This window comes from Xylanibacter rodentium (genome assembly GCF_013166575.1).
Taxonomy (GTDB): Bacteria; Bacteroidota; Bacteroidia; order Bacteroidales; family Bacteroidaceae; genus Prevotella; species Prevotella rodentium.
In genome coordinates, this window is sequence record NZ_JABKKE010000008.1 from 1 (window position 1) to 115,343 (window position 115,343).

At 49.6% G+C, this 115,343-nt stretch carries 82 protein-coding genes (1 of these 82 running past the window's edge); 29 read left to right on the plus strand and 53 right to left on the minus strand.

Features of this window, described 5'->3' with window-relative positions; genetic code table 11:
- Positions 1-294 precede the first annotated feature (294 nt).
- Positions 295-1,440, minus strand: a complete 1,146-nt coding sequence (locus HPS55_RS05990) for an OmpA family protein (protein ID WP_172174779.1) — start codon at positions 1,438-1,440, stop codon at positions 295-297.
- 212 nt (positions 1,441-1,652) lie between these two features.
- Here HPS55_RS05990 and HPS55_RS05995 point away from each other — a divergent pair, with 212 nt between their 5' ends.
- The 3 genes from HPS55_RS05995 to HPS55_RS06005 are packed head-to-tail and all read left to right on the plus strand — an operon-like array spanning position 1,653 to position 6,381.
- Positions 1,653-2,798 carry an N-acetyltransferase gene (locus tag HPS55_RS05995; protein ID WP_172174776.1) on the plus strand — a complete coding sequence of 382 codons (1,146 nt, stop codon included), beginning with the start codon at positions 1,653-1,655 and terminating at the stop codon, positions 2,796-2,798.
- Between the two features lie 38 nt (positions 2,799-2,836).
- Positions 2,837-4,795, plus strand: coding sequence for a DNA topoisomerase IV subunit B (locus tag HPS55_RS06000; RefSeq protein ID WP_172174773.1), 1,959 nt, complete (start codon positions 2,837-2,839; stop codon positions 4,793-4,795).
- A gap of 50 nt (positions 4,796-4,845) precedes the next feature.
- Complete coding sequence (locus HPS55_RS06005) at positions 4,846-6,381, plus strand: S41 family peptidase (RefSeq protein ID WP_410543859.1); 1,536 nt, start codon at positions 4,846-4,848, stop codon at positions 6,379-6,381.
- 143 nt (positions 6,382-6,524) lie between these two features.
- Here the strand turns inward: HPS55_RS06005 and ybeY are convergent, their stop codons facing one another.
- The 3 genes from ybeY to ruvB form a co-directional block, all read right to left on the minus strand.
- Positions 6,525-6,935, minus strand: coding sequence for an rRNA maturation RNase YbeY (gene ybeY / locus HPS55_RS06010; RefSeq protein WP_172174767.1), 411 nt, complete (start codon positions 6,933-6,935; stop codon positions 6,525-6,527).
- A 45-nt stretch (positions 6,936-6,980) separates the two neighbouring features.
- Positions 6,981-7,427 carry a pantetheine-phosphate adenylyltransferase gene (gene coaD, locus HPS55_RS06015; RefSeq protein WP_172174764.1) on the minus strand — a complete coding sequence of 149 codons (447 nt, stop codon included), beginning with the start codon at positions 7,425-7,427 and terminating at the stop codon, positions 6,981-6,983.
- A gap of 89 nt (positions 7,428-7,516) precedes the next feature.
- Complete coding sequence (gene ruvB / locus HPS55_RS06020; RefSeq protein WP_172174761.1) at positions 7,517-8,548, minus strand: Holliday junction branch migration DNA helicase RuvB; 1,032 nt, start codon at positions 8,546-8,548, stop codon at positions 7,517-7,519.
- A gap of 258 nt (positions 8,549-8,806) precedes the next feature.
- On the opposite strand from ruvB, the gene upp reads away from it, so the two are divergent.
- Entirely contained in the window at positions 8,807-9,466 is a 660-nt protein-coding gene (gene upp, locus HPS55_RS06025; protein ID WP_172174758.1) for a uracil phosphoribosyltransferase, read from the plus strand.
- A 33-nt stretch (positions 9,467-9,499) separates the two neighbouring features.
- Entirely contained in the window at positions 9,500-12,220 is a 2,721-nt protein-coding gene (locus HPS55_RS06030; RefSeq protein ID WP_172174755.1) for a LamG-like jellyroll fold domain-containing protein, read from the plus strand.
- A gap of 126 nt (positions 12,221-12,346) precedes the next feature.
- On the opposite strand, the gene HPS55_RS06035 is transcribed toward HPS55_RS06030, so the two are convergent.
- From HPS55_RS06035 to HPS55_RS06105, 15 genes are all read right to left on the minus strand, one after another.
- On the minus strand, positions 12,347-14,005 hold the full coding sequence (locus HPS55_RS06035; protein WP_172324751.1) for a flotillin family protein: 1,659 nt from the start codon (positions 14,003-14,005) through the stop codon (positions 12,347-12,349).
- Positions 14,006-14,036: 31 nt separating this feature from the next.
- Positions 14,037-14,555 carry an NfeD family protein gene (locus tag HPS55_RS06040; protein ID WP_172174749.1) on the minus strand — a complete coding sequence of 173 codons (519 nt, stop codon included), beginning with the start codon at positions 14,553-14,555 and terminating at the stop codon, positions 14,037-14,039.
- A gap of 201 nt (positions 14,556-14,756) precedes the next feature.
- Complete coding sequence (locus HPS55_RS06045; protein ID WP_172174746.1) at positions 14,757-15,821, minus strand: 2-oxoacid:ferredoxin oxidoreductase subunit beta; 1,065 nt, start codon at positions 15,819-15,821, stop codon at positions 14,757-14,759.
- Positions 15,822-15,858: 37 nt separating this feature from the next.
- Positions 15,859-16,302 carry a transposase gene (locus HPS55_RS06050; RefSeq protein ID WP_216653103.1) on the minus strand — a complete coding sequence of 148 codons (444 nt, stop codon included), beginning with the start codon at positions 16,300-16,302 and terminating at the stop codon, positions 15,859-15,861.
- Positions 16,303-16,507: 205 nt separating this feature from the next.
- The gene (locus HPS55_RS06055; protein ID WP_172174743.1) at positions 16,508-18,358 is read right to left on the minus strand and encodes a 2-oxoacid:acceptor oxidoreductase subunit alpha; all 1,851 of its coding nucleotides are present in this window, start codon (positions 18,356-18,358) and stop codon (positions 16,508-16,510) included.
- Between the two features lie 342 nt (positions 18,359-18,700).
- The gene (locus HPS55_RS06060) at positions 18,701-20,941 is read right to left on the minus strand and encodes a patatin-like phospholipase family protein (RefSeq protein ID WP_172174740.1); all 2,241 of its coding nucleotides are present in this window, start codon (positions 20,939-20,941) and stop codon (positions 18,701-18,703) included.
- Between the two features lie 7 nt (positions 20,942-20,948).
- Complete coding sequence (gene dusB, locus HPS55_RS06065) at positions 20,949-21,920, minus strand: tRNA dihydrouridine synthase DusB (protein ID WP_172174737.1); 972 nt, start codon at positions 21,918-21,920, stop codon at positions 20,949-20,951.
- Positions 21,921-22,065: 145 nt separating this feature from the next.
- Positions 22,066-23,193 carry a DNA-processing protein DprA gene (gene dprA / locus HPS55_RS06070; RefSeq protein ID WP_172174734.1) on the minus strand — a complete coding sequence of 376 codons (1,128 nt, stop codon included), beginning with the start codon at positions 23,191-23,193 and terminating at the stop codon, positions 22,066-22,068.
- 45 nt (positions 23,194-23,238) lie between these two features.
- Positions 23,239-23,649: an acyl-CoA thioesterase gene (locus HPS55_RS06075; protein ID WP_172174731.1), complete on the minus strand. Its 411-nt coding sequence runs from the start codon at positions 23,647-23,649 to the stop codon at positions 23,239-23,241.
- A 72-nt stretch (positions 23,650-23,721) separates the two neighbouring features.
- On the minus strand, positions 23,722-25,020 hold the full coding sequence (locus tag HPS55_RS06080) for a DUF2851 family protein (RefSeq protein WP_172174729.1): 1,299 nt from the start codon (positions 25,018-25,020) through the stop codon (positions 23,722-23,724).
- A gap of 75 nt (positions 25,021-25,095) precedes the next feature.
- Complete coding sequence (locus HPS55_RS06085) at positions 25,096-29,034, minus strand: hybrid sensor histidine kinase/response regulator transcription factor (protein ID WP_172174726.1); 3,939 nt, start codon at positions 29,032-29,034, stop codon at positions 25,096-25,098.
- Between the two features lie 655 nt (positions 29,035-29,689).
- On the minus strand, positions 29,690-31,042 hold the full coding sequence (locus tag HPS55_RS06090; protein ID WP_172174723.1) for a glycoside hydrolase family 28 protein: 1,353 nt from the start codon (positions 31,040-31,042) through the stop codon (positions 29,690-29,692).
- Between the two features lie 15 nt (positions 31,043-31,057).
- The gene (locus HPS55_RS06095; RefSeq protein ID WP_172174720.1) at positions 31,058-31,552 is read right to left on the minus strand and encodes a DKNYY domain-containing protein; all 495 of its coding nucleotides are present in this window, start codon (positions 31,550-31,552) and stop codon (positions 31,058-31,060) included.
- Between the two features lie 20 nt (positions 31,553-31,572).
- Complete coding sequence (locus HPS55_RS06100) at positions 31,573-33,570, minus strand: OPT family oligopeptide transporter (protein WP_172324753.1); 1,998 nt, start codon at positions 33,568-33,570, stop codon at positions 31,573-31,575.
- Positions 33,571-33,708: 138 nt separating this feature from the next.
- Positions 33,709-34,206 (minus strand): C-GCAxxG-C-C family protein, encoded by a 498-nt coding sequence (locus tag HPS55_RS06105; RefSeq protein ID WP_172174714.1) that lies wholly within the window; start codon positions 34,204-34,206, stop codon positions 33,709-33,711.
- 281 nt (positions 34,207-34,487) lie between these two features.
- Here HPS55_RS06105 and HPS55_RS06110 point away from each other — a divergent pair, with 281 nt between their 5' ends.
- Positions 34,488-36,131 (plus strand): ATP-binding protein, encoded by a 1,644-nt coding sequence (locus HPS55_RS06110; RefSeq protein ID WP_172174711.1) that lies wholly within the window; start codon positions 34,488-34,490, stop codon positions 36,129-36,131.
- A 146-nt stretch (positions 36,132-36,277) separates the two neighbouring features.
- Positions 36,278-38,164, plus strand: coding sequence for a heparinase II/III domain-containing protein (locus tag HPS55_RS06115; protein WP_253945780.1), 1,887 nt, complete (start codon positions 36,278-36,280; stop codon positions 38,162-38,164).
- A gap of 121 nt (positions 38,165-38,285) precedes the next feature.
- On the opposite strand, the gene HPS55_RS06120 is transcribed toward HPS55_RS06115, so the two are convergent.
- The 17 genes from HPS55_RS06120 to HPS55_RS06200 form a co-directional block, all read right to left on the minus strand.
- Complete coding sequence (locus HPS55_RS06120) at positions 38,286-38,927, minus strand: WbqC family protein (protein ID WP_172174708.1); 642 nt, start codon at positions 38,925-38,927, stop codon at positions 38,286-38,288.
- A gap of 203 nt (positions 38,928-39,130) precedes the next feature.
- A complete protein-coding gene (lepB, locus tag HPS55_RS06125) occupies positions 39,131-39,664 on the minus strand; it encodes a signal peptidase I (RefSeq protein ID WP_172174705.1) in 534 nt (177 codons plus the stop codon).
- Between the two features lie 16 nt (positions 39,665-39,680).
- The gene (gene lepB / locus HPS55_RS06130; RefSeq protein ID WP_172174702.1) at positions 39,681-41,090 is read right to left on the minus strand and encodes a signal peptidase I; all 1,410 of its coding nucleotides are present in this window, start codon (positions 41,088-41,090) and stop codon (positions 39,681-39,683) included.
- Between the two features lie 124 nt (positions 41,091-41,214).
- Positions 41,215-41,970 carry a 4-hydroxy-tetrahydrodipicolinate reductase gene (dapB, locus tag HPS55_RS06135; protein WP_172174699.1) on the minus strand — a complete coding sequence of 252 codons (756 nt, stop codon included), beginning with the start codon at positions 41,968-41,970 and terminating at the stop codon, positions 41,215-41,217.
- 285 nt (positions 41,971-42,255) lie between these two features.
- Entirely contained in the window at positions 42,256-43,356 is a 1,101-nt protein-coding gene (locus HPS55_RS06140) for a 6-bladed beta-propeller (protein ID WP_172174696.1), read from the minus strand.
- A gap of 58 nt (positions 43,357-43,414) precedes the next feature.
- Positions 43,415-43,822, minus strand: a complete 408-nt coding sequence (locus HPS55_RS06145; protein WP_172174693.1) for a PH domain-containing protein — start codon at positions 43,820-43,822, stop codon at positions 43,415-43,417.
- A gap of 22 nt (positions 43,823-43,844) precedes the next feature.
- On the minus strand, positions 43,845-44,732 hold the full coding sequence (locus HPS55_RS06150) for a hypothetical protein (protein WP_172174690.1): 888 nt from the start codon (positions 44,730-44,732) through the stop codon (positions 43,845-43,847).
- Positions 44,733-44,749: 17 nt separating this feature from the next.
- Positions 44,750-45,553 carry a C39 family peptidase gene (locus HPS55_RS06155; protein WP_172174687.1) on the minus strand — a complete coding sequence of 268 codons (804 nt, stop codon included), beginning with the start codon at positions 45,551-45,553 and terminating at the stop codon, positions 44,750-44,752.
- 11 nt (positions 45,554-45,564) lie between these two features.
- Entirely contained in the window at positions 45,565-46,986 is a 1,422-nt protein-coding gene (locus HPS55_RS06160) for a tetratricopeptide repeat protein (protein ID WP_172174684.1), read from the minus strand.
- Between the two features lie 19 nt (positions 46,987-47,005).
- Positions 47,006-47,590 (minus strand): hypothetical protein, encoded by a 585-nt coding sequence (locus HPS55_RS06165; RefSeq protein WP_172174682.1) that lies wholly within the window; start codon positions 47,588-47,590, stop codon positions 47,006-47,008.
- Between the two features lie 76 nt (positions 47,591-47,666).
- Positions 47,667-48,092 (minus strand): hypothetical protein, encoded by a 426-nt coding sequence (locus HPS55_RS06170; RefSeq protein ID WP_172174679.1) that lies wholly within the window; start codon positions 48,090-48,092, stop codon positions 47,667-47,669.
- Positions 48,093-48,246: 154 nt separating this feature from the next.
- The gene (locus HPS55_RS06175; RefSeq protein WP_172174676.1) at positions 48,247-49,983 is read right to left on the minus strand and encodes a hypothetical protein; all 1,737 of its coding nucleotides are present in this window, start codon (positions 49,981-49,983) and stop codon (positions 48,247-48,249) included.
- A gap of 620 nt (positions 49,984-50,603) precedes the next feature.
- On the minus strand, positions 50,604-52,259 hold the full coding sequence (locus HPS55_RS06180) for a DUF3943 domain-containing protein (RefSeq protein ID WP_253945779.1): 1,656 nt from the start codon (positions 52,257-52,259) through the stop codon (positions 50,604-50,606).
- 21 nt (positions 52,260-52,280) lie between these two features.
- Positions 52,281-53,402, minus strand: coding sequence for a hypothetical protein (locus tag HPS55_RS06185; protein ID WP_172174673.1), 1,122 nt, complete (start codon positions 53,400-53,402; stop codon positions 52,281-52,283).
- A 195-nt stretch (positions 53,403-53,597) separates the two neighbouring features.
- Positions 53,598-53,849 carry a hypothetical protein gene (locus tag HPS55_RS06190; RefSeq protein WP_172174670.1) on the minus strand — a complete coding sequence of 84 codons (252 nt, stop codon included), beginning with the start codon at positions 53,847-53,849 and terminating at the stop codon, positions 53,598-53,600.
- Between the two features lie 260 nt (positions 53,850-54,109).
- On the minus strand, positions 54,110-55,522 hold the full coding sequence (locus HPS55_RS06195; protein WP_253945778.1) for a sigma-54-dependent transcriptional regulator: 1,413 nt from the start codon (positions 55,520-55,522) through the stop codon (positions 54,110-54,112).
- A 122-nt stretch (positions 55,523-55,644) separates the two neighbouring features.
- The gene (locus tag HPS55_RS06200; RefSeq protein ID WP_172324755.1) at positions 55,645-58,236 is read right to left on the minus strand and encodes a hybrid sensor histidine kinase/response regulator; all 2,592 of its coding nucleotides are present in this window, start codon (positions 58,234-58,236) and stop codon (positions 55,645-55,647) included.
- 198 nt (positions 58,237-58,434) lie between these two features.
- Between HPS55_RS06200 and HPS55_RS06205 the strand changes: the two genes are divergently transcribed.
- The gene (locus tag HPS55_RS06205; protein WP_172174664.1) at positions 58,435-61,461 is read left to right on the plus strand and encodes an endo-1,4-beta-xylanase; all 3,027 of its coding nucleotides are present in this window, start codon (positions 58,435-58,437) and stop codon (positions 61,459-61,461) included.
- Positions 61,462-61,742: 281 nt separating this feature from the next.
- Here HPS55_RS06205 and HPS55_RS06210 read toward each other — a convergent pair whose 3' ends face one another.
- The 5 genes from HPS55_RS06210 to HPS55_RS06230 all read right to left on the minus strand — a co-directional run bounded on the left by HPS55_RS06210 (position 61,743) and on the right by HPS55_RS06230 (position 68,603).
- Positions 61,743-63,851, minus strand: a complete 2,109-nt coding sequence (locus HPS55_RS06210) for a prolyl oligopeptidase family serine peptidase (RefSeq protein ID WP_172174661.1) — start codon at positions 63,849-63,851, stop codon at positions 61,743-61,745.
- Between the two features lie 16 nt (positions 63,852-63,867).
- Positions 63,868-64,860: an Rpn family recombination-promoting nuclease/putative transposase gene (locus HPS55_RS06215; protein ID WP_172174658.1), complete on the minus strand. Its 993-nt coding sequence runs from the start codon at positions 64,858-64,860 to the stop codon at positions 63,868-63,870.
- A gap of 248 nt (positions 64,861-65,108) precedes the next feature.
- Positions 65,109-65,864, minus strand: coding sequence for a succinate dehydrogenase/fumarate reductase iron-sulfur subunit (locus HPS55_RS06220; RefSeq protein WP_172174655.1), 756 nt, complete (start codon positions 65,862-65,864; stop codon positions 65,109-65,111).
- 14 nt (positions 65,865-65,878) lie between these two features.
- Entirely contained in the window at positions 65,879-67,870 is a 1,992-nt protein-coding gene (locus HPS55_RS06225; RefSeq protein WP_172174652.1) for a fumarate reductase/succinate dehydrogenase flavoprotein subunit, read from the minus strand.
- Between the two features lie 49 nt (positions 67,871-67,919).
- Entirely contained in the window at positions 67,920-68,603 is a 684-nt protein-coding gene (locus tag HPS55_RS06230; protein ID WP_172174649.1) for a succinate dehydrogenase/fumarate reductase cytochrome b subunit, read from the minus strand.
- A 396-nt stretch (positions 68,604-68,999) separates the two neighbouring features.
- On the opposite strand from HPS55_RS06230, the gene mnmG reads away from it, so the two are divergent.
- From mnmG to deoC, 6 genes are all read left to right on the plus strand, one after another.
- Positions 69,000-70,871 (plus strand): tRNA uridine-5-carboxymethylaminomethyl(34) synthesis enzyme MnmG, encoded by a 1,872-nt coding sequence (gene mnmG / locus HPS55_RS06235; RefSeq protein WP_172174646.1) that lies wholly within the window; start codon positions 69,000-69,002, stop codon positions 70,869-70,871.
- A 98-nt stretch (positions 70,872-70,969) separates the two neighbouring features.
- The gene (locus tag HPS55_RS06240) at positions 70,970-71,500 is read left to right on the plus strand and encodes an adenine phosphoribosyltransferase (RefSeq protein WP_172174643.1); all 531 of its coding nucleotides are present in this window, start codon (positions 70,970-70,972) and stop codon (positions 71,498-71,500) included.
- A 227-nt stretch (positions 71,501-71,727) separates the two neighbouring features.
- The gene (gene uvrC / locus HPS55_RS06245) at positions 71,728-73,572 is read left to right on the plus strand and encodes an excinuclease ABC subunit UvrC (RefSeq protein ID WP_172174640.1); all 1,845 of its coding nucleotides are present in this window, start codon (positions 71,728-71,730) and stop codon (positions 73,570-73,572) included.
- Positions 73,573-73,881: 309 nt separating this feature from the next.
- On the plus strand, positions 73,882-74,334 hold the full coding sequence (gene dtd / locus HPS55_RS06250) for a D-aminoacyl-tRNA deacylase (RefSeq protein WP_172174637.1): 453 nt from the start codon (positions 73,882-73,884) through the stop codon (positions 74,332-74,334).
- Between the two features lie 130 nt (positions 74,335-74,464).
- Positions 74,465-74,815: a nucleotide pyrophosphohydrolase gene (locus tag HPS55_RS06255; RefSeq protein WP_256408108.1), complete on the plus strand. Its 351-nt coding sequence runs from the start codon at positions 74,465-74,467 to the stop codon at positions 74,813-74,815.
- Between the two features lie 22 nt (positions 74,816-74,837).
- A complete protein-coding gene (gene deoC / locus HPS55_RS06260; RefSeq protein WP_172174631.1) occupies positions 74,838-75,776 on the plus strand; it encodes a deoxyribose-phosphate aldolase in 939 nt (312 codons plus the stop codon).
- Positions 75,777-75,882: 106 nt separating this feature from the next.
- Here deoC and HPS55_RS06265 read toward each other — a convergent pair whose 3' ends face one another.
- Entirely contained in the window at positions 75,883-76,860 is a 978-nt protein-coding gene (locus tag HPS55_RS06265; RefSeq protein ID WP_172324757.1) for a polyprenyl synthetase family protein, read from the minus strand.
- An 87-nt stretch (positions 76,861-76,947) separates the two neighbouring features.
- Here HPS55_RS06265 and polA point away from each other — a divergent pair, with 87 nt between their 5' ends.
- Together polA and HPS55_RS06275 are read left to right on the plus strand one after the other, a co-directional pair.
- Positions 76,948-79,716, plus strand: coding sequence for a DNA polymerase I (gene polA / locus HPS55_RS06270; protein ID WP_172174625.1), 2,769 nt, complete (start codon positions 76,948-76,950; stop codon positions 79,714-79,716).
- Positions 79,717-79,737: 21 nt separating this feature from the next.
- Positions 79,738-80,808 (plus strand): C1 family peptidase, encoded by a 1,071-nt coding sequence (locus HPS55_RS06275; protein WP_216653102.1) that lies wholly within the window; start codon positions 79,738-79,740, stop codon positions 80,806-80,808.
- 51 nt (positions 80,809-80,859) lie between these two features.
- Here the strand turns inward: HPS55_RS06275 and cysS are convergent, their stop codons facing one another.
- Positions 80,860-82,350 carry a cysteine--tRNA ligase gene (gene cysS / locus HPS55_RS06280; RefSeq protein ID WP_172174622.1) on the minus strand — a complete coding sequence of 497 codons (1,491 nt, stop codon included), beginning with the start codon at positions 82,348-82,350 and terminating at the stop codon, positions 80,860-80,862.
- A gap of 329 nt (positions 82,351-82,679) precedes the next feature.
- Between cysS and HPS55_RS06285 the strand changes: the two genes are divergently transcribed.
- The 7 genes from HPS55_RS06285 to HPS55_RS06315 all read left to right on the plus strand — a co-directional run bounded on the left by HPS55_RS06285 (position 82,680) and on the right by HPS55_RS06315 (position 92,624).
- Positions 82,680-82,916: an acyl carrier protein gene (locus tag HPS55_RS06285; protein ID WP_094879135.1), complete on the plus strand. Its 237-nt coding sequence runs from the start codon at positions 82,680-82,682 to the stop codon at positions 82,914-82,916.
- A gap of 162 nt (positions 82,917-83,078) precedes the next feature.
- Positions 83,079-84,341 (plus strand): beta-ketoacyl-ACP synthase II, encoded by a 1,263-nt coding sequence (fabF, locus tag HPS55_RS06290; RefSeq protein WP_172174619.1) that lies wholly within the window; start codon positions 83,079-83,081, stop codon positions 84,339-84,341.
- Positions 84,331-85,386 carry a ribonuclease III gene (gene rnc, locus HPS55_RS06295; RefSeq protein ID WP_172174616.1) on the plus strand — a complete coding sequence of 352 codons (1,056 nt, stop codon included), beginning with the start codon at positions 84,331-84,333 and terminating at the stop codon, positions 85,384-85,386. The genes fabF and rnc overlap by 11 nt, the downstream gene beginning before the upstream one ends.
- 584 nt (positions 85,387-85,970) lie before the next feature.
- On the plus strand, positions 85,971-87,488 hold the full coding sequence (locus HPS55_RS06300; RefSeq protein WP_172174613.1) for a GH3 auxin-responsive promoter family protein: 1,518 nt from the start codon (positions 85,971-85,973) through the stop codon (positions 87,486-87,488).
- A 55-nt stretch (positions 87,489-87,543) separates the two neighbouring features.
- Positions 87,544-89,562 (plus strand): Ig-like domain-containing protein, encoded by a 2,019-nt coding sequence (locus HPS55_RS06305; protein WP_253945777.1) that lies wholly within the window; start codon positions 87,544-87,546, stop codon positions 89,560-89,562.
- A 32-nt stretch (positions 89,563-89,594) separates the two neighbouring features.
- Entirely contained in the window at positions 89,595-90,416 is an 822-nt protein-coding gene (locus HPS55_RS06310; RefSeq protein WP_172174610.1) for a DUF3108 domain-containing protein, read from the plus strand.
- A gap of 225 nt (positions 90,417-90,641) precedes the next feature.
- Complete coding sequence (locus HPS55_RS06315; RefSeq protein ID WP_172174607.1) at positions 90,642-92,624, plus strand: helix-hairpin-helix domain-containing protein; 1,983 nt, start codon at positions 90,642-90,644, stop codon at positions 92,622-92,624.
- Between the two features lie 43 nt (positions 92,625-92,667).
- Here the strand turns inward: HPS55_RS06315 and glf are convergent, their stop codons facing one another.
- Positions 92,668-93,774 carry a UDP-galactopyranose mutase gene (glf, locus tag HPS55_RS06320; RefSeq protein ID WP_172174604.1) on the minus strand — a complete coding sequence of 369 codons (1,107 nt, stop codon included), beginning with the start codon at positions 93,772-93,774 and terminating at the stop codon, positions 92,668-92,670.
- Positions 93,775-94,044: 270 nt separating this feature from the next.
- Between glf and HPS55_RS06325 the strand changes: the two genes are divergently transcribed.
- Positions 94,045-95,013 (plus strand): glycosyltransferase family 2 protein, encoded by a 969-nt coding sequence (locus HPS55_RS06325; RefSeq protein ID WP_172174601.1) that lies wholly within the window; start codon positions 94,045-94,047, stop codon positions 95,011-95,013.
- An 85-nt stretch (positions 95,014-95,098) separates the two neighbouring features.
- Here HPS55_RS06325 and HPS55_RS06330 read toward each other — a convergent pair whose 3' ends face one another.
- Positions 95,099-95,572 (minus strand): Lrp/AsnC family transcriptional regulator, encoded by a 474-nt coding sequence (locus tag HPS55_RS06330; protein ID WP_172174598.1) that lies wholly within the window; start codon positions 95,570-95,572, stop codon positions 95,099-95,101.
- 146 nt (positions 95,573-95,718) lie between these two features.
- Between HPS55_RS06330 and HPS55_RS06335 the strand changes: the two genes are divergently transcribed.
- Positions 95,719-97,017: an O-acetylhomoserine aminocarboxypropyltransferase/cysteine synthase family protein gene (locus tag HPS55_RS06335; RefSeq protein ID WP_172174596.1), complete on the plus strand. Its 1,299-nt coding sequence runs from the start codon at positions 95,719-95,721 to the stop codon at positions 97,015-97,017.
- Positions 97,018-97,170: 153 nt separating this feature from the next.
- Here the strand turns inward: HPS55_RS06335 and HPS55_RS06340 are convergent, their stop codons facing one another.
- The 3 genes from HPS55_RS06340 to HPS55_RS06350 form a co-directional block, all read right to left on the minus strand.
- Positions 97,171-98,049 carry a carbohydrate kinase family protein gene (locus tag HPS55_RS06340; protein WP_172174593.1) on the minus strand — a complete coding sequence of 293 codons (879 nt, stop codon included), beginning with the start codon at positions 98,047-98,049 and terminating at the stop codon, positions 97,171-97,173.
- A gap of 244 nt (positions 98,050-98,293) precedes the next feature.
- On the minus strand, positions 98,294-99,484 hold the full coding sequence (locus HPS55_RS06345) for an MFS transporter (RefSeq protein WP_172324759.1): 1,191 nt from the start codon (positions 99,482-99,484) through the stop codon (positions 98,294-98,296).
- Between the two features lie 34 nt (positions 99,485-99,518).
- Positions 99,519-101,360, minus strand: a complete 1,842-nt coding sequence (locus HPS55_RS06350; protein WP_172175106.1) for a DUF4980 domain-containing protein — start codon at positions 101,358-101,360, stop codon at positions 99,519-99,521.
- Between the two features lie 474 nt (positions 101,361-101,834).
- Between HPS55_RS06350 and HPS55_RS06355 the strand changes: the two genes are divergently transcribed.
- The gene (locus HPS55_RS06355; RefSeq protein WP_172174587.1) at positions 101,835-104,603 is read left to right on the plus strand and encodes a hybrid sensor histidine kinase/response regulator transcription factor; all 2,769 of its coding nucleotides are present in this window, start codon (positions 101,835-101,837) and stop codon (positions 104,601-104,603) included.
- Positions 104,604-104,745: 142 nt separating this feature from the next.
- Here HPS55_RS06355 and HPS55_RS06360 read toward each other — a convergent pair whose 3' ends face one another.
- Positions 104,746-105,864: an AlbA family DNA-binding domain-containing protein gene (locus HPS55_RS06360; protein WP_172174584.1), complete on the minus strand. Its 1,119-nt coding sequence runs from the start codon at positions 105,862-105,864 to the stop codon at positions 104,746-104,748.
- A gap of 91 nt (positions 105,865-105,955) precedes the next feature.
- On the opposite strand from HPS55_RS06360, the gene HPS55_RS06365 reads away from it, so the two are divergent.
- Complete coding sequence (locus HPS55_RS06365; protein WP_172174581.1) at positions 105,956-106,675, plus strand: hypothetical protein; 720 nt, start codon at positions 105,956-105,958, stop codon at positions 106,673-106,675.
- A gap of 53 nt (positions 106,676-106,728) precedes the next feature.
- Here the strand turns inward: HPS55_RS06365 and HPS55_RS06370 are convergent, their stop codons facing one another.
- The gene (locus tag HPS55_RS06370) at positions 106,729-107,481 is read right to left on the minus strand and encodes a DUF5131 family protein (RefSeq protein WP_172174578.1); all 753 of its coding nucleotides are present in this window, start codon (positions 107,479-107,481) and stop codon (positions 106,729-106,731) included.
- Between the two features lie 125 nt (positions 107,482-107,606).
- Positions 107,607-109,550: a DEAD/DEAH box helicase gene (locus HPS55_RS06375; RefSeq protein WP_172174575.1), complete on the minus strand. Its 1,944-nt coding sequence runs from the start codon at positions 109,548-109,550 to the stop codon at positions 107,607-107,609.
- Positions 109,551-109,991: 441 nt separating this feature from the next.
- Between HPS55_RS06375 and HPS55_RS06380 the strand changes: the two genes are divergently transcribed.
- Positions 109,992-111,308: an ATP-binding protein gene (locus HPS55_RS06380; RefSeq protein WP_172174572.1), complete on the plus strand. Its 1,317-nt coding sequence runs from the start codon at positions 109,992-109,994 to the stop codon at positions 111,306-111,308.
- A gap of 51 nt (positions 111,309-111,359) precedes the next feature.
- Here HPS55_RS06380 and HPS55_RS06385 read toward each other — a convergent pair whose 3' ends face one another.
- Together HPS55_RS06385 and HPS55_RS06390 are read right to left on the minus strand one after the other, a co-directional pair.
- Entirely contained in the window at positions 111,360-112,796 is a 1,437-nt protein-coding gene (locus HPS55_RS06385; protein ID WP_172174570.1) for a right-handed parallel beta-helix repeat-containing protein, read from the minus strand.
- Between the two features lie 434 nt (positions 112,797-113,230).
- Positions 113,231-113,386, minus strand: a complete 156-nt coding sequence (locus HPS55_RS06390; RefSeq protein WP_172174567.1) for a hypothetical protein — start codon at positions 113,384-113,386, stop codon at positions 113,231-113,233.
- Positions 113,387-113,748: 362 nt separating this feature from the next.
- Between HPS55_RS06390 and HPS55_RS06395 the strand changes: the two genes are divergently transcribed.
- A protein-coding gene (locus tag HPS55_RS06395; RefSeq protein WP_172174564.1) for a hypothetical protein crosses the window boundary here: on the plus strand, positions 113,749-115,343 show its 5' portion. 127 nt of this gene lie beyond the right edge of the window; 1,595 of the gene's 1,722 nt are visible here — the first part of the coding sequence; it begins with the start codon at positions 113,749-113,751; its stop codon lies beyond the right edge, outside the window.

Consider the following 115,343-nt stretch of genomic DNA (forward strand, 5'->3'; position numbering starts at 1 on the left):
GAATATGAATCCCGGGGTGCCGCTACGCTCTGCCCCGGGCTATGTGCTTGTTGCCCCTGCGGGGCGCGTTCTTCCAGGGCACGTTCATCCAAGGCAAGTTCATTCAGGGCGAGTTCTTCCAAGGCGAGTTCTTCCAAGGCGCATCCATCCTATGTCCGGACTATTATGTAGTTTGATTTTGTTGGCTAACTTATACAGAAAGGACCGTATCAAAAGCACAGTCATCCCCTGTTGATGGTATGCGGCTTTTGATGCAGTCCCTTCAGTAATTATCGTCCTGTATGGATTAGAATCCTATTCGTTGACCGTCTCGGTAACAGTTTCGATGACAACTTTCTCTGCCTCACCGTCTACAATGACGCAACGGTTCTTGTCGTTCTCGGCGAACGGCTGCACCTTGTCGCCCTTGCTGTCTGTAATGATACGCGATGCATCGGCACCATAACTGTCTACCAGCTCCTTCTTGTACTGGTCGGCACGCTGCTTGGCATATTTTACGTTAAGTGCCGCATTGCCTGTACCCTTATCGGCATATCCTACCACAGTAACCTTCGCCTCGGGATACTCCTTGAGGAAATCGGCCACACGCTTCATCTGTGCCTTGTTGCCTTCAGCATCAGCCTCGCGAATCTTGTAGAAACGCTCCTCGTGCAGTTTTACAGGCACTTTCTTCTCAACCTTGCGCGTGATAACCTTCGGTTCAGGCTTCGGAGCGGGCTGCTCGACAACCGGTGCCGGCTCCGGAGTCACCACCGGTGCGGGTTCTGCCACATGAACATGCTTCTTTCCATACTTATGACCGAAGCGGAAGCTAACACCGAGCATGGCCGACACCATCCAGTCGTCGCTGTTGTTGTATTTAGAATTGAAACGGTCGTCAAGGCTGCTTGCATTGACCTCGAGCGACACTCCCACTGGCTTTGTCACATTAGTCTCAAGACGCAAACCGGCACGTATATTGTGACTCAGACGCGTATCATCCCATACAAAAGGCATGTTAAGCCCCATGTTCGCATTGGCCATTGCATTGGCATCGTCGTTGCCCCATCCTGTGGTAAGACCCACACCGGCAACGAATATCACATTGAGAAAATGGTCTTTGTCCTTACAAGCCAGATTGGTAAGATTGACGAGAAGGTCAGCATTGGTCGTGATATAGTTCCATTTATAAAAGCCCAAGTCGTTATAACCGCTCTTTGACTCCCATCCGCTGACATGCAGACGCGCACCTACGGCCGGCGTAAAATATCGGCCGAAAGACAATGCTCCGACCGGAGTTATCAACTTGTCCATCTTCGCGTCGGTAAGCGTAATCTGACCACCACCCTGTGCTTCAATGAAATTGTAAGACTTCAAGGTTTCCTTGTCGCTGTCCTGTGCCATCGCAGCACCGGATGCCATCATGCAGAAGACTGCAGCCAAGAATGATTTTCTGTACATTTGTTCTTAGTTTTAAAATAATTATATAATTTGATAAAGAATGCTATTTTGTTTACAAAAGTAAACTAAGTTATTGAAAAAACCAAATTTTCTTTCTTCTTTTTGATTTTTAGCGCTATCTTTGCATAAAGAAAGCGCCATACCGGTTGATAAAAAAGCATTTACGGCATCAATGGTATGGCCGTTTTTATAACAAATAAAAACAGACAATAATGTCATCAGTAGAAATAAAGAGAGTTACGGACAAAAAAGGACTTGAAGCCTTCATCCAATTTCATTATGACTTGTACAGAGGCAATCCTTACGATGCTCCCAACTTGCACTTCGACGAGGTGAACACACTGAGCAAGGACAAGAACGCAGCGTTCGACTTCTGCGAAGCCGAATATTTCCTGGCCTATAGGGACGGCAAAACGGTAGGCCGTGTGGCCGCCATCATCAACAACAAGGCCAACGCACGCTGGAACCGCAAGAGCGTGAGATTCGGATGGATAGACTTCGTGGACGACATCGAGGTTTCAACGGCACTGCTCAAGGCCGTGGAGAACTGGGGCCGCGAACATGGAATGACAGAAATTGTAGGCCCGCTGGGATTCACCGACATGGACCCGGAAGGCATGCTGATATACGGCTACGAGGAACTTGGAACACAGGCCACGGCATACAACTACCCTTACTATCCCAAACACATGGAAGAGATGGGAGGATGGAGAAAAGACAACGATTATGTAGAGTACAAACTTTATGTGCCCGAAAAAGTTCCGGAGAAATATCAGAAGATAGCCGAGATGATAACCAAACGCTACAACCTGCACGTGAAGAAACTGACAAAGCGGGAGGTAAAGAAAGAGGGGTACGGCCAGAAGATATTCGACGTGATAAACGGCACCTTCGGCAATCTGTACGGATATTCCGAACTCAGCCAGCGACAGATAGACCAGTACGTGAAGATGTATCTGAAAATGGCCGACCTCAATCTGGTAACACTCATCGAAGACCGCAACGCCGACAACAAGGTGGTTGGCGTGGGCATAACAATACCTTCATTGACACGGGCTCTGCAAAAATGCCGCAACGGACGGCTGTGGCCTTTCGGATGGTGGCATGTGGCAAGGGCACTGTTTTTCCACAAGACCGACGTAGTGGACCTGCTGCTCATTGGAATACTGCCCGAGTACCGTTCAAAGGGTGCCAATGCCCTGCTCTTCTCCGATCTGATACCGTGGTATCAGAAGTACGGATTCAAATGGGGGGAGACGCATGTGGAAATGGAAACCAACGAAAAGGTGCAAAGCCAGTGGCAATATCTGGAACGGGAATGCCACAAGCGCAGAAGATGCTATGTGAAAGAACTGTAATTCCTTAATTAGCAGCTGACTCCTGATATAAAAAAGACATGAACGAGAACGAAATATTCACACAACAACCTGCCGTAGAATACACCGACGACAACATCCGTCATCTGTCGGACATGGAGCATGTGCGCACACGTCCGGGAATGTACATCGGACGTTTGGGCGACGGCCAACTGCCGGAAGACGGTATATACGTTCTGCTGAAAGAAGTGGTAGACAACTCTATCGACGAATTCAAGATGCACGCCGGCAACCGCATTGAGATAGACGTAACGGACAACATGCGTGTCTCGGTACGCGACTACGGACGAGGCATACCTCAGGGCAAACTTATCGAAGCCGTCAGTGTGCTCAACACCGGCGGAAAATACGACTCGAAGGCTTTCAAGAAGAGCGTAGGACTGAACGGTGTGGGCGTCAAGGCCGTCAATGCCCTCAGCGCGCATTTTGAAGTGCGCTCGTATCGCGACGGCAAGGTGCGCACCGCAAAGTTTGAGCGCGGTATTCTGCAAAGCGACGTCACGGAAGACTCTGCCGACGAAAACGGCACATACATTTATTTCGAACCCGATGACACGCTGTTTCTCAACTATTCGTTCCACAACGACATTGTCGAGACAATGCTGCGCAACTACACCTATCTGAATACGGGTCTGGCCATAATGTACAACGGCAGGCGAATCCTGAGCCGCAACGGACTCAAGGACTTGCTCAACGACACGATGACCAACGACGGAATCTACCCCATCATACACCTCAAGGGCGAGGATATCGAGATTGCTTTCACACACACCGGCCAGTATGGCGAGGAATACCACTCTTTCGTCAACGGCCAGCATACGACACAGGGAGGAACACACCAAAGTGCCTTCAAAGAGCATATAGCCAAGACCATAAAGGAATTCTACGGCAAGAACATGGAATATACGGACATACGCAACGGACTCGTAGGCGCGATAGCCGTCAACGTAGAGGAACCCATGTTCGAGAGCCAGACCAAGATAAAGCTCGGCTCGCTCACGATGGAACCGGGCGGAGGCGTGAGCATCAACAAGTATGTGGGCGATTTCATAAAGAACGAGGTTGACAACTTCCTGCACAAGCATGCCGATGTGGCTGAAGTGATGCTGCAAAAGATACAGGAAAGCGAAAAGGAACGCAAGGCCATTTCCGGAGTGACCAAACTGGCACGGGAACGGGCAAAGAAGGCCAATCTGCACAACCGCAAGCTGCGTGACTGCCGCATACACTTCAGCGACGTAAAGAACGAGCGCAAGGAAGAAAGTTCGATATTCATCACTGAGGGTGACTCGGCCAGCGGAAGCATCACCAAGAGTCGCGACGTCAACACTCAGGCGGTATTCTCGCTGCGCGGAAAACCGCTCAACTCATTCGGACTGACAAAGAAAGTGGTATACGAGAATGAGGAGTTCAACCTGTTGCAGGCAGCACTCGACATCGAAGACGGACTCGACACGCTGCGCTACAACAAGGTAATCGTGGCCACAGATGCCGATGTCGACGGCATGCACATCCGCCTGTTAATCATTACGTTCTTCCTGCAGTTCTTCCCCGATCTCATCAAGAAAGGACACGTCTATGTGTTGCAGACACCGCTGTTCCGCGTGCGCAACCGCCGTACAAAAATCAAGAACAAGCAGGTTCTGGCCGGAATCGCCGCAAAGTCCGAACGCAAGAAAAGCGATTTTGTCACCCGCTATTGCTACAGCGAGGACGAACGGCTCAAAGCCATCAACGAGCTTGGCCCCGACCCGGAGATAACACGATTCAAAGGTCTCGGCGAGATTTCGCCCGATGAGTTCGCCAACTTTATCGGCCCGGACATGCGTCTCGAACAGGTGACACTGCACAAGACCGACCAAGTGCAGAAGTTGCTGGCCTACTACATGGGAAAGAATACGCCCGAACGGCAGAACTTCATCATCGACAACCTGGTGATAGAAGAGGACAAGCCTGAGGAAGAAACATATGAAATATAAATACGGATTACAACACTATGAAAAGACTTATATGGGCAGTCATCTGCTGCATGACAATTGGCACGGCACACGCACAATTCAAAATCAACAGCGGTCCTGACAGTCCGCTACGCAAGTTGCAACTGGCGGAAATGGCCATAAACAATCTGTACGTGGACAGTGTCGACGAGAAAAGACTCGTGGAAGACGCCATACGGGGCATGCTCGAGAAACTCGACCCCCACTCTTCGTATCTAACACCCAAGGAGGTGAAAGCCGCCAACGAACCGCTATCGGGCGGATTCGAAGGCATTGGCGTGCAGTTCAACATGATAGAAGACACACTGATGGTGATACAGCCGGTAGTGAACGGACCTTCGGAAAAAGCAGGCATCGTGGCCGGCGACCGCATTGTGAGTGTCAACGACACTGCCATAGCCGGTGTAAAAATGTCACGCGAAGACATAATGAAACGATTGCGGGGACCTAAAAACACAAAGGTAAAGTTAGGTGTGATACGCAGCGGCATCAAGGACAGGCTGACATTCAACGTGACACGCGACAAGATTCCGGTGAAGACAATAGATGCAGTGTACATGATACGCCCCGAAGTGGGATACATACGCATAGGCAGTTTCGGCGCCACCACCTACGACGAATTCATGGAAGGGATGAAGAAACTTGACGGACAGGGTATGAAAAAGCTCGTGCTCGACCTTCAGGAAAACGGAGGAGGATACCTTCAGGCGGCCGTACAGGTGGCCAACGAGTTTCTCAGGAACAACGACATGATCGTATATACAGACGGACGGCAGGCACCACGTATGGAATATCGGGCCAAGGGCAACGGCTCGTTTACCGACGGACAGGTTGTAGTACTTGTCGACAGCTATACAGCTTCGGCTGCCGAGATTGTAACCGGAGCAATACAGGACCAGGACCGCGGTACCGTTGTCGGGCGCAGAACATACGGCAAAGGTCTCGTCCAGCGCCCGTTGGACCTGCCCGACGGTTCGATGATACGCCTTACAACAGCCCATTACTACACGCCGACAGGCCGATGTATACAGAAGCCGTATACCAAAGGCGGCGGCAAGGACTATGCCATGGATATGATTAACCGCCTGAAGAGCGGAGAACTGACCAATGCCGACAGTGTTCACTTTGCCGACTCGCTGAAATATTACACTCTGCGGGAACACCGCACTGTATACGGTGGAGGCGGAATAATGCCCGATCACTTTGTGCCGCTCGACACGACAAAGTATACGAAACTGCATAGGGAACTGGCAGCACGCAACATCATCATCAATGCGAACCTGCGATACATCGACACCCACCGCAAGGAGCTCCGCAATACTTACAAGTCATTTGCCGATTTCAAAGAGAGATTCGAGATACCCCAGGATGTCATCGACGGCATAATGAAAGAAGGAGAAAAACAGAAGATTAAACCAAAGGATGACGAAGAGCTCAACAAGACAACACCCTATCTCAAACTACAGATGAAAGCACTCGTAGCCCGCGATCTGTGGGATATGACCGAATATTTCGCCATCATCAACGAGACCAATGACATAGTGCTGAAAGCACTTGAAATACTGTAATTTAGAATTGAAAATGGAGAATTATAATTGAGAATGGAGAATGGAAAATTATGATTTGCTGCATAAATACCGACAGTACGGTGTCTGAACCAAAAGGCCTTGCAGCAAATCATAATTCTCCATTCTCCATTTTCAATTCTAAATTATAAAAGTTCCAGCGCTTTGTTCTCGGCTGCCTCCATCTTCTCACGCTCGCCCGGCCCCTTGTCATTTATGCCGCAAAGATGAAGTATGCCGTGTATTATCACTCGGTGCAGCTCCTCCTCGTAACTTTTACCGAACTGTGAGGCATTGGTACGCACGGTATCGAGACTTATCACCAGATCACCGCTTATAACATCGCCCTCGTCGTAGTCGAAAGTGATTATGTCCGTGTAATAGTCGTGTCCGAGATACTCACGGTTCACCTCGAGTATCTTCTCGTCATCCACAAACATATATCCAATCTCACCCACACGCCGGCCGTACGAGGCTGCCACAGCCTTGATCCACGCTGTGGTGTCGCGCCGTTTTATCTTAGGCATCTTTACGCCTTCTGCATTATATGTTATCATAAAACTGTTTCTTACTTTCCCAAACAATATATTCTTATACCACAATCATCGTTTCACCGGCAAGAACTCATCGACACTACGCCCGAAGTGTATCAGTTCGCGGACCATACTCGAACTCACGCTCTCATACTGTGGCGCAGCAAACAGCAGCACAGTCTCTACACCACCGATACGACGGTTGATATCAGCCTGCTCACGCTCATATTCAAAATCACGCATGCTCCGCACACCCTTTATGATGAATCCGGCATGCTCACGACGGGCAAAGTCTACGGTGAGGTCGCTATAAGTACGCACCTCCACACGCGGCTCGGCAGCATACAGAGACGCTATAGCCTCTACACGCCGGCCGGCAGTCTGCATGCAAACCTTACGCTCATTCACGCCCACTCCTATCACAATACGGTCGAAAAGCGGCAACGCACGCCTCACAATATCGGCATGCCCCACTGTAAACGGGTCGAAACTTCCTGTGAATATTCCTGTCTTCATTGTTCCATTCCGCTCATTCACCCCTCCCATGTAAAGGAGAAGGAGTGAAGGAGCCATTATATATAGGATGTTTTACTACTTCCGCCATATTACTCGAACAGTCCCGGCTGCATGATGTTGCCCGTGTACGGGTTGCGCCCGAAGTGACGGTATGCCAGCTCCGTAACCATACGTCCGCGCGGCGTGCGCTTGATGAATCCCTCCATGATGAGGAACGGCTCGTACACCTCTTCCACAGTACCCGTATCCTCACCAATGGCAGTGGCTATGGTAGATATGCCCACCGGACCTCCACGGAACTTGTCCATTATCGTTACGAGAATCTTATTGTCTATCTCGTCAAGACCGTAACGGTCTATATTGAGAGCCGTCAGGCCCACACGCGTAATGTCGGTATCTATGCGGCCCGTACCTTTCACTTGCGCAAAGTCGCGCACACGGCGCAGCAATGCATTGGCTATACGAGGGGTGCCGCGGCTGCGGCGGGCTATCTCAAAAGCGGCATCATCGTCTATCGGCACTTGCATTATGCCGGCAGAACGCTTCAATATACGCTGAAGCGTCTCCGGCTCATAGTACTCCAGATGCAGATTGATTCCGAAGCGGGCACGTAGCGGAGCTGTAAGCATGCCTCCGCGAGTTGTCGCACCAACGAGCGTAAACGGGTTAAGATCTATCTGTATAGAGCGCGCCGACGGTCCCTTGTCTATCATGATGTCGATACGATAGTCCTCCATGGCCGAATAGAGATATTCTTCGACCACAGGCGACAGACGGTGTATCTCGTCGATGAAAAGCACATCATTTGGCTCAAGCGATGTAAGTATACCGGCCAGATCACCAGGCTTGTCAAGCACCGGTCCGCTCGTAATCTTGAAACCAACCCCCAACTCATTGGCAATGATATTGCTCAGCGTAGTCTTTCCCAGTCCGGGAGGACCGTGCAGCAGTGTATGGTCAAGCGGTTCACCACGATATTTGGCGGCCTCGACAAACACTTCAAGATTCTCCACCACCTTCTGCTGACCGCTGAAGTCACCGAAACGCAACGGTCTGAGAGCATTCTCAAAGTCGCGTTCGGCCGACACCCTTTCCTGCCTTATATCAAAATCTTCGTTCATCAATCGTTCTCTATGTCATTAGTCATCGGTATGCCGACAGACATCCGGTTGCAAAGTTAGCATTTTATTTGCAATTCACCCACCACAATGCCCACAAAAACAATCACCGTCCGAGCCTTATATTATGACCCGGACTACAATAAGTCATACGGCATCAATACCGGTAAGATTCACACGAAGTGCATTTTTAAGAAGGAAACATACATAGTGACGATTTTTTTGTGTAAGTTTGCAAAATAAATACAAACCCGAAACAATATGAAGATTATAAATTTCAGTGAGACAGATTCCGTCATCAACAGATATCTGGCGGAAATACGCGACGCAGACTATCAGAAAAACCGTCTGCTATTCCGCAACAACATAACACGCATAGGCGAAATGATGGCATATGAAATGAGCAAGACGCTGACCTACGAAGAGCGCGAAGTGACTACCCCCTTGGGCACGGCACGCATCCGTCTGCCGCAGGACAGTATCGTGCTGAGCACCATCTTCCGTGCCGGACTGCCCCTGCACGCAGGATTCCTGAATGTGTTCGACCATGCCGACAACGGTTTTGTAAGCGCATACCGCAAGTATACCGACGAAGCCCATACGGAGGTGGGCATAGAGGTGGAATATCTGGCCACACCGAATCTTGACGGCAAGACACTCATAATTGCCGACCCCATGCTGGCAACCGGCGGCTCGATAGAGATGGGCTACCGTGCTTTCCTGACCAAAGGTATGCCGCACCGCGTCGACATAGCCTGTGTGCTGGCCACACCCGAAGGACTGGAACACGTGAAGAAGACCATGCCCGACGACATTACCACCGTATGGTGTGCCGCCATAGACGAACGTCTCAACGAGCACAAGTACATCATCCCAGGTTTGGGTGATGCCGGTGACCTGTGCTTCGGAGAGAAATTGTGACAAGCATTTCATCATAAATATTTCTTTCACATCATGAAACATTTACTATTAGCTACACTCATTACCATTCCGTTTCCCGGCGAAAGTCGTGGAGACATTGCATGCGCACAACGCATACCTCATGCCTCGATGATGATGCGTGGAGGCACTTACAACGCTACGCCCGTACCGTTCAGAACCGATACCGACATAAACCTGTGCAAAGTGCCGGAAGCCCCGATACTCTGGGGTTTGGATACGGCATGGGACAGCGAAGACAATGTGACTCGTGGCACCAACCATATCGGTACCGGCGTGATGCGCATAGGACGCGTATCGTTTCAGCCGAGCGACCTTGTCGATGACAACGGCAACCTGTCAGCGGCACAGCAGACGGCGTTGCAGTCGAGGCTAAACCATATAAGAATAAGCGGCGTGCGCGATGTCATTCTGAACTGCGACCACGAAGCACTTAATTCTTCCAACTATTATGCCAAACCGGAAGAATGGTATAAAGTGATAAAAGCCAGTGTGAAGTATATCCGTACAAAAGGTTTCAACGTTATTACGGTATCACCGTTCAACGAGCCCGACTACACACCATGGGGCGAGGGAACCAAGGCGCATTTTCGCTCGATAGCCAAGAAGATAGCCGAAGATGCCGAGCTTCAGGGCATCAGAATATCTGCCGGAAACACTCTCAACTGTGACCAAGCTCTGTCATGGTACAACTATATGAAACCTTACGTGACAGAAGGCAATACCCACCAACTGGCAGGCGGATTTGATACATATGCCGCCTTCTGGCAGCAGGTTCGTGCCGACGGCAACCATGCAACGGCTGACGAACTTCACAATGTAGGCGAAGCGTTTATCGGTGCCCACTACGGCATGCAGTCCGGAGTATGGTGGGGATGGGACGGTGCAGCACGCGGAAAATACTGCAAGGCCTCGTTTGCCGGCAAAGAAATAGGTTATGCGGAAAACCGGAGCGCATGGACGGCTGCCACCGTATACAAGTGCGGGGACGGACGTATAGATGCTTTTGTCGGATCATCGGAACGACAGGCCACAACCTCGGCGTTCGACTTTACCGCTACCGACCGGCCGGTCTATTACGACGGTTACGGTCCTGTGTACAACTATACCATGACTATACCCGGAGGAACAGGTTATCAGACAGGGCAGACCAATGCGGAGCGCCTGATACAGATAAACAAGGGCGAGGACGTGCCTTTGGATAACCTTGCCAACGGAACGTTTGTGATAATGAACAAGAACTCAGGCAAGTGCCTCGGATTCTACAATGGAGCCAAAGGCGAGGCCCTGAACATCACACAGATGGCATACAGTTCGTCGAGTGCCTCCACCCACCAGCAATGGATTGTAGAACCGGTGTCGGAAAGGGTTGGCGGTGACTACAGCTACTTCTTATTGCGCAACGTACGCAACACCGCACAGGTGATGGATGTGAAAGACTGGAGTACATCTGCCGGCGGAGAGATAATAGGTTACTCGGGCAGCGGAGGCACCAATGAGCAATGGTTTGCAGAATATGCCGGTGAGGGTAATTGGTATCTGCGTTCGCGGCACAGCGGATTATATCTTGAAATAAGGAACTCCTCAACCATCAGAAATGCCTATCTACAGCAGGCTGCCTTTACCGGAACTCCCAACCAACAGTGGCGCTTTATGCCCGTCAAAGCCCAACTGGAGTCTGACGCTCCTACGGCACCCAAGAACTTGAGAGCAACGCCACTGTCCGCATCAGTAAAACTGGAGTGGGATGCCAATGGCGAAACCGACATAGAGGCTTACTGCGTGCTACGGTCCGTGGCAGGAACGGAACTCACAAACAGCGATTCGTGGGATATGATAGGACGCATGATTGCCGGAACGGAATTTGTAGACAACAGCGCCGTGGCAGGTGTGCAGTATGTATATAAATTAAAGGCTGTGGACAAGAGTCGCAATATGTCGGAAGCATCGGCAACCGTGACTGCGGGTCATGGCGGCAGCAGGCAAAAGACTGCACTTGTAGCACACTACGTCTTCGACGAATCGACAAACGACATTACCGAGAATGTATTTGATGCCGTCGTGGAAGGAACGCACACATACAATACGATTGAAAATCAAGAGAAAACCGGATGTATCGCTCTTGGCGGAACAGCCTATCTTATGTTGCCGCCGGCAGCCACACACCATTCCGACATGACGGTGAGCACATGGGTCAATGTGACCGGCACAAGGACCTGGCAACGTATTTTCGATTTCGGAAACAGTATGGATCAATATTTCTTCCTCACTCCCAACAATGGCTCAGGAATGAGCGTTGTCATGAAAAACGGAGGTGAGGAGCAACGATTGACAACTGCAACTCTTCAGGACGGATGGCACCACGTAGCTGTCACGCTGTCTCCGGATGCAGTGACATTGTATATCGACGGCGAACAAGCCGCAACAACTGCTGACATAACAATACGTCCTATCGACTTCATGCCTGTGCGCTGCTATATCGGCCGCAGTCAGTTTGCCGCCGACCCGTTATTGACGGGCAGCATCGCCGATTTGCGCATATACAACAGCGCGCTTACCCCGGCAGATATAAAGAACATTATGGACGGTGGGGAGCCTACAGCAATACATTCAGTAAAAGACAATTCCGCATCTGCACGACAGGACCGCACCTATACCATTGGCGGACAGGCCGTGAACAACGGCAAGCACACCAAAGGTGTATATATAATAAACGGTAAAAAAGTGATAGAATAGAGACACTACCTATCAGCAATACATTGCGGACCATTACCTAATTATTACAAAGAAATTACGGAATCACACAGATTATTCCCCATTGGGAAATACATGTAATTCCGTAATTTCTTATATAGACCTTTCTTATTTCTTCTCCTCGTTCTTGCCTTCCTTGTCTTCAGGCTTGATGATGTTCTTCACCGTCTCTCCAATGGGCAGCTTGTCGAGCACGCCGAGACTTGGTGCCACGGTTTTGACAAGGTTGTTGAGGAAGTTGCCGGTTGTGCTCTGTCCACTGTCGAATACAGTAACATTGCCCAACTGTATCTTCTCGAACGCCTTTACCTGCTCTCCGGCAATCTGCTTCCACTGGTCCACCATCTTGTATTGGATGGCTATCGACGGGTTGAGCTCGGCAGCCTTAACCATTGCCTCAAATCCCTCGGCCTCGGCCAACAACGACATTTTCTTACCCTCGGCCTCGGCCTCCAGTTTCATACGTATGGCCTTGGCCTCGGCCTCAGCCTGGGCCAGAGTGGCCTTTGCACGGGCGTCGGCCTCGCGCGTCACTTTCTCGGCTACGGCATCAGCCTGAAGAATGGCCTCCTGCTTGGCTATCTCGGCAGGCACAATCTTCTCGGCCTTCAACGATGACTCCACCTTGCGTGCCTTGGCTTCTTCAACCTCTTTCTGGGCCTGCTCCCGGGCTGTCTGGATAGCAGCCTCCGAACGTGCTGCGGCCTCTCCTGCCTCACGGTCGGCATTGGCTTGTGTCACCTGCAACTCGGCATCAGAACGGGCAATGTCCTTCTGTGCCTCGTTACGTCCTACGGCTGCCTTTTTGGCGGCATCGGCCTTCTTTATCTCCATGTCGGAGTTAAGTTCGGCCACACGGCTTTCCTTGTCGGTGTTGGCTTTCTCTATATTGATATTCTTCTCGGCCTCAGCCTTGGCTACCTGAGCCTCTTTCTCGGCATTGGCCTGGGCCACCTGAGAGATACGGTCACGGTCGGCCTGAGCCACCGAAATCTCCTGATCCTTGAGAGTCTCGGCAATGGCAATCTCCTGCTCTTTTTTAGTAGCGGCGATGGCCACTTCCTGGTCCTTGCGTGTCTCGGCCACCTTGGTCTCACGTTCACGTATCTGATTCGCTATCTTTATGGCACCCAGTTTCTCCTGCTCCTCAATGTTGGCCTGAGCCTCGTTCTGAGCTTTGCTCTCGGCCTCCTTACCTAAGTTTACGATATAGTTGGCGGCATCGCGGATGTCACTGATGTTGATGTTCATCAGATAGAGACCGAACTTGCTTAATTCGGTATCGATGTTGTCCTTGACTTTCGAGAGGAACTTGTCTCGGTCCGAGTTGAGTTCCTCAATTGTCATGTCGGCAATCACCAGACGCATCTGTCCGTAAACCACATCTGTGATGAGGTTCTGCTTGTCCTCGAATCCGAGCCCTAGCATACGCTCTGCAGCGTTCTGCATAACGGCCGGATCGGTTGATATCGCCACAGTGATAGTTGTGGGCACGTCTACGCGTATGTTCTGCGCCGAAATGGCTCCGGTCAGCTTGCAGTCTATCTGCATCGGTTTCATCGACAGAAACTCGTAACCTTGGACTATAGGCCATACAAAGGCTGCTCCTCCGTGAAACAGCTTGGCTGATTTCACACCACCGGTCTTTCCGTATACAACCAGTACCTCATCACTCTTGCACTTACGATAGCGCGAAAGAATACCCACAATAGTGAGCACTACAACGGCCACACCTATTGCAGCCATTATAAAAAAACTTTGATCCATAATTATTAACTTGATTGGTTAGTAAAAAAAGTCACTTCACATAATATTTGTTGTCTTCATGGCGTACCACGGTGATTCTCTCACCGGTCTTGTAGCCGCAATATTGAGACTCAGACACTACGTCGAGTTCACGTATGGCACCGTTATGTGTTATCTGGATGATGTAACGCCCGTCGCCCATATTGTTGTATACCGTCCCGTAACGGCCTACCAAGGCTTTGGGGTCCTCGGTCTGCGTCTCTTTCTGCAACCGCAAAACCAGCACATACATCCTCCACAAGACAAAAACAAACACCAAGCCTGTCACCACCGCCACAAGAATGTTCTTCAACGTTGCCTCGCCGCCTCGGAGAACCATCATCCATCCGAAGCCTATCCCGAAATGAACAAGCCCCTTGAATGACACTAGACTGCTTACATCGGTATCTGCCGTGGCATCACCGTCTATGTCCACATCTATATCACCAAAGAATATGGACAATATGAACTGGACAACGAATACACCCGTTGAAACAATGGCTATAAGCCAGAATACTTGCGACTGTTCCATGATTTATCATTGATTGTTTCCACAAAAGTAAAGAAAAGAATTAATATATACAACTTTTTACTGACATTTTTGTATTAAAATACGGGAAAAACTAACGAAATGCCACTTATATATGCCCTTTAACAAGAAAAAAGCCCCATAATCCCGCAGTATGGGCCACGAGATTATGGAGTAAAGTCGGTTTTGTATATCAAGCAAATTTCATTTCACTTCCCACGTATCGTTTGTCATGAGAAGTTCCTCAAAGCAGTGGTACTTTTTCATCTGCTTTACTTCTTCTATCTGTGCTGTGACGGCATCGTCGTAGGTAGGCGCATCAACATCGCGTATAACTCCGAGAGCTACAGGAAAACCTTTCTCCGGGTCCATCATTGCCAGTTTGAGCTGAAGCGTATTGTCCTCGGCATGGGCGTCGTGTACAAGCACGTCGTCCATAGTATAACCGTCCTTGCCTATCTCGACCACTTTCAGACCGAAACCCTGCTGGACAAGACCGTACTCATTGTTCTCACCGAACACGAGCGGCTCACCGTGACGCACGTAAATGGCATTCTTCTTGCGCCCGTCCTTTGTATATACAGATTCATAACATCCATTGTTGAAGATGACACAGTTCTGCAATATCTCACATACCGAAGCTCCCTTGTGCCGGTATGCCGCTTTGAGCACGTCTACCGTTGCGGGGGCATCAGTGGCCACGGCACGTGCAAAGAAGTGGCCACGCGCACCGAAACAAAGTTCGGCCGGACAAAACGGGTCCTCGACAGTGCCGTAAGGGCTCGACTTCGATACGAACCCGCGCGGACTCGTAGGCGAATACTGTCCCTTGGTGAGTCCATAGATGCGGTTGTTGAGCAGAATCATGTTAAGGTCGATATTGCGACGCATGGCATGTATGAAGTGGTTGCCGCCAATGGCAAGTCCGTCTCCGTCTCCACTTATCTGCCACACGGTAAGATCGGGATTGGCAACCTTTACGCCTGTGGCTATCGCAGCTGCACGACCATGTATGGTCTGCATGGCGTATGTATTGACGTAATATGGCAGACGGCTTGAGCATCCGATTCCCGAAATGACAGCCATGTTGTGCGGAGCCACACCAACTTCTGCCATCGCTTTGTGGAGCGATGCCAGGAAGAAATGGTCACCACAGCCCGGACACCAACGGGGCTGGCCTTTTTTATAGTCGGATACGGAGAAGCTTTCCTCGGTCACTGCTACAGGAGACGTGCCGGCAGGTATATTGTTGATGTTATTTGTTTCCATAACTATCTTGCTTTTTTATTATTTAAATTTACCAGTATTATTTACTTGTAGGGACATATTCTTGTATTTGTCCGTTCTCACAATTCTTGATAATCATATTTATGTCATCAGCATCGGCATCACATTTCATATTCAGTTTATCCTTGTTCCATCTCTCAGGATTCAGATATATGTATTCATTTATCTTGTCGTATGATTTCTGATTCCGAACGATATGATCATAATATCTGTTTTGCCATAACTGTCCGTCAAATCGAGGCCAACCTTTTTCCTTTACGCCATGAATATATTCTACTGTCGTACGGCTTTTCAGGTAACGCATCATTTGAGGCAGTCCCATTCCGCCATCTGCCATTATACAAATCAGACAGTGCAAGTGATTAGGCATTATTACCATGCTTGTAAGTTCTGCATACTGATTGTTTGAGAACATAACGTCAAGAACATTACGCACCATCAGTCCTGCAGCATTAAGTTCCATTTATCCATCTTTCACACATCCAAACAAATCATCTCTGTTTTTCGTCACTATCGTAACAAAATAACATCCCGGTTTTGAGTAGTCATATCCTTTTAATCTGATACTCTTACGCTGCGGATTAACGTCAGATTGATTCATTTATGATATAGTGTTACGGACAGATACAAGAATTTGTCCCTACAAGTTCTTAGTAACTGATTCTACACTACTTCTTGGCTAACGAGGCCAGCGCCTTCACCAGTTCGCTCACCACGAACGGCTGTCCCTTAACCTCATTGTACTGTTCGGGCACAAAACCGTCAACGTTGGCGCGCAACCACGCAGCCAACTGACCGAGGTTCTGCTCAGCCACCACCACCTTGCGGTATCTGCGGAGCACCTCAACTGTGTTTCTTGGCAACGGATTGATATACTTGAATTGCGCCAACGCAACCTTGTGACCGTCGGCACGAAGTTCTTCCATGGCCGAATAAAGATGACCATAAGTGCTGCCGAATCCCACTATAAGCAGGTCGGCATCGTCACGGTCGCCGTCTACTTCAAGGTCAGGAACCGGAATACGAGCCACCTTGTCTGCACGCAGACGGCACATGATGTCATGATTTTCAGGATTGGTGCTGATGGCGCCCGTACGGCCGTCCTTTTCCAGTCCGCCGAGGATATGAGTATAACCCTCCTGTCCCGGCACAGCCCAATAGCGGGCGCCCGTCTCAGGGTCACGCTCATAAGGCGTGTAGTTGCCTTTCTGCTCCTCCACGACACGATGCGGACGTATGGCGGGCAGTTCCTCCATCATTGGCAACCGCCATGCCGCCGAGCCATTGGCAATGAAAGCATCGGTGAGCAGAATTACCGGTGTGAGATGCTCTACGGCAATCTTTGCGGCCGAATACACAGCATCAAAACAGTCGGTAGGACTCGTGGCGGCTATCACCGGGATGGGACTCTCGCCATTACGGCCATAAAGAGCCTGCAGCAGGTCGGTCTGTTCGCTTTTGGTAGGCAGACCCGTAGACGGACCGCCGCGCTGCACGTCGATTATGACCAGCGGAAGTTCGTCGATGACAGCCAGGTTGATAGCCTCAGACTTCAGACAGATGCCCGGACCCGATGTCGACGTGGCGGCCAACGCTCCGGCAAACGATGCTCCGATGGCACTGGCACAGCCCGATATCTCGTCCTCACACTGCACTGTCTTTACACCGCACGACTTGTGCTTGGCCAGCTCGTGAAGTATGTCAGTGGCCGGAGTAATGGGATAAGAACCGAGGAAAAGCTGCATGCCCGCCTTCTCGGCAGCGGCAATCAGTCCGTAGGCAGTGGCCTTGTTGCCCGTGATATCCATATATCGGCCGGGCACTTTATCCTTCGACTCTATACGATAGGTTGCAGGTACACCGGCATGCACGTTATGACCATAGTCATATCCGGCCTGAACAACCTTGATATTGTTCTCGGCTATCTGAGGCTTCTTGGCAAATTTATCACGCAGATAGTTGTTGACAAGCTCAAGGTCGCGGTTGAACAGCCAGCACACCAGTCCCAAAGCAAACATATTTCGGCACTTCAGAACCGACTTGTTGTCCATTCCCGAGCCGGCCAGACAGTCCTTGACCATAGTTGTGAGCGGACAAGCCACCACACGGTCAAGATCGATGCCCATCTCGCCGAGATAGTCGTCAGTGCCGAACTGTGCCTTCTCCAAGTCTTTTGCCCCGAAACTGTCGGTGTCGATGATTATCGTGGCCTGCGGCTTGGCAAACCTGTATTGTGTCTTCAGCGCCGCGGCATTCATCGCCACAAGCACATCACATAGATCACCCGGCGTATAGACGCGACCCGCACCGATATGCACCTGGAATCCAGACACACCCGTAAGCGAACCTTGCGGGGCGCGTATGTCCGCCGGATAGTCCGGAAACGTGGATATGCCGTTGCCCACGGTGGCCGACACCGTGGAAAAGATGTTACCGGCCAACTGCATTCCGTCGCCGGAATCGCCGGAGAAGCGAACCACAACCTGGTCAAGCTCCTTCACTTCCAATTTTTCTGCCATATTCTACAAATATTGTAATTTGATTTTTTACACCATCGAACATGCGTAACGCACATTTGCCAACCTAAACGAGACATAGATATAAAAGTCCGTCCGGGAATACCTCAGGCGTTACGGACTGCAAATCTCGCAAAATTTATTGAAATAACAAAATGTTTTGCAACAAAATAGAACTTTGGACAAATATCCGCATCATGCACCGTTTGATTACAATTCGTAATTATTTCAACTATAAATGCGCTATTATGAAATGTGAATCCATCCCCGACAGCCCAACATTTTAGGCAAAGACATATCCGCATGCGTCAGAAACGGAGCATGAAAAATGCGGATATTACGTCATCAGAACTCAAAACCAAGGTTGACATACATATACAGACTGTTGGTGCGGCTGCTATATCCCAGGCTCGCCCCCAATGGACCTATCATGCTGTCATAAGCATAATCGAACCGTGCCCCGGCCATTGGCAGGCTACGAAACAGATTGCCGAACTTGTCGTCATGGCAGGCGGCGGAAAAAGTCAGTGATAAGTAGTTATTGTCCATTACACGCTGCTGAGCAGAACATTCCAATCCGACGAACACATCGGAAGCCCGCTCCACGTTGCCGAAACCCGCAAAAGGCATCTGATGCTCGATATAATGTCCGAAAAAAGGTCCGCCAATGAAATTGCCCATAACGTAAGGAATGCCGCGCCCCATGAGCGCGCGCCCATAAACCATTGGCCTCAATGAAAATCTGTCGGTCAGACGCAACGCCGTGCGCCATCTGGCCGAGAGAATGCCGAAGGGAGTATGACCGTCATACTGATACATATTGTCCGTATATATGGCATATTCCGCTTCAAACCGGCTGCCACGTGTGGTGAAGAAGTCATTGTCCTGGGAGTTATAGTTCAACATGGCACGATAGCTCAACAGCCTGTCATTATCACTGCTGCCCGCTCCGGCATTCCCGCTCGACAACATGTCACGATAGTCATAATAGTCATAACGTGCGGAGATATCAAACATGATGTTGCGCCACGACAGGCTCAACAGTCCAAGTTCGGCGGTGTGACGGTTGTATGTAAAGTTGAGCTTGCGGTTGCCGCCATGATAGATATTTATGTCATTATAACGGAATGTGTATGACAGTTTGAAGCTGTTTATCCGAGTGGGGCTCACGGTGGCCTCCACACGTCCCATGCTCCGTTTGCCCAGACGTCCGGTCAGACCGAGGCGCACCGGCGGCTTGAATCTCAGCGGGAAAATGCCATGAAACTGCAGTGCCACCTTCTCTTCATTGTCAAACCTGATACCCATCAGTATCTCGCTCGCCTTGCGTCCTTCGGTATCTATCGTCAGCCTGTAGCCGTCAGGCTGCCCAGTCAACTGATAGCCGGCATCATTGTAGAACAGAGTGCCGCGCAACGCCCCTATGGCCTTCTCTATCTGCATGATGCTCACACTGTCACCTTCACTCAGAGAATAACGCCGGCACAGATATGCCGTGTCCTGACTGCTCACGTTACGGAAATCCAGCTTGGCCACTCTTACCTTACGTTCCGCTCCCATCGGCTGATAGCGGCTTATCTTGGCCGGCCGGTAATCATCGTCATAGCCCAGCCTGCGCTTCAACCCGATGATGCTGTCCCAATGCTCCATAGCCGCCCGCTCGCCACGTGCTATCAGCGTGTCGATAGCCTTAAGGTTGAAACTCGCCATAGAATATCCATCCACATCAACACGTATCGGGATGTCGGTAATGGCCCAGTTCTCACGATACTTGTTCTCGCAGTTCACGTCGATGAGTTGCGTCAGCACAGCTCCCGCAGAATTAAAATCGTCGGCTGTCTTATGCTCCTCTTTCTGCACGCTCACACCTATTACATAGTCTGCACCCATGTCACGGGCCACGTCGGCAGGATAGTTGTTGCGCAGACCACCGTCTACGAGCACCATCGTGTCGAGCCGCACCGGTGTAAACGCAGCCGGTATCGACATGGATGCACGCATGGCCGTGGCCAGATAACCGCCGCGAAAATCCACCTCACCGTATTTCACCATGTCGGTGGCCACACAGGCAAAAGGCACCGGCAGACTGTCAAAACTGATGGAATCGTGGTAGCCGACGGTAAGCCGGTTGAAAAGATTGGCCAGATTCTGTCCCTTTATCAGCCCGCTGCGCGACAGAGCCTGACGGTTGAAACCGCTCAGAGGCAGCGAATAGAAATAGCGGTCCTGAGCCGCACGGTCGCCGAGCGACTGCTCCTTGGGGTTAAGACGGTCTGAAAGCAGGAAACCCCAGTCCTGAACATGAACCAGAGAGTCGAGCGTGGCGGCATCGTAACCTATGGAATAGAGTCCTCCGACAAGCGCCCCCATACTTGTGCCGCAAATGATGTCAACGGGTATGCCGGCACGTTCGAGCACGCGCAGCACTCCTATATGGGCCATGCCCTTGGCGCCGCCTCCGCTGAGAACGAGGGCCACACGCGGACGTATGGCAGATTGCGCCGAATCGGGATTGTACGGATTGCTCCTGCCCACCGACACGGCAGACACCAACACCATAAATGCTGCAACGAGGATTCTCTTCATCTGCTGTCTATGTCATAAGCTGTACTCTCACTCTCTCCAATATCTCCGTCAGCTCTTCCACGGTTTCGGCCCTGAGCATGGCTATACGCGTCTGTCTGAAGTCGGGAATACCCTTGAATATCGGTGTGGCCGCCAGATGGCGCCTTGTGTGCAAAATACCTCTATATTCGTCTATGCGCTCCACGTTGATGCGCAACTGCTCGAGGAGAATGTCTATCTTGTCCGAGACGGTGAGGGGAATGCCAAAAGATGATTCCGCCACCTCACCGAATATCCATGGCCGGCCGAACGTGGCACGACCTATCATCACGGCATCCACACCATACTGCCGGAAAGCATTGTCTGCATCTTCGGCCGAGGTGATGTCGCCGTTGCCTATTATCGGTATGCGTATCCGCGGATTGCGTTTCACATCGCCTATCAGCGTCCAGTCGGCCTGACCGGTATACATCTGTGCCCGCGTACGGCCGTGTATGGTAAGCGCCTGTATGCCACAGTCCTGCAACCGTTCGGCCAGTTCTGTTATTATAAGGTTGCCGCTGTCCCATCCCAAACGGGTCTTCACCGTCACTGGCAACCTGACGGCATCGACCACCTTGCGCGTAATCTCGAGCATCTTCGGTATGTTCTGCAACATACCGGCACCGGCTCCCTTGCCCGCCACTTTCTTTACAGGACATCCGAAGTTGAGATCTATCAAGTCGGGGCCGGCCGCCTCGACCATACGCGCCGCCTCGACCATGGCATCGACGTCACGGCCGTATATCTGTATGCCCACAGGGCGCTCCTCATCGCAGATGGTGAGTTTGTTCATCGTCGATTTGACCGAGCGCACCAATGCCTCGGCACTGACAAACTCGGTATACACCATAGCCGCCCCAAAACGCTTGCAGAGCATGCGGAACCCGATGTCGGTGACGTCTTCCATCGGCGCGAGAAACAACGGACGCTGCCCGAATTCTATGTTTCCTATCTTCATCGTTGTCTTTACTGTCTTATAAACACTTTCTGGTACTATAAACCTTTTTATGTATAAACCAACAGAGAACAAAAATAATGTAACTGCAATGAAAAACAATGAATACATTTCGGTTTTTCATCTTATTTAACGCTCCTACTTTACATTATATTACAAGGAGATGATATGTCCCGCCCGCCAACGGGCGCACCACACCTTTCATTTCCATCTGAAATAGCAAAGCTGTGACACGATTTATCGGCAGACCGGTCCTTACGGTTATGATGTTTATCTGGAGATTGTTGGTCTTGCGCAACAAATCGGCTATAAGCTGTTCGTCCGGCTCAAGTTCGGGAAACAGCTGCCGCTCTATACCTCCGGCCTTAGCTTTGGTAAGGGTTGTATCGCTGTCCCATCCCATCGCCTTGACAAAATCACCGGCACCGGTAAGAAGCACCGCACCATTGTCACGGATAAGCCTGTTGCAACCCTCCGAATACGGTGCTCCCACCGGACCTGGAAAGGCAAAGACATCGCGACTGTATCCGGACGCGATGGAAGTCGTTATGAGTCCGCCGCCCTTGGCTGCCGACTCCACAAGCACCACGGCATCGGCCATACCCGCCACAATACGGTTGCGACGCACAAAATTGACTTTGTCGGCATTGGTACACGACATGAACTCCGTGAGCAGTCCGCCTCTCGAAAACATATCTTCGGCTGTACGGCGATGAGCCGAAGGATATATCATATCAAGCCCATGAGCAAGCACGCCCACGGTATCGTATCCACATGAAAGAGCATTGCGATGGGCACAAATGTCAACTCCGTATGCCAGTCCGCTGACAATGAGAACCTCGGGACAATATTCCCTCAAGTCTGTCATGAAACGATGTATAAGGTCCTGCCCATAAGCCGTGCAATGGCGTGTGCCCACAATGCTGACAACACGCCGTGCATTGATATCGGCCGACCCCTTGTAATACAGCACAACCGGTGCATCGTCACATTCCTTCAACCGTTGTGGATAGCCGTCAGAGCACAGCGGCAACGGCGTTATGCCATGCTCCTGCATAAACGTTGCTTCATCGCAAGCTCTGCGCAATGCCCCGTCCCAGTCTTTCAAAGCATTTACAAGACGCGGCGAGCAGTCGGGCAGCACGTCGCCAATGTCGTTGCGGTGTTCGTAAACAGCCCGTGCACCGCCCAACTCACGGTACAATGCAAGCGCAGTACCGAGATGGAAGTTGCTGATGCGCGTAAGCGCCATGGCATATATTATCTCTTGTTGCATATTCTTTTTTACAAATCAATAAAGAATCAACGGCACAAACCACATTCATTCCTTCTTGTTCTCCATATCCATTAACGCCCTGTCTATATCCCGGCTCACAGCCAGTTTGCCATTGACAAGGCACACCACGTCGATAACACCGCGGAAACACAGTTTCCCGTCGGATGCGCGGAAGATGTCCTGATAGAAGACATAGCGCAGTCCCTCCTTTTTCAGGGCGAGGCGCGATATGAACTCGTCGTCACTACGCAACGGTATCTTGTATTGCAGATTCATGCGCGCCACCACGGCATCGGTACCACGACGGTGCATATCTGCAAAGCTCAGTCCGCACCGTCGCAAGAAGAGGTGACGCGTATGCTCTGCATAGTGCAGATAGTTTGCGTTGTTGACTATTCCCTCGATATCGCACTCGTAGTCGCGCACCATCATCCTCGTTTCAAATATGTAATCCATCTCACTGCTTTAAATAAAAAAACATATAATTCAAATCGGTTCAAGTAAAACATAGATTTCATAATCCATAGCTTACGGATTGTTCCTAAGATACTCATATCCTATGCGGCACCTCAGACAGTCGCGCCTGTCACAGTATTCGTTCTTCAGCTGTATAAGCGCCTGACTGTCACCGGCCGTACGGACCTCCAATCCGCAATCGCGCCACATACGTATGATGTGATTGTCTTCGGCACGCATACTGTCAAGAAAGTCCAAAGCCCTGCAGCACAACACCTCACACGACGTATGCCGGCCATAGGCAAAGAGCATGGGAATGGCTGTATTGATGGTGAGCAAAGCAAGTGACGATGCCGACAGACATTTGTCGTTGCGTACGCTCTCATGTCCGAAGGAGTAGTGCGTCTGCCAATAGTCTGTAACACGGGTGTGAAGCAGCCGTTGCACATCGTCCACATTACAGCATTCCGTCAGCGCCCTCAACCCCATGCGCTGCCCGTGATAAAGACGTGCAAGCTGGGAAATACGTATATGCGGAAAATTCTGGGGCCTCAACCTCAGAAAACGCCATCTGTGCCAGTCCATCGGCTCAAGCGAAAACTTATGAGCCAGATAGCGGTATTCGGCACCAAGCCTGCGGAAATATCCGTCGCCCGCAGCAGCCTCACGACAGCGCTCCGGCATGGCTTCGGCACAAAGCAGCCCGGCCTGTCCCATGAATATTGCTTCAATCTGGAAGAGATCGTCACGATGATGAGCCACAGCCGCCAGCGGCACGTGCATGGCCCACTCCTCAAAAGCATCGCCGTTTATGCCGAATCCGTAATTGCGGGCCAACGTAACAAAGAGTGCATTCTCCCATGAGCCGCCGCACCGTTCCACCCGTTGCCATATGTCGTCCGTCTTCCGCGACAGACGCTCGGTCTGCAGTGCCGCCATCCACGAGCTTACAGTGAGCCGCGACAGACGAGGCACAATGCGGCGGCACGGCGGAAAGCGGTCTTCGCCCATAAGCACATCATAGTTTTCGGTGACATGCGGCGGCACTTCCAGTACCACCTGCGGTATCACACGACCCTTGGAGTCGGTCACAGGCCCGTCGTCCTCACCCACGACATGAAGCACCACATTGTCATACCGTCCGTCACTCTGATGTCCGTGCAGCCGCCAGTCGGAAGCCCGTTGGTGTATTTCCACATTGCCAACCCACAGCGTACCTTCCACCTTCACTTTCGCATTGAAGAAATCCGGCCCGGCATTCGTATTGGCTAGTCCGGGATCTATCAGCTCCACACTCTTTCCGTCGGTGGTGACAAGCTCTCTCACCGGCAGCAGGCGGTGGCGCCACACGTAGTGAAGTAATTGTTCCATATATATACTATGTTTGAATTTATAAGTAAAATGCCGTGCGGAACATACCGGGCCGGCACAAACAGTCAATCATCTCTATTTCCTCAATGTCTTCTTATATTCCGAAGGCGTCATGCCGAACTCTGTCTTGAAGTTCTCCGTAAAGCGCTTCACTGTGTTGTAGCCCACCCGATAGGCTATCTCCGAGACATTCATCCGGCCCTGGTCGAGCAGCATACGTCCATGCTTCATACGTATGTTGCGGATGAAGTCGGCCGGTCCCTTGCCCGTTATGGCCTGCAGCTTCTTCCATAGTGCCACGCGGTTCATGCCCAGAGCCTGTCCAAGCGCCTCTACAGAAAAGTCAGAATCGCCCATATTGGCTTCAACAATACCTATGGCTTGTTTTATGAACTGCTCGTCAAGCGTAGTTATGGTTATCTCCTCCGGCCGCACGTCGGGCTTCTGCTGAAAACGAAGGTGGCTCATTTTGGCCAGTTCGATGAATTTGTTGATGCGCAACTTCAGCATATCAATGTTGAAAGGCTTCGTAAGATAGTCGTCGGCTCCGGTCTCATAGCCCTCCATGACCGAGTCCTCGGCAGTGCGGGCCGTAAGCAGTATGACAGGAATATGGGACAGCTGTATGTCGCTCTTGATGCGGCGACACAGTTCCAGACCATCCATTACGGGCATCATAACGTCGCTCACCACCAGGCTCACCGCCTCGCGACCGAGAATGTCCATGGCCTCTGCACCGTCTGCCGCCGTGAGCACACGGTAATGGTCGGCAAGCGATGTGCCTATGAACTCGCACATATCGCGATTGTCATCTACCACAAGCACCGTAAACGCACCGGCCGTTTCGGACAAACCATCCGGAACAGCCTCGGCACAGGTTCTGACATTCTCGTCTGCCGGAATCCTGAATGAGAACACAGCTCCACCACTCTCTCCGTCACTGACATACACCGTACCTCCCATCAGCCTTACATAGCTGCTCACTATATGCAGACCGATGCCGCTCCCAGTAAGATGCTGCATGTCATAAGAGTCAGCTGACCCTTCTACTGCCGACTGATAGAACCGTTCGAATACAAGCTGCTTGTCTTTGTCAGCCACTCCGGGCCCGCTGTCGGCAACGCTTATCTCCACCTCGTCCGGCAAACGGCGCATTGTGACGCAGATGGAACGTCCGTCGGGAGTATACTTAAAAGCATTGCTGAGCAGGTTGTAGATTATCTTGTGAATCTTGTCATGGTCAAACTCCATCTGCATAACATCTATATCCGTATCAAAACCGAAACTGATGTCCCTGTCGGTTGCATAAGACGAGAACCGTTCGCAACTGTCGCGAACGAACGATACTATGTCGCCCGACTGCAACCGCAGCCGCTCGGCCCCGACGTCAAGGCGCCGGAAGTCGAGAAGGGCGTTTATCTGGTCCTGCAACAGACGTGCATTCTTTTCCATGATTTGCAGACGGCGCATGACCGTGTCGGGCAATGTTTCACGCAACAGCATCTGCAACGGGCTGATGATGAGCGTGAGCGGTGTGCGCAGATCATGGCTCACATTGGTGAAGAAGCGCAGTTTCATCTCGGCCAGACGCACGTTCTTGTCTTGCTCCATACGTTGCCGTTCGAGGTCCATCCGGCGAATGTTGCGTCTGCGTGAACGCATCACAAACCACCACACACCCAATACGACAAGCAACATGTATAAACACAGCATCACCGGCGAGAGCCAAAATGGCGGCGCCACATATATGGCCAGACGCCGTTCCGGACTCCACACCCCGTCACCGTTGCAAGCCTTTACGCGCAGTAAATAACTGCCGGACGCCATCGACGCGAACGAAATTACAGGATTGTTTATATATATCCACTCCTTATCTCCGCCAATAGTATACGCATATCGCACCTCTGAAGAGCCGGCCGGATTATCTGTCATGAGACGCAGAAGAATGGAATGGTCTCGATGGCTCAGGTCCAACTTTTCCGCTGTCTCGTCGAGCGGCTTTCCGCCAGCCGTAATTGAGGAGAAAAATATCTGTGGAATATGATGCTCGCTACGCCGATACGCCTTGGGACTGATACCTACATATCCGCGGACACAGCCGAAGAGCACACTTCCATCCGATGCTATGGCCGATGAATTCTGGTTGAAATAATTGTCTGACTCACTCGCTATATGCTTGAAATTGAGCACCCGGAAATCACCTTTGGCCCTGTCGCCAACGCTTATCCGCGAAATTCCGCCAGCCGTGCTTACCCAAATATTCCCATCACGGTCTTCCTGTATGCTTTTGACAAGGTTGTTGCAGATGCCACGCTCTTCTGTAGAGAACAGCCATATCGAATCGGTCTTCATGTCCCAGGCCGTCAGGCCATTGTAATGGCCCATCCACAATATATCATGACTGTCGTAACACAAAGCCATGGCCTGCCGGTTGAGAAAAAGGCGGCTGCCGTCCTTGTCGGCTGAAGTACATATCTGGCTGCCGTCGGCAGTATCATATATGCAAAGCCCGTCGGATGTACCTATATATATACGCCCGGCATGGTCTTTCGTTATCGACATGCCGTAGACATCGCTGCCCTGCGGAGTCTTGTAATACGCGTACCTTCCTGTTGCCGGATCGAGCCTCAGCACGGGATGAAATGCCGAACATACCCATATATTTCCCTTATCGTCTTCGGATATCTTCCACGACATGTCTGTCGGCAGACTGCCGTCGGCCGTGGAATATTTGCTGATGATACGTCCGCCGCGGTCCATACAGTAAAGCCCGCTGTTGTACGTTCCCACCCATATATGTCCGTCGCGGTCCTGCAACATGCTTGCTATGCACATGTCGCGCAACGGTGTTTGCTCGGGGGTGCCGTCGGCACTTGTACGGAACAGACCGTTACCGTCGGTGCCCACCCATACCGTGCCGGCCTCGTCGGTGAACAGAGCGCTGACATCGCCACAGTCTCTGGCAAAACGTTTGAACATGCTGAAATCCAGACTGCTGTAGGATATGCCCTGCTTGTAATGCCCCAGCCAGAGAGTGCCATGCTTGTCGACTGTCAGGGTATTTACATTGTTTTCCGCCATATCTCCGCGATTGCCGCCGGCAGTGATATGCTGTGTTACGGCTCCGCAGGCCGTATCATAACAGAACAATCCGCGATGGTCGGTGGCTATCCACACCCTGCCCTTTCCATCGTCGGCTATCTGGTGTATGGCATTGGCCGAGACCGAAGACCGGACACCATCCGAAGGAGGCAATACTACTTGTTGCCATTCCGTATTCTCACCCACGGTAACGCGACGGTAAAGCTGTTCGCTGAGAGTGGAATAGGCCCATAACACACCGTTTCTGTCGGCATAGACACAAGGACGACTGTTCTTCAGTTCGGCCGGAACGGAGGTTATAACCGTCCTGCCCGTCTTCTTGTCCACCTGCCACAGACGGTTGCCGCAGCCGCCGATATATATATACATACCATCTTCGGCAGACGATATATACTCGCGGTTTCGCTTCTGCGGCAATCTTCCTGAAGTGACGCGCCACAACTTTCTTTTTGCAAAATCATATCGGTAGAGAGACTTACGGGTAAGCACCCACAGGCGTTTACCGCCATCGGTGAATACATGTTCCTTTGCGGTGCTGTCGATGCCTATCGACGTGAAAAACGCTTCCGTATCGTCATCAAGACGATTCTCCTTGCGTATATAGCGCAGCAATGCGTCTCCGGAGCGTATCCACAGATTGTGCTCGCCATCCTCGCATATCTCCGAAACGGCACGGTCCATCACTGTCATTACCTCATAACCGTCGTAGCGTGCCAGTCCGGCGTCGGTACCTATCCACAAGGCTCCGCGACAGTCGGTCAACAAACTGGTTATGTTGCCGTCGGGCAGTCCCTGCCACGTTCCTATATACCTGAATTTGCGTGTGCCTTGTTCGGAAAAGCCGTGACAGGGAGTCGACATCGTGACGACATATAACAATAAGGTTAGTATTTTTATAAGTGTATCGTTCATAATTGTATTTACAATAAGGTCTGGACAAATTTACATATATTTTTCCAATATACATCAAACATCTTGATTTTTTTCGTGTATTTGCCGATATTAAGGATAGAAACATTCTTAACGAAAACTTTCTTCTGTACTTTCGTCATGTTGTGACAAAACCGACAAGAAGATGATAACGGCTTATGGACGTCCCGCAGGAGCAACAAGCGCACACCTGAAATCGTGCATTCGGGACACAACACAAACCTGCAAGTACCAAAATACTTTACTTTAACGTATGTTAAGCGACATCCGTATCGCGATTTCCGGACAAGATTCCGAAAATCGCGATTTTTGCTTCAAATGGGGAGTACTGATTATCAGCGAGTTACGTCAACGGGGATTTGTCAAGAAAGCAGAGAGGGCCGTTTTGCATTGCAATAAGGGCCTTATTGCATTGCGACGGTGGCCTCGTTGCACTCCAATAAGGCCGTAATGGCGATGCCGGGAGGCCCTTACGGCAAGTTGGCACCCTCGAAAACACATAAAAAGAAAGCCCGGAGACGAGCCGGGCTTCTCTATTTTGAGAAAAAAGAAATGCGTTTTTTTCAGAATAAAACATACATATCGGCTGACAACCATCAGACGTACACGGCGGTTACCCGCCACTACGACCGGAACGCTACATACCTGCGGGCGTTACGTCGGCATCCTCCACTACATATTCCGGCCGTTCGTCAGGAGCGGCGGTGCGTATCTCAATGCCGTCAAACCTGATGCCGCGGGCATGGCGCACGAAGAATCCCCGGGCCGGTAACACTCCCCACATCGTGGCTTCGGGATATTCCTTTTCCTTCTCGTCGACAGGTATGGGCGTCTGTTTCTGGCCTCCGCTGTGGCAGATGGTGATGTCCGACAGAGTGACATTCTCTACGGGATGGCCCGGCAGGCCGGTGATGGAGCAGCCCGAAGGGCCGGCGTTGTTGACAAAGACATTGCTGATGTGCACACCGTCGATGCGACCCACGCGGTCAATCTTCTGCCCCTCGTAATATCCTCGTGCACGGTTGGCCAGACGTACGAATATGGGTGACTCGGTGCCTTCGGCCGTAATGCCGCTCACGTTGACATTCTCGAGCACGCCGCCGTCCACTATTTCAAGCGAAATGGCGGATATACCGCGGGGCAGACCGAAGAACTGCGACGACTGGTCCTCGGAAGGCTTGACGCAGATGCCGCTGATATTGATGTTGCGGAAGCCGCCGTTAGTCTCCGTGCCGAGCTTTATTGCGTTACAATGGCTGCTCACCACACATCCCGTTATGGTGATGTTCTCGCAGAGGCGTGGCGAGGTGCTCTTCAGAGTGATGGCATCGTCGTCGCTGTCGGCCAGCATTCCCGTCACCACTACGTCGTGGCAGCCGTCGAGATCGAGAGCGTCGTTATTGTAGTTGTTGCGGTTGAATACCCGTATGCCGTCTATCCGTACACGGTCGCAGGCCAGATAGTGCTGCATCCAGCACCCGCTGTTGCGCAGGGTGATGTCGCGCACCGTTATGTCGCGGCCACGGATTATGCGCAGCAGATGAGGACGGGTGATGCCTTCGTCGTTCCACGACAGTTTCTTGAACGAACGGCCGCGGCCGTCAATGGTGCCGTGGCCGTCTATCACCACGCCAGCCACATCGTCGGCATATATCAGCTGTATCGTCTCTGTCTGCGTGCGAAGCGACACATAGTCCGATTTCATCGGCCTATAGTCTTCCAGACGTGTGCTGCCATAGAGCGTGGCACCGTGTTCGAGATGCAGGTTGACGTTGCTCTTGAGCACTATCGTACCTATCTTGTAGCTGCCTGTCGGCACCAGTACGCGCCCTCCGCCGGCCTGAGAGCATTCGTCGATGGCGCGCTGCACAGCATCGGTGCTAAGCCGCGAGGTGTCGCTCACGGCACCGTAGGCCGTGATATTGTAGTCGGCAGCCGTTGATGTCATGGCACCGAAAACCATTAAGAATGACAGGATGATTTGTTTCATAGATTTGTCTCCGCTTTATTTGCTTATACATTTCCCTTTATAGAAAGCACGGAAGTTGTCTTTGGCATAACCATGACCGTCGACCTTGAACGTTGAGGCATTGGCGCCCTTTACCAATTCTCCGCGATAAAACACCCTGAAAGAATCTTTTGAATAGCCTTCTTTCAGCAACTTGAACGTCGAAGCATTGGCGTCTTTGATATGTTTGCCATGGTAATAAACCCTGAAAGCGTCCTTGGCATAACCTTGCTTGATAGCCTTGAACGCCGACGCATTGGCGTCCTTGAGAAGTCTGCCACGGTAATAAACCCTGAAAGCGTCCTTGGCATAACCGTTTTCAAGTACCTTGAACGTCGAGGCATTGGCGTCTTTCAACGGTTTTCCGCCATAGAACACTTCAAACGATGTCTTGTAATACTCCGCTTTGTGACGGTCGTGCTCCCTCCAACCCTGAGCATCAGCGCAGAGTTGGAGGAGGGAGAACAGCATAATACAAACGAATCTGTTCATAACTGATTGTCTTTTGATTGTCATTTAACTTTAGTGGCACGGATGAAGTATGCTATCAACAGCACATAAGCCGCGAGCGAACACAATTCGGAAAGCGGATTGGTCCACCATGCCTCATAGTCAAAGCTCACACCGCCGAAGCGCAGGATGGCGCTGACAACACCCATCAAGGCACCGCCGGCTATGAATCCGGAGGCTATCAGGTTGCCCATCTCTCCACGTTCCTTGTTCTTCTGCGGGTCCTTGGTACGGGTTGTGACATACCAGTTGACTGCTCCGCCGACAACGAGAGGCACATTCAGTTCCATAGGGATGAACATGCCAAGAGCAAAGGCCAGTGCCGGAACCTTGCACCATGTGAGGACAATGGCCAATACGGCACCGATGGCATAGAGCACCCATGGAGCTTCGATGCCGTTCATCAGCGGATCTATAACGGCAGCCATGGCGTTGGCCTGCGGTGCGGCAAGCTGTCCGCTGGCAAAACCGTAGGTCTCGTTGAGCAGCATCATCACACCGCCGACAGTAGCGGCCGAAACGAGTGTGCCGAGGAACTTCCACGATTCCTGCTTCTTGGGAGTGGTGCCGAGCCAATAGCCAATCTTGAGGTCGGTGATGAACGAGCCGGCCATGGACAGTGCCGTGCACACCACACCGCCCATTATCAGTGCGGCCACCATGCCGCCGGTACCTTTAAGTCCTACGCCCACCATAACTACAGACGCCAGGATGAGCGTCATAAGCGTCATGCCCGACACGGGATTGCTCCCCACGATGGCAATGGCATTGGCAGCCACCGTCGTAAAGAGAAATGCGATGACAGCCACGAGCACTATGGCCACGAGGGCGAAGAGCATGTTGCCGTCCATCACGCCGAACCAGAAGAACAGGAATGTGATGACTATCGTGGCTATGGAAGCTATGGCTATGAACTTGAACGATATGTCGATGTCTGTACGACGCCTGGACGTCTCTGCATTATCGGCTTCCGACGAAGTGCCTTTCATCTCTCTTGCGGCCAGACTCACGGCGCCCTTGATGATGCCCCACGACTTGATGATACCTATTATTCCGGCCATGGCAATGGCGCCAATGCCTATCGACTTACCGTAAGAACGGAATATCTCTTCAGGGCTCATCTCGCCCACGGTCTTTGTTATGGCAGGATCCCATGCGTTGAGGACGCTGTCGTGGAACATTATCGACATGCCCGGCACCACCAGCCACCACACTGCCAGCGAACCGAGACATATGATGAGCGCATATTTCAGACCTACGATATAGCCCAATCCGAGCACCGCCGCACCGGTATTGACCTTGAAAACGAGCTTGGCACGCTCGGCAAGCGTCTCGCCTATGCCAATCATGCGCGAGGTGACATTCTCGTTCCACCATCCGAAAGTGGCCACGACGAAGTCGTACAGACCGCCGACAAGTCCGGCCAACAGCAAGGGTTTGGCCTGATTTCCGCCCCGCGCGCCGCTGACAAGCACCTGTGTGGTGGCCGTGGCCTCGGGGAAAGGATACTTGCCGTGCATATCGCTCACGAAATATTTGCGGAACGGTATGAGAAACAATATTCCGATGATGCCGCCAAGCAGGGATGAAATGAATATCTTGATGAACGACGCACTCATCTCAGGATACTTGGCCTGCAGGATATAGATGGCAGGCAGGGTGAAGATGGCACCGGCAACCACGGCACCGGAACAGGCACCGATGCTCTGTATGATCACGTTCTCGCCCAAAGCACGGCTGCGCTTGGCGGCCGTCGACACACCCACGGCAATGATGGCTATCGGTATGGCCGCCTCAAACACCTGTCCCACCTTCAGCCCGAGATAGGCTGCGGCCGCCGAGAAGAGCATCGCCATAAGCACACCCCACGTCACCGACCATGCATTCACTTCGGGATAGCTCGCACGCGGACTCATCATCGGCTCGTAGCTTTCTCCGTCACGCAACTCACGGAAAGCGTTCTCCGGCAGTTGCATCATGTCTTTTTCGTCTTGTTTCATAATTGTTTTGGCCCCTCCCGACCTCCCCAAGGGGAGGAGAAGGGTAGTTGCTTTATTTGTTATTATTACTGTTATTACCAATATTTCCAGCTTGCTACTGATATGATCACGACTATCGCGGAGTTATTCCGAACCACCCTACACCTCCCCTTGGGGAGGCAGGGAGGGGCCTTCAGTATCTTCCAGATATTCCGCAAATATCTTCGCCGCCGATACTATCTGGCTCACGCAAGGACGTGTCTTGTAGTATTCGGCCGTACGCTCGCTGGCCTCATAACTCAGCGGAGCGCCCTTTTTCAGCTTCAGAAGTTCGGCACACACAGTGGACCCGTGCATCTCCTCAAAACGCTTCATCAGCTGTTGCACCACGCGATAGTTGACCGACTTGCCTTCACGGTCGCCTGCCGTAACGGACCCGCAGTCCATGCCGGCCAGCGTCACCATGCCGCAAGCCGCACCGCACGTCATCCGCATACGCCCTATTCCGCCGCCGAAACCCGCGCTGAGCTTCAATGCCTGTTCCTCGGTATATCCGTAAATGTCGGCAAAAGCCGCCACAACCGACTGCGAACAGTTGTAGCCCTGCATGAAAAGTTCTTCGGCACGGCGCACTCTTTCTTCTTTGTTCAGTTTCATGTAATACATTGATTTTACATATAATTGGATTGGGGATAATGCTAACCTTACGCAACATCTGATTAGTATTGTCAATGTGGCATTTATCCATTGCAAAGATAAATATAATAATTGAAAAAGAATGAAAAAACAGTCAAACAATGCTGTAATAAAGCCATTTGGACACTTGATGGCAACGAGATGAGAAAGAAAACCATGAGATGAAGAAAATTTATCTTTCATATTTTGATACTTCAAATAAAAAAGATAAATTTGCATCACATGCCAACAAAGAGTGTAAGATGAAAGAGAATAGTTTATACGATAAGAAATCCATCCGTGAAATAACCGGAAAGAATCCGGACTGGAACGAGGTTGCAAAAGATTGTGTCGCTTTCAGCAACGCACAAGGCGGCATAATAGATTATGGCATAGAAGACCACTCTGACGAACCTCCTGCAGAACAGACTATAGACGAAGACCTGCCGGTAACATTGACAAACAAAATAAACGGCAAGACTATAAACGTAACCGTTTTTGCCGAAACGCTTGTCCATCAGAATGGAGGCCAATACATCCGTCTGCACATTTCGCGCGGCCATACCGTAGCATCCACCGCATCAGGCAAGTATTTTCTACGTATAGCCGATAACAGTACCCCTATCACAGGAGATAACATAACAAGACTGGCTGCCGAAAAAGGATATTTCCGTTGGGAAGACCAACCGTCAAAATGGAGTTGGAAGGATGCAGACCCCGAAAAATTGCAATCGCTGATATACAAACTCAACTCATCTGAAAGGGTAAGTCCATTCGTCAAACAGAAACACAAAAAGGAATTGCTCGACTATTACTTCCTGACAGAGGAGGAGTCAGACCGTATGACCAATCTCGGTGTGTTGTTCATAGGAACACAATCGCAAAGGGGACGACTGATGAACGCTCCTGTTGTGCAATGCATCAAATATGATGAGAACGGAGAGAAAGTAAGAAAATATCTGTGGGATGATTTCTCCATGACGCCTGAAGAAATAATCGAGAATGTATGGACGGAAATACCCGACTGGCGTGAAACGAACGAAATCAGCGAAGGGTTGTTCCGCAAGGAGATACCGGCTTACGACAAGGATGTGATTCGTGAGCTGGTATGCAACGCCTTGGTACACCGCCCTTATACAATGGCAGGAGATATATTCATAAACATCCATCCCAACCGCATCGAAGTAATCAACCCTGGCACTCTGCCATTGGGAGTAACCCCAAAGAATATCCTTCATAAAACAGTAAAAAGAAACGAACACTTCGCATATCTCTGCTACGCATTGAAACTGATGGAACGTGAAGGTTCTGGATATGACAAGATGTATGAGATACAGCTCACCAACGGGAAACAAGTCCCTCAGGTTTTGGAAAGCAGCGATTCTGTCACTGCCATTGTAGAACGTCGTATCATCAGCAAAGAAGCCATCAAGGTAATCCGCGGAGCCATGCAGAAAGCCGACCTCAAACAGAAACAGATAATTTGTCTTGGACTTATCGCCCAACACGAAAGCATATCGGCAACCAATCTGATACAGATACTCAATCTTAAAGACCGTGATGCTCTTTCGCCATGGCTCGACCCACTACTCGAATACGACATAGTCAAGGCTGTCGGTGCACACAGAGCCAAGGAATATCGTATAAGCAGTTCCGTACTTAAGCAAAGCTATTATAAAGGAAAGACATCACTGAAAAGGATTGAGGATTATCGCATCAAGGAACTGATTGTAGAAGACCTTAAGATTTACACCTGTGCGCCATTGAAAGATATTCACCAAAGAATAGGAAATGAGATTCCGTATAAGAAAATTCTTGCCCAAATGAAATCATTGACCAGTGAGAATATCGTAAAGGAAGTAGGAGCAAACAGATGGGTAAGATACAGTTTGGTTAAGGAACCGTAATTATCATTTCCAAAATCAGAATAGAACACTACAAGAAATGAGAAATGGAAACGAGAAATGGAAACGACACAGATATACTCGCTGATAATCAGCGGATTACAAAAACATCAGAATACAAATAGGAACTGACAAAACACAATCCACAGATGAAAAGAATATTCAATGTAATGATTCTCACGGCGATAACCATAGGTATGACCGCGCAGACAAGCAAGCAGCTCATCACATCAAAATATCCTGCCGGTACGATTGCCGCAGCAGTGGAACGCACGGAAGAGTTCAACCCCGTACCGAAAGCAGGAGATGCATTCTGGCGCGACTCGGTGCCCGAAAGCATGCGCCGCAATTACATAGAACACGGGGAGCGATATATTGACAGGCCATGGTCTTCGCTGCCGGCCACGGAGTTCGCACGGTTCAAGACTGACGGCAACCGCACCGGATACGAAACATTGTGTTTCAACAAACGCCGGCAGTTGGTAGCGTTGGTGATGGCCGAGGTGATGGAAGGCAAAGGACGCTTTATGCCCGATATTGTGAACGGACTGCAGAGCACACTCGAAGAGACATGGTGGGGACTGCCGGCCCACTACGGCACAAAGATGCAACGTGCGGAAGACCAGAACGTAGACCTGTTCAACGCCGAGACCGCAGGCATGGTGGCATGGATATCATACGTGCTGGAAGAACGGTTGGACAGCTTCTCACCACTGCTGCGCAAACGCATTGACAGCGAGATTGCACGCCGCATACTGGACCCGGCAGTAAAGAACAACTATTGGTGGAAACGGGCCGGTATGAACTGGAACCCGTGGATAGCCTCCAACTGGCTGACGTGCATACTCTTCTGCGAACATGACGACAAACGCCGTGCCGAAGGCATCGGTCAGATAATACATGCCCTTGACGCCTTTATTGACGCCTACCCCGAAGACGGAGGATGCGACGAAGGCCCCGGCTACTGGGACCGTGCCGCCGCGTCGCTATACGAATGTCTTGCCCTGCTGCGTGCGGCCACCGGCGGAACGGTGGACATGAGCCACGAACAAAAGATAAAGGCTATGGGCAGCTATATCTATAAAATGTACATAGGCAACGGATATTATGTCAACTTCGCCGACGCGCACAACAACCGCAACATGCAGCAGGTGAACGTGGTATACCCCTTCGGCCTGTACCTCGGAGACCGCACAATGACGTCCTTTGCAGCCTACACCGCCCAAAAGGCACGTATCACCGAACGCGCAGCGACAATCTACGACCGTAGCGGCAACTGGCCCACACTCGGCCGCGAACTAATGATGCTGGGCAACATAAACAGTATGCTCCGTGAGACACCTGCCGAACCGGCCACGGCTGATGTATGGCTGCCCGATCTGCAAATAATGACGGCACGACGAGGCGGACTTTTCGTGGCAACGAAAGGAGGACACAACGGTGAGAGCCACAACCACAACGATGTGGGCAGTTTCATCGTATACACCGACGGCGAACCGCTGCTCATAGACCCCGGTGTGGGCAGCTACACGGCACAGACATTCAGCAACGGACGCTACGGCATATGGACCATGCAGTCGCAATATCACAATCTGCCGATGATAAACTGCACGGGACAGAAAGACGGAAAGAAGTATGCCGCAAGAAACATATCCTACACCCGAGGCTCGCTAAGCATGGACCTTGCCGGATGCTACCCCGACAGCGCCGAAGTAACAGAATGGACACGCTCCGTAAAAGCATCGTCAAAAGGTGTGGAAGTGACCGAGAACTACACACTGCGCGAACATCGCGGCACAACGGCTCTTACGCTCATGACAGTGACCCGCCCCGACATATTGTGTGACGGAACGATAGCTCTTAACGGCGGACGACGCATCGCCTACGATCCGAAACAGCTCAGCGTCAGCATAGAGGACATATCGCCAATGCTCGACGCCCATCTGAAGGGAGTATGGGGCGAAAAGATGTACCGCATCGTCATGACCGTTAAAGGAAACAAAACGAAAGGGAGCATCAGATATAAAGTGATATAACCTCAACTCGTATTTATGAAATAAGAGTCTGTGTCAAAATATAAGTGTTTCACAAAGTGAACTGCACCCCAAAAGTTAGACACAAGACTTTTGGAGTGCAGTATCATATTGATACAGCCCCTTATTTTATATAGAATATCCCCTCCGGCCCCATATTGAAGAGCAAGTCAAGGATGCTGAGATTGGGCTGAAAACCGTGTTTGCGCTCGTACACCTGATAATAGCGGCGCGGGGAAAAACCGGGATCATGGTGGGGATGCTTGGGATTGATGGCATCACGAAAGTCGACAAGGCTTCCGCCTCCGGTTCCGTCACTTTCGTTTAACATTGCGACTGCGGCCGGCTTGACATAATCTTCCGTATGCCTTATATCGGGACGGATATCAAGCAGTTCGCACATCTTCAGGCAGATATCCATGTTGAAATCGTACAGATACGTCCAACGGCGCTCGAAGAAAGGCCGTATGTCGTCGGCATAATACTCGAAGAAAGGTGATTCGCTGTAAGCGCTCATCAGCGCATGCCAATGCTGATGACGCCAATTGGCATGGTCGCTGATGCGGATATCCCTGATATATGTCCCCTCACGCACCACCGGCACCGTAAGCGTCTGCAAACCGTTTGTTGCAGCTATTATGCAACGGTTGCGGTATGTCTGTTTCATAAAACTCTCGTGCCGCTCAATCATGACCGAGCCATAACTGCAGAGTTTCTGATACCATTGTATCGGACCGAAATATGTTGTGGAAAGTAATGCTTGCATTTTGATACTTGGCCCCACCCGGCCTCCCCAAGGGGGGGGGGGAGAATGGGATAATGTTCTGCCTCAATCTCCCCAATGAAAGGAGAAAGGGTTTATTTATACATAAAGAAAATTTCTACAGGTCAGTCTACAAAAAAGCCACCGACAGATTGGTTTACCCTGTACAGCCGGTTCCTCCTTTTCGAGGGGGGGGCTGGAGGGCCCTACATCATCCTCCCTTTCCTATATCCGGTGTAGAACGGCTTCGTATCGTCGTGGCCGTACACCACCATGCACACGCGGCCGATGATGCTGCTCTCTGGCACAAGGCCGAAGAAACGGCTGTCGATGGCATTGCCGCTGCCGATGGACTCCATCCAGTAATAGTTTTCATCGGCACAAGTGGACAACCCCGGAACGAGAATCAGGTCACCGTTCACACGGATTGTGTCGCCGGGCAGCGCACCACACCGACATACGAACACACCGCCAACCGAATCCACCGGACTGTCAAACGCCACGATATCCCCCCGCTCCACATCACTGCGACATATCCGTCCGTAGCGGAACAGTCCGTCGCGACTACCAGTGCGCAGCCCGTAGCTCCAGCGGTTCACCAGCACACGGTCACCGCCTTGCAGTTCGGGCGCCAGCCCGTCACCGTTCACGACATATAGAGTGAAAGCCAAAGCACGGAAAGCAAGCATCAGCAATGCTGCGACTGTCAGTGCCAATATGAACTTTACCGAGGCTTTCATCTCATTTTCCGTTTCTTTACTTGATATTGTCTACGAAACGGAACAGCCGGTTCCATCTCACTCCGCGGTCAGGATCCTTCGACCACCAGATGAATATCGGCTTGCCCACGATATGGTCTTCGGGCACGAAGCCCCAATAACGCGAGTCGGCCGAGTTGTGACGGTTGTCGCCCATCATCCAGTAATAGTCCAGACGGAATGTATATTCCGATGTTTCCTTGCCGTTGATGTATATCCGTCCGTCGCGTATCTCAAGGTCGTTGCCTTCATACACACGGATGGGACGCTCGTAAACGGCAATGTTGTCAAGTGTGAGCCTTATGCTCTTTCCTTTCTGCGGAATCCATATCGGACCGTAATTGTCGCGCGTCCAATGCATGTTGCCGTTGAGCGGATATATATCCACATCCTCGGCATCGGTCACCGGCTCCACGCTTTCCACAAGGTCCTTGCGCTGAAGGAACACGTCCAAAGCCCGCTTTGTCAGAGGCATAAAGCCATTGGTATTCAGCGAGAAAATATCTTCGGAAGATATTCCAAGCTCTTCCATCAGATCGTCCGGAAGATGCTGGCGCAATTTTACATAATAAGTATATTGCACATTGTCAGGCTCTTTGTTTGCCTTACCGTCGAGATACACTATGCGGTCGCGTATCTCAAGCGTCTGTCCGGGCAGTCCCACGCATCGTTTCACATAGTTCTCGCGCCGGTCTACGGGGCGTGTCGCTATCTCACCGAATTCGGCTGTATTTGCCGCGATATACTCGCGCCCCATTTTCTCCACCTCACTATAAAACTTAAGACGTTCCATAGCCGTGAGCGAGTCGGGCACGGGCAGATAGCCGCGATTGTTATAGAAAACCTGATAACCCGACATATAGCACATTCTGTAGAAGTCCTGCGCCTGATACTGCTGCGCCATGCAGAGCGTATCGCCGGCGGGATAGTTGAATACCACGATATCGTTGAGCTGCACCTTGCCCAGCCCTTTCACACGGCGGTAGTCCCATTGCGGCCATTCTATGTACGACTTGCAGTCCAGCACAGGCAGCGTATGCTGTGTGAGAGGAACGGTAAGCGGTGTCTGCGGCACGCGCGGCCCGTAACTCATCTTGCTCACAAAGAGGTAATCGCCTGTGAGCAACGACTTTTCGAGCGAACTCGAAGGTATGACATAGTTCTGAAAAAAGAACAGATTGATGAAATATACGGCCACGAGAGCAAACACGCAAGCATCCACCCACGACATAACGCCGCGCAATAAAGAGTTGGGCGAGTCTTTCCACCACTGCCACTTTATCTTCTTTGTGATATACACGTCGTATATGAACGGCACTACGATAAGTCCCCACCAGCTCTTCACCCACAGAAGGAAAGCCAGATAGAGCAATGTCACTACGACGAACTTAAACCATTGTTTTTTCATTTCTTTCTTTATTTTGGCCCCCTATAATCCCCCCAAAGGGGGATGCTGAGCCTGCAATTCTATACATAATGATTTAACCCTTCACTCTTTACCTCCCCCCTTTGGGGAGGACAGGAGGGGCTCATTAAAACTTAAACATATCATCTATCGTCAGCAACCCGCTGTGCGTGGCCGTATATTCGGCTGCGAGCACTGCCCCGAGCGCAAATCCCCGACGCGAATGGGCGTCGTGAGTGATGGTGATGCTGTCGGCATCGCTGTCATACCTTACGGTGTGTATGCCGGGCACCTCGCCGCGGCGCACGCTGCTTATACCTATCTCATCGGCCTGCGGCGTGTGCTCCACCGTAGTGGTGCCGTCAGGCTGCGTGAGCCGTCCGAGCGTCCACTTCTGCTTGCGGTCTATGGCGTCGGTTATCTGCTCGGCCAGAGTGATGGCCGTGCCGCTGGGATGGTCGAGCTTGTGCACATGGTGCACCTCTTCCATCTCCACGTCATACTGCGTGAAGCCATTCATTATACGCGCCAGATAGCGGTTGACGGCCGAGAATATGGCCACGCCCACCGAGAAGTTCGACGCCCAAAACAGCGTGTGACCCTCCTCCGTACACATACGGCGCACGTCGTCGCCATGGTCTTTCATCCATCCCGTCGAGCCGCTCACCACCTTCACGCCGCGCGCGAAAGCCTTCAGATAGTTGCCGTAAGCCACATGGGGCGCGGTGAACTCGATGGCCACATCGGCCGAGGCAAACTCCGGACTGTCGAAGTCCTGCTGGTTGTCTACATCTATGATGCTCACTATTTCATGGCCGCGGCCGCGGGCTATCTGCTCAATCATCCTGCCCATCTTGCCGTAGCCTATTAAAGCTATTTTCATTATTTATCCTTGTTAAACAGCGCAAAGATACTTATTTTTACGCATAATAGATTGATTTACAGTGAAAAAAATAGCGCCACACGGGCGAAATGAAGTAAAAAATGCCCTGCCCGCCTTTCTTTTCACTGCAAACGTCCGTATGGAGAACATACAAAAAGGAACCAACCGGCAAAAACCGATTAGTTCCACTTTTGATTACCTAATCTATCATTCATATATCACAGCCAACATCTTATGACTATGATGCAATGAATGCAGTCAGTTTGCTTACATCACACTTACTGCTCAATCCCTTGCCTTGCATCTGAATTTAAGAATCAAATCGTTTGACTGATTTCTAATTGAGTCTATCTGATTCTGACCGAACAGTTCCCTGTTTTCCATTACCTGACGCACACTTACCGATGAATATATCACGCCGTCCTTCTGATATAGCAAATCAGGCATCCAACCTACATACCGGAACGCTTCAACACTGTTGGACTTCAAATCGGTCACCATTCCATAAAGTCTGTTCTTGCTTGCAAAATAGCTGTGCAACTGCCCGTCGGCATATACCGCCCTGAAGAAATAATCATATTTCGATTGTTCGGACATAAACTCCGACGTATTGGCAAATTTTTCATAAGGCATGTAGTTGTCCAACACCAGTTTTTTCTTTGACACCGAAATACGCCCGTCGGCATTTATAGTATAGACACTCGAATCATACACATCAAAGTATATGTATTCTCCACCATCTGTCTCATTGAATACGTTCGAAACCAATGGCGGTATCTGCATCTGCCTGGGAAGAACAGGTATCTGCTTGTCCGTGAATCCGAAGTCCTTGTCAAAGAAGTAGAACAGGAACGCATGCTTTCCTTCTGTATATGTCATGTGGTTTGTAGAGCATATAAAACCGTTGGCATAGCTCGCAATATTCCACAACATCGTGTTTTTCTCTATCTTCTTTGACTGCACAAAACTGCCGTCAAGATTATACACATACACAGTTGACGGGTATGCCAATATCACAACCCTGCGGTTTTCCTTGTCAATCGTGAAATCTTCAATGTTTACATATTCACCTTTGCCTTTTCCTGCATTGCCTATCGAGTGCTTGTATTTTCCATCGGCATCAAAAACAAGAACGCGCCTTTTACCCGTCTTGTCCAATATATAATAGCAGCCATCGTGAATCATCAGTTTGTTGATGCCACGGAACACGCCTTCGTCTCCTGTCTTCAAGGTCAGTATCTCAAAGTCCGAATACAAATCATTCAGTTTGCACTCTTTTGACGTCTTTTTCACATAGATTTCCTTGCCATCTGCTTCATCGACCTTCTTAGCACATGACAACATGAAGAAACATATCGTCAACATGCAGACTGTTTTTGTTTTCATACCCATCGGTTTGGTTTTCCTTCTTGTTTACATTTCAACCTTGAAAGCAGGGTCTACATTATCCAAGTACCTTTATATCGGGATTCACCTTACACATATCGTTTACAAAACCCTCCTTGTCCTTTGGCGAGATTATGATGCTTCTGCCCTTGAGCATTATCTCAATTCTGTCCAACGACATCGCCGGTGAACTTGCAAGATTATGCGTAGGACGTATGGCTATGACGGACATTATGTCACATCGGTCTTTCGCCAACATGCCGCACTTCACTCTAAGCATCTGTCCGTCGATGATGTATTCGGTATTGAAAACCATATCCGCGAATATCAGCCCGACAACCATATCAACCGCAAGCACAGGCCACACCGCACCCGGAACAAACATACATGGAACAGTCGATACAACCATCACCACAACGACAATCAGCACAATCCGGCTGTCTACCTTAGATTTATATGTTTTCATTGGTTATAGTATTTTATGAAATTCACTGTCTCTTGTATCTCATGGTATCTGCTTTGCAGTACCCTATCGTCTGATTCTTGTCAGGAAACGACACTACTATCATCTCTGTAGAAGAGATGCTTATTATTTTCGACGCAAGAACATTATCACCCGTCACCCGCCTTACTATATAGTCACCCCCGGTATGAGTACCAACTTTGTGCTCCTCGTATCTGATTGGTTTATGTATCGACATATAGTATTCTTCCTTTGCCGTTCGTGTGCCATTGCCGTCGTTATACGTCACCACTGTTGTTATGGTGGTATCGGTAAAGCATTTCGTCGTTACTATTCTGCCATCGGAAGAACTTGCAGTCCAGCACGTGCCGCTCAAAACGTCGGTATTGCTCTTGACCGCCGTGTCGTCATACGGACTGCCGGCTATTCTTCGGTACACGGCTGTGTCACGGCCGCCTACAGTGACGTCGTTTTCAGGTTGCAGCAGCAGGCGCATCTCGCTATCCGATATACCAGCAATCTTCCATACCATCATCCCTGACGACCCCGTTTCCATGTTTATATACTCGCCTTTGGTCCCTTTGCCCACTTGTGATGAGTCAAACACCGTACGGCTGTCGTCCGACAGATAATACCTGTCTTCTATTATATACGAATCATCGAAATCTTTAAATATCCTTACGGTCACGACAGTCGTATCTGTGAAGTACATCCGCGATATTATTGTGTTGCTCGGGTTTGCCGTTTCCCAAAATGTGCCTTTAAGACTGTCGATGGAACATCTCGGATTAACCGTGTCTACATTGTCGCATGATGCTATTGCCCTGCCCTTTGCATCGTTACCACATGACACATTTGCATGAAGCAACAGAATATACAAAACGAAGCTAACGGTCAGTCTCATTGTTTTCATATTTTTATGTTCCATACTTAGTGCTTTGATGAATTTATTCTGAAATTTGGACCTTGTATCTTGAAATAAGATATGGTTTTATAATTACCATCCATTGGATCTATATAAATGTAATAATTCCCATCTTCTGTACTTCCAATGATTACTATTTCATGAAGTTCTGTGGTTAATTTTTCGGAGCTGCCATCGATTATTGATAATATTGGATTGTCAGAGTTGATAGCATCCATTAATTCTGACTGGTAAAATATCTTATCTGCATAAAACTCTTTATTTATGAAAATTTCTATTTCAAATGGTGCTATACCATCTTTATTCACATCCCTATGAGGATTTATATATTGATTATATTCATAAATATAAAAATTTCGATGGATATCCAAACCTAGTATTTTTGCCACATACTCCATTGCTGTTACAACACAGGTTTTGGTTCCTTTTTCTTGTCTTTCCCATTTCGTTTTAAGCTCCATGTCGATAAATTTGTCTTTAACATTTGGTGTGTACTCTTTATAATTCTTATCATCACTATCTGGACTATAAGACGAATATCCAATGTCATCATAATAATCATTCCAATCGTCATCTTCGTCCCAATCATCATCTTCGCTCCAATCGTCATCTTCGTCCCAATCATCATCATTATTCCAAAAGTCATCACTCCAAAAATCATCATCATCTGGTGTGACAATATATTCTGGCAATTCTCCTCCCCATAAGAAATCGTCATCTCGCCAATCATCATCTTCATCAAAACATGCTAAGGCATTGATGCTATAAAACAAAGATAGAAATAATATTATAAATTTGCAATTCTTCATATGCCAAAAAATTATAAATGCGTAAAAACTGTTGTTACTAATCCTTTATTACCTACAATTTTGAGAAGATATTTTCCCTGTGCAATTGTAGCATTAATTGTTAATTCATTTATGCCTTTTTTTATTTTTATGCTCCCATAATCAGCTATTTTTATACTCGCCATATTATATATACTGATAGTTACGATATCATCATTTTCTGCATAAAGTTTGATGGTCATTGATGTATCTTTTACAGGTAATGGAGTTATTCCTACAATTTTTAATGATTGCGATGGTACCGAAATAACATCACGATGTAAAACTGCTATAGCAGGCTTACGAGGTTCTTTATTATTGAATTTTATTGTACTAATCGGTATATACAATTTATTGTCTGAATCAACATAAAATGAAGCCTTAGTTACTACCCATTTTTTTTGTTGATAATTTTTGTGTAATTTTGACATCTTAAAATAATTATTTTCTTGAATATCAGGTGTAAATATAGTACTAACAGTGTCATTGTTTATCCATTTCATTGTACCAAATATTCCATCTCCGGTGAATAATAGAGTTATTGGTTCTTGATCAAAAATTTTGCGATAAGACCAATCATAAGTATATATAGTACCAGTCCATCTACCTGCTAAAGAATGTAGATCTGTGGTAGTCATTGTTTTATCTTGAGCTTTTTTTTGAATTAATTCTTTTAAATTCTGCCCAACAATCATTTTTTGTCTACTTTGGTTTTTTGATTTTATTGAATCCAAGGTATTATACTGTGTTAGATCTATAGTCCAATTATGTCCTCTTTTTACAGCCATATTATAATGTTTTTGAGCTTTTTCATAATTAGGGGTACCATTCATACCATTTGCATAATATGAGCCTAAAAGGAAATCACAACCCGAATGCCCCTTTTCCGAACCTTTACGCAAATAAATTTCCGCTTTTTCATAATTTTGTTTTGTTCCCAATCCTTTATATGTAAGATACCCTAATCCATAAAACCCCTCAGGACTTCCGTGTTGCATAGCATCAAAATAATACAAATATGCTTTTTCGTAATTTTGCTTTACCCCCAATCCAAACTGGTACATTTTTGCAATAACACACATTGCTCTGACATTATTAGATTGAGCGGCTCTTTTAAGAAGAAAATAAGCTCTTTTATAGTTTTGTTCAACTCCATCACCATCAATAAACATCTTACCTAATTCCGTCATTGCATCAGTATTACCCTTACGTACAAGATACTTATATATTCGAATCGCTTTTTTTATATTCACATCAGTATTTATACCGTATTTATATTGCTTAGCTGTATTCAATAAAACATTTATACCTAACGTATCTATGGGTGTAACATCCTTAGATATTGATTCAGACTGTGCATTCGCTCTTATCAAACATAATGACATCAAGCAGAATATAACTATTTTATAAATCATATTATTTAACATATATGTATTACCAATTGATTTTACCATTTACTATTTTGCCTTGCGCCTTTTGCTTTTCACGTATTTCGCTTTCACGTAAAGATTGTGGACGAACATTCTTTAATCTGCTAATATTTTCTTTTTGCTTTTTGATATCATATTTATCACGAACATATACTAATTTTTCAGCCATTAAATAACTATAAATTTCTTTTTTCATTTTGTTTAATTCAAGATCTGAATATTCATTACTTTCCTTAAGCAACATAATCTTATATTGTGTTTTAGCTTCAATTTCAGGTGTCGATGTGATTTGAATGTATGTATTACGCTGCTTCTCTGTTAAGATTGACATTAAAACTTTGTTAAACTCTTTACTTGCATAATACTTTATTTTGGATGCTTCAACTGCATTTTGTACTTTATATAATGCAGAATCAACTTTTTCATTATATTCATCATACGCCTTACGTATAGCATTCTCTTGCATTGATGAAAGTTTAATTATTTTACTTATTTCTATAATTTTTCTATCAGAGCGCTTACCAATAGTCCCTGCAAAATTTGCCACTATAGGCATTCCTAATACAAATATCAAAAAAAGTCGTTTCATAATATTATTGTTAATTTATACACTGGTTTCTATAGTTTTATTCGATAATTTGAAGTATGGATTATAAATATACATTTTATATCATTACTTCTCCATAAAAACAATATCCTGCACGTACGAACCGTATCTCATATACTCCAGTGAAACCGGTCGGAATGTCCACTGTCTCTGCCCCGGCTGGAATAACAGACGAATAGACAATGCTTTCGTTCCCGTTTTCGTCCATGCCAACCAATTGTATTTCTTCAAAAGTATTACCATCGAGATACAGTGTATGACCATCTATGTATATAGCAGGAATACGTACAGAAGATCTGCCGATACCGTTCTTTATATTTTTAGGGTCGTCATACCTTACTTGCAAATCTATACGGATATAGCAAGGATTATTTGTTATGCCAATGGTGTTTCTTGTTATTTCTCCATCGTTATTCTTGGCTGCATATCCAAGTGTTGCTGTCATCATGATGATGCCCGCGGCTAATAGTTGTTTTCTTGTCATAACTTTACTGTTTTGATTTCTACTCAAAGTTATGAAAAGAAAACTTTTATCGGCAATATTTCTAATACATTTTTTACACGCCGCGGTTTTATCATCTTTATAAATTACGCTATATCAACTATTTACAGATATAATACACTTTTTACACTTCTCGTTAAAAGAGCTGTCTCAGATTGTAGTCAAGCTTTTTTGTACCGTCATTTCCAAACAGTTTCCGGTTAATTTTGCTCCTTATGTTGGTCAGATTCTGGCCGGATATATCGAGCAGTACCGATATTTCTGACGGTATAAGATACAGGCGAATCATGATACAGATTATGATTTCTCTCTCGGTCAGTTTGTCATCTACATTGATTATCCTGGCATAAAATTCAGGAAAGGCGTTTTCTACGAACGTAACCATAGCATTCATTTCCTTTATTGTGACACGTCCGTTTTTCATGGCGAGTTTATGAAGACGCTTCACCATTTCGTTGTTTTCCATCGCCCGCTCCATGTCCGAATCATCATCATGCACCATCGTTTCCTGATATGTGGCTATCGACTTGCGTATTCTTTTCAGTTCGTCTTCCTTTTCTTTCTTATACCGTTCAAATCCTTGCATTGCTCTCATCATATCCTCTGATGCACTTTCGTATTTGCTCAACAAGTCGCAGAACTTTTGGTTTTCCTCAACCAATTTCAGCTTCTGTTTTTGCCTTTTTACGGAATAGAGCCTGTAAGATGTAACAATAATAATGATTATACCGAGACCTACCGCCACAAGCATTATTCTGTAATTGTCAACCTCATTCGTCTTCGCAATCATCATCTGCTGCGCACGATTATAGTTGTACAATACCTGTGCTCTGTTTATCTCTTCTGCCGACCGTATTATTGCGGCAGAATCGTTTATATGACAATACAACTGAGAATACTTGACCACAGAATCCGTTTGATGCTGGTTGGCATAATACCCCATCAGTTCCCTGTATGCAATCTCTGCACAAGTTATATTTTTTTCAAACATCAAAAGTTTTTTAAGATAAACAAATGCCGAATCACTCTTGCCTATGGCCCGATAGTATCTTGCTTTCGTCCCATAATACGACTCTTTTCCGGATATGATATTACCGCCCGAATCAAAGAAACCGGAATATTGCTCAAAGTAATCCATGCTTTTCTTGGCTGCATCAAATTTCCGTTGATTCAGATAAACGTATATCACAGAAGGCAGAGCACCGGCAGCCAGGTCTCTACGCCCATATCGGTTGTATAATTCCACAACACTTTCAGTTATGCTCACAACCGAATCGGCACAATACATCATATAATACGTATCGGCTTGCAATTCGTATGCCCTCAATGCCATTATTGTGTCTTTGGCTCGCCATGCCTTAGCGGCTGTCTGCTTCCATTCTTCCAATTCGTATTCAGGTGAAGCCATTTTGTGAAACAGCTCAGCCCTCTGCCCGTGTATATGGCACAGCGTGTGCCAGTCGCAGTCGTCAGCAGTTGTGTCTGCCAGCTCTACAGCCTTGTTGTATTGAACCAGTGCAGTGGGAGCATCGCCCATGTCGCGATACACACAGCCCAGCAGATAGTAAGCCATCATGCGTTCGTGAATGTTGCCGTGACGATCGTACCATGTTGTCACGTCTTTCATCACGGTGTCGGTAGTGAACGGCACGAAAGCCCGATTCATCGCCTTTGCCCTAAGCAGCCGGTAGCGCATCTGCATACCTGTAGGCATACTGTCGGCTACCGATTCATGACGGTCGAGCATAGCCAATGCCGAGTCCGGCCGGATGTCAACGAGCGAATCGGCCGTATCGAGCAACGCCCTCATCCTGTTGTGTCCCGTACATGATGTAAGAATGGCAAAGATTATTATTACACTTCTAAACTTCATATATCCACAAAATACCGTTATTTATAGTTTCTGCATGGCAAAAGTAATAAAAATCCATCACATCATAATCATTTACCCGACATTTTTTATATCATAAACAAAATCAGCAAATATAAAGATTATTCCGAAAAAAACGCTTCCGTTTTTTTCCAAACCAGAAAAGCCGAGAGGCCCTCTCTGCTTTCTTTACATGCCTTTCGGGCATGGTTTTCTTGCCGTAAGGGCCTCCCGAGGTTGCCGTTACGGCCTCGTTGTCTTCCCGCGGCGGCCTCGTTGAAGAGCCGGGAGGCCGCCGCGGCAACCTCGGGAGGGCCTCTCTGCTTTTCTTACACGGTCCTTTTGCAACCTCACCCGCGTAACTATCTGATTATCAGCGTCTCCTATTTTATCCGAAAAACCGCCATTTTCGCATCGTAATGCGGAAATGGCGGTCCTGTTGCCTTTTAACTATTGTTAATGTAAAGACAATTCGTAATAAATCCACCCTATAACGATGCCTGTGCCTCACCACCTTCACTTTGTCCCTACTCTACTTGCGCGGCATTTGCCTACAAACTGCGAACAAAGGTTTATCCTGTGCGCTCAATATCCCCCTTTGGGGGATTACAGGGGGCTCCCCGCTACATCTTATATGCCAGTCCGAGACGCACGGTAAACGTTCGTGCCGACACGTCGTCATGATACGAATAGCGAGTGCTTCGGATATAGTAAGAGGCCGACAGGTCGAGACACAGTCTGTCCGACACCGACAGTTGCAGACGCGGATTGACCACAAGCAGCTGGGCACTGCCCTTGTCGCCCTGGGCATTGAGGTAGAGCGGGTCTGTGGTGGCGAGGTCCTCGTCTTCATATCCCTTCCATGTATATATATTGTAAAGGTCGGCATTGATGAAGAAGCGTCCGTAACGCCCGAACTCCATCATCGTGTGTACCTTGGCACTGTAGCCGCTGCCCATGTTATAGTCGCGGTCAATCACGTTATAGTAGTCGCTGAGCGAACCGCCGAGTAATATGCCGCTGACAAAAATGCGCTGCTCAAGACGTGTGAGATTGCCCACACCGGGAAACTTGTAAATGATGCCCGGTCCCACCGCCGCAGCTTCGGATATGCGGAACGGCACCTCGCTGCTGCCGTCCTTTACGGGCTGCGAATCGTAATAGTTGAAGTGTTGGAAGAACCCGAATTCGGCCTGCATGCCGTTCGAAGAATACACCGGAGCGCTCCACAGTTGTCCAAGCAGGTGTATGCCGCTGATGATAGGCTGGTTGGAGCTGAGCCCCAAAGTCACATCGGCCGTGAAATAGTCGTAAGGCCGGTTTACCGACTCGTCGAACGGATCGCCATAGCTGAGTCCGACGTTCACATACGGATTTGTCTCTCCGCGAAACAGCGCGTTGTTGTCGGCCAGATAACGATAACCCGCAGACACGGCCAGCCCCACGGGCAGCCGGTCGTAATCGTGATACTTGCCGCCGGTGTGCCTCACCTTCCAAGCCTCGCCACTGACAATGCGGTTGAGCCCGCGCATGGGGCACACCACCGTGCCGAGCAACTCACGCCAGAAACGGGCCGGACCGCTCTTGCTGTCGTCATAGATGAGGTCGCTGATGCGGTAGGTGATTTCTCCCAGACAAACACCGCCCACTGTCGTTGCCACGAGATCGTTGATGGCCGGCGGCTCCGTCTCGCACACTGTCTCCCACATCAGGCTGCCGCCAAAAGCATATGGAACCGACTCCCAGAAGTTCATGCCGTTGCTGCGTGCCGCGTTGAAATAAAGTCCGCCGTGATACGGATGGGCAAACAGATTGGTGGAAAACTGGTCGTTGTCCCACACGAATCCTGTCTTTATGTTGTGACGCACGGTACGGGGAGAAATCTTTGCAAACTCGGCGTCAAGCGCAAAACGGTCGAAAGCAAGCACAAAGGCATTGATGCCCACCACCTCAGCGGCGGCTATCCACGGATGCTTCACCGAACGGTTGACCTCGGTGTCGGCCAATGGCATTGTAACGACAGGGAGACTGCACTCTTCGTCGGCCGGCATGTCAACCACCATGCGCAGATAGTGTGCCGCCATGCTGTCTGTCTCGGACGCTGTGGGCCCGCTTGCGGACGCTGTGGAGAGCGTGTCGACGGCTGCGGCGCGGCAGGGATGCTGCAACACGATGAGCAAGAAGAGGACAACAGCAAACGCGCCACACCATCCGGAAAGGCTGTATGTACGGCTGTGGCGGCAATATATAGTGTAAATGATGATGTCAGACATTTTCATTTTCTTGTTTTTGGTTATATGTCACCTGTTCTCCGAAGGCAGACGGAATGTCAGCCCGGCCTCGGCTATCAGTCGCTCACGGTATCTTCGCGAATGATGATAATAGCGTGTATCGCCATATCCCACCGTTACAAAGGCACCGAGGATGTGCCACTGGTAGTCCAGATTGACGCGGCCCTGCAACGAGTAAAGACGATCGGGCTTGTCAGCGGAGTTGCGCGCAAAGGTCTCGACATGATAGTAACCGATGTCACCGCTCACCGTGAGACGCTTCGACAGATTGAAATACTGGCCGACACGATAGAATACAGCTCCGGAAAAGTCTTCATCAAAACCCATATAGTGCGAACCGAAACCGATGATGCTGTATGTACTGCGGTTGCGGAACCGCACTGCCAAGTTGAGCTTGACGGACGAACCTGCATAGACCATCATGTCGATGCGGGTCTTGGGATTGACATTGACCAGACCGATTTTATGGGCAATGGTGTCACGGCTATAGTTGATAAGCCCCACCTGGATGCCGCGCGGATGACTCATACAAACGTTGAACAGACCTATCTGCGAACCGTTGAGAGTGTCGGCGTAATTGTATGCCGCCATTTGCACGCCACGCATATACGACGAGCACACATTGGCGGCTCCGGCCAACTGCACACCGCGCTTCACTCCCATCGAGATATTGGTGACGGCACTCAGCTGAATACCGCGCATGGGAGTGGTACAGGCATTGGTAAGACCGGCCAACTGGACACCGTTGAAACGCGACGCGACATTGGCCACACCGGCTATCTGAACGCCACGCATGTCGCCACTGCCGGCGTTAAGCAGACCGGCCAACTGCACTCCGTAGGCACGGCCATGACTCAAGGCGGCCAGGGCCGACACGTTGGCACCACGCATTTCACGTCGGGACGCTCCGGTGAACAACGACAGTTGCATGCCGCGCAGTGTATCGACATTGGCAAACAGACCGACATTAAAACTGCTGAACAGCAACGAGTCGGCAGTACGGCGGTTTACTCCGATGCCTATATTGGCTGCGCTGCCATCCGGCTCACGGGCTGCGCAAGGCCTGGAGAAATATGGCAACAAAACTAATGACAGGACAACAAATGTCTCTGACACCAACCGTGTATTCATGATTCAATACCGTTTATTTGAATTTACGCGGCAAAGATAAACAATATATCTGACATCTGCACTATTCGGCGGAAAATCACAAAATCATTTAACAAGAAATAAAAAAAGGAGAAGCATGCCGTCACGACACACTCCCCCGTCTACTGAATCTTAGACATGTTTATAATAGATACATACTAACGCCAAATGTTATTATTATTTTGCGACAGCGGCGGAATCACAAGCCACAGAGTCGCAGGCAGCAGCCTTGTCACAGGTTGTCTTTCCGCAAACCACCGAATCGGATGCAGCCTTATCGGAAGCGCTGGTGTCAGGAACCTGAACATCCACAGTGTCGTTCATTATGATATTGTTCACATTTGCTGTATTCTGTCCGCCGTTTGCAAATACACCACTAACCGATACCATTGCCAAGGCAATAACTGCCATTACTGAAAACTTTTTCATAATCTTTTCTCCTTCTTTTTTTAATTAATAAATCAATAAGTCTTTCTGCAATATAAAGTGCAATAGGCGTGCCAGAAACGTATTATATAACATAACACTCTGACAGACAGCAGTATATAAAAATCAGAGATATAAGACTACGTGTAGAATAGTGTGGAAAGGTGTGGATTTTTTCCACAATAGAATGTGTAGAGACAGTGTGGACTTACGATTATTGCGACTGTGGCAGGGCATAGATATAACAAACCGGCACACCTTCATCATTGTGTTATACCATATTTTTCAATCTTATTGTACAGTGTCTTCCGGTCGATGCCAAGCAACTGCGCGGCACGGCTCTTATTGCCTCCTGTAGAGCGCAGGGCAGCCACAATTCTGCTCTTTTCGTCGCCGTCATCGCGCAAGGGCAATATATGGAGTATGCCGGCTGGAGAAAGCGACGGAGCCAAGTCGGCAGCTGTGATATATCCGGAACGTGCAAGCAATACGGCACGCTTCACCACATTCTTAAGCTCGCGCAGATTACCGGGCCAGCTGTATGATGCAATCATCTCGGAGGCCTTGGCGTCGAAACCGACAATATCGCGGTCAAGCTCATGATTGGCCTGACGAAGAAAGAGATCGGCAAATAGAAACAGGTCGGCGCCACGGTCTTTCAACTCGGGCATCACTATGGAAAATTCATTGATACGGTGGTACAGATCTTCACGGAAAGTGCCACGGGCCACGGCCTCGGCCAGATTTTCGTTGGTGGCACACACTAACCGGAAATCAACCTCTACCTCGCGAGCCGAACCAACAGGCCGCACACGGTGTTCCTGTATGGCACGCAACAGCTGCACCTGCACATCGTAGCTAAGATTGCCAACCTCGTCAAGAAACAAGGTGCCGCCATCGGCCTCGACAAACGCTCCACGCTTGTCGGCCACTGCACCGGTAAAAGCCCCCTTCACATGGCCGAAAAACTCTGAAGCGGCCACGTCACGCGGTATGGCTCCGCAATCCATGGCTACAAACGGACGACCGGCACGACGGCTCTGTACGTGTATGCTTCGGGCCACATACTCCTTGCCCGTGCCGCTGGCGCCCAATATGAGCACTGACATCGGTGTGGGAGCCACAAGGTCCACATAGCCGTAAAGCTGACGGGCAGCCTCGCTCGTGCCGCGAAGATAACGGGGAGGGGCGGCTGAACCTGAAGACGCAGACGAATCCGTATCTTCCGCCGGAACAACGGTCTTGCCTTGCTTTGGCATTACCGGTCTTTCATGCGCTGCAACGGCAACATCACAACCGCCTCCGGCCAGCGCATCGTTTATCTTCTGCAACAACACATCCGGCTGCACGGGCTTGGCTATATAATCGCTTGCCCCGGACTTCATAGCCAACACGGCATTCTGTACCTCGGCATAGCTTGTCATCATGATGAACGGCACCGCACGGTTGCATTTACGAAGCCATTGAAGCAGAAAAATGCCGTCACGGTCGGGCAGACGCATGTCTGACAGTACCAGACCGACAGTGCCGCCATCGTCACCGGACAACAGTTTGACTGCATCGCTGACACGGCTCACCGTATCGACATGAAACCCTTTCTTGGCGAGCCAGGTCCGCAACATCATGGCAAACGTAAGGTCGTCCTCAACTATAAGTATGTGATTGTCGTTCATCATGCAGCTATAATGCAAATGGATTACAAAGATAAGGCTTTTTACAGAGCCGTGACAGATATATATACATTTTTTGTATTTATATAACACTCCGGGCACTGCTATAGAGGCAGTGCCCGGAGTGTTCATACTATAATGCGGTCAAGCTCGTTGAGAATGGCTTCCAGTTCGCATACGATATCACCGCAAATGTTCCGGAAGTCGGAAACCGATAAACAAGAAGCAGAACCGGCAACATGACCGTTAACGGAAGAGCCGCGCATGGCTGACAATGCTTTGAGATGCGTCACCGCGGGCGACTGTATCATTGTAAACACGGGTATGAGCTTGTGGCCCAAGGCGGCTACGGATGAAACATTCTCCAAGAGCGAACCATCGCAAGTATAGATATCTTCCGAGGCATTATCCAAAAAACCACGAAACGCCTCCAAATGTTCGGCCGTAGACAAGCGGAACTGTCGTAGTATGTCTATCTCGGCGTCACGGTCACCGTCGGCAAATTCAACAAGCGGAGCAAACCGTCCATATACGGAAATAGTGGGTGAATCAGCCTCAACTTCCGTATACTCTCCGTAACATCCCATCAAACGTGAAATGACGGCATACAGATTTTCCGTATTGAACGGTTTGGAAAGACGTGCTGCAAAACCGGCCTTAAGAAACTCATCGTCGCTGATGGCATCATGGGCTGTCATGGCCACGGTGGGCAGTCTGTAACAACCTAACCGTCGCAAAAGTTCAAACCCATTGGTGCCAGGCATTTCTATATCTGTGAACATTATGTCAAAATGCCGCTCGTCAAGCAATACCAACAGTTCTTCGGTTTGACTGCATGCGCATATCCGCCATCGTCCGCCGGACATACCGCGCAGCATCTCACAGACAAGCTGAAGCTGGAACGGATCATCGTCTATGATGACAATACTGAGATCTTGCGGCAATGCGCCGGCACAACAAGTGAGCGACGGTGAAGACGACAAAGCCGGCGCCTCACCGGCTGCCGGTCCTGTCTCAACGGGCAGACATACTGTGAACGTGCTGCCATGACCCGGTGTGGTATCGAGCGTGATTTCACCGCCGAGCAAGGTCACAAGTTCACGGGTGATGGAAAGTCCGAGTCCGACTCCTTCAATATCCTGTGCACCCGACAGGCGAGTAAAGGCAGTGAAAACCCGACGGCTATCCTCTTCGGTCATTCCCGGACCGGTATCGGCCACCGACAGACGTAAAATCCCTTCAGTCACACCGACAGCCACAGTCACACAGCCCTTTGCGGTGTATTTAAGAGCGTTGCTTATCAGGTTTTCGGCAATCTGGCGTATTCTGAAAGCATCGCCACGACAAACATCATATAGTTTTTTACCCTCTGTCGCGGAAGACGCAGAAAGGTCTGTGACGCCGTCAATAGTTTTGCAAATAAGCATAAGTCCCTTGGCATCGGCTCTTGTGCGAAAACTCTCTACACAGTCGGCTATAAGAGTTGACGGTGAGAAACTGACAAAACGTGCACATACACCTCCCTTTTCAAGCTGATGATAATCGAGTAGTGCACCCACAAGTTGCAACAGATGAGCGGCTGACGAGCGCATGACATCAAGCCACCCAACGGCCTTGGGGTCTGAAATACGGGTGCGCAGAAGTTCGATGAATCCGGAAATGGAAGCCACAGGAGACTTGATATCGTGAGTAATGGTAAGCATCAAACGTTCGCGTTGTTCAAGCAGACGTTCCGCCTGCTCACGGGCCTCTTCAAGACGATGCCGGTAAAGAACAGCCCTACGATTGTCACGGCATACAAAGAACAACGACACCAAGGCCAGCAGCACGGCAACTGCCGACAGTAGTCCCATACGCGTCAAGGCAGCCGTACGGCGAGACATGTCGGCCTCACCGGCGTGACGAAGCCAACGGCGCTCGGCGCGGCTTATACTTTCTAAAAGTTTATCGGTGCGGTGGGCAAGCTCGATACCCGTAATCTGCAACGCACGGGCACTTTTCTTGATACGAATAGTACGGGCACGTAGCAGACGTTCTTCCTCACGTCCGACTCCAGTCAGAACCTCGGCCAAAGTATCACTCAGATTGACAACTTGCCTCATAGTGTCAATACCGGCATGATGGTCCGACACTGTTACAACAGTGGTATCGGAACGTGAACGGCGGAACACATCGGCCAAACGGCTGAAGAATGTCTTGCCCGTACGGTTGACTACGTATGTCACATGCTTTTCATCTTTGCCACGGCTGACATCCGAACTTACCACGACAGAGTCGAGACCGTTACGCAGACGCTCGGCCCGACGTCGGTATACTTTTCCTGCACCGTCAGTACCTATCACAGCGATAAGACGGCGAGTGTTATCACGCTTGCAATCCAACAACATCTGCAACGAATCGATACGGGCACGCTGGACGGTATCGTCAAGCAGAACCGAAAGACTGTCGGCATAAGCCTGCGTACGAGATATGGCACGCTCATAGGCGTCCCATTGTCCGACATCACCCATGCAGACGGCACGTTCCAGATTTTCCACCTCAAGGATACTGTACACAAGACTGCCGGCAGCATCCCATCTCACAGTCATGGCACGCTCAACATCGGACAACCGTACGGCAGAACGGGTGTATCCATAAACAAGAATCACAGCCATACCGAACACAACAATAATGAAAGTATAGCCAAAGGCCACTTTCAAAGGTATGTCCCACTTTTTCATCGTCGATTATATATACTTATGTCTCAAATTATTATATTTACGTACAAAGATACTTCTTTTTTCATATCAATGACAAAAACTTCGCTTTAAATGACTAAATTTGCAGACTGCTTAAAACGAAAATAAAAGCGAAACAAATCAAGAATTGGTGAAGTCATAAAACTGAGAAGTAAACAAATTAAAAAAAGGACAGAACAGATGAGAAAAAGGATTTTGGGCATTGTCACCGCAGCCGTGACTGCCGCCGCAGCAAGCAGCACACCACTGACGGTATGTGACTTTGAGAATTATCCCATAGGCACTACATGGACTTTATGGCACAACGGCAACGGAGAAATCGCGTCTACAGCAACTGTCGAGGCTGACCCGGCAAATGCAGGAAACAAGGTGTTGCATATAGTGCTGAAAGAATGGGGATGTCATCCTGAATTTGAACTCCCGACGGAATTGCGCGGAAAAGCACTGACCGACCGCTATCCGATGGTAAAATTTGACCTCTACCGCAGTACGTCAGACGCCGACGACTGGAAACAGTTTGCTGTGTTCGTAGGCACTCAGGAGGTATATCGCGACGAAGGATATCCATATCAGGGAGACAAAGGTGTATGGCAAAGCAGAAGTTATACCATGAATCCTGCCGGAGAAGACAACACTGCGGGATTGATCAGACTTGGCATACACCACAACAATACGGACTATTACATTGACAACATCCGCCTTGCCGGAGAGTACGACGACTACTTAACGACCGAAAACGGCGGTACACTCGATTACTGCACGGCAAATACGGCAAGTTCGTACAGCACCATCGGCGACAACATCTTCATACCTGCAGGCACGACAACCAACGTTCGCACATCGCGATATTCCGAATGGACAGGAAAAGTGGCCGGTGAGGGCAAGCTCAATATATACGCAGGAGGAGAGCGCTCGTACATTGGCACGAAAGCAAGCAAAGGCACGACATATCCCGACTGGAATGCCATGAATGGCGAGATACATGTCTATCCGTATAAGGAGGTGGCCGGCAACTGCGGTTTCTACGGTCTGCTTCTGAGCAGCGGCACATTCCAACCAGACAACATAGAAGCGTCACGATGCAACGAGGTTTTCACAAACAGCAAGGTGGCTCTGCACGACGGAGCAACGATGGCTGTCGAGTCGGGTACACGAGGCATCAGATTCGGCGAACTGAATACAGAGACGGGCAGTACGCTTGACGGATACTACAAATCGGGCAAGGCCAACTCTTATTACATAGTGGGCTCAAAAGGCACTGATGCCATTCTGGCCGGCAGGATATACGCATCGACTGCAGGCAACACGGTGGGACTGGTAAAGGAAGGAGCCGGCACATACACCATAAGCGGCAACGACAACGACATCAGCGGAGGAATACGTCTGACAGAAGGCAGACTGAACATCGACAACGATGCGGATGAGGCGGAGAAGAAGAAGAAAAACGGTGCTACAGGCAAAAACGGAACGGTATTCGTATTCAACGGCACCACGCTTGCGGGCAACGGTAACGTGGCGGCACGCACAGAGATATATGGCACGGTAAGACCGGGAGGCGAAAAGCCAGGCACACTTCACTTTGCAGACTATACGTCGACAACCGGTGTCAACGTAACTCTGCATCCAGAAGCCAACATCGTATGCAGGGTTAAGACCACTGACGAGCATGACATGGCAGACATCAAAGGCGTAATGGCATACAGCAACAAGACGCAGGACTTTGAGGACTCGGACAAGACCCCGAGGCTGACCATCGAACTGGCAGACGGTGCGGCACCGACTGTGAACGAAGAGATAACGTTGCTCACGGCAACGAAGAAGGAAGGCAGCGGATGGGGATTCAGAATACGTTATCCCAAGGCTTATACATGGGTTGTGGAGCAGCATGAGGGCGACGACGGACAATACAGCATCGTGGCCAAAGTGACATCGCTCGACTACAGCGGACAGGGAGACACCGGTGACGACGAGGATGAACCGGGCGGAAAAGGCGAATACCCCGACGACGACTGGACTGCCGACATTACCGACAATACGCCGCTGCGCGAATATACGGCGAAACTGGGCAAGAACATAGGTCTGGCATTGGGCACATACAGGTACGACTGCAGCCGCGACGACGGCGAAACGGGAATAGCCGGGCGCGAGTTTGACATGCTTGTAGGCGAAAACGAGATGAAATTTGACGCTACAGAACCGAATCGCGGTGAATTCAACTTCGGCGGTTCTGATGCTGTGATGTGGGTGGCCGACAGATTCAATCAAGAGGTGCGCGGGCACACACTGGCATGGCATCAGCAGGTGGCCAAATGGGTGAGCGAAGACGGAAAGAAGAACAACAACAACTTTAGCAGAAGAGAATTGCTCGACATACTGAAAAACCATATCTTCACTGTGGTTGGAAAGTACAAGGGACGTATACGCGAATGGGACGTATGCAACGAAGTTCTTGACGACGACCAAAGCATAGTGCGCACCAATCCTAATGCCTACAAGCTGCGCCCGTCGATATGGGCCACGTACATCGGCGAGGAGTTTATCGACTCGGCTTTCGTATGGGCACATCAGGCCGACCCGCAAGCCAAACTTTACATCAATGACTATGGTGTAGAGTTCATGGGCAACACCAAGACTGAGGCTTACCATAATCTGATAAAGAGACTGAAAAAATCAAGACTGCCAATAGATGGATGCGGACTACAATGCCATCTGACGACAGGACAACTGGACACGCTGAAACTGGAGAAAAACATAAAGCGCTATGCCGAACTCGGCATGAACTGCATCATAACGGAACTTGACATTGCACTGGCCAATCCGTATGCCGAGAACGCTCTTGACATTCAGGCAAAGGAATATGGCGCTATAACAAGAGTATTCTTAAGGAACGACAACTGTCCGTCAATGCTTGTATGGGGGGTGTCGGACAATCACTCATGGCGTAAGAACAATCCGTTGCTCTTCGACAAGAATCTGAAAGCCAAACCGGCTTACTACAATGTTCACGCACAATTGCGGCTGGCCGCAGAAAAGGCTGTTGCCGACGGCATTGTGTCTCCAACGCAATCAGCTGACAACACCAAAGTCATCTCGACGACACGTTACGACATTTACGGACGCAGTGTTAACACACCAAAAGGCATTGTCATCGAGAAAAACATATATTCGGACGGCAATGTGAAGGTGGTGAAGAGGGTGTACAGATAATAAAATTCGATTAATTAGATCTGTAGGGACATTTTCTTGTATTTACTCCGTTTACCATATTGGTATCAACATTCATCTGGCGGATAAATACAAGAATATGTCCCTACTCTAATATAACTCATATAATCAAATCTCGTTCAGCATATTCGGCAATTTCTACCAAATATCAGGTGGCATCTTATCAAACTCATATTCATAGGAAAATATTTATAGCCACCGATATAACCTCGTCAGCGGCATACCCGGTACAAATTCCAATGTAATGGCGAGTTGTCGAATTTTCAATATTTCAATCCCATGTTATAAAGTATGAAACTATAAATGTCGGCCTGTTCTTCAAGCACCTTTGCCAACGGCTTACCTCCACCGTGACCCGCTTTGGTATCTATACGGATGAGCACGGGCGATGTGCCGGTGTGACACTCTTGAAGCGTAGCGGCAAACTTAAAAGAATGGGCAGGAACAACGCGGTCGTCGTGATCGGCAGTGGTGACAAGTGTGGCAGGATAGGTTGTACCAGGACGGAGATTGTGCAAAGGAGAATACTTATACAGATACTCGAACATCTCCTTGCTGTCCTCACTCGTACCGTAATCGCTGGCCCAATTCCAGCCAATGGTGAACTTATGATAGCGCAACATGTCCATCACGCCCACTTCCGGTACAGCCACACGGAAAAGTTCAGGACACTGTGTCATACAAGCACCTACAAGCAGTCCACCGTTGCTGCCACCCACAATAGCCAAACGTTCAGGACCGGTATACTTATGGTTGATGAGATATTCGGCTGCAGCGATAAAATCGTCAAAAACATTTTGCTTTTGCATCTTCGTACCCGCCTGATGCCATTCCTCACCATACTCACCGCCACCACGAAGATTGACCTCGGCATATATGCCGCCACTTTCGAGGAAGGGTATGCGCAAAGAAGAGAAACGCGGTGACAGACTGATATTAAAACCTCCATATCCATATAAATAGACAGGATTACGACCATTAAGTTTCATACCTTTCTTATAGGTGATACTCATAGGTACACGTGTTCCATCCTTGCTGGTATAGAATATTTGCTCACTTATATAATCGGATAAGCGAAACGCTAACTTTGGTGTTGCGTAAACAACGCTATGGTCTGCCTCTATATCGTAACTGTAGATTGTGGTAGGAACCGTATATGAGCCAAAGCCATAGAAGCATTCCTTATCATCCTTTTTGCCACTGAAATATACTGAACCTATCATTGGCAATGTTACCTCATGAAGGCGTTTTCCATAAAGGTCACAGACATAGGCATGTGATGAAGCATCCTTGGAATAGGTAAGTAAAAGTCTATTCCCTATAACATCGGCACTCTCCAATACATTCTCGCTCTCAGGCACTATCTCCAGCCAGCTGTCAACGCCTGGTGAAGCCAACGACGCTGACATAAGACGACAACGAGGCGCGCCATAATTGGTCATTATCATGATTTGACTGCCTATATTCTCTATAGGATAATAATAATAGTTCATATCGGATGTCATCTGAATGAACTGCGAATCGGCCTGTTTGAGACTGCGTACATAAAGATTGTTGCCTGCACCCTCACCGCTCTCAGTAAGAAAAGCCATGGTTTCCTCTTCGTTTACCGTAATGCTATAGAAACGCTTTGGATAGGCCGGATTATGATAAAAGAGCACGTCTTCACTCTGCGGTGTACCTATTTTGTGATAATATATCTTATGCCCCTTATTGATGCCGGAAAATTCTGTTCCCTTAGCCAATGGAGCATCATAGGCACTGTAATAGAAGCCATCACCGTGCCATGCTGCACCAGAGAACTTTGCCCATTCGATATGGTCATCCATAAGACGTCCGGTTGACACGTCTATAACAAAGATTTCTTCCCAATCGCTACCGCTGCGCGATATGGCATAGGCGGCATATTTTCCGTTATGCGAGAAATAAACACCCTTCAAAGCCACCGTTCCATCGGTAGAAAGCGTATTGGGATCAAGAAACACACTCTGTTCCCCGTCAAGCCGTTCCATGGTATAAAGCACCGATTGATTCTGCAATCCATTGTTACGATAGATATAATAACGTCCGTGACGCTTGAATGGTACGCCTATTTTCTCATAATCAGCCAATTGTCTGAGTCTTTTGAGAAGTTTGTCACGAAAAGGAATCTTTTCAAAATAAGCATTGGTTACCTCGTTCTGCATCTTAACCCATGCCATGGTAGCCACACTTGTATCGTTTTCGAGCCAACGGTAAGGATCAGAAACTTTAGTGCCAAAATATTCATCCACAACATCGCATTTCACCGTGTTAGGATACTCTATCTGTGCCATGATTTTTTCTGATGGTGCCACAACAAATGCCAATAATATAATTGCCTTTAACTTCATATGATTACATTCAATACTATTCCATATTTTTTATATCTTCTATTGTAAGACCTGTAGCCACAGATATCTGTTCTGCCGTAATACCCATATGCAACATTGACATGGCTATAGTCCTTTTCTCTTCGAAGCGACCCTTCTCCATACCTTCTTTCATCCCTTCTTTGAGTCCCTTCTCCAATCCTTCCTTCATGCCCTTCTCCATGCCTTCTCTCATGCCTTCCTTCATGCCTTCCCGCATGCCTTTCTTCATGCCTTTCTCAAATCCTCTGTCAAGACCTTTCTTCTCAGCCGTTGTCATAATACTATACCAATCACGGTATATTTTCAAACTTTCTTCATATCCGATACGGTCTTGACGGTTGAACTTGGCAATCTCAGCTACCTCAAAAAGACGCTGGAAAACCTTTTCCTGCAAAGCCGCCGGACGTTCAAAGAGGGTAGCCAAATGACGGATGGCATAAAGCCATTTGTCGAATAGGGTAACGAGTTCGGATTCTGTCTTTGTAAACTTAGGCATTTCGAGATAAACATACACCAATTTGTCATAAAAAACCTTACCGGTCTTCGTGTCCACCAATTTAACCTCATGGTGAAAATACTCAGGATCGGTATCATCAAAGCAGAAATTAAGAATACCTATCGTATAAACGGTCTTAAGATTATAGTCCCAACTGTTACCACGGATAGCCTGATCACGAATAGGAAAAGTTGAATAAAACACACTGCGGTCCTTGAAGAACTGCTGTTCAGCTTTCTGCATTTCCACAAGAAACTTCTCACCTTTCTCATTCTCGCAATAAACATCGAACACAGCCTTACGGTCAAGTTCGCCCGTACCGAGTTGTTCATTGTTGAGATATGTAAGGTCGCGGATGACCTCTTTGCCGTCAAACATAGAGTTAAGGAAACTGATTAGCAAGTCCTTGTTGACTTCCGTGCCAAAAAGTTTCTTGAAAGCAAAATCTGTATAAAAGTTGACGTATCTCTCGTCAAGATTGCCTAATGCCATAATCGTTACGGTTTTATATTATTCAATGTGGCAAATATACTAAAATAAAACTTTATGGCAAAAACAACCTCATAAAATAAAATAAAAAACGACGATAAAAACTAACTAATTAGCAAAAACATCCATTCGAATGACAAAGAATATATATCCGGCAATAAAAAAACTTGTCCTGCAAGAACTTTTCGTTCTAATAAAGAAAGCCCCGCAAACGAGATTTGCGGGACTTTCTGATACATTATCCGAAGACTTCAATCGGCTAACTTTGCCTTGATAAATTCGCGGTTCAAACGGGCTATATTGGCTATCGACTCGTTCTTTGGGCACTCGGCCTCGCAAGCACGGGTGTTTGTACAGTTACCGAAGCCCAATTCGTCCATCTTGGCAATCATGGCCTTGGCACGCTTGGCTGCTTCGGGACGGCCCTGCGGCAGCAGAGCAAGCTGGCTCACCTTAGAACTTACGAAAAGCATGGCCGAACCATTCTTGCAGGCAGCCACACAGCAACCGCAACCGATACATGTGGCAGCATCCATGGCTTCATCGGCATCCTCCTTGGGAATAAGGATAGCGTTGGCGTCCTGAGCCTGTCCGGTGCGCACGGTGGTGTAGCCTCCGGCCTGAATAATCTTGTCGAAAGCCGAACGATCTACCATACAGTCCTTGATAACTGGGAAAGCAGCCGAACGCCACGGTTCAACTGTGATTACATCGCCATCATTGAAACGGCGCATATAAAGCTGACAGGTGGTTGCACCCGTAGCCGGTCCGTGTGGATGACCATTGATGTAGAGTGAGCACATACCGCAGATACCCTCGCGGCAGTCGTGATCAAACACGAACGGCTCGTTACCCTCGCTGATAAGTTCTTCATTAAGGATGTCAAGCATCTCGAGGAACGAAGTGTCATCGGGGATGTTCTTCATCTCACGTGTGTCGAAGTGCCCCTCATCCTTGGGACCGTTCTGCTTCCAGTACTTCAGTGTGAAACTTATATTTCTTGCCATTTTATTTCGTGTTATTAGTTCTTGTAATTTCTTGTCTGTACCTTTATTGCCTCATACTCAAGCGGTTCCTTAATGAGTTCGGGTGCCTTTTCGTCAGAGCCCTGATACTCCCAGCAGCCTACATAGAAGAACTCCTCATCGTTACGCTTGGCCTCGCCTTCCTCGGTTTGGTGCTCTTCGCGGAAGTGACCGCCACAGCTCTCTTCACGATGCAGGGCGTCGTAAGCAACGAGCTCACCCATGGTGATGAAGTCACGCAGGTGGATGGCCTTGTCAAGTTCCACGTTGAGTCCTTCCTTGGATCCGGGGATGAATAGGTTGGTATTGAACTCGTTGCGCAGTTCCTTCATCAGTTTCAAACCTTCCTCAAGTCCCTTCTTGGTGCGGCCCATGCCAACTTTTTCCCACATGATGTGTCCAAGCTCCTTGTGGATAGAGTCTACAGAGCGCTTGCCCTTGATGTTCATCAGCTTGTCGATTTCGGCGTTGACCTTCTTCTCGGCCTCGGCAAACTCAGGCAGATCGGTAGACAGACGCGGCCAGATAGACTGGTCGGCCAGATAGTTCTGTATTGTGTAAGGCAGCACGAAGTAACCATCGGCCAGTCCCTGCATCAGAGCCGATGCACCCAGACGGTTGGCACCGTGATCCGAGAAGTTGCACTCGCCGATGGCGAAGAGTCCGGGGATGGTTGTCTGCAGCTCGTAGTCAACCCATATACCGCCCATGGTGTAGTGTACAGCCGGGAATATCATCATCGGGTTGTAATACTTCACGCCGTTGATTTCGTTGGCCAGCTCGCCGGGGTTCACGTCGGTGATTTCCTCGTACATGTCGAACAGGTTGCCATAGCGCTGCAGAATTTGGTCGATGCCCAGACGGTTGATAGACTCGGAGAAGTCGAGGAACACAGCCTTACCTGTGTTGTTCACGCCGTAACCTTTGTCACAGCGCTCCTTGGCGGCACGCGAGGCCACGTCGCGGGGAACGAGGTTACCGAATGCCGGATAGCGGCGCTCCAGATAGTAGTCGCGGTCTTCCTCGGGAATGTCGCTACCCTTAATCTTACCGGCCTTTAATTTTTCGGCATCCTCCAGCTTCTTCGGCACCCAGATGCGGCCGTCGTTACGCAGCGACTCCGACATCAGCGTCAGCTTAGACTGATTGGAGTGTTCACCACCGTGAACGGGGATACATGTGGGGTGAATCTGAACGTAAGAGGGGTTGGCGAAGTAAGCACCCTTACGGTAGCAGGCCATAGCAGCCGAACAATTGCAGCCCATGGCATTGGTAGAAAGGAAGTATGTATTTCCGTAACCGCCCGTCGCTATGACAACGGCATTGGCACTGAAACGCTCGAGCTTGCCGGTTACGAGATTCTTGGCAATGATACCACGGGCACGACCGTCAACGATAACAACATCCTCCATCTCGTAGCGGGCATACAACTTCACCTTACCTGCCTTGATCTGACAGCTCAGCGAAGAATAGGCACCAAGCAGAAGCTGCTGACCTGTCTGTCCTTTGGCATAGAACGTACGCGACACCTGGGCACCACCGAACGAGCGGTTGGCGAGCATGCCGCCGTACTCGCGTGCAAAAGGCACACCCTGAGCCACACACTGATCAATGATATCGTTTGACACCTCGGCCAGACGATAGACGTTGGCTTCACGGGCACGATAGTCGCCACCCTTCACCGTATCGTAAAACAACCGGTAAACGGAGTCACCGTCATTCTGATAGTTCTTGGCGGCGTTGATTCCTCCCTGAGCGGCGATAGAGTGAGCGCGACGGGGAGAATCCTGTATGCAGAAGTTGAGCACATTGAAGCCCATTTCGCCGAGCGAGGCGGCAGCCGATGCACCGGCCAGACCCGTACCGACAACGATAACATCGAGCTTGAGCTTGTTCTTGGGGTTCACCAGACGCTGGTGAGCTTTATAATTGGTCCATTTCTCGGCCACAGGGCCTTCGGGTATTCTGGAATTTAATGTCTTAGCCATAATAATATTCTTTCTTCTTGATATTGATTAGCATTTGTACTATAACGGATTATCCGACGCAACATCCCAGACAGTCCTGGAAAGCGAAGAACAATACCACTACGAGGAAGCCAAGCATGAGCAGTGTCGTGTAGGCGACACCTATCACTTTCCAGCGGCAGAACCATGTCTTGCCGTTCCAGCCAAGTGTCTGCATGGCACTCCAGAAACCGTGAGTGAGGTGGAACCACAGGGCTGCAAGCCACACGATGTAAAGCACTACGAACAGCGGATTGGCAAAAGTGTCCAGAATGTAGGCGTAGCCGTCGGCAGGGTCATAGACTGTGCTGATTCCGGTAACCTCGGCAAACATCATGTTGTACCAGAAGTTCCACAGATGGAGCAGCAATCCGAGCACCACCACGATACCGAGCACGAGCATGTTCTGAGACGCCCACTCCACTTTACCGGGACGTGCCGTCACTTCATAGCGCGCACCACCTCGGGCACGGCGGTTCTGTGCCGTGAGCAGAAATGCGTAGACAATGTGAACGACAGCCAGACCGGCCAGACCGGCCGTTGCCACAAGAGCATACCAGTTGGCACCGAGAAACTCGCAAATCATGTTGTAAGCATCGCCCGAAAACAGCGCCACCACGTTCATCGACATGTGGAATGTCAAGAACAGAATAAGCGCAATACCGGTAACCGACATCACAACTTTTCGACCAATAGATGAATTAAATAACCACATAAATGATTGAAATTAAAATATTTAACTGTTAAACTTGAATTTGTCACAGCCATAGACAGAGACACATAGCCTCCGAAAAAATGAGTATCACTACTTGACAATAGGTATATTACTTATTATTTTGAACGCAAAATTACTATAAATTAATGATAAATCAAAGTTTTTAAGACAAAAAACGGATTTTAATGTTTATTTATCTGAATTTTCAAATATCCGGAAGACAAGGCATACCAAATTGATTGGGATATAGTATTGCCGTCCGGTTTCAACACAAATACAGACATACAGAACACATACACAAACGCCAATACGAATTTAGCAACCATAAATCCATGATAATACAAAAGTTTTTGTAATTTTGCAAACACAAAAAACAAGCAGTCAAAAGATATAACAATGACATTAAAATACGACGTTCTGGTAATCGGAGGCGGACACGCCGGATGCGAAGCGGCCACGGCAGCAGCCAATATGGGCGCACACACATGCCTGGTGACAATGGACATGAACAAGATTGCGCAGATGAGTTGCAATCCGGCAGTGGGAGGCATAGCCAAGGGACAGATTGTCAGAGAGATCGATGCACTCGGCGGACAGATGGGACTGGTAACCGATGCCACAGCCATACAGTTCCGTATGCTAAACCGTTCCAAAGGACCCGCCGTTTGGAGTCCGAGGGCACAGTGTGACCGGGAGAAATTCATATGGCAATGGCGCACGGTCCTTGACCACACACCCAACCTTGACATTTGGCAGGATCAGGCCGAAGAGCTGATTGTAGAACACGGACAAGCCGCCGGCATAATGACTATATGGGGCGCAGAACTGCGGGCACGCTGCATCATAGTGACTGCGGGAACATTCCTGAACGGACTGATGCACATTGGACGGCACATGGTGCCCGGCGGACGGATTGCCGAACCGGCCGTTCCCCGCTTCACCGAAAGCATAACGCGACACGGCATCACATCAGCACGGATGAAAACAGGAACACCTGTGCGCATAGACCGCAGATCGGTGCATTTTGAGGATATGGAGATACAAGAGGGCGAGACAGATTTCCACCGATTCAGTTTCATGGGCAGCGGACGCCCTCTGCAACAATTGCCATGCTGGACATGCTACACCAACCGCAATGTGCACGACACCCTGCGCGGAGGACTGGCAGACTCCCCCCTCTACAACGGACAGATAAAAAGCATCGGACCACGCTATTGCCCGTCAATAGAGACCAAACTGATGACCTTCCCCGACAAGGACATACACCCGCTATTCCTCGAACCGGAAGGCGAAAATACCAATGAGATGTATCTCAACGGCTTTTCATCGTCGCTGCCAATGGAAGTGCAGATTGAAGCACTTCGAAAGATTCCTGCACTCAGAGACGTCAAGGTATATCGTCCGGGATACGCCATCGAGTATGATTTCTTCGACCCGACACAGCTTAAGCACTCGCTCGAATCGAAAACAATCAGCGGACTTTTCTTTGCCGGACAAGTCAACGGCACCACAGGATATGAAGAGGCGGCAGGGCAAGGACTCGTTGCCGGCATCAACGCCGCTCTTCTATGCGGTGGAAACAAACCTTTTATCATGCGACGTGACGAGAGCTACATCGGTGTGTTAATCGACGACCTCGTCACGAAAGGTGTCGACGAACCTTACCGCATGTTCACTTCACGTGCGGAATACCGTATACTGCTACGTCAGGACGATGCCGACGCACGCCTGACTGAAAGAGCCTATAGCATAGGATTGGCAAAACGCGAACGCTATGATCATTGGATGAAAAAGAAAACGGGTATCAGCTATTTAGAACATTTCTGCGAAACGCAACCTGTAAAACCACGCGAGATAAACGATGCTTTGGAACGTCTCGGCACCACCCCGTTACGCGAAGGATGCAGACTCAGCGATCTGATCGGCCGTCCGCAAATAAGCATAGAGATACTTTCGGAATTGATTCCGCAATTAAAGGAAGCCGTCAACAAACCTGAAAACCGCAAAGAGGAGATAGCTGAAGCGGCCGAAATCCGCATAAAATACAAAGGGTATATAGAGCGTGAGCGGATGGTTGCCGAAAAGATGCACCGCCTGGAGAATATAAAGATAAAAGGACACTTCAAATATTCGGAGATGCAACAGCTGTCAACGGAAGCCCGCCAGAAGCTGGAGAAGATTAACCCGGAAACTTTGGCTCAAGCAAGCCGCATTCCCGGAATATCGCCAAGTGACATCAACGTGATGCTCGTACTTATAGGAAGATAGCATTGGCTAATGTCTAAAAATCCCTTCCTTTATATTGCTGGCAGATAAAGTTTCACGTGAAACAATCAAATATAACATAAATTTATAACTCACTGAGTATGAACAACAAAACATTAATGGACAACCTGAGATGCATTCCCGACTTTCCACAAAAGGGAATCAACTTCCGCGACGTCACGACACTATTCAAAAGCCCCGAATGTCTGAACATCATGGTAGACGAGCTATACGAGATGTACAAGAATAAAGGCATAACAAAAATAGTAGGCATAGAGAGCCGCGGTTTCGTTCTTTCCTCTGCCCTTGCCGTCCGGTTAGGAGCCGGAGTCGTACTTTGCCGCAAACCGGGCAAACTTCCGGCCGAAACCGTAAAAGAAAACTATACCAAGGAATACGGAAGCGACACAATCGAAATACACAAAGATGCGATATCATCGGAAGATGTAGTGTTGCTGCACGATGATCTTTTGGCCACCGGAGGAACAATGAGAGCCGCATACAACTTGGTAAAGAAGTTCAATCCGAAAGAAATCCTCGTAAACTTCATCATCGAAATCACAGACGAGGGTCTGCACGGCCGCGATGCTTTCGAGAAAGACACCGAGGTAACGACATTGATTACAGTATAACCAAAAGAAAACAGCCGCCGGTTCGAACCTTATAAGGACACATAAAAAGACACGGAATTCATGAACGATACGGGATACGACATCAGCAGCATGCCCGAAAACGCAGATTCATGAAATCCGTGTCTTCATTTTACAATCCGGCCACTTGTACAACAGAATAGAGGCAGCAGAAGTTTCACGTGAAACAAAATTCAGTAAACTATCTTTAAACAAAGGAGTTGCAAGCTATGACTAAAGAAGAAAACGAAAAGCGCCTGACCCGTCTTAAAGGTATTGTAAGCAGTCTTCCGGAAAAACCGGGCAGTTATCAATACTACGACGAGCAAGGCACAATAATATACGTAGGGAAGGCAAAGAACCTGAAAAGCCGCGTATCATCTTATTTCCATAGTGAGGTAGACAGATACAAAACCAAAGTCCTTGTGAGCAAAATACACGATATATCTTATACCGTAGTAAACTCCGAGGAAGACGCGCTTCTGCTTGAGAACAACCTGATAAAGAAATACAATCCGAAATACAACGTCTTGCTGAAAGACGGCAAGACCTATCCAAGCATCTGTATCACAAACGAGCCTTTCCCACGCATATTCAAGACGCGCAACATCAATCGCAAATGGGGCACATTCTACGGTCCGTATTCTCACATAGGGTCCATGTATGCCGTCTTAGAGCTTATAAAGAAGTTGTGCAAACCTCGCACATGCCGTCAACCGATGACACGTGAGGGTATTTCGGCCGGCAAATACAGTGTATGCCTGGAATATCATATAAAGAACTGCGGAGGCCCGTGCATAGGCCGTCAGAGCTACGAAGAATACAACAAAAGCATTGCACAAGCCCGTGAGATTCTGCGCGGGAACACCCGTGACATCCTGCGCTCAATGCGTGCCGAAATGGAGTCTTTGGCATCAGAATTACGCTTTGAGGAGGCCGAAGCCATCAAACAGAAATTCATGCTCATAGAAAATTTCTGCTCAAAGAGCGAAGTTGTGAGCCATGTCATCAACAACGTTGACGTATTTTCCATCGCCAGCGACGAGAAAACGGCATTCATCAATTATATCCACGTGAGCAACGGAAGCATCAACCAGTCTTTCACGTTTGAATATAGAAAGAAGCTCGATGAATCCGACGAGGAACTGCTCTCATTGGGCATAGTGGAGATGCGCGAGCGCTTCAAAAGCACATCGCGCGAGATTATCGTTCCCTTTGTCCCCGAACTGTCATTGGACGGCATCACCTTCACCGTGCCGCAACGCGGCGACCGCAAGACATTGCTCGACCTGTCGGTAATGAACGGCAAACAGTATCGTTTCGACCGTCTGAAACAGGCCGAAAAGCTCAATCCGGAGCAAAAATCGGTACGTCTGATGAAGGAAATACAAGACATCCTCCACCTGCCCAAGATGCCCTATCAGATTGAATGCTTCGACAATTCCAACATATCCGGAACCGATGCCGTGGCTGCCTGCGTGGTATTCAAGAAGATGAAACCGAGCAAAAAGGACTACAGGAAATACAACATCAAGACTGTCACCGGCCCCGATGATTACGCCTCGATGAAAGAGGTGGTACGCCGCCGCTACACACGCCTCATGGAAGAACAGCAACCCCTGCCCGACCTCATAATAACCGACGGCGGACGCGGACAGATGGAGGTAGTCCGCGAGGTTGTGGAAGACGAGCTCGACCTGCAAATCCCCATCGCCGGACTGGCCAAGAACGACCGTCACCGCACCAACGAACTGCTATATGGCTTCCCGCCAATGGTCGTAGGCATGAAGACAGACAGCGAACTATTCCACCTTCTGACGCATATTCAGGACGAAGTGCACCGGTTTGCCATCACTTTCCACCGCGACAAGCGCTCAAAACATGCTCTGCATAGCGAACTGGACGAAATACGGGGAATAGGCCCCAAGACGAAAGAAGCCCTTTTAAAGCGTCTGAAGAGCGTAAAACAAATACGCGAGGCAACACTCCGGACACTGACAGAAATTGCAGGAGCGGCAAAAGCAGGGCTCGTATACAGACATTTTCACGGCGATACACAGCCGGCAAAAGATTAGGCGTGAATCTTTTCAATAATACAGGAACATACGTACACCAACACTCCGGCATCCATCGTCAGCCGGTACTGCGGCTCCGTACTGACAGTCCAAAGGCCTTGTACTAACGGTTCAAAGGCCCTGTACTGACGGTTCAAAGGCCCTGTACTGACGGTTCAACAGACGAGAATCGGCCTCAAAAGCCGTTATCTACAACATATACGCAGCACTATTATGGAAAAAACACACGTTTCAAGCATATTCTATGGCCAAAAAACACTACCTTTGTAGTAAAAGAAACATATATATCCACAAAGGAGACAAAAGTAAATGAGGACAGTAATACAGAGAGTGACACATGCATCGGTAACGATAGACGGCAAATTGAAATCAACCATAGGCCGCGGCTATATGATATTGCTCGGAATATGCGAGGAAGATACCACAGAAGACGTGGAATGGCTGGTGAGGAAAATTGCCGGCCTACGCGTTTTCGACGATGAAAACGGCGTGATGAACCGTCCTATAACCGACTTCGGAGGCGAGGCTCTCGTCGTAAGCCAGTTCACACTGATGGCATCCTACAGGAAAGGCAACCGCCCGTCATGGCTGCGCGCCGCCCGCCATGAGACGGCCATACCGCTGTATGAAGAGTTCTGCCGACGTCTCGGCGAGGCCATCGGGTGCCCCGTCGGTACCGGGGAATTTGGAGCAGACATGAAAGTCGAACTGCTCAACGACGGACCAGTAACCATATGTATGGACACAAAAAACAAAGAGTAGCCCCTCTGCCACAAAAAAAATGTAAAGAGTCATTCTGCAATACCAATAAAAACAGATAACAATGAACGATAACAAGACATCAAACCAACGTCAAATCTCTCTATCCACAGTGGAGACGGAGCCGTCCACAGTGAAACCGGAGGAAAGCCACGTCACCCTGCGCGACGCCCAGCGCATCGTAGACGAGTGGATAAAAACGTATGGCGTACGCTACTTCTCGGAACTGACAAACATGGCCGTACTGACGGAAGAAGTAGGCGAAATGGCCCGAATCATGGCCCGCCTATATGGTGACCAAAGCTTCAAAGAGGGCGAGAAAGCCGACCTTGGCGACGAGATGGCCGACGTGCTTTGGGTCCTGTTATGCATTGCCAATCAGACAGGCACGGACCTTACCGAAGCCTTCCGCAAGAACATAGAGAAGAAGACCTGCCGTGACAAGGACAGACACAAGAACAATTCTAAATTAAAAGATAAGTAACAACTCAAAAAACAAGATTATTATGAACGAGAATCATGCAGAACACTGCTGCGGGCACCATCACGAACATGCCCCGAAACAGAGCAAATATGAAGTTGCTCTGAGCAAATATGACCTCAATATCTCAGACGGGGAAGTGCGCGAGGCCGTAAAGAAAATCATTGCCGAGAAAGTACACGAAAACGACACCCCCGAGGTGAAAAAGTTCCTTATGGGAAGCATCGAACTGACCACGCTGAAAACCACCGACTCCGACGAGAGCGTAATGGCATTCACCGAACGTGTCAACCAGTTTGACGACGCCTACCCCAACCTTCCTCACGTGGCCACAATCTGTGTCTATCCTTGCTTTGCAGGCATCGTAAGCCAGACACTGGAGGTTGATGGCGTGGAGGTAGCCTGTGTGTCAGGCAGTTTCCCGTCTTCACAAGCCCTCATTGAGGTAAAGGTTGCCGAGACGGCCTTGGCGCTGAAAGACGGTGCCACGGAAATAGACATAGTGATGTCCGTGGGCAAGTTCCTCAGCGGAGACTACGAAAGTGTAGCCGACGAAATCAGCGAACTGAAACAAGTATGCGGTGACAGGAAGATGAAGGTAATCCTCGAAACCGGATGTCTCAAGACAGCCGAGAACATCAAGAAGGCTTCTATCATAGCCATGTACGCCGGTGCCGATTATATCAAGACAAGCACAGGCAAGCTCGAACCTGCCGCAACACCGGAAGCCGCCTACGTAATGTGTCAGGCAATCAAGGAATACTACAACGAAACAGGCATACAGATAGGTTTCAAGCCCGCCGGAGGCATCAATTCGGTGATGGACGCACTCATATACTACACCATCGTAAAAGAGGTCTTAGGCGAAAAATGGCTCACCAACCAATGGCTGCGTCTCGGCACAAGCCGTCTGGCAAATATGCTGCTGAGCGAGATATTGGGAGAAGAGACAAAATTCTTCTGAAAAAACGAATGGACAAAAGAGGAAATGTACAGAGCAAGGATGGAACGGAGAAACAGCCATAAATAATGCAAGAATCCCATCAGCGACATCGCCGGTGGGATTCTTCTTATTTCTTTCTCTCGATGACATAGTCGAGATACGCCCTCAGCGCATCCCTTATATCATCATTTCCGACATTATTATCAAGAAAATCCATAGCCTCGATACGGAAGTCATTCATGCGTCGCTCGGCATATTCTATACCGCCGTGAGTCTTTGTATAATCCACCAATACGGCTATCTCATCGGCATCAACAGTGCGGTCCTTCACCTTGCGGGCAAGATTCTTAATCGACGGCTGATCGGAATTGTTCACCGCATATATCACAGGCAGCGTCAACTTGCCTTCTGCCATATCGTTGCCCGTAGGCTTTCCTATCTCAGGCGAGTCGTAATAGTCGAAAATGTCGTCGCGTATCTGGAATATTATCCCGAGGTTGCGGCCGAACTTCCCGGCCGCCTCTATCTCGTCGTCTGAAGCTCCTGCCGACAACGCTCCCATAGTACAACAAGCCTCGAAAAGAGCCGCTGTCTTCTGCATTATCACCTGATAATAAACCTCTTCGGATATCTCCTGATTCTGTATGTTGGACAACTGGAGAATCTCGCCGCTTGCCAACGTACGCCCAAGCTCGGAGAGATATTCCACTATCGTGATATTCCGCGTGCGGGCCACGCGCAACAATGCCGTCGACAGCAGATAGTCACCCACAAGCACAGCCACCTGATTATTATATGTGGCATTCACCGAGGCTTGTCCGCGACGCTCGCTGCTCTCGTCCACCACGTCGTCGTGCACCAGACTTGCCGTGTGCAGCAGTTCCAGACCGAGCGCCGCATTCTGCGTCACATCGGTCACACAGCCATAGTTACGCGCCATCAGCAGTATCAGCATGGAGCGCATCCGCTTGCCGGCACGATTGCGTATATGCGTCAAAGCCTGCGACAGCAGACCGTCCGCATGACTCATCGACTCGTCAAACAAGCCGATAAAATCTGTCAAATCACTTTCTATTGGTTTCTTAATCCGTGATAAATAGTCCATCGAATCAAATTTGATACAAAAATACGGATTTTTATCGGGATAATACTGATTTTTTTGTAATTTTACGCAGAAATAAAAAGAATTACAATGAATAAATTGTTTTTGATAGACGCATACGCGCTAATATACCGCTCTTACTACGCTTTCATAAAGAATCCGCGAATCAATTCAAAAGGGCTCAACACCTCGGCAGTGATGGGATTTGTCAATACTGTCAACGAAGTGATGACAAAGGAGAAACCAACCCACATCGGAGTGGCTTTCGACCCTGCCGGCCCGACATTCCGCCACGAGGCATATCCCGAATACAAGGCACAGCGGGAGGCCTGTCCCGAGGACATCAAAAAGTCCGTACCTATAATAAAAGATATACTCAAGGCCATGCGTATACCCATACTTGAGATGCCCGGATACGAGGCAGACGACGTCATAGGAACGCTTGCCACCAAGGCAGGACAGGCCGGAGTTGCCACATACATGCTCACACCCGACAAGGACTACGGACAGCTCGTCAGCAGCAATGTTTTCATGTACCGCCCGCGATACGGCGACGCTGGCTACGAAGTACTCGGCGAAAAAGAGGTGGAAGCCAAGTACGGCATCCCCACTCCACTCCAAGTAATCGACCTGCTCGGACTCATGGGCGACTCGTCCGACAACATACCCGGCTGTCCGGGGGTTGGCGAAAAGACGGCTGTCAAACTGATAAGCGAGTTCGGCAGCATCGAACAGCTCCTTGCCGGCACCGACAGACTTAAGGGTGCACTGAAAAAAAAGATAGAAGACAACCGCCGTCAGATAAAGTTCTCGAAATTCCTCGCCACCATCAAAACCGACGTTCCCGTCGAGCTCAACCTCGACGCACTGCTCGTCAGCGAACCCGATGAGGAAAAACTGAAGAAAATATTCGATGAACTGGAGTTCAAGAGTTTTGCTGACAGAATTCTTAAAAAAACCGAAAATAAGTCAAAAACACAAAATCAACAACTTGATTTATTTGCGGAAATTCCGAACAACGGGTCAGAAACTTCTGAATTTTCGAATTTTGAGAGCCTTAAAACCACTTCTCACGAATACAAACTCGTTGATAATGAGGATGATTTGCTTAATTTGTTTGACTTTTTACGGACAAATAAAATTCTCAGTTTAGACACGGAAACAACTTCAACCGTTGCCATCGACGCAGAACTTGTGGGTTTGAGCTTCTCCGTTGAAGAAAAAAAGGCTTTTTACGTACCCATTCCTGCCGAACGTGAAGAAGCTAAAAGAATTGTTAATATATTTAAACCAATATACGAAGACCCCGAAATCCTCAAAGTGGGACAGAACATCAAGTACGATCTCGAGGTACTTGCCAACTACGGAGTTCATCTTGCCGGCCCCATGTTCGACACCATGATAGCCCACTACCTTATTCAGCCAGAACTCCGGCACAACATGGACTACATGGCCGAAATATATCTGCACTACCGCACCATACACATCGACGAGCTCATCGGTCCGAAGGGCAAGGGACAGAAATCCATGCGCGACCTGGCGCCAGCCGATGTATATGAGTATGCCGCCGAGGACGCAGACATCACCCTGCGTCTCAAGAACGTCCTCGAGCCCGAGTTGAAGAAGTACGGAGCCGACCGTCTGTTCTACGAAATCGAGATGCCTCTCATGCCCGTTCTGGCCGAAATGGAGATGCAAGGCGTGCGCATCGACACTGCATCACTGGGCGAAACGTCAAAAGTTCTGACGGCCCGCATGGAAGAGATAGAGCAACGAATATACGAACTGGCAGGCGAACAGTTCAACATAGCATCGCCAAAACAGGTGGGTGACGTGCTCTTCGGCAAAATGAAGATTGTGGACAAGCCTAAAAAGACCAAGACCGGCCAGTTTGTCACAAGCGAAGATGTGCTCCAGACATTGAAAGGAAAGCACGAGATAGTGGCCGACATACTGGAACACAGAGGGTTGAAAAAACTCCTCGGCACATATGTCGATGCCCTGCCAAAGCTCATCAACCCGCGCACCGGACACATACACACATCATTCAACCAGACTGTCACCGCCACAGGACGACTATCGTCGAGCGACCCCAACCTGCAGAATATCCCCGTACGCGGAGAGGACGGCAAGGAGATACGACGTGCCTTTGTGCCAGAACCGGGCTGTCTGTTCTTTTCAGCAGACTATAGCCAGATTGAACTGCGTGTGATGGCCCATCTCTCGGACGATGCAAACATGAAAGAAGCCTTCCGCGAGGGGCACGACATACATGCCGCCACAGCAGCCAAAATATATAAGGAGACTATGGACAACGTCACACGCGACCAACGAACCAAGGCAAAACGCGCCAACTTCGGCATCATCTACGGCATCACTGTCTTCGGCCTGGCCGAGCGTCTCGACATCAGCCGTGACGAAGCACGCCAACTGATAGACGGATATTTCGAGACTTTCCCGGCCGTTCACGAATACATGGAGCAGGCCAAGGAGACAGCGCGAACACGAGGCTACGTCGAAACTCTTTTCGGACGGCGCCGGTATCTTGCCGACATAAACTCGCGCAACGCCACCGTACGCGGATTCGCCGAGCGCAACGCCATCAATGCTCCGATACAGGGCACGGCGGCCGACATCATCAAAGTGGCCATGATACGCATAGCACGCCGGTTCCGCGAGGAGAACATCAGAAGCAAGATGATTCTCCAGGTACATGATGAACTTAACTTCTCCGTCATTCCCGAAGAACGCGAACTTGTAGAACGCATCGTGCTCGAGGAGATGCAGAATGCCTGTCCCATGAGCGTACCGCTGACAGCGGACTGCGGATGGGGCGAAAACTGGCTTGAGGCACACTGACACAAACGTCCGAAGACGACAATGAACAAGACAAGAACTGTCATATACACCATATTTACCGTCGCAGCCGTAGCCGTCACATTGTATCTGAACAATGGCACGACTCTGGAAAACAGCAGAGAGAACGATACCGCGGAGATATTCACCACCGAGGTAATCAACGGATATACACCCGTGAAAAACCAAGGCAAGAGCACGCTATGCTGGGCCTATGCCATGCTGGCCGCCATTGAAACAGAACATATCATGCGAGGTGACTCGGTGCATCTGTCGGTGAAATATGCCGCACGGTGCCTGTTGGAGGAGCGCAGCCGGCAAAGCTATCTCACCCGCGACACCGTACCTGTGGCGATGCGGGGCATGGGCGGCACACTGCTCTGCGTCATGGAACGACACGGAATGGTGGCATACGACGCCTATCGCGACGACCCGGAAGCCGACATCATGGTATTGGCAAACAAAGTAAAGCGCACGGTTCATCGGGCAATAAGAACACGTAGCCGGCTCGGCCGCACCTCCGGGCAAGTGACTGCTTTGCTCGACGAGACTCTCGGCACGGCACCGAGGCGGGTCTTCATGTACGGAGCGGAATACACTCCGGGTGAGTTTGCCCGCAGTGTATGCTCACCCGGAGAGTATGTCGGCCTGACGAGTTTCACACATCATCCGTTCTATACCCGCTTCGCTCTCGAGGTGCCCGACAACACGGAACACAACGAATTCTACAATGTGCCGATAGACACGCTCATGGCCACAATAGAAAGAGCCGTGCGTACAGGTCACGGCGTATGCTGGGAAAGCGACACGAGCGAACCGGGATTCTCTTTCCACCGCGGCACAGCCACGCTGCCTGTATCCTCCGACACGTCGCAGGAGGCACGCCAACTGGCTTTCGAACGCTTTTCCACCACCGACGACCATTGCATGTCCATCGTCGGACTGGCCCGCGACGCCCATGGCCGACGCTTTTACATAATGAAAAACTCGTGGGGCACGAACAATCCCTACGGTGGCCTGATGTATGTGTCGGAAGACTACATGAGGATGAAGACAGTGGCGGTGTATATGGTCAGAATGAACGGTATATCTTAAATACTGTCACGGAAGTCCGTTCATAACTCCGTGACAGTAAATGCAAATTCTTTATTTATTCAATCTCCAGGCCACACCGTCCTTGGTGTCCTTGACCTCGAAACCGGCATCTTTGAGCGCATCGCGTATCTGGTCGCATGTAGCCCAATCCTTGGCGGCACGGGCCTTGGCACGCAGGTCAAGCACCATATCGACAACCTTTCCATAGGCTTCTTCGCGTACACCGGAAGAACCGGCTTTCTCCTCACGCAATCCGAGCAGGTCGATGGCAAAGAGACGCATTGTGGCGCCAAGCTCTTCCAAGCAATCGGCGCAGATGGTTGCCTCGTGGTTGAGCAGTTTGTTGACAACACCGCACGCCTCGAAGAGATGGCTGATGACCTGCGGCGTGGCGAAGTCGTCGTCCATGGCCTCGTAGCACTTCCGGCGCAGTTCCTTGACAATCTTCTCAGTCTGCGGGTCGCACTTGGCCGACACCGGAACACGGTCAAGGTCGCTGATGCCGTTCATGAGCCGCTCCAATCCTTTTTCACTGGCCTTGAGTGCCTCGTTGGAGAAGTCTACAGTGCCGCGGTAATGGGCCGAGAGAATAAAGAAGCGTATGGTCATCGGGCTGTATGCCTGCTCAAGCGACGGATGACCGCCGGTGAAGAACTGTTCCAACGTGATGAAGTTGCCAAGACTCTTGCCCATCTTCTGACCGTTGATGGTTATCATGTTGTTGTGCATCCAGTAACGCACCATCTGGTCGCCCTGACTGGCCACAGCCTGCGCTATCTCACATTCATGGTGAGGGAAAACGAGATCGAGACCTCCGCCATGTATGTCGAAATGTTCGCCGAGATACTTGCGGCCCATCGCCGTACACTCGCAGTGCCATCCCGGAAAACCGTCGCTCCACCGGCTTGGCCAGCGCATGATATGCTCCGGCAGCGCTTTCTTCCACAAAGCGAAATCAACCTGGTTGCGCTTCTCTCCCACTCCGTCAAGTTCGCGGCTGGCGTTGATTACATCGTCAAGGTTACGCCCCGAAAGTATACCGTACTTATGATCACGATTATATTTCTCAACGTCGAAATATACCGAACCGTTGCTTTCGTAGGCATAGCCGTTGTCAATTATCTGCTGCACAAGTTGCTGCTGCTCGATAATGTGGCCTGTGGCATGGGGCTCTATGCTCGGCGGCAGCACCCCCAAAGCGTTCATGGCCTCATGATAACGGTTGGTATAGTGCTGTGCTATCTCCATGGGTTCAAGCTGCTCGAGACGCGCTTTCTTCGCTATCTTGTCGTCACCCTCGTCGGCATCGTGCTCCAAATGACCTACATCGGTAATATTGCGCACATAGCGGACCTTGTAACCCAAATGGCGCAGATAACGGAAAACGATGTCGAAAGTTATCGCCGGACGGGCATGCCCCAGATGCGGGTCGCCATAGACCGTCGGTCCGCACACATACATGCCCACATTGGGAGCATGCAACGGCTCGAAAGCCTCCTTACGGCGACTGAGCGTATTGTATATCAGAAGTGTATGTTCCATAATCTATCTTAATTAAGTCGAAAAACTATTTGCAAAGGTAGTGTAAAATTCTGATTAAGCGAAAGAAAAGCCAAGATAACGCGCTTTTTTTGTCATAGAACAATCCTTTCCACCATCTCTTCACAAAACAACATATCGTCACACCACCACTCCGATTAAAACTTTTTTCATTACAAAAAACAGCCGGTTTATTGCACAAATATATACATAGTGTGCAAAGAAGAGTGCTTTTTTAGTGAAATAATTTGCATAGCTGAATAAAAATTAGTTACTTTGCACCCGAATTTTTTGGATTTGAAATCATTATTAACATTTTAAACATTACAATTATGTCAGAAATTGAATCAAAAGTAAAGGCAATCATCGTTGATAAACTTGGTGTAGACGAGGCTGATGTTAAGCCGGAAGCAAGCTTCACAAACGATCTGGGTGCTGACTCTTTGGACACAGTAGAGCTCATCATGGAATTTGAGAAGGAGTTCGGCATTTCTATCCCCGATGACAAGGCTGAGAAGATCGGCACTGTTGGCGATGCCATCGCTTACATCGAGGAGAACGCTAAATAAATTCAAATTAACAATTGGGAAATTGGACAAACCGACAATTTGCAATTGAGAAAATGGAGAATTATGATTTCCCCGTCTTGCAATGGTGGCAATCATAATTCTCCATTCTTGATTTTCAGACATCCCGGTTAGGCTTTTTCCCGGTTTTCAACTTTTATCATAATGGAATTAAAAAGAGTTGTTGTAACGGGCCTTGGAGCAGTTACTCCGGTCGGCAACACTCCGGAAGAAACCTGGAACAGTCTGGTAAACGGAGTGAGCGGCGCGGCGCCCTTTACACTATTTGACGCCTCAAAATTCAAGACACAGTTTGGCTGCGAGGTCAAGAACCTCAACGTAACGGACTACATTGACCGCAAGGAAGTGCGCAAGATGGACCGCTACACACAGTTTGCCTTCATCTCCGCATTGCAGGCTGTCAAAGACAGCGGTCTCGATCTGGAGACAGTTGACAAAAACCGTGTGGGAGTAATCTTCGGTGTAGGTATCGGCGGTATCAAGACCTTCGAGGACGAAGTGAAATACTATGGCCAGCACGAGGACATGGGACCGAAGTTCAACCCCTTCTTCATCCCTAAGATGATAGCCGACATCGCCGCCGGACAGATTTCAATCCACTTCGGATTCCACGGCCCCAACTACGCCACCACATCTGCATGTGCATCATCAAGCAACGCTTTGGCCGACGCTTTCAACCAGATACGTCTGGGCAAGGCCGACATGATAGTCAGCGGTGGTGCCGAGGCCGCTCTCTGCGCTGTAGGCGTAGGCGGCTTCAACGCCATGCACGCACTTTCCACACGCAACGACGACCCTGAACACGCATCACGCCCGTTCAGCAAGAGCCGCGACGGCTTCATCATGGGTGAAGGCGCAGGCTGTCTCATACTCGAGGAGCTGGAGCATGCCAAGGCCCGCGGAGCCAAGATATACGCAGAGATGGTAGGCGAAGGCGCCAGTGCCGACGCTCACCACATCACAGCATCACATCCCGAAGGACTCGGAGCACGCCTCGTGATGGAAAACGCTCTGAAAGACGCCGGTCTGAAACCCGAGGATATCGACTACATCAACGTTCACGGCACATCGACCCCCGTGGGTGACATCTCTGAGGCCAAGGCCATCAAAGCCGTCTTCGGCGATGCCGCATACAAGCTGAACATTAGTTCGACAAAGTCAATGACCGGCCACCTGCTCGGTGCAGCCGGAGCCGTGGAAGCCATGGCTACGGTGCTTGCCGTGCAGAACGACATCGTGCCACCGACAATCAACCACGACGACGACGACCGCGACGAGGAGATAGACTACAATCTGAACTTCACGTTCAACAAGGCCCAAAAGCGCGAGGTACGCGCCGCCATGAGCAACACATTCGGATTCGGCGGACACAATGCCTGCGTCATCTTCAAGAAATATGCTGAATAATATCATCATAGATAGAATAAAGCTCCGTTTCCGCAAGGAGAAGGAGCTTTTTTCTTCCCTCTACGACATCATCGGCTTCTATCCCCGCAACATCGAGTACTACAAACTGGCCCTGATGCACAAGAGCGTATCCAGGCGCAACGCCAAGGGAAAACCGCTCAACAACGAGCGTCTGGAATTTTTGGGCGACGCCATACTCGATGCCGTAGTGGGCGACATCGTCTACCGCCACTTCGAAGGCAAGCGTGAGGGATTTCTCACCAACACCCGCAGCAAGCTCGTACAGCGCGACACACTCAACAAACTGGCCGACGAGATGGGCCTCTGCCGCCTTATAATATCGTCAGGACATACCAACTCCCACAACAGCTATATGGGAGGCAATGCGTTTGAAGCACTCGTGGGCGCCATCTATCTCGACCGCGGATACGAAGCTTGCATGCAGTTCATGCAGAAACGCATACTCACGCAGCTCATCAACATCGACAAGGTGGCCTACAAAGAAGTCAACTTCAAGAGCAAGCTCATAGAGTGGACACAGAAGAACCGTGTACGAATGGAATTCAAGTTGCTCGAACAGAACAAGGATGAGAACAGCAGTCCCACATTCTGCTATCAGGTAATACTGGAAGACATAAAGGCTGGCATAGGAAAAGGATTCTCAAAGAAAGAGAGCCAGCAGTTGGCGTCGAAGGAGACATTGCAGCGCCTCCGCCGCGAACCGCAGTTCATAGATGCCGTATTTGCCTCCAAGACAGGACGCACAAGAATGGAAGAAGAACCGGAACCCGATGCCCCGGCAACCGGCGAAAACACCACCGACGGCGTCACAAACACATTGCCTGACAGCAACAACATCACCGACTGTAACATCAAATCCGGAGACACGACCGGCCGCCGGCACGAAAGACAATCCGAAAAGACCGGAAAACAGGCCTCAACCGATGTTGACGAATTCGACTTGTCCGACATAACAGCCACACCCAAAGAACTGTCGAGAGAAGAAATAATAGCTGCCGCCGAAGCAGCAGCATATACAGACTGACATTTTTCGTATAGCAGGCGGACAATACAAGATTATATCCCGACATACAGTCATGTCGGATAAATATCTTTACTTTAACGTATGTTAAGCGACATCTGTATCGCGATTTTCGGGCAAGGCTCCGAAAATCGCGATTTTTACTTCAAATGGGAAGCGCTGATTATCAACACATTGCAATCGCACAGGTTTGTCAAGAAAGCAGAGAGGGCCGTTTCACCTTGCAATAAGGCCGTTATTGCATTGCGACGGCGGCCTTATTGCAATGCGAAACGGCCCTCGCGGGAGTGTCGGGAGGCCCTTACGGTGAGAAAACAATGCAAAAAACATGTGTAAAGGAAGCCGAGAAGGCCTCCCGGCTTTTCTATTTCAGAAAAAATAAAATGCGTTTTTTTCAGAATTATACTGACATAAAGACATATCCCTTTTGAAGGCAAAGACATGCTTCCTTATCTCCGAAAGAAACACGTCTTTGCCTTCAAAAGGGATATGTCATTTATGTCCAAAGAAACATGTCTTTGTGTCTAACCTTAAAAATAGTAAAAAGTATTTGTGTTACAAAAGTTTGCCGTATCTTTGCATCTATTATGAACATAACAGGAATAGTTCGCAATGTGTTTCTGCCGCGCCAAAAAGAGCTTGAACGGCACATCAACGGAGCAGAAACGCTGCAACAAAATGTGTTGCAGCACCTTGTGACACGCGCCGGAAACACCGAATACGGGCGTAATCATCTGTTCGGAACGATACACAACTATGATGATTTCGCAAGAAATATCCCCATAAACACCTACGAGGAACTCAAAGGCGACATCGACCGCATGCGCCACGGTGAAAGAGACATTCTATGGCCGGGACGCGTGAAGTGGTATGCCAAGTCGTCGGGCACCACCAACGACAAGAGCAAATTCATCCCCGTCAGCGCCGACGGCCTGCGCGACACGCACTATAAGGGCGGCAAGGATGCCGTGGCCATCTATCTGGACAACAATCCCAAGAGCCGCATGTTCGACGGCAAGGGCCTGATACTCGGCGGAAGCCATTCGCCCAACTGCAATCTGGCCGACAGCCTGGTGGGCGACCTCAGCGCAATACTGATAGAAAACATCACCCCGCTTGTCAACTTAGTGCGCGTTCCGCAGAAGCAGACCGCCCTGCTGAGCGACTTCGAAGTGAAGCGCGACCGCATAGCCCGCGAGACGATGGGCCGCAACGTCACCAATCTGAGCGGCGTGCCGTCGTGGATGCTCTCCGTGCTCACACGGGTGATGGAGCTCACGGGCAAGACCCATCTGGAAGAGGTGTGGCCCAATCTGGAAGTGTTCTTCCATGGCGGAGTGGCCTTCACGCCCTACCGCAAGCAATACGAGCAACTGATTACCTCGCCCCGGATGCACTACATGGAGACGTACAACGCAAGCGAAGGGTTCTTCGGTCTGCAAAACGACCCGCAAGACAAGTCGATGCTGCTGATGTCCGACTACGGCGTGTTCTACGAATTCATACCGATGGACGAGTTCGGCACGGACAACCCCACGGCTGTACCGCTGTGGGGGGTTGAAACGGGACGCAACTATGCCATGGTCATCTCCACCTCGTGCGGACTGTGGCGCTATGTTCTGGGCGACACCGTCAGCTTCACTTCGGTCAATCCCTACAAGTTCGTCATCACAGGCCGCACCAAGAGTTTCATCAACGCCTTCGGCGAGGAGCTCATCGTAGACAACGCCGAGCAGGGTCTGGCCCACGCATGCAGCGAGACCGGTGCCGAAGTGCTCGAATATACCGCCGCACCGGTGTTCATGGACGGCAACGCCAAGTGCCGCCATCAGTGGCTCATAGAGTTCGCGCGGCGCCCCGACGACATCGGCCGGTTTGCCTCGCTGCTCGACAAGCGCCTGCAAGAACTCAACAGCGACTACGAGGCCAAACGCTACAAGAACATCACCCTGCAACATCTTGAGATAGTCGAGGCACGTCCCAACCTGTTCAACGACTGGCTCAAGATGAAGGGAAAGCTCGGCGGACAGCACAAGATACCGCGGCTGAACAACAACCGCGACATAATGGAGCAGATGCTCAGACTCATGGAAATGGGAATCTGAAGGCTACGGCAGGACTTCAAGACAAGAGTACAACAGAAGAAAAAGACAACAGGAAATGACGGACAAGGCCAACATCACGCATACAACCGAAACAAGAACCGGACACGGAGCGCAACGGAAATACAGCCCACGCGCCGCCTTGTCCATGCTCAAAATTGTCGTGGCCTGCATTTCGGCAATGTTGCTGACAGCCTCCTGCGCACGAATGGGGCAGCCCGACGGCGGATGGTATGACGAAACGCCTCCAAAGATAGTGCATGCCTCACCTGCCGACAAGGCCACCGGAGTGAAGACACGCAAGATAACCATCACATTCGACGAGTTCGTCAAACTTGAGGATGCGGCCAACAAGGTGGTCGTGTCGCCTCCGCAGCTCGAAACGCCAGAGATAAAGAGCGCGGGAAAGAGGATTGTCGTAGAACTGAAAGACTCGCTCAAAGACGACATCACATACACCATCGACTTCTCCGACGCCATCACCGACAACAACGAGAACAATCCGATGGGCAACTACACATACAGTTTCTCGACAGGTACTGAGATTGACACGTTTGAAGTGGCAGGCAACGTACTCGACGCAAGCAACCTCGAGCCTGTAAAAGGAATACTCGTAGGACTGTACGACGACCTGTCCGACACGGCATTCACCGCAAAACCGATGATACGCGTATCGCGCACGGACAGCCGGGGACGCTTCATCATAAAGGGCGTCGCACCGGGAACATACCGCGTATATGCCCTTCAGGATGCCGACGGAAACTATATCTACAGCCAAAAGAGCGAAATGGTGGCCTTCAGCCACGACACCTTCGTGCCGAGCTGCGGCCCGGACATACGGCAGGACACCATCTGGCGCGACGAACTGCGTATCGACTCCATCGCCCGTGTGCCCTACACGCATTTCCGTCCGGACAACATCGTGCTGCTGGCATTCACCGTGCCGCAGACCGACCGCTACCTGCTCAAGACCGAGCGGCAGGACCCGCGACGCATAGACTTCTACTTCACTTACGGCAGCGACAGCCTGCCCGCTGTCAAAGGCATCAACTTCGACGCATCGGACGCATTTGTCATCGAACCGTCGGAGAAGCGCGACACCATCTTCTACTGGCTGCGCGACACGGCTTTGGTCAACCGAGACACGCTGCTGATGGAGGTGGACTACATGATGACAGACACCACCGGACTGCTCACAAGCCGCACCGACACCATATCCGCACTGCCCAAGAAAGGTTACGAAAAGCGGATGAAAGAACTGGAGAAAGAAATCGAAAAGTGGCAGAAGGACCAAGAGAAAGCCCGCAAGAAGGGCGAGCCTTACGATTCGGTGATGCCTGTGAAGAATATGGAACCCAAAATCAGCATCCCGTCCTCGATGAGTCCCGAAAGCAGCGTATTCATCGAGATGCCCACACCGCTGGCACGCTTCGACACATCGGCCATACATCTGTATTCAAAGCACGACACCCTGTGGTACAGAGCACGCTTCGAGCTGCATCCCGTCAAGGGACAGCTGCGCCGGTACGAACTGCTGGCCGAATGGCGCCCCGCGGTGGAATACAGTCTGGAGATAGACTCGGCGGCGTTTGAAGACATTTACGGCATTGTGTCAAAACCCGTAAAGAAAGGCCTGAGAGTGCGTTCGAACGACGATTTCGGCTCGTTGATGGTCAGCATTGACGGCAGGACCGACACGCTCGATATGGTAGTACAGCTGCTCAACAGTTCGGGCAATGTGGTAAAACAGACAAAGGCAAAGAACAACACAGCCGAATTTTTCTATGTTCAGCCCGGGAAATACTACCTGAGCGCCTTTACCGACAACAATGGCAATGGCATATGGGACACCGGTGACTACGAGGCCGACAGGCAGCCGGAAGCGGTGTTCTACAATCCCAAGGAGATAGAGTGCAAGGCCAAGTGGGACATCACCGTTTCGTGGAATATAAACGCCGTACCTCTGACAGAGCAGAAACCTATGGCCATAACCAAGCAGAAACCCGACAAAGAGAAGAAACAGAGAAACAGGAATGCCGACCGCGCACGCGAAATGGGCATACCACTGAAGAAATAAAGAATCGGCAAACACATGGAAAGGAGGACACTATGAAACATTTCAGCACCAGAATCTTACTGGCTATAGTGATGACGGCAGCCATAGCCGCCACGGGCCGAGCACAATGCGGCATAGAAAACAAGGCATTCAAGTCGGGAGAATTCCTTTACTACGACCTGTTCTTCAACTGGAAGTTCATTTGGGTGAAGGTGGGAACAGCCTCCATGAGCACTGTCAAGTCAACATACGACGGCCGACAGGCATATCGCACAAGCCTCATCACACGCGGCAACAACAAACTTGACAAGATGTTCATGATGCGCGACACGCTGCTGTCATACTGCACCGACGACATCGTACCGCTATACTTCCGCAAGGGTGCACGCGAGGGAAAACGCTACTATGTGGACGAATTGTGGTACAGTTATCCCGCAGGCAAGTGCCATCTGAAAAAGCACCGCATAGAAAACGACGGACGGCACGTGTGGAAAGACTCGGAGTACAAGGACTGCATATACGACATGATGAGCATATTCCTGCGTGCCCGCAACTTTGATACCGGCAAGTTAAAGAAAGGCCAGACCATACCCATGCCCATCAGCGATGCTAGGCGTCTGTCCAACTCGTGGCTGAAATATATCGGGAAGGAAACATTCAAAATGGAAGGCAGCAACGACAAATACCGCTGTCTGGTGTTCTCGTTCATTGAACGCGAAGACGAAAAGAACCACGAACTGATACGTTTCTATGTCACCGACGACGTCAACCACATACCCGTACGGCTTGACATGTTCCTGAGTTTCGGCTCGGCAAAGGCTTTTCTGAAAGGCTACAAGGGTGTGCGCAGCCCTATGACGTCAAAATTGAACTGAATCCGATTGGGAATATGGAATTGAAAATTGAGGATTGAGAATTGATAATTATGATTACCATTGTTGACAATAGCCGAGACATGACAACTGAATCATAATTATCAATCCTCAACAAAAACACTACTAACCGTGAAACTACCCGTCATTATGCCTCCCACCGTTCCAATTCCTCCCACATCTCCCACCATTCCCACATCTTCCATCCCTCCCTTTATTCTCATAATAATGTTCCTCCTCCTTCCGATACAGATGCCGGCACAGTCCGGCAAGCCCACGGCCGCACCGTGGGAGGAACTTTTGTACGGATTGGTGAGCGATGAAGAAGACACAGACGAAGACCTGTTGGATGAATGGTACGATGTGATGAGCGGGCTGGCCGACCATCCGCTCGACATCAACACCGCAACACGCGAAGAGCTTGAGCTCATACCGTTTCTCAATGACAGGCAGATAGAAGATATATGCGAATACATATATCGATACGACTCAATGAAGACCACAGGCGAACTTGCCCTTATAGAGTCGCTCGACCGCCCCCGGCGACAACTCCTGGAATACATTGTCTATGCCGGAGACAACCGCAAGGAGACGTTGCCGTCGGTTGGCAATATGATGAAATACGGCCGGCACACGCTTACCGCCACAGCAAAGATACCGATGTACAAGCGCAAAGGCGACATCAACGGCTATCTTGGCTATCCTTATAAGCACTGGCTGCGCTACGATTTCGGTTACAGAGACCGTGTGCGTCTGGGCATAGTAGCCTCGCAGGATGCCGGAGAACCGATGTTCGCAGACAAGAACCCTGCCGGCTATGACTATTATTCCTTATACATGCAATTGCGGAAAACGGGCCGCATAGAGTCGCTCACGCTCGGACGCTACCGCGTGGCATTCGGCATGGGACTCGTTGCCGGCACATCGTTCAACCTTGGCAAGACTGCCGTGCTCAACGGTCTCGGACGTCCGGTCAATGCCATACGTGTGCATTCGTCGCGTTCTGAAGCCGGCTATATGCAAGGAGCGGCCATCACCCTGCGTATGACGAAAAGGCTGACAGCAAGCGTCTTCGCATCATACCGCCCTCTCGATGCCACACTCAACAGAGACGGCACTGCCGCTACAATCGTATACAACGGATACCACCGCACCATAGGTGAAATGGAAAAGAAGAACAACACCCGCGCCACTACGGCCGGAGCCAACGTCCGCTATGCCGCAAACGGATTTCATGCCGGGGCCACACTGGTATACACTCATCTTAACCGTCGGCTCAGCCCCGACACCGAGGTACTTTACCGCCGGCACTATGCCAAGGGCAGCGACTTCGTTAACTGGAGCACAGACTATGGTTACATCCATCATCTTTTCACACTGCAAGGCGAGACTGCTGTCGACCGACATGGAGCTTTGGCCACCATCAACACTGCCTCTGTATACCCGAATGACAGACTTCGTATGACTCTGCTGCACAGGTTTTACTCACATAAATACACATCGTTGCATGCAAACAGCTTCTGCGACGGCAATAAAGTACAAAACGAGCACGGGATATATGCCGGCATAGGATGGCACCCGTCTCCACAAATTGAGCTTTCGGCATACACAGATCTGGCCTACTTCGCATGGCCTAAGTATCTGGTGTCGGGAAAGTCGTACTCATCGGACAATATGCTTACGGCCACACTGTCACAAGGCGGATGGACGTTGACCGGACGATACCGTCTGCGACTGAGACAGCGTGACAACGAGGACAAAAGTGCACTGAAAAACCGTACGGAACACCGTTTGCGACTCAGTATCGCCCGCTCACTTGAATACGGATGGGGCTGCAAGACACAACTCGACCTTGCGCAGACCTACTTCAAACGACGCGACCGTGGACTGATGGTAACCCAATATGCCAATCGCACATTCGGACACGGGCAGATAAGCATGAATGTCTCGTATTTCAATACCACCGGATACGACAGCCGCCTATATGCCTATGACCCCGGAATGCTATACACGTTCTCCTCCCAGGCATACCAAGGCCACGGTATACACTATGCACTGATGGCGCGCATAGCTCCATGGCACAGTATCAGACTCTCGGCCAAAGTCGCCGTTACCGACTACTTCGACCGTCCCACTATCGGCAGCAGCTATCAGACCGTCTATCGTTCATCTACAACCGATGTGGAAATACAGGCCAGAATAAAATTATAGGGGGGGGGGAAAAGTAAAATCGTACACTCCTGCACTTGCCACACTATATACACGTCTTCAATATCTTGGAAACAATCTGTGCCATGTCGTAATATTTGTATTCGGCAAGCCGGCCGCCGAATACGACGTTTGTCTCGCTTTCAGCCAGTTCCTTGTATCTGGCATATACCGCATTGTTAAGGTCGTTGTTTATGGGATAGAACGGTTCCATACCATCTTTCCATTCCGTGGAATACTCACGGGAGATTACAGTGTGCGGACATCGGTACACATCATCACCGAACATCTCGAAGTGCTTGTGTTCTATCACCCGTGTATAAGGCACCTCGCGATCTGTATAATTCACCACGGCATTTCCCTGATAGTTTGGTATATCCACAATCTCTTCATCGAAACTCACCGTACGATACTCAAGCCGTCCGAAACGGAAACCGTAAAATTCGTCTATGCGCCCGGTAAACACGATTTTTTCAGCCAAAGAGTCCCAATGGGTCTTGTCGGCAAAATAGTCGGCTCCAGTAATGGTCTCCACACCCCACAGCAGTCTTTCCGTCAATCGGTTGTAGCCTCCTATAGGTACACCCTGATAACAGTCGTTGAAATAGTTGTTGTCAAATGTAAGCCTCACAGGAAGACGCCTGATGATAAACGGAGGCAACTCTGTACACGGACGTCCCCACTGTTTCTCGGTATATCCCTTTATCAGCGTTTCGTAGATATCACGTCCGATTAGCATCAACGCCTGTTCCTCCAGATTGCGCGGCTCTGTGATGCCTGCCTCACGCTTCTGCTTCTCTATCATCGCCAGAGCCTCGGCAGGCGTGGTCACACCCCACATCTGACTGAAAGTGTTCATGTTGAACGGCAGATTATAGAGTTTGCCCCTATAGTTGGCCACCGGCGAATTGGTATAAGAGTTGAATTCGACAATCGAATTGACAAAATCCCATACTTCCCTGTCGGATGTATGGAAGATATGGGCACCGTACTTATGCACGTTGATACCCTCTATGCTTTCACAATATAAATTACCTCCCAAGTGCTGTCTTTTGTCAATGACCAGACAGCGCTTACCCATCTGATGGGCCTTATGAGCAAAGACGGCACCAAACAGTCCGGAACCTACAATAAGATAGTCATATTGTTTCATGTTCTGCTGCAAAGTTACGTATATTTTTTTTATTCTTACAAAGAAACATATTATAAATAACAATATAACAGTTTTATTGCATCATGTTTTAAATTTTTATGTATCTTTGCGGAAAGATAGGCTGCACCCGGCAATTCAAGCGAACTTAACAGCATCCGGATTGCGCCATCTTTGCAATAAACAAACAGCATTTCGGCAACTCAGAACAAGTTGTGTTGTGTTAGGTTTCATTATCAATACGGTTCTACGTCTGTTTTTACAGCCAATGATATGATTAGATTAGCAATAGTATCGCCCTGTTACAACGAGGAAGAGATTCTCGCCACATCTACAGCAAGGCTCACCCAAATGCTCGACACTCTCGCAGTCGGGCAAAAGATAAGCCCTGACAGTTTTATTTTATATGTCAACGACGGCAGCCATGACCGTACATGGGAGATTATTGCACGTCTTCACGGTGAAAACAGATACGTAAAAGGGCTTAACCTCACACGCAACACCGGTCATCAGAACGCACTCATGGCAGGAATGATGACGGCAAAAGACATGGCGGACGCTGTGGTGACCATTGATGCCGACCTGCAGGACGACATCACAACCATACCAAAAATGATTGAAGCACACACCAAAGGCTACGACATCATATACGGTGTGAAAGTGCATCGCGCAGCCGATCCGCTGCTGAAGCGCCTCTCAGCCACGGCTTTCTATCGGTTGCAGAAGAGGATGGGCGTGGAGAGTATATACAATCATGCCGACTTCCGCCTGATGAGCCGCCGCGCACTCGACTTACTTGCCGAATACAAAGAACGAAACCTATATCTACGCGGTCTGATACCAATACTCGGACTCCCATACACCACCGTGGACGACGTGATAAACGAACGCAAGGCCGGCACATCAAAATATACACTCGGCAAGATGCTCACCCTTGCTCTCGACGGGATAACCTCGTTTTCCGTAAAACCGATATACGGCATAATCTGGCTCGGAATGATATTCATCATCATCAGTCTTGCAATAGGCATAGACGTCGCCCAGGCACTTATCACGGGAACGGCCGTGCCAGGCTGGTCGTCGCTCATACTGAGCATATGGTTCGTGGGCGGAACCGTGCTGATCTCTATCGGATTGGTAGGGGCATATATCGGAAAGATCTACAACGAGGTGAAGGGCCGTCCGCTATACAATGTAAAGGATGTGCTCGGATTGGACGAAGAAACGGCTGACGTTCAGTGACTTCAATGGCACTTGATAATATCAGGTAAATGCATTAAATCAAAGAGGACGTATCAAAATTACGGAATTGTATCAATATCATTATTCAAACCACGCCCACGCCATAGCTGTGCTTCGTCTCTTCCATCACAAAAGTACTTTCTATCGAAACGACACTCTCTATTCTGCCAAGTACATTGATAAGAAACTGCTGATATTGCTTCATGTCAAAGGAGTGTATTTTAAGCATATAGTCGAAATGTCCGGATATGTTGTAACACTCGGTCACTTCCGGTATCCTGCCGATACGCTCCGTAAAATCGTTGGCTGTTTCGGTGTTCAGTCTGCTAAGTTTTACACAGCAGAACACGACAAATCCCCTGTTCAGCTTTCCGGCATCAAGCACTGCAATATATTTCTTTATATATCCCTCGCGTTCAAGCCTTTTCCATCGTTCGAAAGTCGGCGACGGCGACAGGTGGATCTGTGCGGCAAGTTCCTTGTTGGTAATCCTGGCGTTTTGCTGTAAGGCGTCAAGTATAAGTAGGTCGGTACGGTCAAGACGTTCTGTTTCGCTCATATTTGAATGATTTTTTCAGAATAAATATATGGTTCGGACATGCAAATTTAGTGATTTATTCTGAATTTTCGCAAAGCCATTAGAATGTTTTCCCAATCAATTAACTTTGTACCGAAAATAAGTCTAACAAAAAAAGTAATGACGTTATGAATAAAGAGACACTGAGCAAACTGCATTTCGAGACTCTCCAACTACATGTAGGACAGGAAAATCCGGACCCGGCGACCGATGCGCGCGCCGTACCGATATATCAGACCACATCGTATGTATTCCGCAACTCTCAACATGCCGCCGACAGGTTCGGACTGCGCGATGCCGGCAACATATACGGCCGGCTGACCAACTCTACACAAGGCGTGCTTGAAGACCGCGTAGCCGCGCTCGAAGGCGGTGTGGCCGGACTGGCTGTTGCCAGCGGTGCGGCGGCCATCACCTACGCTCTTCAGAATGTGGCACAGGCCGGCGACCACATCATTGCAGCAAACAATATCTACGGCGGCACATACAATCTGGTGGCTCACACGCTTGCGACACAGGGCGTGACCTACTCGATAGTGGACCCGGCCGATTTCGACGCCGTAGAGGCTGCATTCAAAGACAACACAAAAGCCATTATAATAGAAACATTCGGAAACCCGAATGCAAGCGTGACCGACATCAGGAGAATATCAGACATTGCCCACCGCCACAACACCGTTGTCATTGTCGACAACACTTTCGGCACCCCCTACCTCATCAAGCCTATAGAGCACGGTGCCGACATTGTGGTGCACTCGGCCACAAAGTTCATCGGCGGCCACGGCTCGAGTCTCGGCGGAATAATAGTGGATGCCGGACATTTCGACTGGAAGGCCAATGCAGACAAGTATCCTTCATTGGCCAAGCCCGACCAGAGCTATCATGGAGCCGTGTTTGCCGACGTGGCGGGTACGGCAGCATTCGTCACCCGCATACGTGCCGTGTTGCTGCGCGACACGGGAGCAGCCATTTCCCCGTTCAACGCGTGGATACTGCTCCAAGGTCTGGAGACGCTCAGCCTGCGCGTGGAACGTCACGCCTACAACACACGCCGCATTGTCGATTTCCTCGCAAAACATCCGAAAGTGGCCCGCGTCAATCATCCCCAACTTCCGTCACATCACGACCATGCCCTGTATACAAGCCTGTTCCCCAACGGCGGCGGTTCGATATTCACATTCGAGATAAAAGGCGGTGAGAAGGAGGCATGGACATTTATCGACAATCTTGAAATTTTCTCACTGCTGGCAAATGTGGCTGATGTGAAAAGTCTCATAATCCATCCGGCCACGACTACCCACTCGCAACTCTCACCCGAAGAACTCAACGAACAGCACATCAGTCCATCGACCATCCGTCTGAGCATAGGAACCGAACATGTTGACGATCTCATCGCCGACATAAGCCATGCACTCGACAGCATCTGACAGAATTTCAGATTCTCTCTGTCAAAACAAGAACTTGAAAACGTAAGAAGTTTCCAAACTTGACTGCAAAGTAAACATAAAAGACGCGGAAATGTCTGTTGAGAACCAGATATCTCCGCGTCTTCATCATAACGAATATTTGCCACATCGGTATCAACCTGTTATTTCAGCCGGCAGCACAGGCATTGCACCCTTTTGCGTACATACGTATGCTGATGTCCTTACGGCGAGCGCATGGGCTTCGGTAACGCTCTTGCCTTTAAGAACCGATGCGATAAATGCCGCCGTAAAGCTGTCGCCCGCTCCCACTGTGTCGGCCACCTCGACTGTCGGTGTAGGCTGGAACGACACGTTGCCCGGTGTGAACACATAGCTGCCGTTGATGCCGCAGGTCAGTATGAGCATCTTCAGGTTGTATTTGCCCATCAGTATCCAGCATTTGTCCTGAAGGTCGATGCCCGGATAACCGAACATGCGGCTCACGGTGACAAGTTCCTCATCGTTTATCTTGAGGATATTGCAACGCTTCATCGAATTGCACAGTATGTCCTTGTTGTAGAATCCCTGACGCAGGTTCACGTCGAACACGATCAGCGTACCGTCATTCTTTGGCATGGCATCGATAAAGCGGCCTATCGTCTCGCGCGACACCACGTTGCGCTGTGCGAGCGAACCGAAGCACACGGCTTTGGTGCTCTTGGCTATGGTTTCGAGCGCGGTAGTGTAAGGGATATTGTCCCACGCCACGTTCTCCTTTATCTCATACTGAGGTATGCCCGCCTGATCTATTTCTACCTGCACCGTTCCCGTGGGATACGGCACCTTGTCAATCTGATGGTTAAGGCCTTTCGATGTGAAGTTGCTGATTATTTCGTTGCCGAGTGCATCGTCACCGATTGCGCTCACCACACAGCTGAGCAACCCGAACTGCGATACATGATAAGCGAAATTGGCAGGTGCACCGCCTATCTTCTTCCCTTCCGGAAGAACGTCCCAAAGGGCTTCGCCCATTCCTACTACTAAGTTGTTCATTATTGTTTTTTAGTTATTTGGTTATTTTTTTCTTATGGAGATTCTTTTAGGAGTTAAAGGAGTTATAGGAGTTATCGCGGGTAAAGCCCGCTCAGGAGTTAAAGACAAATGCTTTTTCTCTTGTTCTCTTGGGAGTTAAGGGGGGGGATGTACGGTTGCAACAGGGGTAATGTCTTTAACTCCGGAGCGACCGCAGGGAGCGATAACTCCCTCTTAACTCCTTTAACTCCTATAAACTATTCTCCTAAGAAATCTTCTTTATCCTCGTCGTATAGTACATCAGATAGGCCACCCCCACCGTCATTACGGCTACGGCACCCGCCTGACAGCCTATGGCGTCGGCGGCTAACCCCATGGCAAGCGGGAATACAGTAACGCCGAAGAGTCCCATTATCATAAGCCCCGACACTTCGTTCTTCTCTTTCGGTGAGTTCATAAGCGCCTGCGAGAATATTATGGAGAATACATTCGAGTTGCCAAAACCGATCAATCCAATTCCCACGTACAGCATAGTGAGCGTGTCACACACGAAAAGAATCAACATTCCGGCAAACATCATGACGACACTGACGCCGAAGAAGAGCCGCGGTGACATCCGGCGCAGGATAAAAGCACCGAGAAAACAGCCCGCCGTACGGAAGATGAAATACACACTCGTGGCAAAACCGGCTTCTTCAAGCGGCAACGCGAGCCGTTCCATGACAATCTTCGGTGCCGTGGTATTGGTACCCACGTCGATGCCCACATGGCACATAATGCCGAGGAAGCACAGGAAGATGAACGAACGGCCCAGCAGACGGATACACTCGCCAACGCCCGATGCCTTGTCGGGACGCTCCTCCTCAATGGGAGTGGCTGCGAGCATGACTACCGACAGGAAACTGACGATGGCGTAGATTACGAACAGGCCTTTCCATCCCAATCCGAATGTAGGCATGGCACTCGTGGCTCCCCATGCCGCTATCAGCGGGGCGAGGAACGAGGCTATCGCCTTGACAAACTGCCCGAAGGTGAGCGTCGATGCCAGCTTGCTTTCGCTGATAAGGTTGGTCACCAACGGATTGAGCGATGTCTGCATGATGGCATTGCCTATGCCGAGCAGCGAAAACGAAAGCAGCATCACCATGTAACCGTCGCCGAAAACGGGCACAACGAGCGACGCTGCCGTCACTACGAGACTTATCAGCACTGTGTTCTTGCGCCCTATACGGTTCATCAGCATTCCGGTGGGCACCGAGAATATGAGGAACCAGAAGAATACGAGCGACGGAAACAGGTTGGCCTGTGAATCGGTAAGAGCAAGATCCTTCTGCACGTAGTTTGATGCCGTGCCGACAAGGTCAACAAAGCCCATAGCGAAGAAACAAAGCATCACCGGCAGTATCTGCATGATAAAGTCACGGCGGGTGTTTACAAGTGACTGTGTATTACTCATTACTATAGTTTTTTATATTGTTTCTTTGTTGCGTTCATTTCGTCTCCTTTATCTCATAGATGTTCAGGCTTGTGATCTGCGCCACCCTGTCTGAAGATACCGTCAGAGAGGTATACGGAGTACGGGGGAACACGAGGTTGGTCATAGCGAAGCGGCCGTCTTTACCGAACACTTCGATGCTCGAACGGTCAACGAATATCCTAAGCCCCAGTTTACCGTCAGCCGTAAATGTGGGAGCAGTGGTCACAGCGGGAAAATCCTGACTGAAGTCAGTGATGCCGCTCTCACGGCGGTCGAATGACAACGTGCCATTGGCCGCGTCGTACGTCATCACAACCTTCTCGCCTTTGTCGTTACCCAGTGTCAGTATCATGTTTCCACCCCGGCGCGATGCCGCGTCGAGCGTTATCTCGCATAATTCGGGCAGTGCGAACCGTTTTGCCTTACGGCCGGCCGACATCTTCGACACATGCTTTACCACCTTGCCACGCAGAGCGTCCACCTCGGGCGACGGCACTGTAGAGGCATATATCCTGCCATCACCGGCCTTGAACAGTCCCACCTCGCGCGGCAGAGTGTTGGCGCTGCGGAACTGCTGCGTAGGCACCTCGGCTGCATACTGCCAGTTGCTCATCCATCCTATCACCGTGCGACGACCGTCGGGAGCGTTGCTCCAACTCACCGTAGCATAGTGGTCCTTGCCGTAGTCCATCCATTTGGTGGGCACACTACCGTCGGCATCCCTGTCGGGTGTGAATGTCTTGCCATCGAAGTCGCCTATAAAATACTGTGTGGCGCTGCCACCGAACGGGCCTCCGGGGTTAATGCTGCATATCAGCATCCACTTCTCCTCGCCACTGCCATCCACCTTCAGTTTGAACAGGTCGGGGCATTCCCACACACCGTCCTGACAGCCCAGTCCCTTACCGAAGGAGCTCTGCAGCGTCCAGCGCTTCAGGTCGGGCGATGTGAAGAACAGCATCTCATGATCGAGAGCATGCGCCAAAGCAAGATTCCACTCGCCTGTGGCCTCGTTCCAAAACATATTCGGGTCGCGGGCCTCGCTCTCGAGCGTGATTACGGGATTGTATGGATATGTGGCAAACGTAATGCCACCGTCCGTACTCAACGCCACGCTCTGCATCTGGCTCACATCAGCCGAAGTATACATGGCCACCACAGCATTCTCTCCGAATCCGGCTGTGTTGGCCTTGTCCACGACACAGCTGCCGCTGAATATCATTCCGAGTCCGTCGGGCTTTACGGCCACAGGCTTATGCTCCCAATTTACGAGATCGGCCGATTCGGAATGTCCCCACGACAGGTTCTGCCATTTCGAACCATAAGGGTTGTACTGGTAATAGAGATGCCACTTGCCGTCTTTGTAGAACATTCCGTTGGGGTCGTTCATCCAGCCGTAAAGCGGTGTATGGTGATAGGCAGGACGGTATTTCTCGCGATTGGCGGTGTCGAAAGCGTCCACCAGCCTAATGCCTTTCCAGCATGCGTCATCTTTAGCCTCGCGCACAGAGCTGCGGCCTTGCGATGTGACAATGTCGAGAATAACGTTCTTGCCTTTGTAGGGCGACAAGTTGTAAGGAACGGAATAGTCAATCTTCGATTTTGCCAGACGCACACGTATTGTCTCGACAACATTTCCGTCAACAAGCACATTGATACGTGCATCGTCGTTTGCCTCCTGAACCGGAAGAAGCAAATACTTGCCCTCACCCGTCACACGTACCAGTGTGTTGCTTACTCCGAGATGGTCCACCTCCACGCCCGTAGCCTTGTCGGCAACCGGCTGCGTTGACACTTGTGACACCGCCGTTAACGTCTGTGCAGATGTTGTGGCTGTCTGTGCCGATACCGTCATTGCCTGATACAACAACGCGGTTCCCATCATCATCATCGATTTTAAGTTTTTAGTTATATTTCTCATCGTTATATTGTTTTGATATTCGTCTTCAAAGTACCTGAAACAATCTTCCTTACCTCAAAAAGGTTCTACCTATTTTACTTATTTACTAACTAACTTTACTACTGCTCTGCCATTCTCTAATCACCTCTTTAATCCTTGTCATTGGCTGCCGACTTTCATATAATCATCTTTTCTTACCCATCATTATTTCCTTCAGGTGCCGGTCTGCTCCCGATATACCCTCCTTAGGGAGGATTACAGGGGGATACGTTTCTTCACTTGCAAAATTACTATAATACACAGACACACAGTGCCAAATATAGTGCATTAGCTATCAAAAATGTTGCATAGCCCGATTTTTAATACCTTATGCACTGTTTTTCATCGGATTATAACTAAATTTGCAATACGATATTGACAACCAACCCGATGAACAGAATATTATCATACATCATGTTATTGTCCGTTATTGTTGCCGTAACCGGCTGCAAAGCCGACAAAGTCTACAAAATAGGTGTGTCGCAATGCAGTCAGGACGACTGGCGTGCCAAAATGAACGACGAGATAAACCGTGAGATAATGTTCCACGAAAACGCCGTCGTGGAAATACGTTCGGCCGACGACGACAACGCCCGACAGATAGAAGACATAAAATATTTCGCCGACAACAAGTTTGACATCATCATTGTCTCTCCCAACGAGGCCGCAGCCCTCACGCCAATTATAAGGAAAGTGTACGAAAGCGGCACCCCCGTCATTATATTCGACCGCAACATCATCGGCGACACCTACACCGCACGCATCGGCGTCGACGACGAAGGCATAGGCCGCTCGGCCGCCCACTATGCTACCCATCTGCTCGGCAAAGGCACCACAGCCATCGAAATTTACGGACTGCGCGGCTCGACGCCCGCAGATGGGCGCCACAACGGATTTGCAAAGGAATACGAAAACGAGGGCGGACGCCTGCTGGCCAGTGTGCCGGCCAACTGGAACAAGGAAGACGCCATACCCGTGACCGACTCACTGCTGAAACTCTACCCCGACATCGACCTCATCTTTGCCCACAACGACCGTATGGCCATAGGAGCTTCCGAGGTGGCACGCCGTCACGGCCGACGCGACATAAGGGTTATAGGCATCGACGCCGCGCCCGAGATTGGCATACAGGCCGTGGCCGACAGCGTGATAGACGCCACTTTCCTCTACCCCACCGAGGGTCACCGCCTCATACAGACAGCACTTGCCATACTCAAAGGGCAGCCCTATCGCCGCGAAACGCTAATACCGGCATCGTCGGCCGTCGATCTGACCAATGCCGACATCCTGTTGCTGCAAAACGAGACGCTGAAGCAGGAGACGGGCAAGATGCGGCTTCTCAAGGCACAGATAGACGACTATTGGGCCAAGCACTCCGCACAGACATCGCTATTCTATGCCAGCATAGCCATCATCGTGCTGCTCTTCGGAGTGGGATTCCTGCTTCTCAGGGTCTACTGGCAGCGCAACAGACACCGCAAGACACTCATTCAACAGAACCGGCTGCTCGAGCAGGAGCGCGACAAGCAGAAGCAGCTGAACGAGCAGCTTGAAGCCGCCACACAATCGAAACTGATGTTCTTCACCAATGTGTCACACGATCTGCGCACCCCGCTCACCCTCATAGCCGAGCCGGTGGCGCAGCTCGCACAGGCCGCTAACCTCACACCGCGACAGCAGACGCTCATGAAGATAGCCGACAAGAATGTGAGGATATTGAAACGTCTTATCAACCAGATACTTGATTTCCGCAAGTACGAGAACGGCAAGCTCGACTTAAGGCTCACCGAGATTGACTTCGACCGCGCCACACGCGACTGGATGGAGTCGTTCTACACCATTGCCGCCAAGCGCGATATACACCTTACGCTCGCCGTACCGGCCGACGGCACGAACGACAACAGCACCGGCAACACCACCGGCCGCAAACCGCCACGCGTAGCCATTGACACCGAGAAGATAGAGCGCGTGTTCTTCAACCTGCTGTCCAACGCCTTCAAGTTCACCCCGGACAACGGCACCATCACTGTGAGCTACCACACCGACGGCACCACACTCACATTCGGCATAAAGGACACCGGCGAAGGTATCAGCAGCCGCAACCTCGGCAACATCTTCGACCGCTTCTATCAGGCCGACCGCGTGCATCCCCAAGGCTCTGGAATAGGGCTTTCGCTTGCCAAGGCGTTCGTCGAGCTACATGGCGGCACGATATCCGTGGACAGCACGCCAGGCAAAGGTTCGGAGTTTACCGTGACGCTGCCCGTCACCCATGTGACCGACAATACCGTCATAGAGCCAAAGAACATTGACGACAAGGAGGTGAAAGCCGAACTCGACGACATAGACACCGCGATGACTTTTGATGACGACAAACCGTTGCTGCTCATCATCGACGACAACACCGACATACAGAAACTTGTGGGCGAATTGCTCGCCAACGACTACAACATAATCACTGCCGCCAACGGCCGTCAGGGATGCCGCATGGCCGCGAGATACGTGCCCGATATAATCATCTGCGACATGATGATGCCGGTGATGGACGGTCTGGAATGCTGCCGCTTCATCAAGAACGAGGTGTCAACATCCCACATCCCCGTGCTCATGCTCACTGCCTGCTCCATGGACGAACAGCGTGTTCAGGGATACGACAACGGTGCCGACGGATATCTCTCGAAACCCTTCAATACCGAAGTTCTCAAGTCGCGCTGCGCCGCGCTCATAGCCAACCGCAAGCGCATCATCCGGCTGTACAGCACGACCGTCACCCCGCCCGAAAAGCCGTCAGCCGGTGCAGCCCCAGCCCGACAGCTGCCCACCGGTGACATCGACAACGAGTTCTACAACCGTTTCATCGACATATTCAACAGGGAAATGGGCAACTCCGACTTGAATGTCGACACTCTTGCATCGATGATGGGACTGGAGCGCTCGCAGTTCTACCGCAAGATAAAGGCGCTCACCAACTATGCACCAGTGGAACTGATACGCCGCTTGCGTCTGCAACACGGCCGCCATCTGCTCACCACCACCGAAAAGACAATCAGCGAGATAGCCTACGAAACAGGATTCTCAACTCCCGCCTATTTCACAAAATGCTACCGCGATGCCTATGGGGAGACACCCACCGAGGTGAGGAACAAGTTGAAGGGGTAGGAGGCCAGGCCCCCTATAATCCCCCAAAGGGGGATATTGAGCACGCAGGATAAACTGGCATACAGCTTCGTGTTGTGACACGAGAGCGTTGCAATATACAAATATTGTGCGTGGTAGGGGCTGTTTCGCGGTTTGGTATACTCTAAGATTTACGGATTCGATATTTTTGCCTTGGATGATGAGGAACATCATGCATCTTTTCCAAAAAATCAGTCATTAAAGGTATTACATGGTTCTTTACGTACGTTACATTCCTTCCTATTAGTTCTGCAATCTGTTCTGCCGTCACCCAATCGGCACAAACCTCTGTTACTTTCTCCTTTAACTGCTCTTTTGAATATCTTTTGGGAAGAGCAACATTGGAGGCTTGAAGAGCAACATTAGCACCATAAAACGCCTCTCTGACAGCGACATGTGCAGTAGTCTCTGCTTTTCTCTGTCCATCTTCAAGAATGAATGGTTTGGGCAGGAAATTTTGAAGAATAGGCAATAAGCGACTATAAAACTGAAACAGATTTGATTCCCAGTTTCCATCGGGACAAATACGGTTTACCCATCTGTCCTTAGGATCTTGTATTTCTTGATAATCAGGAAAGAAATTCGGATTTTCGTCCATGATGGCACTATACGTTCCAAACATCAGCAAACCGGCATAGGTCAGTCCGTACTCGCCACTCTTTCTGTCTTTTCTGAATACATTGATCTTTTCCAGAAACTTGTCTTCAGGCAAACTGTTCCAAACATGGTCAGGATTCCATTGTTCAAAACGTCTGCGATATTGTTTTATAGAACTATGGTCCAAATCCTCCTTGCTGAAGTTTTTCAATATCCGGCCGTCAACAGGGCTGGCAAGATTGGCATCGGCAAACATGCTGTTCACTTCTTCACGCGAACAATGATAATCCCCGTCAATGTCACGGCGGAAAGTTCCGGTATAAGGGTCAAGCCCCACATATACCGGTCGTAATGCACGGTCGATACGAGGAATATAAAATAACAGAAAATGGGTTCCACCATATTCCACATCATGCACAAGGTCTTCTGTAATCAAAGCGATGTTTACATTCTGTTTGCTGTGTATAGCGTTGAAAAAATCACGTTTATATTTTGCAATCTGGTCAGGATTCAGACCGTCGAGTAAAAGCACATCATCTTTTTCCTTTATTCCAAATACTATAGCCCCTCCATTGGTATTGGCAAAAGAAGAATACGTCTCCCAAAATGAATGTGGGAAACCGCCTGCGGCAGTCTTGAATTTCACAAACAACAAGCCTTTAAAAAATATAAGATAGTTTGGCCGGTAAAAAAAGAAGAAGTATATTTGCAATCGGCAACAATATCGGACAAATATAATGAAAAAAGAAACACAAGAGTATCAAGTTATAGAAGCATTGAGGAATGAGGGTGGATTTGCAACACTTCGCAGACTCAATGAAATAATGGATTTCACGTCTTGGAAAACGAAAACTCCGGAAGCAACCGTAAGAAGAATAGTTCAGGTCAGCAAAGAAATATTCCGTATACAACCTGGTTTGTGGGCTTTGGAAAAAGAGCGTGACAAAGTTTTGCAAAAGTTTGATCTGAAGGTAGGAAACCGACAAAGCGAGGAACGATTCAGTCATGGATACTATCAGGGGATGCTGGTTGAAATCGGAAAGTACAATAAAAAGGAAACTTATGTTCCTGCACAGGACAAGAACAGGATATTTCTTGACAAGCATTTAGGAGACATCACTGATACTGTAACATTGCCTCCATTTACATACGAAAGCCTGTTGAGAAAAGCAAGGACAATAGATGTTATATGGTTTAATGACCGCAGAATGCCCACTGATTTATACGAAGTGGAACATACTACCGATATTAAGAATTCACTTTCCAAGTTTTATGAATTGCAGGATTTCTATGCAAAGTTTTACATCGTGGCGGATAAAAGTCGTGAAAATGAGTTTCTTGATAAATTGAATGCTTCTATATTCAATGCAATATCCAAGAGGGTACGTTTTTTAAAATATGAACAAATTGTAAATGTATATGAAGGATTAACCAAGGCTAATACAATGAAATGGTAATATCGTCAACGTTACAGTTGTTATTTCAATCAGACAAGAGAAACTGATGTAGGCTATTTAAGATGTGGTTTCTCCAGGTTTATCCCCGCCCTTCTTGCCTGTGAGTGTTGCATACTGCGTGGAACACGGTATGCTCTTCCGTCCTTTATAAATATGGCACCGGTTTGTTTGAACCAGAAACCAATGCCGTTTTCAGCGCATACTTCACGTATGTCGAGAATCCATTCGAAGTGGCAAGGACGCGCATAACGCCCCGATTCTCCTCCGGCAACCACCTGCTCTATGCAGCCGGCGGTTATATACTGACGTAGATTGACATGCCCGAGTAGCGGCTCGCATATTATTGTCTTGTGTTTTATAGGAGCGGAAAGGTATATAGGCAAGCGCAGGTCGGCCATGGCCTGATTCTCCACCGTACAGCAGACGGTGACATTTTCATAACCGTCTGCCCAGTCATCAGGCAGACATGCGGCAAATCTGTCTATGCGTTTTGTTATCATAAGAAAGCGCAGGTCTTGCCGTTCGCGTATCATTGCCCATGCCTCCTGCCTCCATATGTCGGCATCTTCGACGAAGAAATCTGACGTGAAGCAGGTGTATACCATTGTGCCCGGTGCAATCTTCCAACTTCCGTCACGTCTCCGTCTCACAGGCAAGTCGAAACTTCCTGTACGTGTCACCACTGTTGTGTCTACATCGCGGCCGGCATCAGCACGGTATACATAGCAGTTGGCACAGCCCGGACTCAACTTGTGGCAGCCGTGCCAGAGATTCCACAATACGGAATTTTTCTCTATGCCGTTCATAATTGGGTATTCTACTCTTGGACGTTTTTTCTTCAGGAGTTTTCTTCTGTGAATTAAAGGAGTCAAGCGAACGATGTCTTCCACTTGACTCCTTTAATTCTCCAAGGTCCCCTAAAGAAAAAAAACTATTTCTTCTTAGGCTTTCGGCGTGCCCACCCTTCTTCAGCGAAGTCGGGCTCCTCCCCTATCAGCTGTATGTCGTGTCCTTGGAAGAACTGGCGCCAGTCGTCCTGACGGCCGCTCTCCATGCGCACCTCGCCGCGCTGTCCGCGCTTGCCTTTGCCTTTCTCCTTGCCTTTTTCCTTGGTCTGACGCTCCGAATAGCCCTTGCCGCTGCGGTCAAAGCTCTCGCCGCGGACACCGCGCTCACGTTGACTGCGGCCTTTGCGCTCGCCGCGTTCAGCCGAAGTGCGCTCTCCACGTGGCGTCTCTGCATCGTTACAACGCACCTCGCGCCCTTTATACCACGTTCCGTCAAGCGCCTTCATCACCTTTTGGGCATCGCGTTCGGGCACCTCTATGTATGAGAACTTGCTCAGCAGGTCTATATGCCCAATGTCCTGACGGCCCTGTACATGCTTGTTGACATACTGCATCACTTCACCCGGATAGAAACCGTCGGCCTTTCCCAGATTGATAAACAGGCGTTTGTAGCCCTTCTCTGCCTTGCGGTTGCCGCCTGTACGTCCGCGGCTGTTGCCGCCACGCTCCGAACTGCGCTCGCTACGGCCTTTTTTCTCCGGCAGCACGTCAATCTCAGGTGCGTCGGCATAATAAGCAAGGAAGCGCCCGAAAGCCTGGCTTACAATCTTCTTTATCACGTCCTCCTTGTCTATGAACTCGAAATGGCGGTTTATTTCTTCCATAAAGGGGGCTATCTGCTCGTCGTCAACGTCCACCTTTACTATCTCGTCCATCACCTTGTACAGCTGCTTGGTGCATATCTCCTGCGGCGAGGGAATCTTGCCGGCCACAAACTCCTTGCCGATAATCTTCTCTACCTCGCGTATCTTATGGCGCTCGCGGGTGTGGACGATGGCTATCGACGTGCCCTTCTTGCCGGCCCGGCCCGTACGTCCGCTGCGATGGGTGTACGATTCTGTGTCGTCGGGCATGCCGAAGTTGATTACATGTGTCAGGTCGTTGACGTCAAGACCGCGCGCAGCCACATCTGTTGCCACGAGCAGCTGGGTCATATGCTGGCGGAACTTCTGCATGGTCAGATCACGCTGCTGCTGCGAGAGGTCGCCGTGAAGCGACTCAGCGTTGTATCCGTCGCGTATCAGCTTGTCGGCAATATCCTGTGTCTCAAGTTTGGTGCGGCAGAATATTATGGCGAATATCCTCGGATAATAGTCGACGATGCGCTTCAGGGCCAGATACTTGTCCTTGGCATTGACCATATAATATACGTGGTTTACGTTTTCGGCACCCTCGTTGCGGCTTCCCACCACTATCTCCTTGTGGTCGTGCAGATACGACTTGGCTATCTTCTCTATCTCTTTGCTCATCGTGGCCGAGAAAAGCAGCGTGTTGCGCTCTTCGGGCACCCCCTCGAATATCTCGTTGATGCTCTCTGTAAATCCCATGTTGAGCATCTCGTCAGCCTCGTCGAGCACCACGTTCTGCACCGAGTCGAGCACGGCCTTGCCGCGGTGCATCAAGTCGATGAGACGTCCCGGCGTGGCTACGATTATCTGCGCTCCGTGGCGCAGCGAGCGTATCTGCGTATCTATCGAAGCGCCTCCATATACAGCCACTATGTTGATACCTTTCATGTGCTTTGAGAAGTCCTTAAGGTCGTCGGCTATCTGCAGGCACAACTCGCGTGTAGGACTGAGCACAAGTGCCTGCGTCTCTTTCCTCTCCGGGTCAATGCGCTGCAACACGGGAATGCCGAATGCGGCCGTCTTGCCCGTGCCGGTCTGTGCCAGCGCGATCACATCGTTACGGTTACCAAGCAGATAAGGGATTACTTCTTCCTGAACTGGCATCGGATGTTCAAATCCGAGCTCCTCAATGGCGCGGCGAATCTCTTCGCTTACGCCCAATTCTTCAAATGTCTTCAAATCAAATGTCTTATATAAAAAATATCCGTAGTCCCCGACCTGTCTTTCCCTACCAGCCATGTGAAAGCTCCCGTTCAGGGTTTACGCGGTGCAAAGGTAGTGAAAATAAATGAGTTAACTGCCGGTTGGGCCGTATAATTACATAACATGCGGATAAAAATACTTGTACGGCACCACAAGAATACCACAAAAAGACAGCCTGAAGATGCAGAAAAAGCTACGGACTATGTAAAATAACGCAGTTGCAATACCCCAAAATACGTAAAATAACGCAATCTTAACGACTGAAATATGTAAAATAACGCAGTCATAATACTCCAAAATATGTGAAATAACGCAATCTTAATGCACAAAACTTGCAAAATATCGCGTTTTTACGAATGATTTACTTATCTTTGCGGCATAAAGACAAGCATAATACAAATCTTAATACCTACTTTTATGGCAAGGCAGAAACAACCGGAATTCATTGACAAGCGCACTCTTGAGATGATTCTCACCGACCAGCAGGAAGAACTGGAGGCACGCCGCAAAGACCCGCTGTGCCACCGCGGCGAGGAAAAGCTCATCGACCTGACCAGCCCGCAGGCACAAGTAGTGACGGGAGTGCGCCGCAGCGGCAAGTCCACGCTTTGCTTTCAGGCGCTCGAAAACGCATCGGCGAGATATGCATACGCCGATTTCGACGACGAGCGCATGAGCGGCATGCAGGCCGCACAGCTCAACGATGTGCTTGAAGTGATGTACAAGGTGTACGGCGACTTCGAATACATATTCCTCGACGAGATACAGAACATCGAGGGATGGCACCTTTTTGTCAACCGTATGCTGCGCAAGAGAATGCACGTAGTCATAACCGGCTCCAACGCAAAACTGCTCAGCACCGAACTGGCCACTCACCTGTCGGGCCGCGCCAAAGAGATAAACCTCTACCCGTTCTCGTTTGCCGAATACTGCGCCATGAAAGGAGTAGACACCGGCCGCAAAACCACCAAGGCCGAAGGCTTGCGGCGGGCGGCCTTTGACGAGTATATAAAGGACGGCGGCTTTCCCGAACTGCTCGCCATAGGCGACAAGCGCACCTACATCACCGACCTTGTGAACAACATTCTGCAAAGAGACATCGAACAGCGCCACAACATTATATATAAGGAATCGTTCGAACAGATGGCCCACCATCTGCTCAACATCTCGCCGGCAACCGTTGTCACCACCGACCTCGCGCAGACATTCCACATCAAGTCCGAGCATACCGTAAAGAACTACATATCGTATCTCAAGCAGGCTTTCCTGCTCGCAGGCATAAAAAAATACGCACCCAAAAGCAAGGTACGCATCACACAAGAGAAAGTTTACGCCATAGACGTGGCCATGATGAACAGGCGGGAGAACGCCTTTGCCGGAGAAAACCTCGGATGGAGGCTCGAAACGGTGGTGCTTGTGCAACTGTTACGACGCTGCAAGACCAACGGATGGGACCTGTACTATATGAACGAGCGTTCGGGCGAGTGCGACTTTCTGGTGTGCAACGGCAACACCGTGCTGCAAGCCATACAGGTGTCCTACGACATATCGGCCGAAAAGACACGCAAGCGCGAAATCAACGGTCTGCTCATGGCCCACAAACGCACCGGATGCACCGACCTGCTGCTGCTCACCGACCATGAATACAGTGACATAGAGCACAACGGACTGCACATCGCCATACGCCCCGTTTACGAATGGAGCAACTGTTACCGAATGAAGAATGAAGAGTGAAGAATGAAGAATCTGCTGCCGCTGTTGCCGTGAAAGATGCTTCTGGCAGAACTATCTTCCTATATACTTCCTCCCCTCCACCACTCTCAGGCCGTGTGTGCCGGCCGTGGCGGGTATACCGCGCAGGTCGTACGCCCGCTTGGAGGAGCGAGGGCGCTTGTCGGTCGCCACGCGGCGGATGCCGTTAGTGATGTCATCGTGGTCAAACTGCCAGCCGGCCATCATGCCGTAAGCCGCAGACGACGGTTTCAGACGGAGGAACGAGATGTCGGGCAGCGAACCGTCGGCCTTGCGCTCGCGCAGCAGTTCGGAGCCGTCGAGGCTCTCGAAGTCAGTGGGACGCAGCGGCACGGCGGGCAGAAACGTGTTGTCCGTCAACGTGCATCGCTCCACGTCAATGGTGCCGTAGTCGCCGCGTCTGCCGCTGTACGACACGTTGCGCGTGAGCACATGGTCATAGCCGTCCACGTCGACAGCCTCGTCCCAAGCCTTGCGGTTCACCATATAGAAGTTGTACTTGTTCTGATAAGCCGAATTGTTGTGCCAGTCATTGCCGCCAAGATGATGGTTGGCGTAGAATCCGTTGGCTTTGTTGGCCCAGCAGATGCTGTTTCTGATTACGTTACGCGGTGCGTCCACGTCAGCTTTCATCGTGCCCATGCCGTATCCGCCGGCCTTGATGCCCGTGCCGTCGCCCCGCGATACGCGATTGGCGTCATATCCGTTTTCCCACGCCCAACAGCTGTCCACCACAACCGGTGCAAGATTCGATATCAGGTCTATGCCGTCGTCACTGTTGCGCCATGCCCGGCATCCACGAATCACGTTGCCCGTGTATGACGCCTTGTTGAGATGGAATCCGAATCCGTCGCAGTTGCCGCCCTTTCCGTTCTCCGACACAGGGTCGTAGTTGTTGTAAGCGTCGCAGTTGAGCACCAGATTGTTGCTGCCCCGGGTGAAATATATGCCTATGCCCATACCGTCGTGTATGTTGACACGCTCTATGATACAGTTGCTCCCGCCGCGCATGCTTATGTTCTCGCTCTGGGTGTGGCCCGTTATGGTCACCTGTATGCCCGTGATGTCAAAGTCGCGCAGCCTCCAATAGTCACCCTTGACATAGAATCCGCTGACGCGCTTGCCCTCCGGCCTTATGCCACTAAGGTCTATCACTGCTTTCTCTCCGGGATATCCGGCTATAGTGATGGGCCGGGCTGCAGTGCCACTGCGCGTGAGATTGTACACACAGGCGTACAGCCCGCCCTCCTGCCAACCCATTATCTCGTCCTCGGCAGGCCGGTATGTTCCGCCTCGCAGATATATAATGTCGCCGGCCACGGCTTTCTCCACGGCCTTGCGCAGCGTTGCCAGCGGTTTGTCGGCACTGCCGGTGCCGGTGTCGCTGCCCGAGGGCGACACATAGTAGTCGCGTGCCGAAACGGCCATGGCCGCAACGAGAGCCATAAATGACAATACAAGTCTGTTCATGATATGTATGGATATGAAATGTTTTTGAAGATCAGTCTTTATTCTGCAAATATAATATGTAAAGATGTAACAAAGAAACAAATTGAATAGAAAAATACGAAACAAGTTTACTTTAACGTATGTTAAATAGGGTCGGAACCCTCGTTTGTACGCCATGGCCCTGAAATAGCGCCTTTTTTGTTCAAAACAGGATGCGCTGACAATCAGCGTGTTACGGATTTCACGCCTTAAAACGCCCGTGTAAAGAAAGCAGAGAGGGCCGTTTGACCTTGCAACGGGGCCGTTATTGCATTGCGACGGCGGCCTCGTTGCAAGGTGAAACGGCCGCCGCGGGAGTGCAAGGAGGCCCTTACGGCAAGACAATCATGTCAAAAACACGTGTAAAAAAAGCAGAGAAGGCCTCACGGCATTTCTGGTTTGAGAAAAAAGAAATGTTAAATTCTACGAATAATATTGACACCAACATCTTCCGTCCTGCCATCCACCGGCAGCGTAAGACACCTTGCCGTCACTTTCTCCATATATGTACCGTCGGCAAAGGACGTAACATAAATATCACCCGACGGTACGCTTTTACCTGAATAATCCACAGACATGAACTCTTGAATGGAACAACCAAAGTCCGGGTATAGCAATATGAGCGCCCGATGGGGCAGCAAGCACACAGCTTAGGATAGATAATGTGGTTTAATTCTGTCGACTAACTTATCTGGCATTTGCTGTGATATTCCTTAAAAATTTCACAAGTCAAAAAATTAGATGATTTCATTATAAAAAAGAATTGGAATATTGCCAATTTAAAAAAAAAGCATATCTTTGTCACCATGTAAATTTTCGTCAAACAGTGTATTGAACCAAACTTACTTGAACTTTGCAATGGCAAGAATACAAGGGATGGATACCATAACCTGATTATAACAATAATCCAATGTCAAACCAAAAATTAAAAATTATGATTAACAGAAAGTTTATTCTTAAAATTACCACATTCCTGACAACACTTATTTGTCCGGTTATGCTACACTCGCAAAATCAAGATGCTGTAAATATAAGCTATGAGGATAATTTCAATTTCAGCAAAACAAAATTCATAGTGTCTGATATGGCGAAGTTTAAAAGAATTTCCAATAAGGGATATGGCAATATAGATGTCAGATACAAAGATGACAACATGCCCGATTCATTGAAAAGAGCTGTGGAGATAGCTACAGGAGTATGGAAAGATTATATGAACATAAAAGATTCACTCAAACTGGATTTATATTTTGACAACACAATAGAGCATGACATCATTACAAATGTTGCCTATAACTTGAATGTTGAAAACGGGATGTATTACCCAAAATCCTTGTATTCAAAATTAGGTATATCCGGAAACACGAATAATTGCGATGCAGAAATAAAAATAAATTCTGACATTGATTGGTGCATAGGAATTGGAACTGGAAACGAAATCAATCCGAAAAAATTATTATTGGCAATGCTTCAATCGATAGGCAGAAGTTTAGGTTATGGTTCATCAGTAAAAAAAGACAAACGAGGAGATTTCAGATTTTACTTTACAAACGGAATATCGGTATTCGACAAACTTGTATTTTCGGAAGACGGGAAGCGCATGGAAGACCTGACAAATAAAAAGCGTCAGGAATTCAAAGACTTTGTATTGCAAAAATGCGGCTATCTGTATGCGCTGCAAAAAGCAGACTCATATAAAATATATGCACCTGAAAATTTTGATGAGATAAAATCACTGAAATACTCAGCCAATCCAAGTTCTATAATGTATCATGGAGAATGTATACAAAGCGACCTTGTCGTTGATGAAGCCACGATAAATATGCTTTCATCCATAGGCTGGAATTTCAACTCTGAGCAACCTTTCAAAATTGTAGGTGAAGATATAGACGAAACCGGTATCACATCGGCATATCAGCCACATAAATTCTACATACAGTCGAATGGCTTACCTTTGAGTAAGCATGAATGGGAATATTTACTTCCACTTAAAACTGGAGGATATAAAAAAATTTCCACTTCAACCAATACAACATTTACCATTCCGGCTGTAAACGATGAAGAGCCATATGAACATACCATAGAGGGTGATATATGCGGAATAATAAATTTCAAAGGAATATCAGACGGAAAAACAATCGATTGCTCATATTGCATCACTTTGGAATTGAAGCCACGTATTTTAGAAGTGGATATAATCGACATTACTCCGTGTTCTTATGACGACTCATATTATGACGCAACAGTAGATGTATACTATCAGGGAAGCCACTATCTACATTCATACGTAGAGGAGGAATACAGTTCTCTTACCAAGGCCTATTTTTCAGATTCGCCTTATTATGCACGGTTTAAAATCACCGATATAGACTCTTTGGGCGAAGCATATTTTAATATTGTTGCAAAAAATGATTATGGCAATGACACTTACGTCCAACCACTGCACGGATACTATAATCAAAAAGCAAGTCCTGTGTCTGTCAATGAGATTGAAAGAAAGAGCAACATAACACACATTGACGTGTACAGCAC

What these genes read in the sequence shown, in the direction of transcription:
- HPS55_RS05990 (WP_172174779.1), bottom strand. Translation starts at nt 1,440, where the DNA reads ATGTACAGAAAATCATTCTTGGCTGCAGTCTTCTGCATGATGGCATCC.
- rnc (WP_172174616.1), top strand. Translation starts at nt 84,331, where the DNA reads ATGCTGAATAATATCATCATAGATAGAATAAAGCTCCGTTTCCGCAAG.
- HPS55_RS06160 (WP_172174684.1), bottom strand. Translation starts at nt 46,986, where the DNA reads ATGATTTATAAAATAGTTATATTCTGCTTGATGTCATTATGTTTGATA.
- coaD (WP_172174764.1), bottom strand. Translation starts at nt 7,427, where the DNA reads ATGAAGACAGGAATATTCACAGGAAGTTTCGACCCGTTTACAGTGGGG.
- HPS55_RS06060 (WP_172174740.1), bottom strand. Translation starts at nt 20,941, where the DNA reads ATGAAGAGAATCCTCGTTGCAGCATTTATGGTGTTGGTGTCTGCCGTG.
- HPS55_RS06300 (WP_172174613.1), top strand. Translation starts at nt 85,971, where the DNA reads ATGAACATAACAGGAATAGTTCGCAATGTGTTTCTGCCGCGCCAAAAA.
- deoC (WP_172174631.1), top strand. Translation starts at nt 74,838, where the DNA reads ATGAACGAGAATCATGCAGAACACTGCTGCGGGCACCATCACGAACAT.
- HPS55_RS05995 (WP_172174776.1), top strand. Translation starts at nt 1,653, where the DNA reads ATGTCATCAGTAGAAATAAAGAGAGTTACGGACAAAAAAGGACTTGAA.
- HPS55_RS06285 (WP_094879135.1), top strand. Translation starts at nt 82,680, where the DNA reads ATGTCAGAAATTGAATCAAAAGTAAAGGCAATCATCGTTGATAAACTT.
- polA (WP_172174625.1), top strand. Translation starts at nt 76,948, where the DNA reads ATGAATAAATTGTTTTTGATAGACGCATACGCGCTAATATACCGCTCT.
- HPS55_RS06120 (WP_172174708.1), bottom strand. Translation starts at nt 38,927, where the DNA reads ATGCAAGCATTACTTTCCACAACATATTTCGGTCCGATACAATGGTAT.
- HPS55_RS06045 (WP_172174746.1), bottom strand. Translation starts at nt 15,821, where the DNA reads ATGGAAACAAATAACATCAACAATATACCTGCCGGCACGTCTCCTGTA.
- uvrC (WP_172174640.1), top strand. Translation starts at nt 71,728, where the DNA reads ATGACTAAAGAAGAAAACGAAAAGCGCCTGACCCGTCTTAAAGGTATT.
- HPS55_RS06385 (WP_172174570.1), bottom strand. Translation starts at nt 112,796, where the DNA reads ATGAACAGACTTGTATTGTCATTTATGGCTCTCGTTGCGGCCATGGCC.
- HPS55_RS06265 (WP_172324757.1), bottom strand. Translation starts at nt 76,860, where the DNA reads ATGGACTATTTATCACGGATTAAGAAACCAATAGAAAGTGATTTGACA.
- HPS55_RS06330 (WP_172174598.1), bottom strand. Translation starts at nt 95,572, where the DNA reads ATGAGCGAAACAGAACGTCTTGACCGTACCGACCTACTTATACTTGAC.
- mnmG (WP_172174646.1), top strand. Translation starts at nt 69,000, where the DNA reads ATGACATTAAAATACGACGTTCTGGTAATCGGAGGCGGACACGCCGGA.
- HPS55_RS06195 (WP_253945778.1), bottom strand. Translation starts at nt 55,522, where the DNA reads ATGATGAACGACAATCACATACTTATAGTTGAGGACGACCTTACGTTT.
- HPS55_RS06030 (WP_172174755.1), top strand. Translation starts at nt 9,500, where the DNA reads ATGAAACATTTACTATTAGCTACACTCATTACCATTCCGTTTCCCGGC.
- HPS55_RS06205 (WP_172174664.1), top strand. Translation starts at nt 58,435, where the DNA reads ATGAGAAAAAGGATTTTGGGCATTGTCACCGCAGCCGTGACTGCCGCC.
- HPS55_RS06090 (WP_172174723.1), bottom strand. Translation starts at nt 31,042, where the DNA reads ATGAAACAAATCATCCTGTCATTCTTAATGGTTTTCGGTGCCATGACA.
- HPS55_RS06190 (WP_172174670.1), bottom strand. Translation starts at nt 53,849, where the DNA reads ATGAAAAAGTTTTCAGTAATGGCAGTTATTGCCTTGGCAATGGTATCG.
- HPS55_RS06085 (WP_172174726.1), bottom strand. Translation starts at nt 29,034, where the DNA reads ATGAACGATACACTTATAAAAATACTAACCTTATTGTTATATGTCGTC.
- HPS55_RS06110 (WP_172174711.1), top strand. Translation starts at nt 34,488, where the DNA reads ATGAAAGAGAATAGTTTATACGATAAGAAATCCATCCGTGAAATAACC.
- HPS55_RS06165 (WP_172174682.1), bottom strand. Translation starts at nt 47,590, where the DNA reads ATGAAACGACTTTTTTTGATATTTGTATTAGGAATGCCTATAGTGGCA.
- HPS55_RS06310 (WP_172174610.1), top strand. Translation starts at nt 89,595, where the DNA reads ATGAAACATTTCAGCACCAGAATCTTACTGGCTATAGTGATGACGGCA.
- HPS55_RS06305 (WP_253945777.1), top strand. Translation starts at nt 87,544, where the DNA reads ATGACGGACAAGGCCAACATCACGCATACAACCGAAACAAGAACCGGA.
- HPS55_RS06075 (WP_172174731.1), bottom strand. Translation starts at nt 23,649, where the DNA reads ATGGATTACATATTTGAAACGAGGATGATGGTGCGCGACTACGAGTGC.
- HPS55_RS06175 (WP_172174676.1), bottom strand. Translation starts at nt 49,983, where the DNA reads ATGAAGTTTAGAAGTGTAATAATAATCTTTGCCATTCTTACATCATGT.
- HPS55_RS06095 (WP_172174720.1), bottom strand. Translation starts at nt 31,552, where the DNA reads ATGAACAGATTCGTTTGTATTATGCTGTTCTCCCTCCTCCAACTCTGC.
- HPS55_RS06140 (WP_172174696.1), bottom strand. Translation starts at nt 43,356, where the DNA reads ATGAAAACAAAAACAGTCTGCATGTTGACGATATGTTTCTTCATGTTG.
- HPS55_RS06215 (WP_172174658.1), bottom strand. Translation starts at nt 64,860, where the DNA reads ATGGCATTAGGCAATCTTGACGAGAGATACGTCAACTTTTATACAGAT.
- HPS55_RS06240 (WP_172174643.1), top strand. Translation starts at nt 70,970, where the DNA reads ATGAACAACAAAACATTAATGGACAACCTGAGATGCATTCCCGACTTT.
- HPS55_RS06350 (WP_172175106.1), bottom strand. Translation starts at nt 101,360, where the DNA reads ATGACGGTATCGGCACAGACAGCCACAACATCTGCACAGACGTTAACG.
- HPS55_RS06115 (WP_253945780.1), top strand. Translation starts at nt 36,278, where the DNA reads ATGAAAAGAATATTCAATGTAATGATTCTCACGGCGATAACCATAGGT.
- HPS55_RS06345 (WP_172324759.1), bottom strand. Translation starts at nt 99,484, where the DNA reads ATGAGTAATACACAGTCACTTGTAAACACCCGCCGTGACTTTATCATG.
- HPS55_RS06005 (WP_410543859.1), top strand. Translation starts at nt 4,846, where the DNA reads ATGACAATTGGCACGGCACACGCACAATTCAAAATCAACAGCGGTCCT.
- HPS55_RS06000 (WP_172174773.1), top strand. Translation starts at nt 2,837, where the DNA reads ATGAACGAGAACGAAATATTCACACAACAACCTGCCGTAGAATACACC.
- HPS55_RS06370 (WP_172174578.1), bottom strand. Translation starts at nt 107,481, where the DNA reads ATGAACGGCATAGAGAAAAATTCCGTATTGTGGAATCTCTGGCACGGC.
- upp (WP_172174758.1), top strand. Translation starts at nt 8,807, where the DNA reads ATGAAGATTATAAATTTCAGTGAGACAGATTCCGTCATCAACAGATAT.
- HPS55_RS06180 (WP_253945779.1), bottom strand. Translation starts at nt 52,259, where the DNA reads ATGAAAATGTCTGACATCATCATTTACACTATATATTGCCGCCACAGC.
- ybeY (WP_172174767.1), bottom strand. Translation starts at nt 6,935, where the DNA reads ATGATAACATATAATGCAGAAGGCGTAAAGATGCCTAAGATAAAACGG.
- glf (WP_172174604.1), bottom strand. Translation starts at nt 93,774, where the DNA reads ATGAAACAATATGACTATCTTATTGTAGGTTCCGGACTGTTTGGTGCC.
- dusB (WP_172174737.1), bottom strand. Translation starts at nt 21,920, where the DNA reads ATGAAGATAGGAAACATAGAATTCGGGCAGCGTCCGTTGTTTCTCGCG.
- HPS55_RS06040 (WP_172174749.1), bottom strand. Translation starts at nt 14,555, where the DNA reads ATGGAACAGTCGCAAGTATTCTGGCTTATAGCCATTGTTTCAACGGGT.
- HPS55_RS06170 (WP_172174679.1), bottom strand. Translation starts at nt 48,092, where the DNA reads ATGACAAGAAAACAACTATTAGCCGCGGGCATCATCATGATGACAGCA.
- HPS55_RS06210 (WP_172174661.1), bottom strand. Translation starts at nt 63,851, where the DNA reads ATGAAGTTAAAGGCAATTATATTATTGGCATTTGTTGTGGCACCATCA.
- HPS55_RS06230 (WP_172174649.1), bottom strand. Translation starts at nt 68,603, where the DNA reads ATGTGGTTATTTAATTCATCTATTGGTCGAAAAGTTGTGATGTCGGTT.
- HPS55_RS06105 (WP_172174714.1), bottom strand. Translation starts at nt 34,206, where the DNA reads ATGAAACTGAACAAAGAAGAAAGAGTGCGCCGTGCCGAAGAACTTTTC.
- HPS55_RS06335 (WP_172174596.1), top strand. Translation starts at nt 95,719, where the DNA reads ATGAATAAAGAGACACTGAGCAAACTGCATTTCGAGACTCTCCAACTA.
- lepB (WP_172174702.1), bottom strand. Translation starts at nt 41,090, where the DNA reads ATGAAAAAACAATGGTTTAAGTTCGTCGTAGTGACATTGCTCTATCTG.
- HPS55_RS06050 (WP_216653103.1), bottom strand. Translation starts at nt 16,302, where the DNA reads ATGGAACTTAATGCTGCAGGACTGATGGTGCGTAATGTTCTTGACGTT.
- HPS55_RS06185 (WP_172174673.1), bottom strand. Translation starts at nt 53,402, where the DNA reads ATGAATACACGGTTGGTGTCAGAGACATTTGTTGTCCTGTCATTAGTT.
- dtd (WP_172174637.1), top strand. Translation starts at nt 73,882, where the DNA reads ATGAGGACAGTAATACAGAGAGTGACACATGCATCGGTAACGATAGAC.
- dapB (WP_172174699.1), bottom strand. Translation starts at nt 41,970, where the DNA reads ATGAAAATAGCTTTAATAGGCTACGGCAAGATGGGCAGGATGATTGAG.
- HPS55_RS06035 (WP_172324751.1), bottom strand. Translation starts at nt 14,005, where the DNA reads ATGGATCAAAGTTTTTTTATAATGGCTGCAATAGGTGTGGCCGTTGTA.
- HPS55_RS06380 (WP_172174572.1), top strand. Translation starts at nt 109,992, where the DNA reads ATGGCAAGGCAGAAACAACCGGAATTCATTGACAAGCGCACTCTTGAG.
- HPS55_RS06315 (WP_172174607.1), top strand. Translation starts at nt 90,642, where the DNA reads ATGTTCCTCCTCCTTCCGATACAGATGCCGGCACAGTCCGGCAAGCCC.
- lepB (WP_172174705.1), bottom strand. Translation starts at nt 39,664, where the DNA reads ATGAAAGCCTCGGTAAAGTTCATATTGGCACTGACAGTCGCAGCATTG.
- HPS55_RS06225 (WP_172174652.1), bottom strand. Translation starts at nt 67,870, where the DNA reads ATGGCTAAGACATTAAATTCCAGAATACCCGAAGGCCCTGTGGCCGAG.
- HPS55_RS06340 (WP_172174593.1), bottom strand. Translation starts at nt 98,049, where the DNA reads ATGAACAACTTAGTAGTAGGAATGGGCGAAGCCCTTTGGGACGTTCTT.
- HPS55_RS06275 (WP_216653102.1), top strand. Translation starts at nt 79,738, where the DNA reads ATGAACAAGACAAGAACTGTCATATACACCATATTTACCGTCGCAGCC.
- HPS55_RS06145 (WP_172174693.1), bottom strand. Translation starts at nt 43,822, where the DNA reads ATGAAAACATATAAATCTAAGGTAGACAGCCGGATTGTGCTGATTGTC.
- HPS55_RS06325 (WP_172174601.1), top strand. Translation starts at nt 94,045, where the DNA reads ATGATTAGATTAGCAATAGTATCGCCCTGTTACAACGAGGAAGAGATT.
- HPS55_RS06220 (WP_172174655.1), bottom strand. Translation starts at nt 65,864, where the DNA reads ATGGCAAGAAATATAAGTTTCACACTGAAGTACTGGAAGCAGAACGGT.
- fabF (WP_172174619.1), top strand. Translation starts at nt 83,079, where the DNA reads ATGGAATTAAAAAGAGTTGTTGTAACGGGCCTTGGAGCAGTTACTCCG.
- HPS55_RS06100 (WP_172324753.1), bottom strand. Translation starts at nt 33,570, where the DNA reads ATGAAACAAGACGAAAAAGACATGATGCAACTGCCGGAGAACGCTTTC.
- HPS55_RS06155 (WP_172174687.1), bottom strand. Translation starts at nt 45,553, where the DNA reads ATGAAGAATTGCAAATTTATAATATTATTTCTATCTTTGTTTTATAGC.
- cysS (WP_172174622.1), bottom strand. Translation starts at nt 82,350, where the DNA reads ATGGAACATACACTTCTGATATACAATACGCTCAGTCGCCGTAAGGAG.
- HPS55_RS06055 (WP_172174743.1), bottom strand. Translation starts at nt 18,358, where the DNA reads ATGGCAGAAAAATTGGAAGTGAAGGAGCTTGACCAGGTTGTGGTTCGC.
- dprA (WP_172174734.1), bottom strand. Translation starts at nt 23,193, where the DNA reads ATGCAACAAGAGATAATATATGCCATGGCGCTTACGCGCATCAGCAAC.
- HPS55_RS06365 (WP_172174581.1), top strand. Translation starts at nt 105,956, where the DNA reads ATGAAAAAAGAAACACAAGAGTATCAAGTTATAGAAGCATTGAGGAAT.
- HPS55_RS06200 (WP_172324755.1), bottom strand. Translation starts at nt 58,236, where the DNA reads ATGAAAAAGTGGGACATACCTTTGAAAGTGGCCTTTGGCTATACTTTC.
- ruvB (WP_172174761.1), bottom strand. Translation starts at nt 8,548, where the DNA reads ATGAACGAAGATTTTGATATAAGGCAGGAAAGGGTGTCGGCCGAACGC.
- HPS55_RS06150 (WP_172174690.1), bottom strand. Translation starts at nt 44,732, where the DNA reads ATGAAAACAATGAGACTGACCGTTAGCTTCGTTTTGTATATTCTGTTG.
- HPS55_RS06355 (WP_172174587.1), top strand. Translation starts at nt 101,835, where the DNA reads ATGAACAGAATATTATCATACATCATGTTATTGTCCGTTATTGTTGCC.
- HPS55_RS06080 (WP_172174729.1), bottom strand. Translation starts at nt 25,020, where the DNA reads ATGGAACAATTACTTCACTACGTGTGGCGCCACCGCCTGCTGCCGGTG.